Origin of the sequence: Mesorhizobium sp. M1A.F.Ca.IN.020.04.1.1 (assembly GCF_003997315.1) — a bacterium.
Taxonomy (GTDB): domain Bacteria; phylum Pseudomonadota; class Alphaproteobacteria; order Rhizobiales; family Rhizobiaceae; genus Mesorhizobium.
Genome location: NZ_RZSN01000002.1, coordinates 1 through 94,199, shown reverse-complemented (window position 1 = coordinate 94,199; position 94,199 = coordinate 1). Strand labels below are relative to the sequence as shown.

Sequence of the window (94,199 nt, the reverse complement as noted above, 5' to 3'; positions counted from 1 at the left end):
ACTCGAAGTCATGCGCGGCAATCAGGTCGCGTGCCGCAGCGACGATCTCGTCATCGCCGAAGACCGGGCGTCCGACCGCCTCGCCGAGTTCCTTGCGGTTGGGCGTGACCGCCGTCGCCCCGGCATAGCGCGCATAGTCGCGGCCCTTCGGGTCGATCAGCACCGGTTTTCCGGCATCGCGGCAGATCGCGATCAGTTCGGCCGCCACGCCGTCGAGCAGGATGCCCTTGCCGTAGTCGGACAGGATGACGATATCGGCACGCGCAAGGGCAGCCTGGAAATGCTCGACAAGCGTCGTCCGCTCGCCACTGGACAACGGTTTGATTTCCTCCTCGTCGAAACGCAGCACCTGCTGGTTAAGCGCGCTGAAGCGGCTCTTCGACGAGGTCATGCGGTCCTGCCGCTGTGCAAGGCCGTCCGTATCGGCGCCAAGATCGCCGAGCATGCGCATGAGATTGTCGCCGGCCTGGTCGGCGCCGATGACGGACACCGGGATCGCGGCGCCGCCCAGTGAAACGATGTTGGAAACGACATTGCCGGCGCCGCCCAGGGCCACCACCTCGCCCCGCCCATGCAGCACCGGGATCGGCGCTTCAGGCGAGATCCGCTCGATGACGCCGTTGACGAAACGATCGAGGATGAAATCGCCGACCACCAGCACCGTGACCTCGCCGAAGTGGGCGATGGTGCGATGCAAGGGCTCCGGGGAAGGCAGATGGTGCTTGATCATCTCACTGGCACGCGCCGAAAACGACGGTTCTTGATCGGGGTTGCAGCGCCGGAAAACCGGCGCTCTTCATTCTTCGCGATGCCGATATACCGCAATCGGGGCCAGCGCAACGGCGGCCGTATGCGCACGGCCAAGGCGCCGGACGGATCAGCTCTTCTGCAAGGCGACATGGACGCCGAGACCGACAAGCACGGCGCCACCTGCGCGCTGCATAAGGCGCTGCGCGCGACCGGAGCGCCGCAGGCGCGCAATCATCGCGCCGGCGAGAAAGACGCAAACGATGTCGGCCGACGAGAACATCAGGTTGACGACGGTTCCCAGCACCACGAACTGCAGCCAAACCGGCAAGGTCGCCGAGGCATCGATGAACTGCGGCAGGAATGCCATGAAGAAGATTGCTGTCTTGGGATTGAGCACCTCGACCGTGATGCTTTCGAAAAAGGCGCGACGCGCCGATTTTCGCTCGATGGCAGGAAGCGTTCCGTTTCCCTGGATCTTGGCGCGGAACAGCGAAACACCGAGCCAGATCAGGTACAGCGCGCCGACAAGTTTGACCGCCATGTAAAGCGGCGGCACGGCGTGGAACAACACCGACAGTCCGGTTGCGGCGGCAAGGACATGGACATAGCCGCCGAGATGGATGCCGAGCGCCGCCGTCAGCCCCGACCAACGCCCGCGCGCCATGGTCTGCGCGGCGGCATAGAGCATGGCCGGTCCGGGAATGTAGGCGAAGATAGCCGTGGTGACGAAAAAGGCGATAAGCAGTTCGGTCGACGGCATCTTGATTCCTCACGATAGGAGCCGACTGAAGCGGGAGCTTTGCGGCCTCACTGTGGCGACGAACCGGTCTGCCCTGATTTGGCAAGAACACGCGCCATGAACTTGTCATGGTCGACGACCGCGCGCTCGTGGAAACCTTCGCCGATCAATCCATTCTCGTCGCTGCACGATACCTTGAAGCGCAGCTTTCGCCCCTGCACCGCGACAAGCTCGACATCGGCGGTGACGGTCATGCCGACGGGCGTCGCGGCGACATGGCTGACGTCGACATGGGTGCCGACGGTTCTCTCATGGCTGCTCAGGAACGGACGCAATGCCTCGACGCACGCCCATTCGATGAAGCCCACCATGAAGGCGGTGGCGAAAACCGGCGGCATGTCGGCGAAACTCGCAAAGGCCGTTGTCATGGCCGGAACCGTCAGGGAGTCGTCGACCCGCAGGGTTTGAACGTGGTGAAGGCCTGGCTTTAAATCGGATGTCATGGCTGATACCAACGGCAAGAACGCACACCGACGGCTCATGCCACAGCCCTCAATGGCACCATAGCTTGCTTCGATCGAAGACGTACCGTTCGGCGCGCCAGAGCTTATCTCGCGAGCCGTTCTGCCGATCCATCCCTACATTCGTCGTAGCCGATGCTCCACAGCCGGGGACCTTTTATCGACACCTGCTCGCGCCTCCCCTATAAGGGCCGGAATCGGCAACGAAACAAGGCTCACAAGGATGATCATCGTCACGGGCGGCGCCGGCATGATCGGCTCCAACATCGTCGCCGCGCTGAATGCCGAAGGCCATGACGATATCTTGGTCGTCGACGATCTGACCGACGGCCACAAGATCGCCAATCTGGCCGATCTCCGCATTGCTGACTATCTCGACAAGGACGAGCTTCCGGCCCGGCTCGAGGATGGCGGGCTGGGCCGCATCGACGCCGTCTTCCATCAGGGCGCCTGCTCGACCACCACCGAATGGAACGGCAAGTTCATGATGGACGTGAACTACGCTTATTCGAAGCGCCTGCTGCACGCCTGCCTGGCGCTGCGGGTGCCCTTCCTCTATGCCTCCTCGGCTTCGGTCTATGGCGGCGGCAGCGAGTTTCGCGAAGAGCCCGAATTCGAACGGCCACTCAACGTCTACGCCTATTCGAAGAAGCTGTTCGACGACTATGTCCGCCGCAATGTCTTCGACACCGATCACTCGCAGGTGGCCGGCCTGCGCTATTTCAACGTCTACGGGCCGCGCGAGGCGCATAAGGGCGCCATGGCCTCGGTCGCCTTCCATTTGTTCAACCAGGTCGAGCAGGGCCAGAACCCGAAGCTGTTCGGCGCCTATGGCGGGTTCGGCCCCGGCGAGCAGAGCCGCGACTTCATCCATGTCGGCGACGTCGCCGACGTCAATCTGTGGCTATGGAAGCGGGGCTCAAGCGGCATCTTCAACTGCGGCACCGGCCGCGCCCAGCCGTTCCGCGCCATCGCCGAGACGGTAATCGACACGCTCGGCAAGGGTGAGATCGAGTTCATTCCCTTCCCCGAACACCTGAAGGGCAGCTACCAGAGTTTTACCGAGGCGGATATGTCCCGCTTACGCACGGCCGGCTACAATGGCCAATTCCGCACCGTCGAAACCGGCGTCAGAGACTATGTCCAATGGCTGAAAGCCCAACGATCCTCGTGATCGGCCCACGCTGGGTGGGTGACATGGTCATGGCCCAGTGCCTGTTCGCGGCGCTGAAGGAAAAGCATCCGAATGCCGCGATCGACGTGCTCGCGCCGGCTTGGGCAGCGCCCCTGGTCAAGCGCATGCCCGAAATACGCTCCCAGATCGACTTTCCACTGATGCCCGGCACGCTCGAATTCCGCAGCCGCAGGCGCTTCGGCCGCCTGCTGCGCGGCCGCTACGACATGGCCTATGTGCTGCCGGGGAGCTGGAAATCGGCGCTGATCCCGTTCTTCGCCCGAATTCCGCGCCGCGTCGGCCATCTGAGGGAAATGCGCTACGGCCTGCTGACCGACATCGTCCCGCTGCCCGATGCGGTGAAGCGGCGCACGGCACGGGCCTATTTCGGCCTGGCGCGCGGCGGCACTTTTCGCCCGCCGAAGCTCACCGTCGATCTCACCAATCAGGCCGATCTGCTGGCGCGGTTCGGGCTCAGCGCAAAAGAATTCGTCACCCTGTTGCCGGGCGCCGAGTTCGGCCCGGCAAAGCGCTGGCCGAGCGAATACTATGCCGAGCTAGCCCGCGGGATGATGGCAAAAGGCCTGGGCGTCGCCTTGCTCGGCTCGAAGAACGACGCTGAGGTTACCGGCGAGATCGCGAGGCTTGCGCCGGGCGCCGTCGACCTTGCCGGCAGGACGAAGCTGGAGGATGCCATCGACCTGATCGCCGCGGCGAAGCTAGCCGTCTCGAACGACAGCGGGCTTATGCATGTGGCCGCCGCCGTCGACACGCCAATCGTCGCCGTCTATGGCTCGACCTCGCCCGAAAACACGCCGCCGCTGACCGATCGTTCGGAACTGATCTGGCTGCACCTCTCCTGCTCGCCCTGCCACAGCAAGGTCTGCCCGCTCGGCCATCTCAACTGCCTTAAGACGCTCGATGTCGCGCGGGTCGCCGCCGCCGCCGACCGGTTGCTTGAAATTCCTGCGACCGCATGAGGGTTCTCATCGTCAAGACATCATCGATGGGCGATGTCATCCACACCTTCCCGGCCGTCGAGGACGCGCTCCGCAATCGCCCGGACATAAGCTTCGACTGGTGCGTGGAAGAGGCCTTTGCCGCCGTCGTCGCCTTGCATCCGGCGATCGGAACCATCCACAAGGTGGCGCTCCGGCGCTGGCGCAAGAAGCCGTTCGACGGCGGCACATGGCGCGAGATGGCCGGCCTGCGACGTGCGCTTCGCTCGCGCCGCTATGACCTGGTTATCGATGCACAGGGGCTGTTGAAATCGGCCGTGGTCGCCAAGCAATCCGGCGCGCCGATCGCCGGCTTCGACCGCTCCAGCGCCCGCGAGCCCTCGGCGACGCTGCTTTACGAGCGCAAATACGCCGTGCCGCGCGAGTTGCACGCCATCGAGCGCACCAGACGCCTGTTCGGCCTGGCGCTGGGGTATCAGGCGGACCTCTCGACGCTCAGCTCCGGCATAGTGCCGCCGGCAGGCGGACTTTCCGGCGTCGAAGGTAAAACGGCTTTCCTGCTGCACGGCACCAGCCGCGAAGACAAGAAATGGCCGGTCGAAGACTGGGTCGAGACTGCGCGCCGATTGGTGTCGCAGCAATTTACACCGATCGTCACCTGGTCGAACGAAGCGGAGAAGCGTGTTGCCGAGGCGATCGCCGGCGCCGTGCCGGAAACGGTGCTGGTTCCGAAATCGCCGCTAGCGGATGTCGCTGCGATCCTCGGCCGGTCGACGCTCGTCATCGGCGCCGACACCGGCCTCACCCATCTCGCCAGCGCTTTCGGCCTGCCGACCGTCGCCATATTCCTGGCGACGGAGCCCGGCCTGACCGGCCCGCGCGGGCCCTATTCATCGACACTGCTGGCGCCCGCCGGCGGCAAAGTTACGCCGGCCGAAGTTATGGCTGAAGCGGAGCGGCTGCTGGCGCTTAGATCGGAAACGCCAGTCTAGGCCTCAAATAAATTGCACCTGGACGATCTCGTAACCCCGTGCGCCGCCCGGAGCGTTGACCTCGATGGCATCGCCGACTTCCTTGCCGATCAACGCGCGCGCGATCGGCGAGGAGATCGAGATACGGCCGGACTTCACGTCCGCTTCCTGGTCGCCGACGATCTGATAGGTTTTCTTTTCCTCGGTGTCCTCGTCGACCAGCACGACCGTGGCGCCGAACTTCACCTTGTCGCCGCTGAGCTTCGAAACGTCGATCACCTCGGCGCGCGCGATCAGGTCCTCGAGCTCGTTGATACGGCCCTCATTATGGCTCTGCGACTCTTTAGCCGCATGGTACTCGGCATTCTCGGACAGGTCGCCATGCGAGCGCGCTTCGGAGATCGCCTCGATGATGCGTGGACGCTCTTCCTGCTGGCGCCAGCGCAGTTCTTCCTTCAATGACGCGAACCCCTCGCCTGTCATCGGGACCTTGATCATGATGCCTGACCTTTCCTGCCACCACCCCCGCTTTTCGGGAATAGCCTTGTCGTTGGGTACAAAAAGAAAACGGTCCGGCAGCCTCGGGCTAACGGAACCGTTTCACCACAATTTCCCTGAATATAGCGATCTCCGCGCGATTTTCACGCTCAAAAATGAAGTTCAGTAAAATCACCACCGCTTTCGCAAGGCCATCCGGCGCTAAATCCGCAATGCCGCCAGCAAAAACCGGCTGCGATTGCTCGCAGCCGGCTTCGAAAAGCATCTGAGAAGAATCAGCTCCTCAGGAAACGTTCGATCTGCTCTGACAACATGCCGTATTCGCGCGAGCCTTTGCCGGTCCGCTTCTCGATTTCCTTGAGCTGCTCCTGCGCGCCGGCAAGATCGCCGATTTGCAGATGGGCCTCGCCGAGATATTCGCGCACCAGCGTGTAGTCGGGGTCGATGCGCAGCGCTTCCTCGTAATAGCCGAGGCCGACCGTGACACGGCCGGAATGGCGATGCGAATAGCCGAGATAGTTGAGAATGCGCGGATCCTGCTTGTTGGCGGCGAGCGTCAGCACCGAGATCGCCTCGTCGTAGCGCCCGGCCATCGCCAGATCGTGGCCTGCCTCGTAGATGCTGTCGTCATCCAGCATGCCGTACTGCGGCACAACGCATTTCTTCTTCTTCTTGTCCCAGACCTGACCCTTCTTGCATTGGGTGGTGGTCTGGCCGCCGCTGCCACCGCCACCGCCGCCCTCGCCGGCGGTGAATGCAGGCGCCGCGAACAGCGGCAGGCTAACGGCAGCAGCCAAGACCTGAACAAGCAAACGTCTGCGCATCGGAGCCTCCTTGAGCGTGACAACGGCAGATTAACGCCGCTTCGATGCGGTTTCATCCCGAAAACCTGTCAAAAGCCAAACTATTTGGAGGTCAGGCAGCGCATCGCCTCTGCGAACGGATGTGACGCGGGCCGCAAATCCGCTATCATCAGTCGAGCGCACGACGAGGAGAAAGGCCAGTGCAGCAGCGCCTCGAGAAGGAATGGGAGCTTTCCATCGACCCGGATACCGTGCGCCTGTTCATCCTGAAGGCCAAGGCGCTGAGCGCAGCCGTCAACGAGGACTACGACGACGGCGCCGAGCACGAGGTCGAGTTCGATGGCGACAGGCACGACAATCATCATCACGACGGCCTTGTCGAGGAGGCATCGGAAGACCTCACCGAGGAGGAATTCCGCGAGCTGATCAACGACCTCAACGTCGATGAAGCGGCCGAGCTGGTAGCGTTGGCCTGGGTGGGCCGCGGCGACTACGAAGCTTCCGAATGGGTCGACGCGGTGGCGGCCGCGCGCGAGCGCGCCAACAAGCGCACCGCAAAGTACCTGCTCGGACTGCCGCAGCTCGCCGATTGGCTGGAGGAAGGCCTGGAGGCGATCGGCGCGTAACGAACCGGTAACCGATTTTGATCGCAGCGCCGCAGCGTCCAAGGCAACCTTGCGATGCCGGGCCCGTTTCCGGCCGATGGCGAGGCTGAGCTTTTACGGATTTTGCAGACTGGCGCTGCCTTTGGCGGCGGGGATTTTGCTGGTCACGCCGGCCGATGCCAAGCATCGTCACAGGCAGCCGCTGACACCGCGCATGGAGCAGCCGTTGACGCAGCGGGCGGATCAACCACTGCGGCCGAGGAGCAAGCACCGCGTGAGACCGCGCGGCAAGCAGCAAGTCGCGCCAAAGCTGGCGCAACAGCAAACGCAGGACCAGCCGATCTTGCCCGCCGATGCTCTGGTGCCAGAACCACGGCCCGCGGAAGCGCAAAAGGCCGGCACCGCAACGCTGGAAGAGCAGAAGGCTGCCGGTCCAAAGGACGCTGACGCATCTGACCCGATCAATCAGGAAAAGTCTCGTGAGGGAAAGCGGCAGCATCCCGAGCCTTCGGCCACCGAGCCGTCAACCGACACGGAAGGCGAACCTGAGGCGCCGTCTGCGGTGCCGATTCCGACGCAACGACCCGACATCGCGGAACCGAAGCCGCCCGCTGCCGCACCGAAGCCACCTGAAAAGCCGGCTGATACCCACGACAACAAAATACTGCCCGATCCGCGCTCCGCTGAGCTGCCAGCCGACAAGATGCCGGCGGAGGAGGTTGCCTGCCGTGAGCGCCTCAAGACGCTCGGCGTCGAATTCGAGGAGCACAAGGCCGAGCACGACGCCGAGATCGGCTGCTCCATTCCCTATCCCATCGTCATGAAAACATTAGGAAAATCGATCAGTATAGGCGCCGGAGCCGAACTCAACTGCCAAATGGCGGAGGCTGCGGCACGATTTGCCGTCGAAGTCATCCAACCCGCCGCGAAGGCCGAATTTGGCGCCGATCTCAAATCGATCGGCCAGGCCTCCGCCTTTGTTTGCCGCCCGCGCAACGGTGGTGGAAAGCTTTCGGAGCACGCCTTCGGCAATGCGCTGGACATCGCGTCCTTCACACTCTCCGACGGCAGGACGATCGAGGTCGGCCCGGTGCCGCCCGAAAAAGATGCAAACTTCCTGAACACGATCCGCAAGGCCGCCTGCGGGCCGTTCAAGACGGTGCTCGGCCCAGGCAGCGATCCGGACCACGCGCTGCACTTCCACTTCGACCTCGAGCCGAGACGAAATGGCGGAACGTTCTGCCAATGAGTGGGTGCGAAGAACAGATGCCGCAATTCGGCCCCAGGCGTGAATGCCGGCGCTGATCTTTCCTTTACTCTTGCCGACTAGACTTGTGCCATCCGGGGACAGGATGCCTTTCGATGGCCGCAATATTTGGCGCCAGCCTCGCCTTGGCGCGACTAAGCACTCGTGCGCGCTCCGTTGCCGTCAGAATGACAACGGGGCTCGCAATCACAGCGGTCTCGGCCTGCACCACCGGCGATGTCTTTTCGCTGCAGCCGGCCGTCGACGTCGGCAGCCAGACCTCCGCCATGCCCGAGGCTCCGCAATATTCCGGCATGCAGAGGCTTGTTCCGTCCGATCCCTACCTGACCCAGGCAGCCTATCCGCGCATGGATGAGCCCTTGTCTTCGCCCGAGCAGATGCCGGCCGGCGAGATCGACTGCCGCAATGAACTGAAACGGCTTGGCGTCGTTTACCAGGACATCCAGCCTATCCACGAAGGCCAGTGCGGCATCGACTTCCCGGTGAAAGTTTCAGCCATCGGCAGCGTCGAGATGAAACCGGCAGCGACACTGACCTGCAACATGGCCGCGACCTTCGCCGCCTGGACCAGGAACGAGCTCGTGCCGGCAGCCCGCTGGCGCTATTTCTCCGGCGTCAGGGCGATCCACCAGGGCTCGAGCTATTCGTGCCGCAAGATCGCCGGCGAGGGCGTCTTGTCGGAGCACGGCAAGGGCAATGCGCTCGACGTCATGAGCATCGAGCTCAACAATGGCAACGACATCGACGTTCGCAAGCCTGGCCTGTTTGCGTTCCGCACCCGCGGCTTCCTCAACAATGTTCGCGCCGACGGCTGCCAATATTTCAACACGGTCCTCGGCCCGGGCTACAATTACGACCACCGCAACCACTTTCACTTCGACGTCAAGAATCGCAGGAACGGCTACCGCGCCTGCCGCTGACCTTCGGCCTACTGCCCAACCGGCCCAACACCGCATAGAGTGGCCGGGCACAGGCTTGGGAGTGGTCTCTCGTGGGTGAGCGAAGCCTTAGGCGACGCGCGGCGATCTGGCTGGCGGCTTTCTGTGCTTTCTATCTTGGCTTTGCCTACCTTGCCGCGCCGGAATTCTGGACCTGGCGGGAGCACGGCTTCCGCACGCAGCGCTTCGAGATGGTGACGCATACGCCGCAGGGCATTCCCGGCGACCCGATCAATGTCGGACTTGTCGGCACCGAGAAGGAGGTGGTCCACGCTTTTGCCGTGGCCGGCTGAGACACGGCCGACGCCGTCACGCTCAGGACAGCGATCGACATCGGCGAGAGCGTCCTGTTCTCCCGACCCTATCCCGATGCGCCGATCAGCCGCCTGCTGTTTGAAGGCCGCGCCCAGGACCTCGCTTTCGAAAAGCCCGTCGGCGACAGCGCCGACCGGCGCCACCACGTCCGCTTCTGGCAGACAAATACCGTCGGCGACGACGGCCGCCCGCTCTGGCTGGGCGCTGCCAGCTTCGACCGCGGCGTCGGCCTGAGCCACGACACCGGTGCCATCACCCATCATATCGGCCCGGACATCGACGCCGAGCGCAACTTGCTGATCGGCGACCTCAGCACCGCAGGCATGCTGATATCGACCGACGAGATCCCGGGGATCGGCGCGACGAAAAACGGCAGGAACGGCGGCGGCGATCCCTATTTCACCGACGGTATGGCGGTGGTTGGCGTGTTGAAGCGATTGCCCTAGCGCATCCGGCATTCTCGAAGCGGCAAACGGCGCAATTCGAAAAACGCCCAACCCGCTATTTTCGAATGCACCGCAGCAATGCTATTGACGCCGCATGCTATACGTCGAAATCGCCGTTGTGGCCGCCCTCATCCTGGTGAACGGCCTTTTGGCCATGTCGGAGCTGGCTATCGTCTCGTCGCGCCCGGCCCGCCTCAAGGCGATGATCGACCGCAATGTCAGGGGTGCCGGCCGCGCGCTGGCCCTCGGCTCCAACCCCGGCAAGTTTCTGTCCTCGGTGCAGATCGGCATCACCCTGGTCGGCGTCCTTTCCGGCGCCTTTTCCGGTGCCACGCTCGGCGAGCGACTGGCTCAATACTTGGCCTCGACCGGCATCCGCGAGAACATCGCCGACCCCATCGGCGTCGGCATTGTCGTCGCGGTCATCACCTACGCCTCGCTGATCGTCGGCGAGCTCGTGCCGAAGCAGATCGCGCTCAGGGATCCTGAGCGCGTCGCAGTCCGCGCCGCGCCGGCGATGACCATTCTCGCCAAGGTATCGGCGCCGCTCGTCTTTCTGCTCGACATTTCCGGCCGCGCGGTTTTGTGGTTGCTCGGCCAGGCCGGCGAGGCGGAAGAGAAGGTCACGGACGAGGAGATCAAGATGCTGGTCGCCGAGGCCGAGCATCACGGCACCATCGAATCCGACGAGCGCCGCATGATCGCCGGCGTCATGCGCCTTGGCGACCGCGCCGTGCGCGCCGTGATGACGCCGCGCACCGAGGTCGACTGGATCAACCTGCAATCCGACGAGGCGGCCATCAAGCGGCTTCTGATGGAGAGCCAGCATTCGCGCCTGCCTGCGGGCGACGGCAATGTCGATGCCATGATAGGGGTCATCCAGACGCGCGACGTGCTGGCCGCCCTTCTTGCCGGCAGGGTGTTGGATCCGCGCCAGCATGTGCGCACCGCGCCAATCGTCCATGATCAGGCCGACGCACTCGACGTGCTGCAAAGGCTGCGGGAATCGGACGTCCCCATGGCGCTCGTCCATGACGAATACGGCCATTTCGAAGGCATCGTCACGCCGGCCGACATCCTGGAAGCGATCACCGGCGTCTTCCGCTCGGACCTCGACGCCGGCGAGGAAGAGAACGCGGTCAAACGCGAGGACGGCTCATGGCTGCTTGCCGGCTACATGCAGGCTGACGAGATGGCCGAGGTGCTGGGCATCGACTTGCCGGAGAACCGCGACTACGAGACGGTGGCCGGCTATGTGCTGTCGCATCTGCACCACCTTCCCGCTACCGGCGAATGCGTGGACGCGCAAGGCTGGCGCTTCGAGGTGGTCGACCTCGACGGCCGGCGTATCGACAAGCTGATCGCCACCCGCCTGCCCGACGGCCACCGTCCGATGGCGCGCCGATAGCGAGCCTGGATCTGCCGGGTTTTCCCAACGTCCATTCAGGCCAGTTCCTTGCGAAGAAAGACGCGGGCCTGCCCATCGAACCCGAACGGAACGCGGCCGAACTCCACATAACCGTGGCGGATGTAGAATCCAGGCGCCTGAAAGCTGCCTGTCTCCACGACGGCGCGTCTGCAGCCCCGCGCCTTTGCCTCTTCTTCGACGGCGGCGAGCAGCTGCCCCCCGTAAGACAGACCGCGCAAATGCGCGGGCACGAAAAACATGTCCAAGAACAGAAGACCGAATTCGGTCCTTCCCCATAGGCCGCCCAAAGCTTTGCCCGAGCCATCACACAATATGGCACCTATGGGAATGCGGTCGTCCGTCCCTGTGATGGCGACGTTATAGCGGTAGAGCGCCGCGGCGGCCTCGGCTTTCGCGGCTTCGTCCGCAGACAGGATAATCGGGAATTCTTGAGTCATGCGGATTTGCACCTGCCCTGAACATGGCGAAAACGGATGAACTTCCAGCTTCGGCCGGCGTTCCGGAGAATGCTCGTCAACCTCTTCGTGTTCGGAACCTTGAAGAGAGGGTTTCCTCTTCACAAGGCGGGTTTGTCCGGGGCCGCGTGCATCGGTGCCTGCAGGACCCGTGAGCGTTTCCCGATGCTGATTGCCGGACCTCGCTTCGCTCCGATGATGTTCAATGAACCGGGTCTCGGCTTCCACGTCAGGGGCGAGCTCTACGCGGTCGACGACCGGGCCCTGGCCGGGCTTGACCGGATCGAATCCGTTGGCAAGCCCGGCAACCTGCGCGTCCCGATCGAGGTTGAGCCCATTGAAGGCGGTCCGCATGTCCTGGCGCAGGCTTACATGAAATCCCGCCGTCTCGCGGATCCCGTCCATTCGGGATATCTGGATTTCTACGACGATCGGCGTTTCAAACTTCACGCGAACGCCTAAGGCTGCGCCCGAAGGATGCCCAATTGAGATCCGACTTTCTCCAGTATGTCTGACATAAAAGCGGCAACAGAGCGAAATCCTTGAGCGATCCTCTGTCGAACGACCGAGGCTTCCGCAAATAAAAGGGGCGGCGCAAGCGCCGCCCTTAGATGATATTTTGGGAGGATGAAGCGGCTTAAGCCGCCTGGGCTTCACTGGCGATCGCGTCGGCGGCGCGCGCCGCCTTCAGCACCTTCGCCCACCAGGCAACGTCATTGATGAGCGCCGCCGCCGCCTGGTTCAGATGTTCGATCTCTTCCAGCTTCTTGTCGCCCTGGCGGACCGCAAGGAAATCGCCCCAGGCGATGTGCACTGCCGACTTGACCGGCGCCATTTGTAGCTCGACGGCGATCAGGCGAAGCTGCTCGACGGCGCGCGCGCCGCCGACGCTGCCATAGCCGACGAAACCAGCCGGCTTCTTGTTCCATTCATTGGCGGCGTAATCGATGGCGTTCTTCAAGACGGCGGTCGGCGCGTGATTGTATTCGGCCGCGGTGAAGATGAAGCCGTCGAACTCGGCGACCTTCTTCTGCCAGCGCTGCGCCACCTCGTTCTGCGACGGCGCCCAGGCCGAGGATGCGACCTCATCGAAGAACGGCAGCGGCCAGTCGCGCAAATCAACGACTTCGACGTCGATATCGGCATGCGTCTTGGCAATCTTGGCGATCCACTGCGTCGGGACGTCGGCGAAGCGGGCGGCGCGCGTCGAACCGACGACAATGGCGATTTTGGGTTTGGACATAAGCGGGCTCTCCTTGCGGGGGAATTTCGGTATCGTTTGGATACCGGCGCTATATGTGATACTGACAAAGTGGCGCGCAAGGAGGCACATTTTTGTTACCGAGGCACCCGTACAACACTGAGGACTGCCGGGCCGTATCGGAAATCCTGCAACGGGTCGGCGACAAATGGACCGTTCTGGTGGTCGGCAAGCTGGGCGGCGGACCGATGCGCTTCAATGAATTGCGCACGGCCGTCGGCGGCATCTCACAAAAGATGCTGACCATCACCTTGCGCGGTCTGGAGCGCGACGGCTTTGTCACGCGCAAGGTTTTCCCGACCATTCCGCCGCGCGTCGATTACGAGCTGACCGAGCTCGGCCACGAGTTGCTGGTGCCGGTTGGCGCGCTCGGCGAATGGGCACGAAAGAATACCAATCGAGTACGCGCGGCGCGCGCGAAATTCGATGGCGAGCATCCCTGAAGGCCTTGAAGCGCAACGTGTTGCGAGCATCGCTCCGCAGCGTTGCTGACTGCGCAAGGAGTCTGCAGTTGTGTCTTTTTGACTTGTCGTATTCGAGGGCACATCAACCTTGATGCCCGCCCGACCCTGACGGCTTTGGTCGCGCCTGAGAGGAGCACTCAGGCTTTTGACGTGGTACTGCCACGGGGCGCCAAGGAGCAGACTGCGCACATCGCTCCCTGACTCTGCTCCGCCCCGAAACCATGCACCCACGCGGTGCGCGGGAGCTCTTTTTTCACTTCTGCATAGGCAGTTATGCCGAGCAAGCAGGTAAGTGCGAGAAGGGCTGCCACGAGCCAGCCGTTCAGCATATGTTGACGCATTGTCTTTCCTCCAGCGGCACGCACCGTCGGGCGCGGAAGCAACCATCGGATGTCGCCGGACGCACGTCCCGCGCAAGAGTTGTTACAAATTTGCCTGGCCGGAAAAGCGTTCGCCGTCAGCTTTCGGCTGGGATCGGTTTCGGCTTGCCGTCGCCGTCGAGCGCCACCATGACGAAATCGGCATGGGTGACCTTCTCCATCAGGTCGGTGAGATAGCGCTGCGCCCAGGCCTCGACCTTGAGCGTCATCGAGGTGCGGCCGACGCGTTCAACATGGGTGTAGATGCAGAGCGTGTCGCCGATCTTCATCGGCTTGGCGAAGGACATCTCCTTGACCGCCGCCGTCACCACGCGACCCTTGGCGCGCTCGGCCGCGCGGATGCCGCAGGCTAGGTCCATCTGCGCCATCACCCAGCCGCCAAAAATGTCGCCGGCGGCATTGGCATCCGACGGCATGGCGAGCGTCCTCAATGTCAGGTCGCCGAGCGGCTTTCCGTCTGCGTAGTGCACCATGAGGGGTCCTCCAGCCGCTGCTTCCTGAAGCCGTACCAACGCCATCACGATGTCGCAAGCTTTGCTGAAGGCGAAAGCGGCGCCGCCGCCCGGTCGCTTTTTTCACAAGCCATGCCGGAAGCCCCGGCGACGACGTGAGCCGGCAATGTCTAGGGTAAGCCGGATCTCGGAGCCCGCCCGCGCATCATGCAGACTTATGATTTCATTATTGTCGGCTCCGGCTCGGCCGGTTCGGTAGTCGCGGAAAGGCTCTCGGCTTCCGGCCGCTTTTCGGTACTGGTGCTGGAGGCAGGCGGAACCGACCGCCGTTTCTATGTCCAGATGCCGCTCGGCTACGGGAAGACCTTCTTCGATCCGGCCGTCAACTGGAACTACAAGGCCGATCCCGATCCTGGCCTCGGCAACAATGTCGACCACTGGCCGCGCGGCAAGCTGCTCGGCGGCTCGAGCTCGATCAACGCCATGGTCTTCATTCGCGGCGCGCGCGAGGACTTCGATGCCTGGGCCGCCGCCGGCAATGCGGGCTGGAGCTTTGACGACCTGCTCCCCGCTTTCAAAGCGTTGGAGGACAACGAGGCCGGCGCCGACCAATGGCGCGGGGTCGGCGGCCCCTTGCACATCACCGATTGCTCGAATGCGGTGCATCCGCTGACCAAGCGCTATCTGGCGGCCGCCCAGCAGGCCGGACTGCCGTTAAATCCGGATTTTAACGGCGCCTCCCAGGAGGGCGTCGGCGTCTACCAGATCACCACCAGGAACGGCCGCCGCATGTCCGCCGCCCGCGCCTTCCTGCGCCCGGCGATGAAGCGCAACAATGTGCGCGTCGAGACCAACGCGCTGGCGACGAAAATCCTGTTCGAGGGCAAGCGCGCCGTCGGCGTCGAGTACCAGCAAAACGGCGAAACCAAGAGGGTCCGCGCGGGCCGCGAGGTGATCCTCTCCGGCGGCTCGGTCAACTCGCCGCAACTGCTGCAGCTCTCTGGTGTGGGCCCGTCGGCGCTGCTCGGCGATCTCGGCATCCCGGTCGTCCACGCCAACGACAATGTCGGGGCCAACCTGCAAGACCATGTCGGCATCAACTACACCTTCAAGGGCAAGCTGCCGACGCTGAACCAGATCCTGCGGCCATGGTGGGGCAAGCTGCTGGTGGGCATGCAGTACATCCTGCTGCGTTCCGGTCCGCTGTCGTTGTCGATGAACAATGCCGGCGGTTTCTTCCGCACCGACCCGTCGATGGCGCGGCCGAACATGCAGCTCTATTTCCAGGCCTTCTCGACCGTCATCCCCAAGAGCGGCGAGCGCCCGATCCTGACGCCCGATCCGTGGCCGGGCTTCTCCATCGGCCTTTCCAATTGCCGGCCGTCGAGTCGCGGCGAGATCATGATCCGCTCGAAGGATCCGCGCGACTATCCGAAGATCACGGCGAACGCCTATTCGACCAACGCCGATGTCGACGAGATGCTGGCGGCGGTGAAGTTCGTGCGCAAGATCGCCTCGATGCCGGCGATGGCCGAGATCATCGAGGAAGAAGTTTTGCCTGGTCCGTCAATTACTTCCGATGCCGATCTGATTCAGGATTTCAGGAAGCGCTCGGGCACCGTCTACCATCCCGTCTCGACCTGTCGCATGGGTCCGGACGCTTCGCGCGCCGTCGTCGATCCCCGGCTTCGGGTGCATGGGCTCGAGGGCTTGCGTGTGATCGACGCATCGATCTTTCCCGACAACATCACGGGCAACACCAACGCCGCCGCAATCCTCACCGGATGGAAAGGCGCCGAGCGGGTTCTGGAGGATCAGAAATGAAAGTCACCGACGTCAAGACCTGGGTTGTCGGCAACCCGCCGCCCGGCATCGGCGGCAAGTATTTCATCTTCGTCAAGCTCACCACCGATGGCGGCGTGGTCGGCTATGGCGAGGCCTACAACGCCACCTTCTCGGCGCATGTCACTGCCAAGATGATCGAGGATATGGCCGAGCGCTACCTCATCGGCCGCGATCCGCACGATATCGAGAACCTCTTCCGCCGCGTCTATTCCTCTGGCTTCACCCAGCGTCCCGACGTTTCGGGGATGGGCTGCTTTTCGGCACTCGAAATGGCCTGCTGGGACATCATCGGCAAGGAGGCCGGCAAGCCGGCCTACAAGCTGCTCGGCGGCCAGGTGCACGAGACGCTGCGCTCCTACACCTATCTCTATCCGCACACCGGCAGCGTCCATTCGGAAGACGCCCGCGGCCAGAACGTCTACAACGATCCCGACATGGCCGCGGCCTGCGCTCTGGAATATGTCGAGCAGGGATTTAACGCCGTCAAGCTCGACCCGGCCGGGCCTTACACGGCCTATGACGGCCATCAGCCGCGCCTGATCGACATCGACCTCTCGGCGCGCATGATCAAGGCGATCCGCGAGGCGGTAGGCACCAGGGCGGACATCCTGTTCGGAACCCATGGCCAGTTCACCGCCTCCGGTGCGCTTCGTATGGCCCGTGCAATCGAGCCCTACGATCCGCTGTGGTTCGAGGAGCCGGTGCCGCCGGACATGCCCGAGGTGATGGCGCAGGTCGCTCGCGGCACCTCGATTCCTATCGCCACCGGCGAGCGGCTGACGACAAAATTCGAATTCGCGCGCGTCATCGAGAACCGCGCCGCGACCATCCTGCAGCCGGATCTCGGCCGCTCCGGCGGCATTCTCGAAACCAAGAAGATCGCCGCCATGGCCGAGGCCTACCACATCCAGGTGGCGCCGCATTGCTATTGCGGGCCGATCGTCGGCGCCGCCAACATCCAGCTTGCGGTGACTCTGCCCAACTTCCTCATCCTGGAATCGTTGAAGCAGTGGGACGGTTTTCACGCCACGCTGCTCAAGAAGAAGATCGAATGGCAGGATGGCCACGTCATCCCATCGAAGGAGCCAGGCCTCGGTGTCGAGCTCAACGAGGAAGTCTGCGAGGCGCACCCCTATAGCGGCAAGGACCTGCATCTGCAGATGATGCAGACGCCGCTGATGCCGTGACGGCGCGCCTCGCCTACGCCTTCATCGGCCTTGGTCATCTCGGCGGCAACCTTGCCGCCAGCCTGCTGCGCCACGGCTTCGCTGTTGCCGTTTTCGACCGTGACCCAGCGGCGGTTGCGCGTTTGGTCGCGCTCGGCGCAACGGCGGCGGCGAGCCCGGCCGATGCCGCGACCCGCGCCGGCAATGCGATCACCTGCCTGCCCTCGCCGAAAGTGAGCGAAGCTGTGCTCGCCGGTTCTGACGGATTGCTGGACGGCCTGGCCGCCGGCGGCACCTGGATCGAAATGTCGACCAATGGCCGTGACGAGATCCTGCGGCTGGCCGCACTTGCTTCGGCGAAAGGTATCGAGACGCTGGAATGTCCGGTCACCGGCGGCGTGCACCTGGCGGCGGCAGGAAAGATCACCGCGCTGGTCGGCGGGGACGCCGCGCTCTACGAGCGCCACCGGCCGGCGATTCAGGCAATGTGCGCCAAATCGTTCCTGATGGGACCGGTCGGCTCGGGGGCGGTGATCAAGGTCATCACCAACATGCTGGCCTTCATCCATCTGGTCGCCGCCGGCGAGGCATTGATGCTCGCCAACCAGGGCGGGCTCGACCTCGCCCAGGCCTATCACGCCATCGTCGCGTCTTCCGGCAACAGCTTCGTCCACGAGACCGAAAGCCAGCTCATCCTGAACGGCTCCTACGACATCGGCTTCACCATGGACCTGGCTTTGAAGGATCTCGGTTTCGCGTTGGGCATGGCCAGGGATTTTCGCGTGCCGCTGCAACTGGCACCACTCGTCAACCAGATTTTCGAGGTCGGCACGCAGAAGTATGGCGGTGGCGCCTGGTCGACCCAGATCGTCAAGCTTCTGGAGGATGCGGTCGGCACGGAGCTTCGCGCGCCAGGCTTCCCGGCCAAGCTTGAACTGTAATCCTCCAAAACTTTAGCCAGCTATTTCAATCGCCTAATCACACCGGCGGAATCAAACCTTCAGGCAGGCGATTCAACACCTGAGCGTCAATGCGCCGGGCAATATCTCGAAAGTTGCCGGAATCCGACCTGGCGACTCGCCGTCTATGTCGACTAGCGCTCCGTTCTTCTCAACGTCGCCTAGCGGTTCGACCAGCACCTTGCGACCGCGCAGGATGGTGATCGCCGGATGGTTGCGGTGGCGCCCGCCATAGAGGAGACGGATGTCGCGGATCAGCCCAAGCTTGCCGGCGGCGCGCAGGATGACGACATCGAACTGGCCGTCGGACAGATCGGCGTCCGGCGCAATCATCATGCCGCCACCGAAGAATTTCCCGTTGGCTACCGCCACCAGCGCCATGCGCGCCTCGACCGGCTCGCCGTCGTCTATGGTGATCCTGACCTCCTGGAAGCGATAGCGGATGAATTCCAGCACTGTGCGCCAGAAGAAAAGCGCTTTGGCCGAGACCCTGCCCTTGCGCTTGTCCGCATTGACCGCGCGATCGGTGGCGCCGGAGAGGCCGAGGCTGGCGATGTTGATGAAGTGACGGCTGGCGAGCGCGCCGTGGTCGTCGATGTAGCAGACGCGGCCGGCATCGACCTTGCGCGCGCCGGCGCCGGCGATACGCGCCAGTGCTTCCTCGATTTCGTCGGGCAGGCCGAGCCCTCTGGCGAAATCGATACCGGTGCCGCAGGGCAAAAGGCCGAGCGCGCTGGTCCGGCCGGTCTCATGCTCTGCCTGCAGCAGCCCGTCCGCCACCTCGCTGGCGGTGCCGTCGCCGCCGGCCGCGATCACCAGATCGCACCCGCTGGCCGCGAGGTCGATTGCCAATCGCTCGGCGTCGCCGCTGGTCTGCGTCTCGCGCAGCTCGAAATCGCCGAAATGCCTCTTGAGCGATGCGGCGGCTTCGGACCAATGCCGCTTGAGCTTGCCCCCTCCCGCTATCGGATTGAGAACCACCCCGACCTTCAACCTGATCTCCCCCGAGGCATATTGCGTGGAAGCGCAAGGCGACTCGGCTGATGCAGCGCCACAGCACTTTGCCGGCATTCAAACGCGGGCCGACTGGCGGGGCAAGGCTCATCGTCGAAAGGACCGCGGAAAATGGGGACAGGCTGTCTAAGGCGTTCGGCCCGCAAATTCCGAGACTTGTCGCATCGGTCCCCGATAATCCCGCTATCCACAGGTCCGCGTCTATTCCGCAAATTCCTTACCCGGCATACATTGAACCCATCTCAGGCGGCTACCGAACGCCCCGGCCGAAAGGCAGAAGCGCAAGGCGGATTTCCTGAGGCCCGTACGGCCCAGAACGAGAGCAGGTTCGCCTGCTGGAGGGACGGATGCCGAGACCTACGGGTGCCGCGGAAAGCGTGCGAACGCCGACGGCGGACCGATGCTGCCATGAAGGCGGGTGAAACCTTCGATGGTGCGCCGGCAAAGCCTGCAAGGGTGGAGATCGGCGTGGTCTGGAACGGACGCTGCCTTCGGGTGGCGACTGGCAGGACCGTCAAAATCAAGGCCGGCCTGGCGCGACGACTTTACGGAAGTTGCTGCCGTAACCGGTTCCTGATCTGACAGGGAGGCGCTGGGAGCAATCCCAGCGCCGACTTCTTTTGGGCTGCCCCTTCACCGGCCCTTTTCCCAGCGTCCTGCACCGCCCCAGCATCTGCCACTGATGCTTCCCCGCCACAGTCGCAAGCCAAGCAACGCGCCGACACGCTGAATTCACAATCGCGGCCAAATCCCGCCTTGTTCCCCGGCGATTGATCGCCTGGGAACGAAGTTCAAAGGGACAAGACCGTGATCAAGACCGCCCTTGTCGCCATGACCATTGTCGGCTGCGACTGCGACGCCAAGCTCTGCGAGTATATCGGCGAGACTCCCGCCAAATGGGCGACGATTGCCGACTGCGAAGCGGCGATGAAGAGCCAGATGCTGCATCAGCGCAATTTCAATTATCCGCTGGTTTCCGGCATCTGCCGCACCAAAGGGTCGGCATCGACTTCGGAGCTCGCAGCCAAAGCGTCGAGGCCGGAGCTGAGGCCGCCGAACAGCGTCGTCGAACCCATTGCCCCATTGCCGCCCGAGCTCAGCCGTCGGCCGAGCGTTCCGGTCGGCACGACGGTGACGGCGAGCGAGACGGAAGCCGCGCGGCCTGTTGCCTTCGAGGCCGCGGTCGACGGCGGCAGCGCCGTGCTCTATCGCACCAAGGCTGGTTATGCCGTGGTCAAGACCGATCTCGGCCGCGCGGCCAACGCGACGGTGGACATGGCAAAGCGATCGGCGAACTGGCTGGCGGGACTGGTGCCGAGCGGGCTGTAATCCAGCACCGGAAGCGCACGAAACCGGTATTCCAGGCACTTGAATATCAGCGCGCCTTACAGTTTGACCTTCAGCGTCTGCCAGAATTTGTCGATCATCGGTTGCTCGGTTGCGGTGTCCTGATCGCCGATGCGCGTGATGAACAGCAGCCCCTGATCGGCAAGACCGAAGCCGACGATCTCGAAATCGGCCTTGTCGGTACGCGTCTTCACGGTTGTCTTGATGCCGGTCAACTGCTTGCCGTCGGCGAGCTTGCGGGTCGTCGGCTCCTGTATCAGCGTGCCGCCCGCCTGAACCGACTCCTTGGTCATCTCTTGCAGCATCAGCTGATTGAGCGACACCGGATTCATCTTGCCGTATTCCTGCACCACGACGACGGTGCCGAGGGCCGAGGCAGCGAGGTATTGGGTGATGCTCTCGCTGAGATCCGTCTTGGTGACGGAAATGCTGCTCGGATGAACAAAGGAAAACCTGCCGCCGGAGAAAGTGTCGAAGTCGTTGCGGTCGAGCCGCACCCTGGCCCTCTTACCGCCGGGCAAGGTCACGTCTGCATCCTCGCCGGGATCATCGCCGTGGCACCAAGTTTCATTCGCATGTCCGGTCCTCTCCGGCGCTCGGCGCTTTCGACTCTTTGACGACCGAGAGCGCTTCCGTTCCCGTTACCATCCGCTCGTGACGGATAGACTGACCACCCGGCAAAAACCATAGGGGTACCGGAACGCTGCAGACGAAGGCCGCCGCTGGCGCGTCGGAACAATGCAGTGCCTGATTGATAATGCCGGCACGATGCGGGAAGATGAGCGCCTACCTGGAGTTGGGGGGCTTCATGACCTTTGCCGTTCGCGCCACACTAAGCTTGTTACTGGCACTCGCGCCCTTGCCTGTTCGAGCGCAGGACACCGATCAGGGTGACGACAAAACGGTGATGGTAGCCCCGGACGATGCCGAAATGGCGGCGGCGATTGCAAAGGCACGATCCAGCCTGGACGACTTCCTGGCTTTGTCCGACGCGCCGCCGCCGGGAACCGGCAGGTTCAAGCTGAAGGTCATGGTGGTCGACGGACATGCGACGGAGCATTTCTGGGTCATCCCCTTCAAGCGGACCGCCACCGGCTTTGTCGGCATATTGGCGAACGAGCCTAAACTCGTCCGCAACGTGGTATTCGGCCAGAACATCGAATTCTCCAAGGACGATATCTCCGACTGGGGATACACCAGGGACGGCCATCAGGTCGGCAGCTTCACCGTCTGCGTGATGTTCAAGAAAATGTCCAAGGAAGAAGCGGATTACATGCGCACCCAATACGGCTTCGACTGCTGAACTGCATCCAAGGCATTACAGCTGCCTTTGCGGCAAGCTCGCCGCGGCCAGTCGGCCCGGTCAGCAGTCGGCTGTCAGCCGGAAAAGATCGCGCTCAGGCGTTCGGTAACCTTCCGCTTCAACAATTCCTCCTTCAGCGCCTCCACCGGCACCAGCTGCTCATGGCCGGCTTTGGCGAGGCGCATGAAGAAATGCAGTTTGTAAGCGGCAATCTTGCCTCGCGCGGCTGCGTCCGTGCGGACGTCGACGACCAGGATCGAACCGATGCGGCCGGGCCATGGCTGCCTGGCAAAAGCCGTGCCGAGGAAGTCGCCAAGACCGTAGGCGACGAGCGCATCGCCGATGCGCTCGAGCGGCTGTACGACATGGGCGTGGTGGCCGGCAATCAGCCGGACGCCGCGACCCGCCAGCCGTCGCGCCAATGCCCGCGTCGCAGGTCTCGGAAAATGTCGGAACTCCCAGTCCCAATGCGGCACCGCACAGAGCAAGTCGACGTCCGCGAGGATCCCGAGCGGCCATTCGGCCGGATCGCCCGCCATGGAAATCCGCGCCCGAAATTCGGCCTCGTCAGCGTTGCGCCAAAGCGTGAACGCGGCGAAGCCGATCGTCAGCGACCCGGCGGCCTGGTGTTGGACCGGGCCGCCGGCCGCGGTGCCGATGGTGCGGATGCCGAGCCGCTTCAGCGCCGCGACCGTCTCGTCGAAGCCGGCAACGCCCTGGTCGAGGATATGATTGTTGGCGAGCGACAGCACGAGCCTGTCACGGGCAATGCCGACGCCTGCCAGCGCATCCGCCAGGAAGCGTTCGCTCATCGCGTGATGCGTGCCAAGCCGCGTGCCCGCCACCGCGCTCGGCCGCTCGACGATCGGGCTTTCGCAATTGCCGACCACGAGATCGGCCGAAGCGAGCAGCGCCGCGATCGCAGGGTCGCATTCCGGCACCCGGCGATTGGCGACCGCCGACAGGTCGCCGATGAAGGCAAGCCGCACAGTTTGCGTTGGCCCCGGCACCATCAGCGTCGCTGCTGCCGCCGCGAAACCGTTTCTGTCGCCGCCTAGCGACGGCTTCAGAAAACGCGGCAGCCACGACAATTTGTAGGAAAGCGGATAATTCGACACGCGATGCCCAACCGTTTGCCATCGTGTGTAGACCGTCTGCGCGCCAGGAGAAAGCAGCAGGCGAAGCGCCGCAAATCCGTGTATTGTGGCTGGCGGGATTGGGACGGGAGGATCCATCGTGAAGCGACTGTCGGGCCTTGTGGCACTCACACTCTTGCTGCTCCTGCCCTTTGCTTACGCCAAAGCGGCTAGCCCCGACCCTGCCGCCTTGTTCGAGGCGAAAACCGTTTCCGAGCGGAACAGAGCCCTGGCGGCACTGGAGGCGGCGGCACCGAGCGATCCGGCATCGGCCTATGCCGCCGGCGCCGGCGAATTCTTTACCGCGCTGGAAATCCTGGCCAGCGGTCTGCATCGGCACGGTTTCGAGAGCCCGCAATCCTTCATGCTACCGCTGATGCGGCTGCCCGTGCCGGACAATCCCAGTCCCGAGCCGCTTACCTATGAAAAGTTCCGCGCCATCCTGATCGCTTTCCGCGACCGTCTGGAGAAATCCGCCGCCACGCTGGGCTCGGTGCCCGCCGATGCCGATATCGGCATGGTGGTCGACCTCGCTCATGCCGGTATCGATCTCAACGAGGACGGCAACATCGCGCCGGACGAAAGCATCGCCGCGATCATGGCCTCGCTCTCACGCGGCGTCGACGCGAGCGATGCCGCCCCTTCGCTTGCCTTCCGCTTCGACCGCGCCGACGGTTTCTGGCTGCAAGGTTACGCCGAGTTCCTGATGGCGCAGGCCGATTTCTGGCTGGCGCATGATTTCAGAGCCATGTTCGACGGCTCTTTCCACATGCTGTTTCCGCACGCGAAACTGCCGCTGCAGGACGCGCTGGTCCCGCCGGATGGCGGCATGAGCGGCAGCATCTTCGCCTCGGAATGGCGCTTTGCCGACTTCATCTCGCTGGTGCATCTCGTCAACTGGCCGGTGATCGAGCCGGAGCGCCGGAAGGCGGCGCGCCGTCACCTGCTGGAGATGATCCGGCTTTCGCGCGAGGACTGGAAAGCGATACTCGCCGAAACCGACAATGACCGCGAATGGCTGCCGGGACCGCAGCAGAAGGGCGTCAACCCGCTCACCGGCCTCGAGGTCGGCGAGGCGCAAGTGAAGGCATGGCTTGCCGCCCTGACCATGGCAGAGGACCTTCTTGAAGGCCGCGTGCTGCTGCCGCATTTTCGCATCATCGGCAAAGGCATCAACATGAAGCGCTTCTTCGACGAGCCGAAACCTTTCGACCTCGTCCTGTCGATCACCGGCCCGGCCATCGCGCCCTATCTCGAAAGTGGAAAAATCCTCACCAGCGACGATTTCAATCAGATTCAGCGCGAGTTCGGCGGCGCCGGCTTCCTGATATTCGCGCTGTGGTTCAACTGAAACGAAACAGCGCGTGCGACATGCCTCCTGACAGCCTTCTGTCAGTAGGCTCGGCAGCGCGCACCCGCCATTTCACTCCGCTCTTTCCATTTCGGCCGAGTCCTCCCATATTCGGGCCATGGCCAAACGCACCGACAAGAAAACGCCCTCGCCGGCGCAAGAGGGCGCGCCGAAACGGCGCAGTCCGCTGACCGAATTCCTCGACGCCGCCGAGCCCCTGGAGCGCGGCGGCTTCGCCGAAGCACCGCAAAGCGAGTTCTCCGGCGCGCCTCTCACCGGCTCGATCTCCGATTGGGCCGGGCAGATCGAGCGCGAGGCGCAAAAGCAGCCGAAGGCTAAAGCGCCGAAGAAGGTCCCCGAGCGCTCTGCTGCGCCCGGGCGCACGGCGCGCGGCACCTCGATGGGCGGCGCGGCATCGGCGAAAGAACGCGCCGCCGCCGGCCTCAACCCGGTGGCCGGCCTCGACATCAGCCTGGAGGACGCCGAGCAGGTTTCCTCGAGCGGTGTGACCGCGACCGTCGCCGCGCTGTCGAAACTCATCGAATCCGGCAATCCGCTGCACAAGGATGGCCAGCTTTGGACGCCGCACCGGCCTGCCCGGCCGGAAAAATCGGAAGGCGGCATCGCCATCAAGATGGTCTCGGATTTCGAGCCCGCCGGCGACCAGCCGACCGCCATCAAGGACCTTGTCGAGGGGGTCGAGCAGAGCGACCGCACACAGGTGCTGCTCGGCGTGACCGGCTCGGGCAAGACCTTCACCATGGCCAAGGTGATTGAGGAGACGCAGCGCCCTGCCCTGATCCTGGCGCCGAACAAGACGCTGGCCGCGCAGCTCTACGCCGAGTTCAAGAAATTCTTCCCCGAAAACGCGGTCGAGTATTTCGTCTCCTATTACGACTACTACCAGCCGGAAGCCTACGTCCCGCGCACCGACACCTATATCGAGAAGGAATCCTCGATCAACGAGCAGATCGATCGCATGCGCCACTCGGCGACGCGCTCGCTGCTGGAGCGTGATGACGTCATTATCGTCGCCTCGGTCTCCTGCATCTACGGTATCGGCTCGGTCGAGACCTATACGGCGATGACCTTCCAGATGCAGGTCGGTGACCGGCTGGACCAGCGCGCCTTGCTCGCCGACCTCGTCGCCCAGCAATACAAGCGCCAGGACATCAACTTCGTGCGCGGCTCGTTCCGCGTCCGCGGCGACACGATCGAGATCTTTCCGGCCCACCTCGAAGACCGCGCCTGGCGCATCTCGATGTTCGGCGACGAGATCGAGGCGATCACCGAATTCGATCCGCTGACCGGCCAGAAGACCGGCGAGCTGAAGAGCGTCAAGATCTACGCCAATTCGCACTATGTGACGCCGCGGCCGACCTTGAATCAGGCTATCAAGTCGATCAAGGAAGAGCTGCAATACCGCCTGCAAGAGCTTGAAAAGGCTGGCCGTCTGCTTGAAGCGCAACGCCTCGAGCAGCGCACGCGCTTCGACCTCGAGATGCTCGAGGCGACCGGTTCCTGCGCCGGCATCGAGAATTATTCGCGCTATCTCACCGGTCGCCAGCCGGGCGAGCCGCCGCCGACCCTGTTCGAATATGTGCCGGACAATGCGCTGATCTTCATCGACGAGAGCCACGTCACAGTGCCGCAGATCGGCGGCATGTATCGCGGCGACTTCCGCCGCAAGGCGACGCTGGCCGAGTATGGCTTCCGCCTGCCCTCCTGCATGGACAACCGGCCTTTGCGCTTCGAGGAATGGGACGCCATGCGCCCGCTGTCGATCGCCGTCTCGGCGACGCCGGGCGGCTGGGAGCTCGACCAGTCCGGCGGCGTCTTCGCCGAGCAGGTCATCCGCCCGACCGGGCTGATCGACCCGCCGGTCGAGGTGCGCCCCGCCAAGAGCCAGGTGGACGATGTCGTCGGCGAAATCCGTGAGACGACCAGGCTGGGCTACCGTACGCTGGTCACGGTTCTCACCAAGCGCATGGCCGAAGACCTCACCGAATATCTGCATGAGAACGGCATTCGAGTCCGCTACATGCACTCCGATATCGACACGCTGGAGCGCATCGAGATCCTCCGCGACCTGCGCCTCGGCGCCTTCGACGTGCTGGTCGGCATTAACCTGCTCCGCGAAGGCCTCGACATTCCCGAATGCGGTTTCGTCGCCATCCTCGATGCCGACAAGGAAGGTTTCCTGCGTTCGGAAACCTCGCTGATCCAGACCATCGGCCGCGCCGCCCGCAACGTCGACGGCAAGGTCATCCTCTACGCCGACCAGATCACCGGCTCGATGGAACGGGCGATGGCGGAGACCAACCGCCGCCGCGAGAAGCAGATGGAGTGGAACGCGGCCAACGGCATCACGCCGGAATCGGTCAAGTCGCGCATCGCCGACATCCTCGACTCCGTCTACGAGAAGGATCACGTGCGCGCCGACATCTCGCAGTTCACCGACGATGCCGGCGCCATGATCGGCAACAATCTGAAAACCCATCTCGAGGCGCTGCACAAGCAGATGCGCGATGCCGCCGCCAATCTCGACTTCGAGAAGGCCGCCCGCATCCGCGACGAGATCAAGCGGCTGCGCGAAATGGAGCTGTCCATCTCGGACGATCCGCTCGCCCGCTACGCCGACATGGAAAGCCCGGTTTCCGGCCGCGAGAAAGGCAGGCACAACAAGGGACGTGCGGTGCACCGCACCGTCGATGACGACGGCAAGGGCCTGTTCCGCAAGCCGGATCTCGATGAGATGGGCGCGGACGGCGCGGTGCCGGTGAAGAAGCCTCTTTTCGCCAAGCCCTCGATCGACGACATGGGACCGGGCACCGATATGGCAACACCCGCTGGCGCGGTCTCGCGTTCGCTGTTCAAGAAGCAGTCGGCGCAGGAAGCGCATGGCTCCGACTTCGGCATCCCGGGCGATCGCACCGGGTCGCTGTTCCGCAAGAACTCGCTCGACGAGATGACGGTGCGCCGTACCGAAAAACCCGTCGAAGGAACGGTGCCTACGAAGCCACGGCCAATCTCCCCCCTTGTGGGGGAGATGTCCGGCAGGACAGAGGGGGGCGCGAAGGAACGCGACGATAAACCCATCGTCCGCCAGCGCTCTGGCATCGGCTCTTACGAAGACCCAGCCGATGAGCGCCGTCAAAAGCGCCGGCCGAGCAAGACTGGGCGGCCGGGGCACTGATTTCTGAAGAGATTGATGTTGACATGCCGGCGGGACAGCGCTCTGTCCTGCCGGACATCTCCCCCACAATGGGCCCACAAGAGGGAGGTCGGCAGTTTCAGCGCTCCGCTCTGTCCTGCCGCCCCTTGCCATGTCCCCCTCCCGAGGTGTACCCAGTTTCCCAATTCGAACATCTGGAAAGGAGGGCTGCGTGTCTATCGATCACCACCGTCAGCGCGGCCCTGTCTGTGCCCTGCGAGCTTGCTTGCAGGGCTGACCAGGACGGTCCGGGAATTTTCCCCCGCTTCGATTTTTGGTCTGCCCTTCGTGGTGCCGCTGATCTCGGCCTGATGGCCTACCGGCGCACCGTCAAAGTGCATTGAGCCGGGCTCCGGCAAGACCAGAGAAATCGACATGGCCCTGATCAGCCTCAAATCCCTCGGCGTCACCATGAGTGCGCCGCTCTTCTCCAACCTCGACCTCATCATCGGTGCCGGCGACCGGCTGGGCATCGTCGCGGCGAACGGCCGTGGCAAATCCACCCTGCTCAGATGCCTGGCCGGCGAGCTGGACGCCACGAGCGGCGATATCACCCGGACGCGCGGCTTGCGCGTCGGCCATGTCGAGCAATCCGTCCCCGACGCGCTGCTCGACCGTAGCTTCCATCAGGTGGTTGCCGATGCCTTGCCGCCGGAGCAGCTTGGCAGCGAGCTTTGGCGCGTCGACGTGGTGCTGGATTCGCTCGATGTGCCTGAGGACATGCGCGACAGGCCGATGCGGGCCTTGAGCGGCGGCTGGCAAAGGCTGGCGCTGATCGCCCGCGTCTGGGTCACCGACCCGGACGTGCTTCTGCTCGACGAGCCGACCAACCATCTCGACCTGGCCAGGATCAGCCAATTGGAAACCTGGCTGAACGCGCTGCCACGCGATGTGCCGGTGATCATCGCCAGCCACGACCGCGCCTTTCTCGACACCACCACGAACCGCACGCTGTTCCTGCGCCCGGAAGAATCGCCGGTGTTTTCGCTGCCCTATTCGCGCGCCCGGCAGGCGCTCGACGAGGTCGACGCCTCGACGGCGCGGCGGTTCGAGCGCGACATGAAGGTCGCACAGCAGTTGCGCCGGCAGGCAGCCAAGCTCAACAACATCGGCATCAATTCCGGCAGCGACCTACTGACGGTCAAAACCAAGCAGCTCAGGGAGCGGGCCGAAAGGCTGGAAGATGCAGCCGTGGCAGCGCATCGCGAGCGTTCGGCCGGCGCGATCCGATTGGCCAACCGTGGCACCCACGCCAAGGTGCTGATCACGCTCGACGACCCGGCGGTCGAAACGCCCGACGGCACGCTGCTGTTCAGGACCGGCAAGCGCCATATCTGCCAAGGCGACCGCATCGTGCTGCTCGGCCGCAACGGTGTCGGCAAATCGCGCTTCATTGCGATGATCCGCGCCGCCATCGCCGAACCGGGGTCGGAAGAAAGCGTCAAGGTGACGCCGTCGACCGTGCTCGGCTACAGCGACCAGGCTCTGTCCGGCATCGGCGCCGACGCCACCCCGCTGGCGATGGTCTCGCGCCGCTTCGAGATCGGCGAGCAGCGCGCCCGCTCGCTTCTCGCCGGCGCCGGCGTCGCCATCGAGATCCAGGAGAAAAGGATTGCCGCGTTGTCGGGCGGACAGCGGTCGAGGCTGATGTTGCTGGTGCTGCGGCTCCTCAACCCCAATTTCTACCTCCTCGACGAGCCGACCAATCACCTCGACATTGACGGCCAGGAAGCGCTGGAGGACGAGTTGCTGAAGCATCAGGCAAGCTGCCTGCTCGCCTCGCACGACCGCTCCTTCATCCGCGCGATCGGCAACCGGTTCTGGCTGATCGAGAAGCGGCGGCTGACCGAAGTCGACAGTCCGGAAGGGTTCTTCCGCTCGGTGGCCGCGACGGAGCGCTGATAGCCACGACAAGGCCGGCCTATACGGGGGGCCGGCCTATACGGGCCGGCTTTCCGGGCGCGCATGAAAAATTCCGGTGACCTGTCGGATTGCCGCAGCATTTCCTCGTCCTTGGGATGCCGACACGGTGCTGACGGCACCAACCAGGGAGAGTTTATCATGTCCATCTTGTCATCCATCAGCCGCATCGCCAGCCAATATGCGACGGCGCGCGCCCGCTACCGCAGCGAGCGCATTCTGCTTTCGCTGCCGGCCGACCTGCGCAAGGACATCGGTTTTCCGGAAATTCTCGACACGCGAAACGGCCGCTGCACAGTCACCTTCTCGACCGACGTCATTTGAAAGTGACCAACGGGTTCATGCGACGGTCATCGGCTTCACCGGCTGCGCGGCCGGTCCGGGCCCGGGCCCGCTAAAAAAATTCCGCTGCCCGTGTAGGATTGCTGTCGCCTCGTCCGTCTTTTGATCGCAACGCCCAATCAACCCGTGAAGAGGAACACGTGAAATGACCGACCAGAACCCGCCCCGCGCCAAAGTTCTTGGCGGATTGACCCCCTATCTGCAGGTCGACGGCGCCATCAAGGCGGCCGAGTTCTACAAGAAGGCTTTCGGGGCCGAGGAAGTCTTTGCCTATCCGCCGGACGACAAGGGCCGCACCATGCATATCCATCTCTATGTCAACGGCTCGACGCTCATGCTGGGCGACGCCTATCCCGAGCACGGCCATCCGCATCAGGCGGCGCAGGGTTATACGCTCCAACTCCATCTCGGTAGTGACGACGTCGATGCCTGGTGGAAGCGCGCGGTGGACGCCGGCTGCGAAGTCGTCACGCCCCTCCAGGTAATGTTCTGGGGCGACCGCTGGGGCCAGGTGAAGGATCCCTTCGGCGTTGCCTGGGCGATGAACGCGCCGGTAAAATAGGTTTCCCAGCGAGCAAGCGTCGGCCGCCAATCCCAGGGCTGACGCGCTCACCCGCGCCGGGTCGTATCCCCGCCGGCCCGGCGCTCGTTTTCAGCGAAGGAGTTTACCCATGTCCTATGTCGATGGTTTCGTGCTTGCCGTGCCGAAGGCAAATCTTGATGACTACAAGAAAATGGCTGCGAATGCCGGCGCCGTCTGGAAGGAGCACGGCGCGCTCGCCTATGTCGAATGCATCGGCGACGACGTGCCCTATGGCGAACTGACCTCGTTCCCGCGCGCCGTGCAGGCGAAGGACGACGAAGTCGTCATCTTTGCCTGGGTCGTTTACGAATCCAGGCAGAGCCGCGACGCGGTCATGGCGAAAGTGATGGCCGACGAACGTCTCAAGATGGACTGGTCGACAATGCCCTTCGACGGGAAGCGCATGATCTTCGGCGGCTTCCAGCCATTTATCGAGGTTTGAGCACAGCCGATTCGGTCCTCATCCAGGGCGGAGCAGGAGCGGAGCTCCTGCTTCCCCCTCGAATGACGAGGTTGCGAGGCAGCGGCTAATCTCACAGGCCTGCGATGGCTGAGAGCAAGCGGCCTACTAGTCCAACCCGGCCCTATCCGTTCTGGAGCTTGACGAGCAGCGGCTTCAGCCGCTCCCCATAACGCTTCCACAGGTCGACCGAGCCCTGATACATCGGCTGGCGCACCTGCGCGGCCGACGCCGTGCGCACCGGCCGGTCGGTCTCGTGGAACGCCAGCACCTTGTCGTCCCAAGGCAGGCCGAGATGCGCCATCAGCGCCCGCGTCTGGCCTTCCTGATCGGCGACGAAATCCTCGTAGCGGACGTCGTGGACGACGCCGGGCAGAACTTTGTGCCAATGCGCCATGATATCGGTGTAGAGGTTATGGAAATCGGCGAGCTCGCCAAGATCGTAGCCGTAACGATGGCTGTCGCCGCGGAAATGCACTTTGAAGATCGACAGGCACGTGGCCGCGGCGTCGCGCGCGCAATGCACGATCTTCGCCTTCGGCAGCATCATGTGCAGGAAGCCGACCAGCAGGAAGTTGCCCGGCATCTTGTCGGTGACATGGCGGAAGCCCGGATACCGGGCATGCAGCATGTCGATATAGGCCTGCCCGGCCTCGGCAAAGGCCTTGTCCGGCATGTCGGCTATCCCTGAGGGAAAACCGCCCGGCATGCTCATCGGAAACTGCTTGCCGACGACCGACTTCAGGATGCTGAGCTCGCCCGCGCCAAAGACCTGCGGATGGCTGGCTATGATCTGCTCGACCAGCGTCGTGCCGGAACGCGGCATGCCGACGACGAAGATCGGCGTGTCGTCGGAAATGTCGCTCGGCCTGTGCTTTTCGAAGAAGGCCTTGTCGAAGGCCGACTTCATCGCTTCGAACTCGTCGCGCGTTCTCACCGGGTCGTAGTCGATGCCCTTGCGGCGGATCGCATTGCCCTCGGCGAAATAGTCGAAGGCGCGGCCATAATCCTTCAGATCGTCATTGGCCTTGCCGAGGCCGAAGGAAAGCTGCATGCGCGCAAGGCTGTCCTGCGGCGCCTTGGCGTGCTCGGCCTCCATGCCGGCAAGCTCGGCGTCGCGCTCTGTCTGGCGCTTGACCTGGGTCAGCAGAAGCCAGGCTTTCGCCATCGCCGGAGCGATCGCCACCGCCTGGCGGGCAAGATCGGCGGCCTCGGCGAGCTTGCCCTTCTCCATCAGGGCGACGCCCAGTCCGTAGAGCAGCTCGGCATCCTTGGGCCGGATCGACAGCGACTCGCGGAAGAGCGCAATCGCCTCGTCGAGCCGCCCGGCTTCCTGCAGCGTTTCGGCAAGGCCGATGCGGGCGCGGACATGGAACGGGTTGCGGCCGATCGTGCCGCGATAGATCTCCTCAGCGCCATCGAACTGGCCGAGCTGCTTCAGCGACGAGCCGAGATTGTCGCGTGCCGCGAGTTGGTCCGGGCGGATGTCCACCGCGCCACGGAAGAAATCGACGGCGGCGGCAACGCGGCCGAGGTCGCGCATCACCGTGCCCATGTTGTTGAGGAAATCGGCATTTTGGGGCTGCAGCGTGACCGACTGCTCGATGGAGTCCACCCCTTCCTCGCTGCGACCGGTCTGGTGCAGGAGGAGCCCGAGGAAATGCAGCGCGGCGGCATGATTAGGCTGCTGCCCCAGCACCTGCCGGTAAAGCGACTCCGCCTCCTGCCGGCGTCCTGCCTGGTGCAGCTGCAGCGCCCGTTGCACATAGGGATCGAGGGGGCTCGCCGATCCTGGCTTGCCGCCCGCGTTTGCCGCTCTTCTCTGATCTCTGTTAATGGGAAACCTGCCGTGTTTGTCCGCCCGCCGGACCTAAGCCAAGCGGGCGGCAGATGCAAGTGTGTGGGCAGCGCTCCGAGGACTTGCCCGCAATGCCGCTAGCAAGGCCCGTCGCCGATGATGCGATAGTCCGCCGCGCGGGCCTCGCACGCATTCGGGAAAGTGCGCACCTCGCCGTAGCGTCTGGCGCAGACCGGCGCGTATTCGCGGGTGCAGAAGGTTTGCTCGCCGCCACCGCCGCCATCCCGGCAAGGCCCGTCACGCACGATGCGATACCCTGCCCGCTCCGCCAGGCAGGCATTGGCGAAGGTCTGGCGGTCGCCGCCGCGTCTTGCGCACACTGGTTCGTATTGCATCGTGCAGAGCTGCGGATGCGGCCTCGGCGGACGCGGACGCGGTCCTTCGTCGACGACCACGGTACAGGCCGCCAGCAATGCCGACAGTAGCAGGGCGACAAGGCCCTGCCGCGAAACGATTGCCGCAAGAAATCGCATAGGTCCCTCTCCTATCTGGCTCAGGCGCGATCGCGCCAGCTCGCGCAATTCCTCGCCATTTTGGGATCGAACGCAACCCCGGCTTGTGCTTTGCCCGGGGCGAAATTTATCGCCGGTCGGCTTCTCGCACTGGCCCATGCCCGGCTTTTCACTGGCCGATGACCGGTCATGGCGCCGGGTCTATCGATGGCCTCGCGTTGGGCGCGCCGAGGGCCGCCCGCGGTGCTGTCTTGCAACCATCACATTTCCGTGTAATAAATTTGGTGTTCGGGCATTTGCGACCCGGAGAGCGGCACGTTTTGGACGACCTTTCCCCGATAGTGTGAATCTCTGACGGCCCCGTTTTTCGGCGGGGGCTTTGACCATGCGCGAATGCATGACTGCCGAAGCAACACCGGGATCAGCCCAAGGAAGCGGGCGAGCCCACGAGACTGATACGGGTGAAGGAGTTTCCCCCATGGCCCAGACCGGCACCGTAAAGTTCTTCAACGCCACCAAAGGCTTCGGCTTCATCACGCCTGACGGCGGCGCCAAGGACGTGTTCGTCCACATCTCCGCGATCGAGGCCTCCGGCCTGCGTACGCTCGTCGACGGCCAGAAGGTCACCTTCGACGTCGAGCCTGACCGCATGGGCAAGGGTCCGAAGGCGGTCAACCTCCGCGCCGCCTGAGCGGGCGACGCTGCCTGTCCTTCCGCTGATGAACGGCGCGGCAGGATCATGAATCGGCTTCGCAGGAAGCTTGAGTTTTCGAGGGCGCGACGGTTCCGTCGCGCCCTTTTTTGTCCGGCAAATAGTTGTATTGGCAGGCGAAAACTTTCTCTTGCCGATAGCGCTAAAATAAAGGACAAATTTCCTCTCGGGCAATTTGCCGGCCCGAGACTGACTTGATGGGATCAAAGGAGCTTCCCATGCCGCAGACCGGCACCGTCAAATTCTTCAACCATGCCAAGGGCTTCGGCTTCATCACGCCCGACGATGGCGCGAAGGACGTCTTCGTCCATATTTCGGCCGTGCAGGCGTCGGGCCTTCCCGGTCTTGAGGATGGGCAGAAAGTGACATTCGACACCGAGCCCGACAAGCGAGGCAAGGGTCCGAAGGCCGTCAACCTGTCTATCGGCTAAGCCGGCTCAAGACAGATCCGACGGAGACTGAGCAGGCGGGGCGCTCCCGCAGAGCTCGGAATTTTGTCGAGCCGCGAAATCGTTCGCGCAGTGCCGTTCAGCCTCCGTTCAGCCACGGTCTTCTACTAACCCCTGCTAAAGCCGACCCGCATCCCCTGAAATACGCGGGCCGGCGCGAAGGAGACCGAAAATGAACCGAATTCTCAAGACCGCCATTGTGACCGCCGGCGTCGCCGCGACCACTTTGGCCACCTTCTCGGCGGCAAATGCTGATGATGGGCGCTGGCATCGTCGTCATTATCATGGCGGCGACGCCGTCGCCGCGGGCGTTGTCGGCCTGGCGGCGGGCGCCTTGATCGGTAGTGCGCTCAGCAACCCGGGGCCGAGATACTACGATCCAGCCTATGATGACGGCTATTATGTCGACCGCCCCGTTCGCCGCTACTATGTACCGCCGCGCGTCGTCTATGCCGACCGCTATGCCGAGCCGTGGACCCGCGAATGGTACGAGTATTGCTCCGACCGCTACCGCACCTTCAACTCGCGTACCGGCACATTCACCGGCAACGATGGCGAACAGCATTTCTGTGTTGCCAACTAAGACTTGCGGTTTCCAGTCCAGGCAAAAGCGCCGCCCTCCAGCGGCGCTTTTTCTTTGCGCAGAGGATCAGGTCAGGAAGGGATTCGTCCGGCGCTCCTCGCCGAAGCGGCCGCCCGGACCGTGACCGCAGATGAAGCCGATATCGTCGCCGAGCGGCAGCAGCTTGTCTTTGATTGCGGCGATCAGCGCGGCGTGATCGCCGCCCGGCAGATCGGTGCGGCCTATCGAGCCGCGAAACAGCACGTCGCCGACATGGGCGAATTTGGCCGCGCGGTTGTAGTAGACGACATGGCCCGGCGCGTGCCCCGGACAATGCAGCACCTCGAACACATGCTCTCCGAACGAGACCGTGTCGCCTTCGCTGAGAAAACGGTCCGGAATGCAATTGCGCACCGGATCGGTAAGGCCGAAGCGCTTGGCCTGGGTCTCGAGATTGGCAAGCAGCGGCCGATCGGCCTCGTGCGGGCCGATGATGTCGATGCCGAGTGCATCCTTCAGATCCATCGCGCCGCCGGCATGATCGATATGGCCGTGAGTGATCCAGATCGCCTTCGCCCTGATCGCGTTGTCCTTGAGCACCGCCACTATCTTGTCGACGTCGCCGCCGGGATCGACGACGACACCTTGTTTGTCGTCCATGTCGAAGAGAATGGTGCAATTCTGCTGGAAGGGCGTGACCGGCACGATGCCGGCATTGAGCTGACCCATGGCTTTCCTTTCGAGGTGTTGCCCTGATGTAGAGGGCACAGCCGACTGCGTCCACCGGTGATCCCTCTAAAAGAAATGGGCGGCCACAGCCGGTCCATGGGAAGCCTGAAATTCTGCCAAGCCTATTCTTCATCACGGTCATGACCGCGCGCATGATGTCGGTGAGGATGGGGCCGGCGCCGACGATGATGCTTTGTATGCCCATCGCCCTGCCAGTCCCACCGGCTGCTCCGCTGCCGTCGCCGGATCGCCCGCACCCATGAGACGCCGAATTGGTGCGCAGGCGCCTAAATAAAAGGGGCGGCCCGAAACCGCCCCGTTTGCACAAAAAGGCTGTGACTATCGCTATTCTGCGGCGATGGCGTGCTTTGGCTGCACCGCGGCAGAATAGTCGTTCATCAACGTCTTGGCGATCTCGCCGACCTCGAATCGGTACGGGCCGATTTCCGAGACCGGCGTGACTTCCGCGGCCGTGCCGGTAAGGAAGCACTGCTCAAAGCCATCGAGCTCTTCGGGCATGATGGCGCGCTCGATCACCTCGAAGCCGCGGTCCTTGGCCAGGCCGATGACGGTGCGGCGGGTGATGCCGTCGAGGAAGCAGTCGGGCGTCGGAGTGTGGATTTTGCCGTCCTTGACGAAGAAGATGTTGGCGCCGGTGGCTTCCGCCACCTGGCCGCGCCAGTCGAGCATCATGGCGTCGGCGTAGCCCTTGGCCTCGGCGGCGTGCTTGGAAAGCGTGCAGATCATGTAGAGGCCGGCAGCCTTGGACTTGGATGGCGCGGTGCGCGGGTCGGGCCGGCGCCATTCGGCGACGTCGAGGCGGATGCCCTTCAGCTTCTGCGCCGGGTCGAAATAGCTCGGCCACTGCCAGATGGCGATGGCGCTGTTGATGCGGTTGTTCTGCGCCGAAACACCCATCTGCTCGCTGCCGCGCCAGGCAATCGGACGCACATAGGCGTCCTTGAAACCTTGCTTCTTCAGAAGCGTGCGGCAAGCCTCGTCGATCTCGCCGACCGAGTAGGGAATCTTGAAGCCGAGCAGGCGCGCCGATTCATGCAGGCGCTCATTGTGCTCGGTGAGCTTGAATATCTGGCCGCCATAGGCGCGCTCGCCCTCGAAGACGGCGCTGGCATAGTGCAGGCCATGGGTCAGCACGTGGATCTTGGCCTCGCCCCATTTGACGAACTCCCCGTTCATCCAGATGAAGCCGTCCAGTTGATCGAAGGGAACGGATGCCATGGAAACCTCCCGCGGGCGGGCGCCCGCCAATCGTTGTGTCATACGGCCTTTCGTATCGGCCCCGCCACTGGGTCCGAAACCGCCGGCCTGTGTCTGGAAGCGTAGGCGGATATTCAATCCCTGGCAAACTTAGGAAGTTCCGGAAAAACGGCTTCCGCTTGCCTTTTCGTTCGCAATCCGCCGAAAAGCTTGTCAAAAATTATCATTTGCGGGAAATTACGTCAACAGTACTGACGTAATTCCCCGCTGGCATGGAGAAATGATGACGGATCGAAGCCCCGCAGCCGGAAAACCGATCAGGACGGCGATCACCGAAGAGGACGGCATCGACTTTGCCATCATCGAGCTGTTTTTCTTCGCCTATCGCGACTTCACCTCCGATCCCGACCAGATCCTTGCCGATTACGGCTTCGGCCGTGCCCATCACCGCGTCCTGCATTTCGTCAACCGCAGACCCGGACTGACGGTTGCCGAGCTGCTCGACGTGCTGAAGATCACCAAGCAGAGCCTGGCGCGGGTGTTGAAGCAGCTGATCGACACGGACCATATCGTCCAGGTGCAAGGGTTGCGCGACCGCCGGCAGCGCGAGCTCTATCCGACTGCCAAGGGCCGCGCGCTGGCACTGGCGCTGGCACGGCCACAGTCGCGCCGCATCCGTGCTGCATTGGAGGATTCCGGGACCGCCGAGCGCGCCTCGATCGAGAGATTCCTCGAGGCGATGGTCAATCCGGAACTTAGAGCGCAGATCGACATTGTGCCTGCGCAAACATCGGGGAAGAAAAATGGAGACCACTGAGAAGGTTGATCATCCGGCAGCGCCCGGCGATGATGCGCCGCATCTGCTGGTGGTCGACGATGACACCCGCATTCGCAATCTGCTCAAGCAATATTTGTCCGAGAACGGTTTTCGGGTCACCGTTGCCGGCAACTCCGGCGAGGCCCGGCGCAAGCTCGCGGGGCTGGACTTCGACCTGCTCGTGCTTGACGTCATGATGCCCGGCGAAACCGGCGTCGACCTCACCAAGGCGCTACGGGCCGAGAAGAACGTGCCGATCCTGATGCTGACGGCGCTGTCGGAAACCGACAGCCGTATCACCGGGCTCGAGGCCGGCGCCGACGACTATCTGCCGAAGCCCTTCGATCCGCGCGAGCTCATACTGCGCATCAACAACATCCTGCGCCGCGGCGGCCCGGCGGCGACGCCGAAAGTCGAGCAGCTCGTCTTCGGCCCCTACACGTTCCAGATCGCCAAGCGCGAACTGAAGCGTGGCGGCGAGGCGCTGAAGCTGACCGACCGCGAGCAGGAAATCCTGGCGATCTTCGCCGCCCGGGCGGGCGAAACCATACCTCGGCACGAGCTCGTCGGCGACGAATCGGATGTCGGCGAGCGGACCATCGATGTCCAGATCAACCGGCTGCGCCGCAAGATCGAGCGCGATCCGTCAAATCCGGTGTGGCTGCAGACCGTGCGCGGTATTGGGTATCGGCTCAGCGTGGAATAACATGCTCGCAGACGGCCTTGGCTGAATGGCCGTCTACGAGCGGAAGGGCGAATGGCGACCACGCAACTGGAAAAGCCCAAGACCGGGAGCCTCGGCGATCTCGCTTTGCGCACGCTGAGGGCGATGCCGCGCGCCTGGAACCGGTTCTGGCGCCTGGTCGCGCTCTACATGCCGAAGCGGCTTTATGCCCGCTCCCTGATCATCGTCATCGCGCCGATGATCCTTTTGCAGTCGGTCGTTGCCTTCGTCTTCATGGAGCGCCACTGGCAGACAGTTACCCAACGCCTGTCGCAGGCGACGATCGCAGACATCGCTGCCATCATCGACATGATGGAGACCTATCCCCACGACGCCGATTACGCCAACATCATCCGCATCGCCCAAGACCGCATGCAGCTGAAAGTGGATCTGCTGCCGCCCGATCCCCTGCCGGCCCCCGGGCCGAAGCCGTTCTTCTCAATCCTCGACACGGCCCTGTCGTCGGAGATTACCCGGCAGATCAACCGTCCCTTTTGGATCGACACGGTCGGCAACTCCAATGTCGTCGAGGTCCGCGTCCAGCTCGAAGGCAAGGTGCTGCGCGTCTTCGTGCGTCGCAGCCAGGCTTATGCCTCAAACACCCATATCTTCCTGATCTGGATGGTCGGCACCTCGCTGGTGCTCTTGATGATCGCCATCCCCTTCCTGCGCAATCAAATAAGGCCGATCCTGACATTGGCCGAAGCCGCCGAGAGCTTCGGCAAGGGCCGGCCGATGCCGCGCGATTTCCGTCCGCGCGGCGCGGAGGAAGTGCGCCGCGCCGGCTTCGCCTTCATCCAGATGCGCGAGCGCATCGAGCGCCAGATCGAGCAGCGCACCGCCATGCTGACCGGCGTCAGCCATGATCTCAGGACCATTCTGACCCGCTTCAAGCTGCAGTTGGCCCTGGCCGGCGGCAAGGCCGAGACCAAGGCTGCGCTGAACCAGGACATCGACGACATGCAGTCGATGCTGGAGGGCTATCTCTCCTTTGCCCGCGGCGAGGCGGCGGAAGACACCGGCCGCTTCGATCTCGATGCCTATTTCCAGAAGCTTGGCGAGGAAGCGCAACTGCGCAAATGCAAGCTGTCGACGACACTGACCGGCGATCCGACCGTGCATGTGCGGCCGAACGCCTTTGCCAGGCTGATGTCCAATGTCATCGGCAATGCTTTCCGATATGCCAAGACGGTCGAGGTCCATGCCAATCACGGCCGCGGCTCGCTGACCGTCACCATCGACGATGACGGTCCCGGCATCGCGCCGGACAAGCGCGAGGAAGTGTTCAAGCCATTCCTGCGGCTCGACGAAGCGCGCAATCTCGATGCCAGCGGCACCGGCCTTGGTCTGTCGATCGCCCGCGACATCGCCCGAACCCATGGCGGCGACATCATGCTTGAAGACAGCCCGCTGGGCGGTTTGCGAGCCGTGATCAAGGTGCCGGCTTAGTCGGACAAAGACGGCCTTCATCCCCCCGTCATGAAATCATGGTCAAGAGCGCGCATGAAGCGCGCGACCTTTATCGATTCGGCCATGCCGCCCCGCTTCGATCCCGCACCCGCCCGGGTGCGCTGGAGCGAAGCGCGAGCTGCAGCCTGGCTGCCGTTCCGCCATCGTGCCGGCGCGCCCAAGAATCTGTGCGAAGGGTCGCCATGCGAATCCTGATGGTCACCGATGCATGGCGACCGCAGGTCAACGGCGTGGTTCACACGCTGGAGCGGCTTACCGAAACGCTGAAATCCTTCGAAGTCCAGGTCGATTTTCTGACGCCGAACATCTTCCGCACCTTGCCGCTGCCGACCTACCCGGACATTCGGCTCGCCTTGACAACCCCCAGTCATGTCGCGCGGCTGATCGAAGCGGGAAAGGCCGACCACATCCACATTGTCACCGAAGGGCCGCTCGGCATCATGGCGCGCCGCTACTGCCGCAAGGCCGGCCGTCCCTTTACCACCAGCTACCACACGCGTTTTCCCGAATATCTCAGCGCCCGCCTGCCGGTGCCGGAGAGGTGGGCCTATAACTGGCTGCGCGACTTCCACAATTCCGGACAGGGCACGCTGGTCGCCACGCAATCGTTGGCGGACGACCTTGCCTCGCGCGGCTTCGATAAGCTGAGGCCCTGGACTCGCGGCGTCGACACCGATCATTTCCGGCCGGACAAACGCAAGGACACCAGCTTTCCCCGCCCCATCTTCCTCTGCGTCGGCCGTGTCGCGATCGAAAAGAACCTGACCGCCTTCCTCGATCTCGATCTCCCCGGCAGCAAGGTGGTGGTCGGCGAAGGGCCGGAACTGGCAAAGCTCAGCGCCCGCTATCCGAACGCGCATTTCCTCGGCCATCGCCCGAACGACGAACTGGCGGAAATCTACGCCTCGGCTGACGTCTTCGTCTTTCCGAGCCGCACCGACACCTTCGGCAATGTCATCATCGAGGCTCTGGCCAGCGGCACGCCGGTGGCCGCCTATCCGGTGACCGGACCGATCGACATCGTCGGCGACGGGGTCGGCGGGGCCGTGTCCGAGGATTTGCGCGAGGCGGCGCTCAAGGCGCTTCGCATTGACCGCGCGGAGGCGCGCCAGCGCGCCCTGCGCTACAGTTGGAAGGCATGCGCCGAGATGTTCCTGGACGTGGTCGAAGAAGCGCTGGGGATACCGCGCAAGCGCGCCGATCGGGACGCGGTGACGTCAGGCCGGCCCAGGCTAGTTCTAGAATAGACGCCCGCCGTCCGGCACTTTGCGCTCGATGGCGCCGAGCACGACGGCGCCCTCCTCGTCCGGAAAACCAAGCGTCAGCACTTCCGACATGAACGGGCCGATCTGACGCGGCGGGAAATTGACCACAGCGAAGACCTGTCGGCCGATCAGCGTCTCCGGCGCATAATATTTGGTGATCTGCGCCGACGACTTCTTCACCCCGATCGCCGGGCCGAAATCGATCTTCAGCTTGAATGCCGGCTTGCGCGCCTCCGGAAAGGGCTCAGCCTCGACGATCGTGCCGGCACGGATGTCGACACGATCGAAATCGGCAAAGCTGATCTCGGGCTTGCGCTCGCTGCTGGAACTCATCGGCGGTATTGGCTTCGCTCAGGCGCTTCCATGGGTTTCAAAGAGCACGCTGGACAGCGCGTCCTTGGCCGACGTACCCGACCAGACGACGAATTGGAAGGCCTGGAAATAGCATTCGCAGGCCTCTAACGCCGATGACAGAAGCACCTCGACCTGCTGGCTCGACGGCTCGACCCCGCCGGCGAGCAGCAGCGATTGCCGGAACATGATTGCGCCCTCCTGCTCCCACAGGTCGAAATGGCCAAACAGCATCTGTTCGTTGATTAGCGAAAGGAGTCGCATCACCTCCAGCGCGCGCGTTTCCGGCACCTTGATGTCGAACGCGCAGGCCAGATGCAGCGCTTCGAAATCTTCCATCCAGGAAAAGGAGACATGATAGTCGGTCCAACTGCCTGTTACCGAAATCGAAATCTCGTCGTCGCCGGCGCGTTCGAAGGACCAGTCATTGTTGTGGGCCACCTGCTCGATGACGTCCACCGGGTGGATTTCGCGGGAGAATTCGAGTTCGAGGAGTTCCATGAATGCTTCCTGTCGTTCTGAGAGCGCCGCCACACGCTCTGCGAGAGAGGGCACGCACAACGAACAATCTTGTCTAGAACTCGGACGGCCAGGACTTTCCAAACGCAAAGACCCCAACCGGACCCCACCGCCCGGCGCATGATCCTGCTTCGAATCATGCAACAAATTCAGTCTATTGATCGGGAGTCGCGTGAACAGCCCAATTTTTCGCACTGCGTCATTCGCATGTGGAAAGGCGCTGTCAAAAAGATTCATGCAATGCCGGTAAGCGATTCACGGCAAAGCGATTTTTCGGATCGTGCTTTGTGGAAAAGTTTACGATTATTTTTTTGATCTGGGCTTCGCCGCAGCCGCAGGTGCGGCTTGCCCGGTCAATTCGGCGAGCTTGGCCTCGAGCGCTTCGACGCGCACCGCAAGCTGGATGTTGTCTTCTCTTGCCTTGACGGCCATCTCGCGCGCAGCCTCGAACTCCTCGCGTTTAACCACATCCATGGAGTTGAGCAGGCGCTCGGCCTGGCTGCGGAAAGCCGTCTCCATCTCGCGCCTGACGCCTTGGGCTGCCCCCGCGGCATCGGTCATCAGCTTGGCGAATTCGTCGAGAATGCGGTTCGTTCCGGTCGACATGGCAAATCCTCGCTTGATTATTTTGACGTAGTGGCGCGCGGCACGGATTGCAAGCGAAGCGTGCCTTGACCCCGCCAAAACCCTGCCGCATGGTCCGCGCCCGATAGACGACCGCAACCGGAGCGACCCAGTTTGAGCGAATATTTCCTGCTGCCGCTGGCCTCCCTGCGCTTCCCCAATATCGACCCGGTCATCGTCCATATCGGGCCGCTGGCGGTGCATTGGTATGGCGTCGGCTACATCGTCGGCATTCTGTTCGCCTGGTGGTACGCCAAGCGCCTGGTCAGCAATGCCAGCCTTTGGCCGGACGGCAAGCTGCCGATGAAGCCCGAGGATCTTGACGATTTCATCGTCTGGGCGGCGATCGGCGTGGTGCTCGGCGGGCGCACCGGCTATGTCCTCTTCTACGACCTTCCACGCTATATCGCGCATCCGCTCGACACCTTGGCGGTCTGGCAGGGCGGCATGTCGTTCCATGGCGGACTGCTCGGCGTGATCCTCGCCATGACCCTCTTTTCGCTCAAGCGCGGCATTCATACCTGGACGCTGTTTGACGTCGTCTCGGCCGGCGTGCCGGTCGGCCTTGGGCTGGTGCGTGTGGCCAATTTCATCAATTCGGAGCTCTGGGGCCGTCCGTCGGACGTGCCCTGGGCGATCGAATTCCCCAATGGCGGCCCGTTCACCCGGCATCCCAGCCAGCTCTACGAGGCGCTGCTGGAAGGTCTTGTGCTCTTCCTGGTGCTGCGCTTTCTCACCCACTCGCGGCTGAAGCTGAAGACACCGCGCTTCGTCGGCGGCGCCTTCATCTGCGGCTACGGCCTGTCTCGCATCTTCGTCGAGTTCTTCCGCGAGCCTGACCAGCAGCTCGGTTATCTGCTCGGCACCAACTGGCTGACCATGGGCATGGTCCTGTCCTCGCCGATGGTGCTCGCCGGCATCTGGGCCATGGCCACCGCAAAGCCCACGACGCAGACGCAGCCGGCATGACCAGGCTGAAGGAGCGCATCATCGGCCTGATCGGCGCGGTGGGGCCGATCCCGGTCAGCGAATACATGGCGCTCTGCCTGTTCGACCCTGAGGACGGCTATTATACGACGCGCGAGCCCTTCGGCGCCGCCGGCGACTTCGTCACCGCGCCGGAGATCAGCCAGATGTTCGGCGAGCTTGTCGCCGTCTGGCTCTACCAGGCCTGGCAAGGCGGCGGGCGTCCGCTGCCAGCCACCTTCGCCGAAATCGGCCCCGGTCGCGGCACGCTGATGAAGGACATGCTGCGCACCTGGTCCCGCCTCGATCCGGCGCTTGCCGCCGAGGCTTCCTTCGCCATGATCGAGACCAGTCCGCGCCTGGCCGAAATCCAGCAAGAGACGCTTGCCGGCCAGAGCCCCGCCCTGAGCTGGCACCAAACCATCGACACGCTGCCGCAGCAGCCGCTCTTCATCGTCGGCAATGAACTCTTCGACGCCGTGCCGATCCGCCAGTTCGTCTATGTCGGCGCCGGCTGGCGCGAGCGCATGGTCGGGCTCGACGAGAAAGACAATCTTCATTTCTTCGCCGGCGCGGGTTCCGTCGACCCGGCGCTGCTGCCGGCCGGCGCGGCCGATGCTCTGCAAGGCGCCATCGTCGAGGTGGCGCCGGCCCGCGCCGCGCTGATGACAGCGATTGCCGAGCGTATCGCCGGCCATGGCAGCGCCGGGCTGTTCATCGACTACGGCCATCTTGAGCCGGGCTTCGGCGACACATTGCAGGCTGTGCGCAGGCACGATCACGAAGACGTGCTGGCCAATCCCGGCGGGGCCGATCTTACCGCTCACGTCGATTTCGCCGCGTTGGCCGCAGCCGTCCGGGAGCACGGCCTCCAGGCGGAACTGACCACGCAGAGCGAATTCCTGCTCGGCATGGGCTTGCTCGAGCGCGCCGGCGCGCTGGGCGCCCGGGCCGATGATGTCGCGCGTCAGGCGATTTCCGAGGCGGTCAAGCGCCTTGCCGGCCCCGATGCGATGGGCGAGCTGTTCAAGGTGATGAAGATCCTGCCAGCCGCGAAAACTGGCTGACATCGGCGGGCAACCCGTGCAAGCTGACCCTGCCACTTGCCCGAGCCTCACATCCCCCAACCGAACTCCACCTTGACGAAATCGCCCACGCGGACAACAAACCCTTCCATGCTGAATCAGACCAGACCCGATCCAGTACGCTCGCCGCTGCTTGCGAAGGCGCCAGGCATACGCCACGGCTATTTCACCCGCATCGGCGGCGTCTCCGGCGGCATCTATCAAGGCCTCAACATCGGCACGGGCTCCGGCGATGATCAGACGCTGGTTGCCGAAAACCGTCGCCGCGTTGCCTACTGGATGGGCGTGCCGGCGGATCATCTCCTCACCGCGCACCAGGTCCATTCTCCCGATGTCGTCATTGCCAGGGAGCCTTTTGCCGGCCCTCGCCCCCAGGCCGACGCCATCGTCACCGACCGGCCGGGCATCGCTGTCGGCGCCTCGACGGCCGATTGCGGTCCGGTGCTGTTCGCCGACGCGGAGGCGCGCGTCATCGGCGCGGCCCATGCCGGCTGGAAAGGCGCCCTCACCGGCGTGCTCGAAAACACCGTAGCCGCGATGGAAGGGCTCGGCGCCCGCCGCGATCGCATCGTCGCCGTGCTCGGCCCTTCCATCGGACTCGACAATTACGAGGTGGGACCGGAATTCGTCGCTCGCTTCATCGAGGCCGACGCCGGCAATCAACGCTACTTCAAGTCGTCGCAGAACCCTGGCCACTCGATGTTCGACCTCAACCAATATACGGTCGACCGGTTGCGCAAGGCCGGCGTGACCGCCGACGGGCTCGGCCGCTGCACTTACGCGGAAGAACACCTTTTCTATTCCTACCGCCGCACCACCCACCGCAAGGAAGCGGATTACGGGCGGCAGGTCTCGGCAATCGTTCTGGAGAAAGAGTAATGGCGCTGCATTTCGAACGTTCGGAATTCGACGGGCGGCGCGACCGGCTGCTGATCGAGATGGCCGAGAAGAAGCTCGACGCCGTGCTTTTGTTCGCGCAGGAGAGCATGTACTGGCTGACCGGCTACGACACTTTCGGCTTCTGCTTCTTCCAGTGCCTGGTGGTGAAGGGCGACGGCTCGATGGTGCTGCTCACCCGCTCGGCCGATTTGAGGCAGGCGCGAAACACCTCGACCATCGAGAATATCGTATTGTGGACCGATCGTGATGGCGCCAATCCCGCGATCGACCTGCGCAACCTGCTCAACGATCTCGATCTGCTTGGCGCCCGCATCGGCGTGGAATACGACACGCACGGCCTCACGGCCTACAATGGGCGTCGCGTGGACGAGCAGTTGCAGACCTTCGGCCAGATCGCCGATGCTTCCGGAATCGTCGGCCGGCTGCGTCTCTTCAAGAGTCCGGCCGAGATCGCCAAGGCCGAAAAAGCCGCAAGCCTCGCCGACGATGCGCTCGATGCCGCGCTGCCGCTGATCAAGCAGGGCGGCGACGAGGCGCTGATCCTGGCCGCCATGCAAGGAGCAGTTTTTGCGGGCGGCGGCGACTATCCCGCCAACGAATTCATCATCGGCTCCGGCGCCGATGCCCTGCTCTGCCGCTACAAGGCTGGCCGCCGCAAGCTCACCAAAAACGACCAGCTGACGCTCGAATGGGCGGGCGTCTTCCATCACTATCACGCGGCGATGATGCGCACCGTTTTGACCGGGAAGGTCTCGAAGCGCCACCAGGAACTGTTCGATGCCGCCCGCGCGGCCCTGCTTGCCGTCGAGAAGGCGATGACGCCGGGCAATTCCTTCGGCGACGTCTTCGACGCGCATGCCCGCACGCTCGAGGCGCATAATCTGACCAAGCACCGGCTGAACGCCTGCGGCTATTCGCTCGGCGCCCGCTTCACGCCGTCCTGGATGGACATGCCGATGTTCTACCAGGGCAATCCGGAGCCGATCGCGCCCAGCATGACGCTGTTCGCGCATATGATCATCATGGATTCGGAAACCGATACGGCGATGACGCTCGGCCGCACCTATCTTACCACGGAATCGGCGCCGAAGCCGCTCTCGCGCCATGATCTCGACTTGATCGTGCAGTGAATCCATAATGGTTGGTTCACGCGGGGGCGTTCGCCACCAAGGAGTTGTCGGGCAAATGAGACGATCGCAGGTGACGACCGTGTCATTGCTTGCGGCGCTGGCGCTGGCCGCCTGCACCAACGCCAAGGACGTCCTCGATCCTTCTGCCGTCAAGCCGCCGGCGGGTTCGGCCCAGGCTCTGCCGGCCACCCAGGGCACGTCGGCCACCGCATCGCCAACAACGACCACCGCGCCCGCGCCCACAGCGACCGCGGCGGCTTCAACGCCTGCCACGCCGGCTCAGGCCGCCGCCATCGCCAAGACCCGGCTGCAGGTAGCGCCGATCGTCGGCGCCTCGGTGGAGGCCGCAGCACCCTTGACGGCGGAATTGCAGACGCGCGCCAGGCAGCGCGGCGTGACCCTTGTCGGCAGCACCGACCAGACGGCGACGCATGTGCTGAAGGGATATTTTTCGACGATGTCCGAAGGCAAGGAGACCACAGTCATCTATGTCTGGGACATCTACGATCCTTCGGGCAACCGCCTGCATCGCATCAATGGGCAGCAGAAAGCGGCCTCGGTCGGCAGTGGCGAAGGCTGGCCGGCAGTAGCGCCGGCGACCATGCAGGCCATCGCCGACCAGACGATCGACCAGTTCACCGCGTGGCTCGGCGGCGACGGCGCCGGTTGATCGACCAACCTGTTGCCGGCTTGCGATCCAGCCGGCCTTTGTTGCGCCTTGTCGAACGATTCCCGATCACGAGGCTTGCAATACCGGCGCGGGCCGCTAAAAGCCCGGCATAAAGGCTCATGAGAGTCTGTCCGGTCTCTCCATCCTTCACCAGGAACGGTGCATGAAGCTTTTTGCGGGCAATTCCAACAGGGTGCTGGCCGAAGCGGTCGCTCGCTATCTCAACATCCCGCTGGGGAAGGCCAGCGTCAGGCGCTTCGCCGATCAGGAGATCTTCGTCGAGATCCAGGAGAACGTGCGCGGCGAGGATGTCTTCATCCTGCAGTCGACCTCCTATCCGACCAACGACCATCTGATGGAGCTGCTCATCATGATGGACGCCTTCATGCGCTCCTCGGCAAGGCGCATCACGGCGGTCATTCCCTATTTCGGCTACGCCAGGCAGGACCGCCGCGCCTCAGGCCGCACGCCGATTTCGGCCAAGCTCGTCGCCAACATGATCACCCGCGCCGGCGCCGATCGCGTGCTGACGCTCGACCTCCACGCCGGCCAGATCCAGGGCTTCTTCGACATTCCGACCGACAATCTGTTCTCGGTGCCGGTGATGGCCCGCGACGTGAAGGCGAAATACAAGCAGCTCGGCAATGTCGTCGTCGTATCGCCCGACATCGGCGGCGTAGTGCGGGCGCGCGCGCTTGCAAAACGCTTCGATGCGCAGCTCGCCATCGTCGACAAGCGCCGCGAGCGGCCCGGCGAATCCGAGGTGATGAACATCATCGGCGCCGTCGCCGGCAAGGATTGCCTCTTGATTGACGACATCGTCGATTCCGGCGGCACGCTCTGCAACGCGGCCGATGCCTTGCTCGCCAACGGCGCGACCAGCGTCACTGCCTACATCACCCATGGCGTGCTCTCGGGCGGCGCGGTTGCCCGCATCAGTGGCTCGAAACTGCAGGAACTGGTGATCACCGATTCCATCCAGCCGAGCCAGGCCGTGCTCGACGCGCCCAACATCCGCGTCATCTCGATCGCCGACCTGATGGGCGAGGCGATCTCGCGCACGGCGACAGAAGAATCGGTCTCAAGCCTGTTCGACTAAGCCGCGGCGCTGCTGGCTTGAACCGGGCCGCTTGATCGCTTTGGCCCCTCGCCTGACTCGCGCGCGCCGCGCATATAGCCGCGCGGCGAGCTGCCGAGCATGCGCTTGAACATGGTGATGAACGCCGGCACGCTGTCATAGCCAAGATCGAGCGCCACCCTGGTGATGGGTTCGCCGTCGGCGAGCCTCGGCAGCGCCGCGAACAGGCAGGCCTGCTGGCGCCAAGTGGAGAGCGACAGCCCGGTCTGGCGGTGGAAGGCGCGTGTGAAGGAGCGCCGGCTCATGCCAGCGGCATCCGCCCATTCGTCGATCGTCGCATGTGGCGAGGGCGCCGCGACAAAGCGCCGGCAGAGCGCCGCGAGCTTCGGATCCGACGGAAAAGGCAGGCCGAGCGGCCGCTCCGGCAGGTTCGGTATCTCATGCAGCAAGAGCCCCATGATCAGCCCGGCGCGTCCTTCGAGCTCGCCGCCCTGAGGCAGCTTCTCCGATTCCACGATCAGGCTGTGCATCAGCTCGGTGATGCCGACGACGCGTAATCCCTCCGGCAGGCCGGGAATTGCATCCGGCACCACATAAACCGAGCGCATCGAGACATCGCCCAGCATCTCGACCGAATGCTCGATACCGGCCGGTATCCACATCGCATGGTCGGGCGGCACCATCCAGCGGCCGTGCCTGGTCGTCACCAGCACGACGCCGACAAGCGCATGCAGCAACTGGCTGCGGCTGTGGCGGTGCCGCGGCACGTGGTAGCCGTCGGGATATTCGGTCGGCAGCGCGACCGCCGGCCCGACCGCCTGCTCCAGCCACTGCCAGCGGCTTTCATGCAGCCGGCCGAGCTCGGCGGCGTCGCCCCTGAAGATTTCCCGGCCATGCGGCATTCGATGTGGCCCACTTGCGAAACTATTGGACCAAACCACGAAAGAAGTCGCCATTCAAGCCGATTATAAGACAAGCGGCCAATAAAGCTGGCTGGCTGCGGTTCGCCGCCAAAAAGACCTGGAGCATTGCCTTGACCGATACGACCGCCACCGCCGTCGCCACCCCAGCGCCGGCAAGCCACGCCTCGGCGCAAGCGACGGCCTTCACCGTCATTCTTGCGGTGAGCTTCTGCCACTGCGTCAACGACATCATGCAGTCGCTGCTTTCGGCGATCTATCCGCTGCTCAAAGAGAATTACGGTCTCGATTTCTGGCAGATCGGCCTTCTTACGTTCACTTTCCAGGTAACGGCCTCGCTGCTGCAGCCTGTGATCGGCATGATCACCGACAAGCGACCGATGCCCTATTCCTTGCCTTGGGGCATGGCCTCATCACTGGTCGGGCTGGTGGTGCTCGCGCATGCCGGCCATTACTGGCTGCTCCTGATCGGCGCCTCGCTGATCGGTATCGGCTCGGCGATCTTCCATCCGGAATCCTCGCGCATCGCCCGCTTCGCCTCGGGCGGCCGCTTCGGTCTCGCGCAATCGCTGTTCCAGGTCGGCGGCAATTTCGGCCAGGCGATGGGCCCGCTGCTCGCCGCCTTCATCGTCGTGCCTTTCGGCCAGACGAGCATTTCCTGGTTCGCCGTCGGCTCGCTGATCGGCATCGTCGTGCTGTGGCAGGTTGGCGGCTGGTACAGCCGGCTGCGCGCCTCGATGGCCAGCCGCAAGCCGGCGGCTCACGTCTCGCCCTTCCCACGCAAAAAGGTCATGGGGGCATTGGCGGTGCTGACGCTGCTGGTGTTGAGCAAGAACGCCTATATCGCCTCGCTGTCCAGCTACTACACCTTCTACGCCATCCATAAGTTCGGCGTTTCGGTGCAGATGTCGCAGGTCATGCTCTTCCTGTTCCTCGGCGCCTCGGCGCTTGGCATCCTGCTCGGCGGCCCGTTCGGCGACCGCTACGGACAGAAGGCGATGATCTGGTTCTCGATCGTCGGCGTTCTGCCCTTCACGCTGGCGCTGCCTTACGCCAATTTGGAATGGACGATGGTGCTTACCGTTGTGATCGGCCTGATCCTGTCGTCGGCCTTCTCCAACATCGTCGTCTTCGCGCAGGAACTGGTTCCCGGCCGCGTCGGCATGATCGCCGGCATCTTCTTCGGCTTCGCCTTCGGCATGGGCGGCATCGCTGCGGCCGTGCTCGGCGTCATCGCCGACATGAAAGGCATCGACTTCGTCTACCACGTCTGCTCGTACCTGCCCTTCCTCGGCCTGCTGACCGTGTTCCTGCCGAACATGAAGGAGGCCAGGAAAGCCTGAGCCGGCCACTCCGGACGAGCTCCAGAGAGCAAAGCACCCGCGCGATGGCGGGTGCTTTTCTGGCGCTGGGACTCAGGCCTGGAAGAAAGCCAGGAGGTCGGCATTGATGACGTCCGCATGGGTCGTCGCCATGCCGTGCGGAAGGCCCTTGTAGACTTTGAGCTCGCCCTTCTTGAGCAGCTTGATCGCGAGCAGCGCCGAATCCGCGATCGGCACGATCTGGTCGTCGTCGCCATGCATGACTAGCACCGGCACGTCGATCTTCTTCAGGTCCTCGGTGAAGTCGGTTTCCGAGAACGCCTTGATGCAGTCGTAATGCGCCTTGGCGCCGCCCATCATGCCCTGCCGCCACCAATTGTCGACCACACCTTCCGACACCGTCGCGCCTGGACGGTTGAAGCCGTAGAAAGGGCCGGCCGGAACGTCGCGGAAGAACTGGGCGCGGTTCGTCGTCAGCGCCGAGCGAAAGCCGTCGAACACTTCGATAGGCAAGCCGCCGGGATTGGCAGCGGTCTTGAGCATGATCGGCGGCACCGCGCCGATCAGCACAGCCTTGGCGACACGGCCTCCGGAACCGTACCGCGCGACATAGCGCGCCACTTCGCCACCGCCGGTCGAATGCCCGACATGGATGGCGTTCTTGAGGTCGAGATGCGCAACCAGCGCCGTCACATCGGCGGCGTAGGTGTCCATCTCATTGCCGGTGTCAGTCTGGCTGGAGCGGCCATGGCCGCGGCGGTCATGGGCGATGACCCGATAGCCCTTGGAGAGGAAGAACAGCATCTGGGCATCCCAGTCGTCGCTGCTCAGTGGCCAGCCATGGTGGAAGACGACCGGCTGACCGGTGCCCCAATCCTTGTAGTAGATCTGCGTGCCGTCGTTGGTGGTGATCGTGCCGCTGCCCGAGCCGGCCTTCGCATGTGAAGCTTCAGTCATCTCAATCTCCGTTTTAGGTGTCGCGATAAATGATATCGCGATAATTATGTGTCTAGCGCAACAATGACTTCTTGTCCACGATAATATGTATCGCGATATGATTTTTTGTGCTAAAGAGCCTCACGACGTCGACAAAAGGATCATAGCGCGATGCCTCTGCCCCTGGACAATCAGCTCTGTTTCGCGCTCTACGCCACGAGCATGGCGATCAACCGTACCTACAAGCCCATGCTCGACGAGATGGGGATCACGTATCCCCAGTATCTCGTGCTCAATGCGCTTGGAGAGGCCGATGGCATGTCGGTCGGCACCATAGCGCGCCGGCTGGCGCTGGAATCGAGCACCGTCACCCCGCTGGTCAAGCGCATGGAGCAGGCGGGTCTGGTGACCCGCCAGCGCAGCCATCACGATGAGCGGCAGGTGCAGGTCGATCTCACCGCGGCAGGCCGGGCGCTGCTCACGCAATGCAGCTGTCTGGGCGAAACGCTGGTCGAGCGTTCAGGCATGACCTCGGCCGAGATCGATGCTCTCACGCGAAAAGTCCGGGCGTTGCGCGATGCGTTGAGCGGCGACCAATCGGCTGATGCTGCCTGACCTCCAAACGCCGGACAAAGTCTGCTTAGTGCAGGCCACGGCCCGCGTCCCATCGCCGGGGCCATTTCCGCCGCGGCTTGGCAGGCATCCTCGACGATGGTCCTTCGAGAAGGGCCGTTCAAAATCCTTGCTTAACCCGGCACGGCCTCTCTGCTGACCGGCGGCAGTGGCGGCGCATCCAGCCCCTGGAACGGGTCGCGCCAGGCATCGATATGCTCGATCCGCCGATACCAGCGGCTGAGCGATGGATAGTCATCGAGCGGCAACCGGGCAGCATCATTGAACGCGAGAAAGGTCGCCATACGAAAGTCGGCATAGCAAACCGAATTGCCGACCAGCCATTGGCGCCCGCAAAGCTCGGCTTCAAGGATGGCGGCCGTCATGTGGAACTGCCTCAGCCCCTCCTCGACCAATGCCTTGTCGATCGGCCCCAGTCCCCAGCGCTGTTTCGTGCCGCGCTCGAAATGCACCATGTCGCAGGCCCTGACGAAATTCTCCTTGCCCCAGCTCAGCCAGCGGATCATCTCCGGTTCGTCGTCGCCGGTGCGCCAGAAATCCGAATGCATGTCGCGCGAGAGCCGGCAGGCGATCGCATCGGCTTCCCACAGGCTCCATCCCGGGCCGACCAGGATGGGCAAGGTCAAATTTGGGTTCAGCGCGCGGTAGCGCTCGGCTTGCCCCGGCGCCATGGGCGAGGCGAATTCGAAGGCGACATCGGCCTTCAGATAGCGCGCCGACGCGACCGCGAGGCGAGGATTGGGATTGCGGCTGAACAGTAGTTTCATGTCGATCTCCGGTCCTTCGATTGCCTGCCAAGGACGTTTGAAACCGGCCCGATGCTACATGACGCATGCGGGCGGGACCCGGCGCAACTCGCCAGATCCGACTTTGCAGCGGAGCAACGCGTCGGCTATGCCTCCCGGGCCGGATATCATCGCTTAGCCTAGCCAAGCCTTCCCGTTCAACGGCTTGCGCCCCTGCCCGCCTTCCGCTATAGAGCCGCCACCCGCGTAGACACCCTTGGAGGCAACGCGGAGGAAGGCCGGCCAGGCCTGCATGATCCCCGAAGCGTTTGGACAGCCAAAAGCGTTGGATGGACCATGCAAGGCCGCGACGGCTTTCGACGTTTACGGATGGGCTTGCCCGCCGCGAGCGCTCCATAACACGCGAAAGGAAATGCCATGAGCCACGAGGCTTACGAGCTCAAGGCCGAAGCGCGCGAACAGGTCGGTAAGGGGTCCGCCCGTGCAGTTCGCCGCAACGGCAAAGTGCCTGCAGTTATTTACGGCGACAAGCAGCCCCCCCTGGCGATCGCCCTCAACTACAAGGACATCTTCTACAAGATCCACGGCGGCGGGTTTCTGACCACGATCGCTACGATCGATGTCGACGGCAAGAAGATCCAGGTCCTGCCGAAGGATTTTCAGCTCGATCCGGTCAAGGACTTCCCGGTCCATGTCGACTTCCTGCGCATCGGCAAGGACACCGAGGTCAATGTCGACGTGCCCGTCCACTTCATCAATGAGGACAAGTCGCCCGGCATCAAGCGCGGCGGCGTGCTCAACATCGTTCGTCACGAAGTCGAGTTCCACTGCCCTGCCAACGCGATCCCGGAATTCATCACCGTCGATCTCGCCGGCACCGAAATCGGCGACTCGATTCACATTTCGGCGGTTGCCCTGCCGGCCGGCGTCAAGCCGGTGATCTCCGATCGCGACTTCACCATCGCGACCATCGCCGGCTCCGCGGCAATGAAGCCGGAGACGGAGGAGACTGCCGAAGCGGCGGCGCCGGAAGCTGAGGCCGCTGAGGCCGAAGAGAAGTAATTCTCTCGGCGCCAGGAGACGACGATGCTTGTCTTTGCAGGCCTCGGCAATCCGGGCGCGAAATATCAGAACAACCGGCACAATGTCGGCTTCATGGCGGCGGACGCGATAGCCCGCCGCCATTCCTTTTCGCCCTGGTCGAAGAAGTTCCAGGGCCTGATCGCCGAGGGCGCCCTGGGCGGCGAGAAGATCCTTTTGATCAAGCCGCAGACCTTCATGAATTTATCCGGCCAGTCGGTCGGCGAGGCGTTGCGCTTCTACAAACTCGATGCCGCCGCCCTCACCGTCTTCTACGACGAGATCGACCTTGCCTCCGGCAAGCTCAGGGTCAAGGTCGGCGGCGGTTCCGGCGGCCACAACGGCATCCGATCGCTCGACCAGCATGTCGGCAATGCCTATCGCCGGGTGCGCATCGGCGTCGGCCATCCCGGCGTCAAAGAGATGGTGCACGGCCATGTGCTCGGCGATTTCGCCAAGGCCGACCGTGAATGGCTCGACGTGTTGCTCGACGCGATCGCCGGCGACGCCGCACTGCTGGCCAAGGGCGACGACAACTCCTTCATGAACCGCATCACGCTCGCGCTGCGCGAGAAGCTCGTGCCGACCGGCGATGACGATCGGCCTCCGCCCAAGGCGCCAAAACAGCAGAGCCATATCCGCCAGGCCCTCCCGCAGCAGCCGCCGGCGAAGGTTCCCGAGAGCGGGCCGATGGCCGCGATGCTGAAGAAGCTGTTCGGAAAAGACTGAGCGTCGAAACGACCATGCCAAGGGCTTGACGATCGTCCGCGCTTTCGCCCATAGCCCTCACCAAATCTCGAATTCCCGATAGGACCGGACGAACATGGGTTTCAAATGTGGCATCGTTGGCTTGCCCAACGTCGGCAAGTCGACGCTGTTCAACGCGTTGACCAGGACGGCTGCCGCGCAGGCCGCCAACTATCCTTTCTGCACCATCGAGCCGAACACCGGCGAGGTGGCGGTTCCGGACCCGCGGCTGCAGAAGATCGCCGCGATCGGCAAGTCGAAGGAGATCATCCCAACCCGCATCTCCTTCGTCGACATTGCCGGACTGGTGCGCGGCGCCTCCAAGGGCGAAGGTCTGGGCAACCAGTTCCTCGCCAACATCCGCGAGGTCGACGCCATCGTGCATGTGCTGCGCTGCTTCGAGGATGACGACATCACCCATGTCGAGGGCCGCATCGATCCGGTCGCCGACGCCGAGACCGTCGAGACCGAGCTGATGCTCGCCGATCTCGAAAGCCTGGAGCGCCGCATCGTGCAGGTCCGCAAGCGCGCCGCCGGCAAGGACAAGGAAGCAATGACCGTTCTGCCGATGATGGAGGCGGCGCTCGAACTGCTGCAGGCAGGTCGCCCGACCCGCGTCCTGCTCAATGGCATCGCGGCGGAGGATCTGCGCATCCTGCAGGGCCTGAACCTGCTCACATCGCATCCCGTGCTCTATGTCTGCAACGTCGCTGAGGCGGACGCTGCCACGGGAAACGAGCATACAAAGGCGGTGGAGAAGATGGCCGCCGCGCAGGGCGCCGGCACGGTGGTGATCTCGGCGGCGATCGAGGCGGAAGTTGCCCAGCTTTCCGACGAGGAGGAAATGGAGTTCCTCGCCTCGATCGGCCTTGACGAGCCGGGCCTCAACAAGGTGATCCGCGCCGGCTACGAGCTCTTGCATCTGATCACCTATTTCACCGTCGGGCCGAAGGAGACGCGCGCCTGGACGATCCACAAGGGCGATAAGGCACCGCAAGCTGCCGGCGTCATTCACACCGACTTCGAACGTGGTTTCATCCGCGCCCAGACGATCTCCTACAACGACTTCGTCACGCTCGGCGGCGAAGTGGCGGCCAAGGAAGCCGGCAAGGCGCGCGACGAAGGCAAGGAGTATGTCGTCCAGGACGGCGACATCATGCTGTTCAAGTTCAACACCTGAGTGCCTGGCTGGCTCACCAGAAAGGACTTGACCAAATTGGCTCGGGCCTCCATCCGGGATGCTCGACCTTCGGGATCACGCGTTCGTCAACCGGATTGCCGACATGACCGGAAAGACCTGGACCTATGAGGATTTCGTCGAGGGCGCCTCGCTCGACCTCGGCAGCAAGAATGTAAGCGCCGCCGAGATCATCGAGTTTGCCAGCGAATTCGACGCCCAGCCGATGCATCTCGACGAGGCGGCCGGCAAGGCCAGCATCCTGGGCGGCCTTTCGGCGTCGGGCTGGCACACTTGCGCGATGTTCATGCGCATGCTGTGCGATGCCTTCCTGCTCGATTCGACCTCGCAAGGCTCACCCGGCATCGAGCATGTCAAATGGAAGAAGCCGGTTCTGGCCGGTGACCGTCTCACCGGCAAGGTCACCGTGCTTTCCAAGCGCCAGTCCAAGTCGCGGCCGCAGATCGGCCTGGTCAGCATGCGCAGCGAGCTGTTCAACCAGCGCGGCGAATGCGTCTTCGAGCTTGAGAACACCGGCATGTTTCTGACCCGCGGGGCCGTCGCGTGACCCTGGACGAGTATTTCCTCATCGGCCAAACCGTCACCCTCGGCGCGCACAAATTCGAGGCCGGCGAGATCAAGGCGTTCGCCAGGAAATACGATCCGCAAATCTTCCATGTCGACGAGGAGGCGGCGAAGAAGAGCATGCTTGGCGGTCTCTGCGCCTCCGGCTGGCACACCGCCGCCACCTGGATGAAATACAACCTCGAAAAGCGCATGGAGACCGAGGGCGTGCGTTGGACCGGTCCCGGCCCGCAGCCCGAATTCGGCCCCTCGCCCGGGTTTCGCAACCTCAAATGGTTGAAGCCGGTCTATGCCGGCGAAACCGTGACCTTCACCCGCACAGCGCTTGCCCATCGGCCCCTTGCCGGCCGCCCCGGCTGGAGCCTGCTCACGCTGCGTTCCGAAGGTTTCGACTCCAGCGGCGATAAGGTTATCGAGTTCGACAGCGCGGTGCTGGTGAAGGTGGAGTAGCGAATGGTGAATAGTGAATGGTGACCAGTGAACCATTCCCTATTCACCATTCACTATTCACCATTCAACACTGATTAATGCCCCTCGAAGCCGATCAGCGTCCTTACCGGCACGCCGAGCGCTTCCAGTTTCTGGCGCCCGCCGAGATCCGGCAGGTCGATGACGAAGCAGGCGGCGACGATGTCGGCGCCGATCTGCCTGAGCAGCTTGACGGCCGCCTCCGCCGTGCCGCCGGTGGCGATCAGATCGTCGACCAGGATCACCTTCTCGCCTTGCGAGACGCCGTCCTTGTGCATCTCCATCTCGTCCAGACCGTATTCGAGGCTGTAGGCGACGCGCACGGTCTCGTAAGGCAGCTTGCCCTTCTTGCGGATCGGGACGAAACCCGCCGAAAGCTGATGCGCCACTGCGCCGCCCAGGATGAAGCCGCGCGCCTCGATGCCGGCGATCTTGTCGATCTTCAGCCCGGCGTAAGGATGCACAAGCTCGTCGATGGCGCGGCGAAAGGCGCGAGCGTCGCCGAGCAGCGTGGTGATATCGCGAAACAGGATGCCGGGTTTGGGGTAATCCGGAATGGTGCGGATGGCCGCAAGCAGCGTGTCTTCGAGCGAGGGTTTCATGAGACGAGCTCCGCGTGTCCGGCTGTCGGATATAACGGCGTCGACGCGCCCGGCGCAACGCAACCAACAACGGCTACCGCGATGGAGCCCGGGAGACAAGCGCATCCGGCAAAGGATCGGCATCGCCTGCCTTGCTCCCGTGCCGGCGCCGCAAGCGAAAAAGGCGCCCGCTGGCGCCCTTGCAGAAACGTCGGCGACGGACGGCTCACATGCCGAGGTCGGACCGCAGCTCGGATCGCGCCACCTCGAACTCGGTCTTGAAATCGGGCCGGCTGAGCAGGACCGCGGCGATCGCGCTGCCGGAAATCTTGCCCATCTCGACATCCGACGGATAATGGATGCCGCCGACCACACGGTTATGGGCATATTCGGCCGCGCGGGCCATGATCTCGGGCCGCTTCTCCGGCACCATGTCGGACAGGATGTTGCCCATCATGGTGCCGACCCGTCGCATGGCCCGACGGCCAGGAACCGGAATTCGACAGCTCCACCGCTGGTTTGACCAGATCACTGAGCTGGTGCGGACGCGGCCGCTTCCAGACGTCCTTGGCCGGATCGGCGACCGCGCCTTCGGTAGCCACGCGGTCGAAGAAGGCGCTGAACTTCGGCAGCGTCTCCTTGCTGAATTTCGGTCCCATGACATCGGCGAAACGCCAGACATCCTCTTCGGCATCGGCGATAGCACGCTCTTCCATTTCGGGCGTTCGCGTCACTTGCAGGGTCAGCACCTCGCCGAGTTCTGCCTTGGTCTCGGCCGAATCATTGGCCGGCGGCGGCGGCAGGATCATCGTCAGGTCGATGTCCTTGTTGGTGACGAAGGGCTGGGCGTCCTCGGCGCGGACTGCCGAGGAGGCGACAAGAAGCAGCACCACGGCTGCAAGCGGCGCAAATCTTTTCATGGGGACGATCCTTTGAGGTGAGCCAACGCAGGATCGCGATGCGCAATGACAGCCATGTGACACGGCCGGATCAAAGCGGTCCCGAAATTGAAAAGGGCGCCTTTGCGGCGCCCCTCGAAAGTGTCTGACCGATCGCGGTTCAGTGCGCCACTTCGGCCCACACCTTGCGCTTGGTCAGGTAGACCAGCGCGCCGAACAGCAGCAGGAACACCAGCACGCGGAAGCCGGTCTTCTTGCGCTCTTCGAGATGCGGCTCGGCGGCCCACATCAGGAACGCCGACACGTCGCGCGAATACTGGTCGACCGTCTGCGGCGAGCCGTCGTCATAGGTCACCTGGCCGTCCGAAAGCGGTTTCGGCATCTTCAGCGACACGCCGGACAGGAAGTATGGATTGTAGTGCGTGCCTTCGGGGATGACCATGCCGGCCGGCGGCGCCTGGTCGTAGCCGGTGAGCAGCGAGTGGATGTAGTCCGGGCCGCCCTGAGCATACTGGGTGAAAATGTCGAAGATGAAACGCGGAAAGCCGCGCTCGACACCGCGCGCCTTGGCGAGCAGCGACATGTCGGGCGGAGCGGCGCCGCCATTGGCGGAGGCGGCGGCCTGTTCGTTCGGGAACGGCGACGGGAAGTGATCCGACGGCTTGCCCGGGCGGTCGAACATGTCGCCGGCATCGTTCGGGCCGTCATGGATGGTGTACTCGGCGGCAAGCGTCTTGATCTGCGCTTCCGAGTAGCCGAGGCCTTCCAGCGTGCGGAACGCCACCAAGTTCATCGAGTGGCAGGCCGAGCAGACTTCCTTGTAGACCTTCAGGCCGCGCTGCAGCTGGGCCTTGTCGTACGTGCCGAACGGCCCGGCGAAGCTCCAGCTCATTTCCTTCGGTTCATTGATCGGGAAATGCGTCGGGGCAGCCGCGTTGTGTTCCTCTTCGGCTGCGATGGCAGCGGTGCCCGCGACCACCAGGCCAAGCAGCGCCAGCGAGGTGAGAATCTTCTTCATGCCAAATCCCCTCAGATTCTCAGCCCTTGGTTTCCGGCGCGCTGACCGCGCCTGCCGGATGCCCGCCGGCTCCCTTGTTTTTCTTTTCCAGCACTGCCTCGGTGATCGAGTTCGGCAGCCGCCGCGGCGTCTCGATCAGGCCGAGCACCGGCATCACGACCAGGAAGAAGGCGAAGTAGAACAGCGTCGCCATCTGCGCCATGAACACGTATGAGCCTTCCGCCGGCTGCGAGCCCAGCCACCCGAGCAGGATGGCGTCGGCCACGAACAGCCAGAAGAACAGTTTGTACCAGGGCCGGTAGACCGCCGAGCGCACCTTGGAGGTGTCGAGCCACGGCACCAGGAACAGCATGGCGATGGCGCCGAACATGCACAGCACGCCGCCGAGCTTGGAGTTGATCGGCCCGATGTTGAAGGTGATGGCGCGCAGGATCGCGTAGAACGGCAGGAAGTACCATTCCGGAACGATGTGGGCCGGCGTCTTCAGCGGATTGGCGACCGTGTAGTTGTCCGGATGGCCGAGGTAGTTCGGCAGGTAGAAGACGAAATAGGCGAAGAAGAACAGGAACACGATCATGCCGAACGCGTCCTTGATGGTCGCATAGGGCGTGAAGGCGACGGTATCGGTCTTCGACTTGACCTCGATGCCGGTCGGGTTCGACTGGCCGACGACATGCAGCGCCCAGACGTGCAGCACGACGACGCCGGCGATCATGAACGGCAACAGGTAATGCAGGGCGAAGAAGCGGTTCAGCGTCGGATTGTCGACGGCGAAGCCGCCGAGCAGCAGTTCCTGGATCCAGTTGCCGACCAGCGGGATGGCGCTGAAGAAGCCGGTGATGACGGTGGCGCCCCAGAAGCTCATCTGTCCCCACGGCAGCACATAGCCCATGAAGCCGGTCGCCATCATCAGGAGGTAGATGATGCAGCCGAGGATCCAGAGCAGCTCGCGCGGCGCCTTGTAGGAGCCGTAGAACAGCCCGCGGAAGATGTGGATGTAGACGGCCACGAAGAAGAACGAGGCGCCGTTGGAATGGAGATAGCGCAACAGCCATCCCGAATTCACGTCGCGCATGATCTTCTCGACCGAATCGAAGGCGAGTGTGGTGTCGGACGTGTAGTGCATGGCCAGCACGATGCCGGTGAGGATCTGCGATACCAGCATGATCGACAGGATGCCGCCGAACGTCCACATGTAGTTGAGGTTGCGCGGCACCGGATAGGCAATGAAGCTGTCATAGACAAGCCGGGGAAGCGGCATACGGGCGTCGAACCAGCGTCCGAGACCCGTCTTCGGTGTGTAGGTGGAGTGTCCCTCGCTCATCGAAATATCCCCCTGCCTCAACCGATAAGGATCTTGGTATCGGAAATGAATTTAAACACCGGGATCGCCATGTTCTCCGGCGCCGGGCCTTTGCGGATGCGGCCGGCGGTATCGTACACCGAGCCGTGGCACGGGCAGAACCAGCCGCCGAAATCGCCTTCCTGGCCGAGCGGGATGCAGCCGAGATGGGTGCAGACCTGCACCATGACCATCCAGGCTTCCTTGCCGGGCGTGGTGCGGTTGGCGTCGGTCGCCGGCGCATCGGCCGGCAAGTTGGCATTGCGGGCGATCGGATCCTTGAGATCGTTGAGGCTAACCGCCGCGCCGTCCTTCATTTCCTTGTCGGTGCGGTTGCGCACCACGACCGGCTTGCCGCGCCACTTGACGACCAGCGAGCTGCCGGGCTGCAGCGAGGAGACATCGACCTCGACAGAAGCCAGCGCCAGCGTCGACGCATCCGGCTGCATCTGGTCGATGAACGGCCAGGCGACGGCCCCAGCGCCGACCACGCCGGCCATGCCGGTGGCGATGTAGAGAAAATCGCGACGGTTGGGATCGTGGATGTCGGTTGCGCTCACGGGTGCCTGATCCTTTCGCCTCTTTCCGTGCCGGCGGCCGAGCCTTGTCCCCGCTCAATCGCGCCGGCCCGACAGCGCATGGCGAACAGGCTAGCGAATTCCTCCGGCATTTGGAGGTTCGGTTTATGCGTGAAGCCCGTTTTTGTCCAGACGCGTGGAGGCACAAGGGCACATTGTCGCGGGCACATGCCGCGGCCCGCGCAACGGCTTGATGATCGGGCCGCCGAACAGCGCTAAATAGCACTAACTTCAGCGGTAAATCGGAGCTCCGCTTGCCTCGACAGCGACCGCCGGCCCGGTCTATTGTCGAGCCATGGCGCATGTCATCGACCGCGACAAATGGGCGAGCACGCCCGACCGTTGGCAAGGCCAGCTGCAATGCGGCGCATTTGGCTCCAACTCCTGCCTGATCTTCAATTATCAACCCGAGATCGGCGGCGGCCCGCGTCTGCATAAGCATCCTTACGCGGAGATCTTCGTCATCCGTTCCGGCACCGGCCTGTTCACGGTCGGCGATCGGCAGATAACGGCCACCGCAGGCCAAATTCTGATCGTGCCGGCCGACACGCCGCACAAATTCACCAATCTCGGCCCCGGTCCGCTCGAGACCACCGACATCCACGAGAACGGCAGCTTCATCACCGAATGGCTGGAGTGATGCGGCTTATTCGAGAGACAGGCCCTGTCCGCGGACCGATTCCCGCCTAGTTCTGTCGGTCGGAGCGATCGGACAGGTGAAGGCCGGGCGGATGGAAACTTCCAGCATCGAGGTTGAAGGACTGACCATTGCGATCCGCGAAGCCGGACCACGGGATGCGCCCGGCCTCGTGCTGCTCCACGGCTGGCCTCAAAGTTCCCATGCCTTCGAGAACGTGATCGGTCGGCTGGCCACCGATCAGCGCGTGATCGCGCCGGACCTGCCGGGTATAGGCGGCTCGCAAGGCACGCGCAAAACCGGTGAGAAAGCCCATCTGGCCAGGGTGATAGCGGCCTTGATTGACGCCTGCGGCCTGCGACAGGTCATAGTGGCCGGCCATGACGTCGGCGGCCAGATCGTCTTCGCGCTTTTGCGCAACCATCCGGAAATCCTCTCCGCCGCCGCGATCATGGATGTTGTCGTTCCGGGCGTGGCGCCGTGGGACAAGGTCATCCGCAATCCAAACCTCTGGCATTTCGCGTTCCACGCGGTTCCTGCTCTCCCGGAACTGCTGGTTGGGGGTCACGAGCGCGCCTATTTCGACTTCTTCTTCGACACCCTTTCGAAGGAGAAATCCGCCATCCCGGCCGAAGCAAGAGACATCTACGCCAAGGCCTATTCGCGGCCGGAAAGCCTCAAGGCCGGCTTCGACTGGTACCGCGCCTTTTCCGAGGACGCCAAGGCCAATGCCGTTCCGCCGGCAAGCCCGATCGATACGCCGGTGCTCTGCCTCAGGGGCGCTGCCGAGACCGGCGAGATCAGCGATTACCTCAATGGCTTGAAGGCCGCCGGCCTCTCCAATGTCGAGGGCGACATCATCCCCGATAGCGGGCACTTCGTCGCCGATGAGAATCCCGGAGCGCTCGCCTTGCGCCTCGCGCGCTTTCGGAAGGAAGTCAGCGCTTAGCTGGCGCCGAGCCTGACCAGCACCGCCCGCGGGATGTCGTATTCGCGGATCACGGCGTCGTGCTTGCGCAGCCCGCAGAGTTCGCGCTGGATGAAATAGGCGTGGACGGCTTCTGCCGCTTCTTTCAGCAGCCGGTTGCGATCCCCGCCTTCCCCATTTTCGCGCAGCTTCGCCAAGGCCTCTTCGACGCGCTGGCCGGCGCGACCGAGGGCGGCGGCCTTCTCGGCGAGTATTTCGTGGCCGAGCAGATCGAGAGCGCTCTCCTGCGCGCCTGACCGTCCGAAATTGCTGGGCATTCTGATCGACATGGCTGCGTTTCTACTCCGCCGGGCGCGTCTCTTCCAGCGCGCTTTCCTCATTGAAGAGGAAGCCGCCGGACTGCCGTTTCCAGAGCCGCGCATAAAGACCGTCCAGCGCCACCAGCTCATCATGCGTGCCTTCTTCGACGATGCGGCCGCCGTCGAGCACGATCAGCCGGTCGAGCGCTGCGATGGTGGAAAGCCGGTGGGCGATGGCGATGACGGTCTTGTTCTCCATCAGCCTTGCCAGGTTTTCCTGGATCGCCGCCTCGATGTCGGAATCGAGTGCCGAGGTCGCCTCGTCAAGGATGAGGATCGGCGCATCCTTGAGGAAGAGGCGGGCGATCGCCACGCGCTGACGCTGGCCGCCGGAGAGCTTGACGCCGCGCTCGCCGACATAGGCTTCGTAGCCAAGGCGCTCGCGATTGTCGCGCAGCCCCATGATGAAGTCATGCGCCTCGGCTTTGCGCGCCGCGGCGATCACCTCAGCGTCGGTAGCGTCCGGCATGCCGAGCTTGATGTTGTCGCGCAGCGAGCGGTGGAACAGCGCCGTGTCCTGGCTGACCACGCCGATATTGGCGCGCAGCGAATTCTGCGTCACACGGGCGATATCCTGGCCGTCGATCAGGATCCTGCCGCCCTCGAGGTCGTAGAGGCGCAGGATGAGATTGGCCAGCGTCGTCTTGCCGGCGCCGGACGGACCGACAAGCCCGACCTTCTCGCCTGGACGCACGACGAGGTCGATGCCCTCGAGGACCCCTGCCCCTTTCCCGTAGTGGAAGGTGACGTCCTTGAGGTCGATGCGGCCACCCGCAACCACCAGCTCCTTGGCATCCGGGGCGTCGGTCAGGCCGAGCGACTGCGAGATCAGCGCCTTGGAATTTTCCAGCACGCCGAGATTCCTGAGGATACTGTTGAGCTGCATCATCAGCCGTCCCAGCAGCATGTTGAGCCTCAGCACAAGCGAGAGCGTGAAGGCGACGGCGCCGACGGTGATCGAGCCTTCCACCCACAGATAGACTGCAAAGGCGGCGATCGCCGTGATCATGATGCCGGAAAGCGTCGTCAGCGCCACGCGCACACCGGTCAGCCGCCGCGTGAAGGGCCGCAGCGCATCGAGATAGATGTCGAAGCCGTTGCGGATGTAGCGGTCGTCGCCGTCGGCCGCGAACAGCTTCAGCGTCTGCACATTGGAATAGGAATCGACGAAGCGGCCGGTGATCATCGAGCCGGCCTCGGCGGTCGCCTCGGCATGCTTGCGGATTGCCGGCAAATGGAGCCTGGCCAGCCAGCCAAAGGCGACGATCCAGATCACCACCAGCGCCGCCAGCCTGAGGTCGAGGCCGGCGACCAGCGCCAGCGTCGTCACCGTGTAGACGATCATGAACCAGACGACTTCGATGAAGCTTTCCATGAGGTCGCCAGTGGCCTGCCCCGCCTGCCAGACCTTCGTGGCGATACGCCCGGCGAAGTCGTTTTGGAAGAAGGCGTAGGACTGGCGCGAGACATGCCGGTGCGCCTGCCAGCGCACCAGGCTGTAGAAGCCCGGCGTGATCGTCTGCTCGTCGACCAGCGCCGAAAGGCCGACCACCAGCGTGCGGATGATCAGCACCACCGCGCCCATGAACAGCAGCTCTGGCCCGGCGGCGGCCCACAGCGCGTGCCAGCTGCGTTCGCCGGGAAGCTGGTCGAGGATATCGACCAGCCGTCCGACGAAATAGAACAGCCCGGCCTCGACCAGCGGCGCGATGCCGCCGATGATCAGCATGGCGAAGAAAGCGAGCTTCGCTTGCCCGACATAGTGCCAGAGGAAGCCGCCGACGCTGGCAGGCGGACGAAGATTCGCCGGCTCGCGGAACGGGTAGACCCAGCTTTCGAACCAGCGATAGACGGCCTTCATCATTCCGCGGCTTCACCTTTCGTCGGCAGATCGTCGGCCGCCTGCTTTTCCTCGAGCAGGAAGCCGCCCGACTGGCGCCGCCAGAGTTGGGCATAGAGCCCGCCTTTGGCGATCAACGCTTCATGCGAGCCGTCCTCGACGATGCGGCCCTTGTCCATGACGACGAGCCGATCCATTGCCGCGATGGTCGACAGACGGTGGGCGATGGCGATGACCGTCTTGCCCTGCATGAGCTTGTAGAGGTTCTCCTGGATAGCGGCCTCCACCTCCGAATCGAGCGCAGACGTAGCTTCGTCGAGAATGAGGATCGGCGCGTCCTTCAGCATAACGCGGGCAATGGCGATGCGTTGCCGCTGGCCGCCGGACAGCTTCACGCCGCGCTCGCCGACGAGCGCCTCATAGCCGCTTTGTCCATGCGGATCGGTCAGTCCCGCGATCACATCGTCGATCTGCGCGGCCTTGGCGGCGCTGAACATCGCCTCGTCGCTGGCGGACTGGCGTCCATATTTGAGGTTCTCGCGGACGGATCGATGCAAGAGCGACGTATCCTGATTGACGAAGCCGATCGCCGCGCGAACGCTTTCCTGCGAGACGTTGCGGATGTCCTGTCCGTCGATCAGCACCTTGCCGTCCTGCACGTCGAACAGCCGCAGGACGAGATTGACCAGCGTCGACTTGCCGGCCCCGGAACGGCCGATCAGGCCCACCCGCTCGCCCGGCGCGATCTTCAGCGACAGATTGTCGATGACGCCGCCTTTGCCGTCCTTGCGCCAATAGTTGAAGTTCACCTGCTCGAACTCGATGCCGCCGGCTTTGACCACGAGGGCCGGCGCGTCCGGCTGGTCCTGCATTGTGATGGGGCGCGCGATCGTCGTCATCGAATTGCTGGCGACGCCGATCTGCCGGAAGACGTTGGCGCCGACATCGAGGATCCTGCCGGAGATGTTGGCGATCTGCAGCGCGAACGGTATCGCCGTCGCCACGGCCGCCGTGGTCATGGCGCCGGTGTTCCAGCCGGCCAGCGCCAACCAGCTTATGGCGATAAGCAGCGCAGCGTTGAGGACGAACAGGGCCGACCACATCAGTGTGAAAACGCGCATCAGCTGGTAAAACGTGTCGGCGTGCTCGACGACGGCTTGCGAGACATATTTGTTTTCGTGCTCGCCGGTCGAGAATGTCTTGAGCGTCAGGATATTCGTGTAGCTGTCGACCATGCGGCCGCTCACCTGCGACCACCGCTCCGACAGTTGGGACGAGCGCTGGGTGATCCTCGGCATCGCAAACCAGAAGATCATGCAATAGAACACCAGCCAGGCCGCCACCACAGCCAGAAGAAGCGGGTCGAGCCGCGCCAGCACAACGATGGCGACCGCGACGAAGACCAGCGCGTACCAGACGGCATCGACGGTGAGATTGACGCTCATCTCCACCGAGTCGCCGCTTTGCATGACCTTCGTTCCGATGCGGCCGGCGAAGTCGTTCTGGAAGAATGACCAGTCCTGACGCACGACATGCCAATGGCTTCGCCAGCGGATGAGGTCGATGAGGTTCGGCGCGATGGCGTGATTGCGGATAAGCGCGTCGATAACCATGGACAGCGGACGCAGCAGCACGACGATCGCCATCATGACGAGCAGCGGCCCATGCGCGGCGAAGAAATCGCCCGGCCTGGTGTTGGAGAGCAGGCCCACGATCAGGCCGACGAAAATCGGCAGCATCGCGTCCACTATTGCCGCGACGGCAACGATGATCATGCGCAGCCAATAGGCGGCGCGAAACTGTCTTATGAAATACCAGTAGAACCGCCAAAGTCCCATTGGCGGCTGCCTGTCTTCGGCCAGCGCCACCGGCGAATAATGGCTTTCGAACCAGGTGAAGATGCGGTCGAACATTTTTCTCTCGTAGATGCCGGAACCCCGCCGGCACCCGATTTGGTCGCGGGCAGGCCTCTGACGGGTCGTGGTTACGCCCGGGAGCGATTCCCCGCAATTGCCGTAACCTTGATGCCAATCGCGATCGCGTTACTCCGCCGCCATCTCGGAGTGAGACCCTTTGGCATCGGACTCAGCCGGCGCATCATCGAGGAGGAACCCACCCGACTGGCGCTGCCAGAGCTGGGCATAAAGGCCGCCCTTGGTGACAAGCTCTTCGTGCGAGCCTTCCTCGATGATGCGCCCCTTGTCCATGACGACGAGCCTGTCCATCGCAGCGATGGTCGACAGCCGATGCGCGATGGCGATCACGGTCTTGCCTTGCATCAGCTTGTAGAGGTTCTCCTGGATCGCCGCCTCGGCTTCCGAATCGAGCGCCGACGTCGCCTCGTCGAGGATGAGGATCGGTGCGTCCTTCAGCATGACGCGGGCAATGGCGATGCGCTGCCGCTGACCGCCGGACAATTTGACGCCGCGGTCGCCGACATGTGCATCGAATCCCTTGCGGCCGTTATGGTCCGAAAGCGCGCCGATGAAATCGAGCGCCTCCGCCCGCCGGGCCGCCTCGATCAGCATCTCGTCGGTGGCGTCAGGGCGCCCGTAGAGGATATTCTCCCGCACCGACCGATGCAGCAGCGAGGTGTCCTGCGTCACCATGCCGATCTGCGCGCGCAACGAATCCTGCGTTACCCCGGCGATCTCCTGGCCATCGATGAGGATCCTGCCGCTTTCCAGGTCGTAAAAACGCAGCAAAAGGTTGACTAGCGTCGACTTGCCGGCGCCGGAGCGGCCGACGATGCCGACCTTCTCGCCGGGTTTCACAGTGAGCGACAGGTTCTCGATGACGCCCTTCTGCTTGCCGTAGTGGAAGCGGATCTCCTCGAAACGGATCTCGCCCTGACTGACGGCGATGTCGCTGGCGCCCGGGCGGTCCTCGACCAGCCGCGGCAGCGAGATCGACTGGATGCCGTCTTGCACCGTGCCGATATTCTCGAACAGGCTCGACATCTCCCACATGATCCACTGCGACATGCCCCACATCCTGAGCACCAGGCCGATAACCACGGCGACTGCGCCGATCGTCACCGCCTCGCCCAGCCATAGCCACAGCGAGATCGCCGTCACGGAAAACAGAAGCAGCGAATTCAGGATGTAGAGCATCCCATATAACTGCGTCACCAGCCGCATCGAGCGGTAGACCGTATCGAGGAAGCTCGCCATGCCCTCCCTGGCGAAAGTTGCCTCGCGGCGGGCATGCGAAAACAGCTTCACCGTCTGGATGTTGGTGTAGCTGTCGACGACGCGGCCGGTCATGGTCGAGCGCGCATTGGCCTGCTCCTCGCCGACCTTGCCGAGCTTTGGGATGAAAAAGCGCAAGAGCCCGATATAGCCGACCAGCCATACACCCAAGGGCACAGCCAGTCGCAAGTCTGCCGAGCCGACGATGAACAGCATGCTGAGGAAGTAGACGACGACATAGTTTAGGACATCGATCAGCTTGATGACGCATTCGCGCACGGCAAGAGCGGTCTGCATCAGCTTGGTGGCGATACGGCCGGCAAACTCGTCCTGGTAGAAGGCCATCGACTGCTTGAGCAGGTAGCGATGCACCTGCCAGCGGATGCGCATGGGATAATTGCCCATCAGCGTCTGCTGGTTGAGCAGCGAATGCAGCCATACCGTGCCCGGCAGCGCGAACAGCACGATGAAGGCCATGCCGGCGAGTTTCCAGCGCTCCGTCTCAAGGAAGGTTTCGCGGTTCTGCGCCGACAGCCAGTCGACGATGCGGCCCATGAAACCGAACATCCACGCTTCGGCAAGGGCTATCGCTGCCACAAGCACGGCATCGACGAGGATATAGGGCCAGGCCCCGCGCGTGTAATGCACGCAGAAGGCGACCAGCGTCTTCGGCGGCTCGACCGGCTCCGCGGCGGGAAACGGATCGAGCCTCTTCTCAAACCAGCGGAACATTCGAGGCACTCGACGATTTGTGCGCTCACGCGGCGCGGGGTTGATTGGTAAGGCCGTCCGGCCGCACGGCGCCGCGGGCCGGCGATACGGAATTGTCCGTATCGCCGGCCCTGCTTCGCGCAATATAGGGTGTCGCGGGCTTTTCGCCGACAGGCTTGCCAGAGGATCCTGACGACAAGCTGTCGCCAGCCCTGGTTTTGCCCGGTCGGACCATGCGGATGATCCGGCGCACCAGCGAGGGTCGACCGGGATCGGGCACCGCGCGCGAGAAGTCGACGTCCGGCAGCATGCCGCGATGCGGACGCCGGCGCGTCTCGGCGTGCACCGCCGACGAGTAAGTCTCGCCGATCAGCAGCGCCCAGGTCGCCACCTTGCGCTCATGCAAGCTTCTTGAACCCGGTATTTTAAAGGGATCGAACATCGGTCCGTCCTCCATGTGCAAATGCGTTAAAAAGGGTGATGCGAGCTCGACCTCCGGCATTCGGCCGGAGGGACGCGACGCAGTCAGGACATGACGGCAAGCGTCAGTCCCGACCTGACGGCCAGCGTCGGTGTCGACACGTTCAGGCGGGGCGGGGCGCCGCTTTGGCAGTTTGAGAAACATCGCAAGATTCCTTCGAAGGCCGAAAACTGGGTTCGGCGGGAATCGGTGCGATGAGGTCTAAAAGTGTCAGAAGAATCGTCGTACCGAAACCGCCGTTGGGCATACGTGGGCCCCAAAGAGGAGCTGCCCGGAGAAGGGCTGGAAGTGCATGGTCATCATGTGGTCCCTCTCCTTCGGTTCGGGTTGACGATGATGGGCGTATACTCGACTTCGCAGAAAATGGCCACCCGCCAGTCTAGAAATCGCCAAAAGCCGGAGCCGCCTGTGGCCGTTCTGCCACTTATTAGAAGGATGCGGAAATGAACGACCGTCTCCGCATCGGGCTCTACCAACCGGATATCGCCGGCAATACCGGGACGATCCTGCGCTTCGCCGCCTGCCTTGATCTTGGCGTCGACATCATCGAGCCGGCCGGTTTCCCGCTCTCCGATCGGGCGCTGAAACGCGCCGGCATGGACTATCTCGAAATGGCGGCGCTTGCCCGCCATGCCGACTGGCACGCCTTCGAGGAATGGCGCCGAACGAACGCGCGCCGCCTTGTGCTGCTCACCACCAAGGCCGAGACCGCCTACACGCGGTTTGCTTTCGCCGCCGGCGACGTCCTTCTGTTCGGCCGCGAATCCGCCGGCGTGCCGGAAGAGGTTCATCAGGCGGCGGATGCGCGACTGACCATTCCGATGCGGCCGGGCGCCCGCAGCATCAATGTCGCGCTGTCCGTCGCGATGGTCGCGGGCGAAGCGGTCCGCCAGCTCGGATAGGCTGCTCAAGCCCTGCTCGTCGTCGCGAACGCCTCCCACTTGCGGCGTCAGTCTCACCCAGGCGCACATCGCCTTCTCCTCAATTTGCCTTGTCAGGCTTTCCTCGCTACAAGCTCAACCTAACTTGAGGTCAAGCGGAAAGTGCGAGACGGCTCCGGTGAAGGAATTGACGGTCGGCCAGGTGGCGATGCGCAGTGGCGTCGCGGTCTCGGCGCTCCATTTTTACGAAGCGCGCGGGCTGATCCGCAGCCATCGCACCGCGGGTAACCAACGGCGCTACGGCCGCGACGTGCTGCGACGGGTGGCGATCATCCGCGTCGCCCAGGAGGTCGGCATCTCGCTCGCCGAAATCGGCGCGGCATTCCACTCCCTGCCCGAGGGCCGCACCCCGACGCGCGAGGATTGGAATCTGCTTTCAACGGCTTGGCGCGACGGCCTCGATCATAAGATCGCCCAATTGAAGAAGCTGCGCGACGGCCTGACCGACTGCATCGGCTGCGGTTGCATGTCGATCGACAAATGCCCGCTTCGGAACAAGGAAGACCGACTGGCCAGAGAGGGAACTGGAGCGAGACGGCTACTGGTGCCCTGAGGATTTTTCAATCTGCCGCCGGCAGCCGTCGCATGGTGAATTCGATGACGTCGCCCGGGCGCTCGAACCAGCTTTCGATCTCGGTCCAATAGGCCTGCTTGGGAAAGCGCTCGAACCATTCCTTGGCTTTGAGGCGCGCGGCCGGCCGCGGCAGCACGAAAGTCTCGCGCAAAAATCCGTCGCGCGGCTCTCTTTCGCGCTCGGCCCGTGAGCGCTCCAGCCTCTTCTTCAAGCCATCCAGCGGCGGTCTTGCCGGGGTGCGCACGAGCAAACTCCTTGCACCTTGGTCAGACGGGACTTGACCCTTGCCCTTAAGAGATTAGGGATCGCGCGCAGAAAAAACGAGTCATTTGTCGGGCAAGCAGCCTGGACTGGAGACGGAATTGGAACGACCCGACATTGCGGTGGGCCTGCCTGACGACATCGAGCAGAAGAAGATGAAGGCCCGCCTCTGGTTCGAAGCGCTGCGCGAGCGCATCTGCGCCGCCTTCGAGCAGATCGAGCAGGAACTCACTGGACCGCAATCGGCATGGTCGCCCGGGCATTTCGAGCAGACGCCGTGGGAGCGCGACGACGGCAAAGGTGGCGGCGGCACCATGTCGATGATGCGCGGCCGCGTCTTCGAGAAGGTCGGCGTGCATACCTCGACCGTCCACGGCGAATTCTCTCCCGAATTCCGCAAGCAGATCCCGGGCGCCGACGAGGATCCGCGCTTCTGGGCGAGCGGCGTTTCGCTGATCGCGCACCCCTGGAACCCCAACGTTCCGGCCGTGCATATGAACACACGCATGGTCGTGACCACCCGCCACTGGTTCGGCGGCGGCGCCGACCTGACGCCGGTGCTCGACCGCCGCCGTACCCAGGACGATCCCGACACGATCGCCTTCCACCGCGCCATGCAGTTCGCCTGCGAGAAGAACGCCGGGGTGGCCGACTATCCGAAATTCAAGGCGTGGTGCGACGAGTACTTCTTCCTGCCGCATCGCAACGAGGCGCGAGGAATCGGCGGCATCTTTTTCGACTGGCTGCATTCCGATGAGGGCAAGGGCGGCTGGGACGCCGATTTCAATTTCGTCCAGGATGTCGGCCGCTCTTTCCTCGTCGTCTATTCCCATCTGGTGCGGGGCAATTTCAACCAGAACTGGACCGACGGCGACCGCGAGGAACAGCTCGTCCGGCGCGGCCGTTACGTCGAATTCAATTTGCTTCACGATCGCGGCACCATCTTCGGCCTGAAAACCGGCGGCAATGTCGCCTCGATCCTCTCCAGCCTGCCGCCCGAGGTAAAGTGGCCGTAAAAATCCGGTGAGCGGAAGGCCAGCCGCATTGCTGTCCCATTCGCCGAATTTTGACCGGCAATGTGGCAGGAGCGATTTCTTTTTCGTCTAATATCCTTTTGAAAAAATTGATCTATTTAACGTGCCGGGTCGGGAAGCGCCGGCGGCTCGTCACTGCTACGAGCCGCGACCCGACGCGTCCGGACGGCCCTGATCGAGCGGAGTGCCTTCCCAATGGTGCCCGCATCCCAGGAAAACATCCTATGCGCAAGCTTATTGTGACGGCGGCAACCGCCGCCTTTCTCGCCTCCGGTGGCGCCGCGTTCGCCGCGGTAAAGCACACCACGGGAACAGTGAAGAGCTTTGATGGAACGGCCATGAGCCTTGTTCTGGACAACGGATCGACCTTCACGCTGTCCAAGGCCTTCAAGGATCCGGGCATAAAGCCGGGCGAGAAGGTTCGCGTTTCCTGGGATATGAGCGGCAAGAACAAGATTGCCGAGGCTGTCAAAATCATGAAGTGACGGCCTGCACGGCCAGCAATTGCAGAAACGTTGAAGCGGTTTCCGCTGGAATTGCGTCAAAACAAAAAGACAGTGCGGTTCATCGTTTCACGGAAACCAGGTGGCAACGGGCGGAGCAGCAATGCTCCGCCTTTGATTTCGCGCGGAGACCGTGAAAAAACAATTCGCCACCGGCTCCAATGCAACCGAAGCCGGCGACATGTGTTATGGTTTTCCACCGGGGCAATTTCAGGAAAATGCGATGCGGCTTTCCATGCGGAATTGCATGATAACAAGGAGCGGAATCAGGGCTCCGGACCTAGGAAAGGAAAAACCATGAAGGAGTTCCAATGCGGGACACTCGTCCCGGGCTGCGATTGGCACACGCGCGCCGAGGAGGAAGCCGAGGTCATGCGCCGCGCCGTCGAGCACATGCGTGAAACCCATGGCGAAACCACCATCCGCGAGACCATGATCGAGGCGATCCGCTCGCGCATCCAAAAGGTCCGCGACGCGGCCTGAGGCATCGGGTCACCGTTTTCGGACGACCATTGGCAAAGCCGGCGAGTTGGATGCAGCATCCGGCGCATCTCGCTTCGTTTGCGTCTGATCGCTGGCAACGGCCTGGCTTCGCCGAATTCAAGCAAAAACTTATATTCGTACCGGCTTGGATAACCCCGCGGTAACGGTCTCCATGCGATCGTCGCGCATGATCCGGCGACCGCGGCTGCCCGAGGAGCCGTCCGCCACAAGGCGCGTCTGGATCCGGTGGGGCGAGGTGCTTCGCGCATGCGCGAAAGATCCAACAAACGAGACGGTTTCGGCGCAGCCGCACTGTTGCTGTGCCTAGTCGTTGGCGCCTCGCCGTCGATGGCCCAGGAAATGACCACGTCGCTCGTGAACATCCACCAGGGGTCATGGCTCAGCGACCGCGCCAGAGCTCTCGGCAATGGCGGCTATGAGCTGCAGGACGGGAGCTGGGTCTCATTCAATCGTTGGTACCACAGCGATTGGGTCGACATGCACGTCGACTTCATCACGCAACTTACCGAAGACAGCGGCTTTCTGTGGGGAGTGGGAACCGGGGAACAAGCCGAGAAGTACCGCATCGCGCCGAGCCTCAAGCTCGGTTTTCTCACCCAGACCCATCCGAGCCTCAACAGCACTCTCTCCCTTTCGGTTACCTCGACCTTCGGCGGCAACCTGAGCGAAAAGCCATGCGTGGCCGACTACGGGGATCTGGGCACCTACAGCGTCAACTGCCGGCTTGCGGCCGGGGAGACGGCGCCTGAGGACACGCTGAAATATCTGGTTAACGCTACGCCCGAAAGGCTGCGCCTGTGGCTCAACTACCGTGTTACTTTCTGATCGCCGGGATGCCGCGCATGAGAAATCTTCCTGCTCCCGAACTTCGCGATCGTCCGTCCTCGTTCCTGCTTTGACCGGGAGTAAGACCATGTCTGGTAATTTCTGGAAGCTCGGCATTGCCGCGGCACTGACCATTCTGCCGGCATGCCTGGCGTCGGCGCAGGAAGCTCTCGACGCGGACCAGTCGGCCGCGCTGTGCCACGGCGGCGGGTCCATATGCGTAAGCGCAAAGATACCGGTTGCGCGAACGACACAAGCGGTGCAGAGCTGGATGAGCCCCGATGTCGGCGCCGCGTGGGCGGCTGGCTACAAGGGCAAGGGCGTCACCATCACCATCGTCGACGACTTCAGCAGCTCATCGCGCTTCTCCGGCAATTTCGGCATCGGCACGCAATATCAGCGGCACGGAGAGTGGACGCGCGAAGAAGCAAGCATGATCGCTCCTGCGGCGACCATCCGCTCCAAGGACTTCTCGACGGGTTCGGCCGTCCCGCTGGCAAGTGGCCGCGACGTCCTCAACCTCAGCTACGGCATGTACGCGAACGCGGGTTACAGCGTGAACCAGATCCGCTGGGCCCCGGAGGAGCAATCGATCATCTCCTACGCCAGCAAGGGATCGGCCATCGTCTCGAAAGCGGCTGGCAACGATTCGGTTGCGGTCGGCGGCGTCACCAGCGGACAGCAGGATTATCTCGATCTCGCTCTGATCGGCAAACCGACGGCGATCTTTGTTGGCGCGCTGTCCACAAACGGCACGGCGTCAAACAAGGCTCAGCTTGCCTGGTATTCCAATTACGCCGGCTCCGACCCGACCGTGCAGAGCCATTTCCTGGTGGTCGGCGTCGAAGGCGACAAGACCGGCCTTTACGGCACATCGTTCGCAGCGCCTATCATCTCCGGATATGCCGCAATCATCGGCAGCAAATTCACCAAGGCGACCCCGGTTCAGATCACCAACGACCTGCTCAACACGGCTCGCACCGACACGCTGGTCAACTACAACCCCTCAGTCTACGGCAAGGGCGAGGCAAGCCTTTCGCGCGCCCTGGCCCCGGTGGCGATACGCTGAGCGGCGCCACGATGTAGGACTGATCTAAGCCTCGAGTGCCTGCGCGGCGCGTTTGAGCAGCGCGCCGCGATCCATGGCGAATGCTGAATCCACCCATTCCCTTTCGAGATTCTTCAGCGTGGCGCCAAGCTTCGGGCCGGGCGCGGCGCCGAGTTCGGTCAGGTCGGCCCCCTTGATCGGAAAGCTCGGCTTTTGCCATTTCAAGGCGAAGCCGAGCAGGCGCGAGAAACCGCCGGCTTCCATCATCGCCCGATCGTCCTCGATGGCCCGTGTCCGCGCGGCGGCGAGCGCGAGCCGCAGCCGATCGACGAAGCCTTCGCGGTCGCCGAAATAGAGCTTTTTCGACAATTCCGTCTCGGTCGTCTTGGGTTCAGTCGGAACCGTCAGTGCCCAGTGTCGCAGGCGCTCCCCCTCGTCGGTCGAAAATCTCAGCCTTTCGGCAAGCGTCTTCATGCGCGCGGCATCCGGCGGAACGACGGCCTCCAGCCTGAGCAGCGGATCGGCATCCCAGCCGAGATCCTTTTCGGTCCTGACCAGCCCGTGGATGGCGTCGATGCCCCATTTCTCGCTCTCCGGCAGCACGACGGTGAGGACACCGGCCTGGCGCATCCACAGCAGGGCACGCGATGGGTCGGGCGCCGAAAGCAGCTTCTTCAGTTCGGACCACACGCGTTCGGCTGACAGCCTGCCGAGCCCGTCCTTCAGCCTGGCGCAGGCCTTCAAGCCCTCGGCGTCCGGCCGGCCGTCGCCATACCAGGCGAAGAAGCGGAAGAAGCGCAGGATACGCAGATAATCCTCGCGGATGCGCGCTTCCGGATCGCCGATGAAGCGCAGCCGCCGCACCTCGATATCGGCGACGCCGCCCACAAGGTCGACGATGGCGCCGTCGGCTTCGGCATAAAGCGCATTGATGGTGAAGTCGCGCCGCGCGGCGTCGGCCTTCCAGTCGCGCCCGAAGATGACTTTCGCCCGCCGACCGTCGGTCTCGATGTCGGCCCTGAGCGTCGTGACCTCATAGGCCTTGCCGCCGGCGATTGCCGTGACGGTGCCGTGCTCGATCCCTGTCGGCACGGTCTTGAAGCCGGCTGCCTGGGCGCGGCGGATCGTGTCCTCGGGCACCGTCGTGGTGGCAATGTCAATGTCGGCCACCGGCTGGCCGATCAGCGCATTGCGTACCGCTCCACCGGCCACCCGCGCCTCCTCGCCGCCCTCCTTCAGCGCGGCAAGCAGCTTCTGCAGATGCTTTTCGCCCAGCCAATCGGCCCTGCCCGAGAGAGACACCTCAGCGCTCACGCATAGAGCCTTTCATAGAGTGTGCGGATGATGCCGGCGGTGACGCCCCAGATCCGCTGGCCGCCATAGGGCATCTCGTAGAAGAACCATTCGAGGTCGTTCCACATGCGGCTGTCGCGCGCGTGGTTGACAGGGTCCATCAGGAAGCGCAGCGGCACCTCGAAGGCGGCGTCGACCTCGTCGGCGTTGAGCATCAGCGAAAAGCCCGGCCGCACCACCGAAAGCACCGGCACGATGCGGTAGCCGCTGCCGGAGACATAATCGGGCATGCGGCCGACAATTTCGATGTGATCGCGGTCGAGGCCGATCTCCTCGAATGTCTCCCGCAGCGCTGTGGCCTCAGGGGTGGGATCGGTCGGATCGATGGTGCCGCCGGGAAAGGCGACCTGGCCGGAATGGCTGCGCAGCTTCTCCGCCCGCTTGGTGAGCAGCACCGTGGCGCCGTCGGCGTGATCGACGACCGGGATCAGCACCGCGGCGTCGCGCAGCGGTTTTATATGCTTCAGCCTGGGATGCCCTGGATTGAAGCGGTGGTCGCCGAACTCGTCGCCGGATTGCACCTCGGCCTGGGCCGCTGCGCGGGCGCGAAAATCCGCGATCGAGAACGGCACCGGCGCCACCTGGTCCATCACGCGCTTAGCCGCTCGAGCTTGTCGGCCGACATGATCGGATAAACTTCGCCGCCGGAGCGGACGGCGAACATTGCCCTGCCGCAGACGTCGATCACCTCTCCATGCTCGACCAATTCGTACATCACCGGCCGTGCCACCAAGGCTTCCAGCCGCCCGCGCACCAGCACATAGGGCTTGAGCCCGCCGGTGGCGTCCTCGTCGACGAAGCGCAGCGGATGGCCGGGCCCGGCGGTGACCACGTCCCCGACATTGGTGCGGAACGTGATGATCTGGCCGTTGCCGGTCCCGGACACGTTCATCTCGACGGCGATGAAGGGCGCATCGGCGACGCGGATGCGGACGCGCTCCACCGGCGTCACCAGGTAGGTCTTGCCGTCGGCGTCCTTGCGCAACACGCTGGAAAAGAGCTGCACCAGCGGCATGCGCCCGATCGGCGTGCCGAGGTAGAACCAGGTGCCGTCGGCCCTGATCTCCATATCGAGGTCGCCGCAGAAGTCCGGATTCCAGCGCTCCACCGGAGCCGGCCCCTTGCCGGCGCGCGCCGCGCGCGAGATCAGCGCCTCCAGCCCGCGCGCCTCGGTGGCGCTGGTCAGGCCCTTTTCACCGGATTCTGTGCGATGCGTCATGGTCACGAAATAGTCACTGTTGTCCGGATTGTCAGCCTTGTCAGCCCAAGCCTGTGATTTAAGTTCAATCGCAAGCGCCGGGCGAGGCCGAATCGCGGCATTCTGCGAATCGAGAATGCAAGCCGGTATTTCCAACCACAAGGATCGAACGGCATGAGCGTGATGATCAAGGAAAGCCCGTTGAGCGACAAGGCGATGATCGAGCAGGCCGAGAAGGCGCTGTCCGACATCTCCAAGGTCCGCGACGCCGTAGGCCGCGTGATCTTCGGCCAGGAAGCCGTTGTCGAGCGCACGCTGGTTGCGCTGCTTGCCGGCGGGCATGCGCTCCTCGTCGGCGTGCCAGGCCTCGCCAAGACCAAGCTGGTCGAGACACTGGGCATCGTGCTCGGCCTCGATTCCCGCCGCATCCAGTTCACGCCCGACCTGATGCCGTCCGACATCCTCGGCTCCGAAGTCATGGAGCAGGATGAGCTTGGCAAACGATCCTTCCGCTTCCTCCGCGGGCCTATCTTTTCGCAGCTTTTGATGGCCGACGAGATCAACCGTGCCTCGCCGCGCACCCAGTCGGCGCTGCTGCAGGCGATGCAGGAATATCACGTCACCATTGCCGGCGTTCGCCACGACCTGCCCTCGCCCTTCCACGTGCTGGCGACGCAGAACCCGCTGGAGCAGGAAGGCACCTATCCGCTGCCGGAAGCGCAGCTCGATCGTTTCCTGATGCAGGTCGACATCCTCTATCCGGAGATCGAGGCCGAACGCCGCATCCTGCTCGAAACCACCGGCGTCGAGGAGGCCAAGGCCGACAATGTGCTGCAGCCAGCCAGGCTGAAGGAAATTCAGACGCTGATCCGCCGCATGCCGGTGCCCGAAAGCGTCGTCGAAGCGATCCTCAAGCTGGTGCGCTCGGCTCGTCCCGGTCAGGGGATTGCCGACACCGACAAGCATGTCGCCTGGGGTCCTGGTCCGCGCGCCAGCCAGGCGCTGACCCTGTGCGCCCGAGCACGCGCTCTATATGATGGCAGGCTGGCGCCGTCGGTCGACGACATCCGTGCCCTCGCCGAGCCGGTGCTGCAGCATCGCATGGCGCTGACCTTCGCCGCCCGCGCCGAAGGCACATCCGTGCGCGACGTGGTGGCGAAACTGGCAAAAGGCATCTGATGGGTCGAATAGGCGAGGTCCAGGCACCGGTTGCGACGCGCGACGCGCTCGCCCGTGGCCGGTTGCGGGCCTCTCTGGTGCCGGATCTGCTGGTCGAGGCGCGCCGCATCGTCAACACGGTGATCGCCGGCTGGCATGGCCGCCGCAAGCGCGGCATCGGCGAGAATTTCTGGCAGTTCCGCCCCTATGTCGAAGGCGATGCCTCGCGCATCGACTGGCGCCGCTCGGCCCGCGACGACCACACCTATGTGCGCGACCGCGAGTGGGAGGCGGCCCATACCGTCTGGCTCTGGTCGGATCCCTCGCCGTCCATGCTCTACAAATCCTCCGGAGCCGGCGTTTCCAAGGAATCGCGCGCGCTGGTGCTGGCGCTTGCGTTGGCCGAGCTCCTGTCGCGCAGCGGCGAGCGCATCGCCTGGCCGGGCCTCACCGACCCGTTCACCGCCCGCAACGGCGCCGAACGCATCGCGGCCCAGCTCAGCCATGCCGGCAACCTGGCGGCGAAGCCCGATCTCTCCACCATCCGCCGCTTCTGCGACATCGTCATCGTCAGCGACTTTCTCGATCCAGTCGAGGAGACCATGGCCTGGCTCGACGTGCTCGCCCGTCACGGCGTGCGCGCGCATCTGATCGAGGTCGCCGACCCGGCCGAGGAGACCTTCCCCTATGCCGGCCGCACCGAATTCACCGATCCCGAGACCGGCGACAAGCTGACCGCCGGCCGCGCCGAAACGCTTAAAGACGAATACCGCCTGCTCTATATCGCTCGCCGCCAGGAACTGGCCGGCTGGTGCAAGCGCCTCGGCTGGAGCTTTACCGTCAATCATACCGACCGCCTCGCCTCCGAGGCGCTCGTGCGCGTCCACATGGCGATGACCGCCGACAGCAGCCGTCCGGGACTGACCTCGGGTCATGCCGGGCTGACCGCCGGTGGCGGTCATGCAGGGCTGACCGCGGGCGGTGATGCCGGAAAGGCGGTCGCATGAGTTGGCTGCCGCTTTCCTTCGGCGCGCCGATGGTGCTGTGGGGGCTGCTGGCCCTGCCGGTGATCTGGTACCTGTTGAGGCTGACGCCGCCCAGGCCGCGGACCGAAGTCTTTCCGCCGCTGAGAATCCTCGCCCGCGTCCTGAGGCGCGAGGAGACGCCGCATCAAAGCCCCTGGTGGCTGACATTGCTTCGCTTGCTTATGGCCGCCCTTGTCGTCACCGCGCTCGCCGAGCCGATCTTCAATCCGCGCGAAAAGCTGCCGGCCGAGGGCTCGGCGCTCGCGCTGGTCATCGACAATGACTGGGCAAGCGCCGCCGACTGGGGCAAGCGCGTCGCCACCGCCGAGCGGCTGATTGCGGACGCCGGCTCGAACGGCGTGCCGGTCGTCATCGCCTTTACCGCCGAGAAGCCGAATGCCGAGATCGGCCCCTTCGATGCATCGGCCGCGCTCGACCGGCTGCGCGCGGCGAAGCCGCGCCCGATCCCGACCGACCGCCCCGCCGTCTATGCCCGCGTCGCAGCCACTTTGGAGCGCCTGCCCGGCGCCAGCGTCGCCGTGCTTGCCGATGGCCTTGCCGCCACCGGCGATGAAGCGGCGTTCAAGACGCTCCTGGAAAGGAATGCCGCGAGGCTGGTCTGGGCTACCTCGGACCGGCTCTCGCTCACCGGCCTGACCAGCGCCGACAATCAGGTCGACGGCTTCACGCTGACCGCCATCCGCGCGCCGGGCGACCCGGCACCGGCGCAGGTCACCGCGGGCGCCTTCGACGACAAGGGCCGCCGCATCGCCGACGCGACTCTGACCTTCGCGCCGGGTCAGGCCACCGCCACCGGAACGATGAAGGTGCCGTTCGAATTGCGCAACGACTTCGCCTCGATAGCACTCGATGGCGAGCACCAGGCCGGTGCCGTTCGTGTGCTGGACGAGAGCTCCAAGCGCCGCCGCGTCGGTCTGCTTTCGCAGGCCGAGGCAGACCAGGCGCAGCCGCTGCTGTCGCCGCTCTATTACATTCGCCGCGCGCTGCAGCCTTTCGCCGATCTGGTGGAGCCGTCGAGCGCCGATCTGGCCGATGCCATTCCGCAGCTTCTCGACCAGAAGCCGGCGATGATCATCATGGCCGATGTCGGCACCATCCCCGCGCAGGTCCGGCAACGGCTGGTCGACTGGGTGAACAATGGCGGCACGCTGGTGCGTTTTGCCGGTTCAAGGCTGGCTGCCGCCGGCAACGACGATGATCTCTTGCCGGTCCGGCTGCGCAGCGGCGAGCGCGCGCTGGGCGGCGCGCTTTCGTGGACGACGCCGCAACCGGTCACCGAATTCCCGAAGAACGGCCCGTTCGCCGACCTCGCGCCGCCGACGGAGGTGACGGTCAGCCGGCAGGTGCTGGCCGAGCCGACGCCCGACATCGTCGAGCGCACCTGGGCGACGCTTGCCGACGGCACGCCGCTGGTCACGGGCATGAAGAAGGACAAGGGAACGCTGGCGCTCTTCCACGTGACACCGGAGGCGACCTGGTCGAACCTGCCGATCTCCGGCAGCTTCGTCGAGATGCTGAGACGCATAGTGCAATTGTCGCGCAACCAGGGCGCCGCGGTCGCCAATGCCGAGGCGGCCGCAGCATCGCTGGCCCCCTATCGCATGATCGGCGCCGACGGCGCGCTGGTGCCGCCGACACCCGATGCGCGGCCGCTCGTGCCCGCCGCCGGCCCGCTTCCAGTGACACTGGAAAACCCGCCCGGCCTCTACGGTTCGGAAACCGGCGTTTTCGCGCACAACCTGCTCAACGCCTCAAGCACATTCACGCCGCTTGCTCGGCCACAGGTCTCGCTGCCGGTGACGGCCATCCCTTACGCCTTCGACGAATCGGAGAACCTGAAAGGCCCGCTGGTCACATTGGCCCTCATGCTGATGGTGCTCGACACGCTTGCCGTGTTCTGGATGGGTGGGCTGTTCTCGCGCCGGCCGCGCCGCGCCGCGGCGACCGCCGCTGCCCTGCTGATCGTGTTCGGCGGGCTCTTCGGCCACGTCGACTTTGCCCGCGCCGATGATTCGAAGCCGGGCGATGCCCAGGCCATCGAGGACATTTCGAAAACTCGCATCGCCTATGTCATCACCGGCGAGCCCGGCGTCGATTCAATCAGCCGCGCCGGCCTTGAGGGCCTCACCCGCTTCCTGATCGAGAAGACCGCGCTGGAACCCGGCCCGCCGGCGGGTGTCAACATCTCCAAGGATGAACTGACCTTCTATCCGCTGATCTACTGGCCAATCGACGCTACCGCGCCGATGCCCAGCGAAGCCGCGATCGCCCGCATCGACGCCTATATGCAGCAGGGCGGCACGGTTCTCTTCGACACGCGCGACCAGTTCTCCAACGGCATCGGCGGCGGCTCGGCAAGCCCGGCCACCGAGCGGCTGCGCGATATTCTCGGCAATCTGAACGTGCCGCCGCTGGAGCCGGTGCCCTCGGACCATGTGCTGACGAAGTCCTTCTTCATCCTTCCGGAGTTTCCCGGCCGCTTCAACGGCAGTCCGCTCTGGGTCGAAGCCTCGCTCGATGCCAGCAACACCGAGAACCGTCCCGTGCGCACCGGCGACGGCGTCTCCCCGATCATGATCACCGGTAATGATTTCGCCGGCGCCTGGGCGGTCGACGAGAACGGCGATCCGATGCTGCCGACCGTGCCGCCGGATCCGATGCAGCGCGTCTACGCGCTGCGCGCCGGCGTCAACATCATGATGTACATGCTGACCGGCAACTACAAATCCGACCAGGTGCATGTGCCCGTCCTGCTCGAACGGCTGGGACAGTAGTTCATGAACTGGTCGATCTCCTTCGAGCCGCTCGTTTCCTGGCCGCTGTTCTGGGTCGTCATCGTGCCGCTCGCGCTGCTCGCGCTGGCCGGCCTGTGGTTCCGTCAGCGCGGCTCTGTCCTGCGCTTCATCGCCCTGCTTGCGCTGGGCGCGGCACTGCTCAATCCCGTTTTCCTCGACGAGGAACGCGAGGCATTGAAGAGCGTCGTCGCGGTCATCGTCGATCGCAGCCAGAGCCAGGACATCGGCGACCGCACCAAGCAGACCGACGAAGCGCTGACGGGCCTTCAGCAGCGCCTCGGCCGCTTCAAGCAATTCGACGTCCGCGTCGTCGAGGCCGGCAAATCCGAGGCCGCCGATGAGCGCACTGAAACCAGGCTGTTCGGCGCGCTGGAAAGCGCTTTCCGCGATGTGCCGCCCTCGCGCATCGGCGGCGCCATCATGATCACCGATGGCGAGGTGCATGACGCGCCGGCCGGCGCTCCGGAATTCAACGCGCCGCTCCATGCGCTGATCACGGGCAACGAGCACGAGAAGGACCGCCGCATCCGCTTCGAGAACGCGCCGCGCTTTGGCCTCGTCGGCAAGCCGCTCGACATGAGCTATCGGGTCCTTTCCACCGAAGGTCAGGGCGGCCCGGTCGACGTGCGGGTCTCGGTCAATGGCGAGCAGGTCTCTGTCGAGCATGCGACCATCGGTCAGCCGATGAAGCTTGAAGTCACCATTCCCAACGCGGGCCGCAACATCGTCCAGCTTTCGATCGACCACGAGCCGGGCGAGTTGACCGACACCAACAACCGCGCCATCGCGCTGGTCGACGGCATTCGCGATCATCTGCGCGTGCTTCTGGTCTCCGGCGAGCCGCATGCCGGCGAGCGCACCTGGCGCAACCTGTTGAAATCCGACGCTTCGGTCGACCTCGTCCACTTCACCATTCTGCGACCGCCGGAAAAGCAGGACGGCACCCCGATCAACGAGCTGTCGCTGATCGCCTTCCCGACGCGCGAGCTGTTCGTCGAGAAGATCAAGGATTTCGATCTGATCATCTTCGATCGCTATCAGCACCGCGACGTGCTGCCGATCCTGTATTACGACTACATCTCCGAATATGTCGAAAAGGGTGGCGCGCTGCTGATTGCCGCCGGCCCCGAATATGCCGGCGAAAGCTCCATCGCCCGAACGCCGCTGATGTCGGCCCTGCCCGCGATGCCGAGCGGCGAGGTCGTCGATAAGGCCTTCTATCCGCGTCTCACCGATCTCGGCCAGCGCCACCCAGTCACGCGCGGGCTCGACGGCTCCGCCGCCGATCCGCCGCGCTGGAGCCGCTGGTTCCGCACCATCGGCGTCAAGAATCCCGAGGGCGCGGTGGTGATGAAAGGGGCCGACGACCGCCCCCTGCTTGTGCTCGACCGCAAGGGCGAAGGCCGGGTCGGCATGCTGCTTTCCGATCAGGGCTGGCTGTGGGCGCGCGGCTTCGAAGGCGGCGGGCCGCATGTCCAGCTCTATCGGCGCATCGCCCATTGGCTGATGAAGGAACCCGAACTTGAAGAAGAGCGGCTGACCGCCGACGGCCGCGGCATGGTGCTGGAAATCCGCCGCCAGACGATGAGCGACGATCCCGGCCCCGCCCAGGTGATCACGCCTTCCGGCAAGACGATGACGGTCAAGCTGGAAAAAGCCGAACCAGGGATTTTCACGGGCAGCCTGCAGACCAGCGAGATCGGCCTCTATCAGGTCGGCAACGGCGACCTCACCGCGCTTGCCCATGTCGGCCCGATCAATGCGCCTGAATTCGCCGATGTCGTTTCCACCGAGGACAGGCTGAAGGCACCGGCCGAGGCGACCGGCGGCAGCGTGCGCCGGCTCGCGCCATCCTCCATGCTTGGCGATCTTGCCGGCGGTGTGGCATTGCCTTCGATCGTACCTGTCCGCTCCTCGGGGGCGGCATCGGGGAACGATTGGATCGGGCTGCGCACCACCGACGACAGCACGCTGAAGGCCGTCTCGCGCGTGCCGCTGTTCGGCGGCTTCCTCGGCCTCGGCTTGCTGCTCCTGGCCATCGGCTCGATGTGGTATCGAGAAGGAAGGTAGAGCCTTTTCCTTCTCCCCCTTCCGGGGAAACGTGCCCGAAAGGGCGGATGAGGGGCGGCGCGCAACAATCAAATACGGCGCTTGCCCCCACCCTCACCCTGCTCGGCCGGCGGCCTCGCTTTCCCTCTCCAGGACACGGGCGAGGCAGAGCCGCCCTACTCTTCCGGCTCGGTCGTGAACAGCAGCGGATAGCCCTTGGCCTTACCGGCGTCGGTTGCTCGCGCGGCCTTGGTCTCGGCAACGTCGCGCGTGAAGACGGCGACCACGCAGACGCCGCGCGTATGCGCGGTGATCATCACGCGATGCGCCTGATCCTCGCTGAGCTTGAACTCGCCTTTAAGCACCGTCACCACGAACTCCCGCGGCGTGAAGTCGTCATTGACCAGGATGACCTTGTAGAGCTTCGGCCGCTCGGTCTTCGGCTGCGTCTTGGTACGCGGTTTGAGGACGGTCTCAGGCATTGGAATTCACCAGTTGGAAACTGGGTCTGGCTTGCACTTCCTCAGGCAGGGAAGCATTTGTCCATTTGTCCGCTGGAGAGCGGAGAATCGAGGGACGATGAAGGCTTATGTGGGATAGCGCTGTTTGCGCTTCAACGCCCGTGCCGACCGATCGTGCGACGCACCGTCGTCCATGTTGGAACCGCGCTCCATGAACGCGCCAATCATCCAGGCGGCGATGCCGATCAGCGTCGCGCCCGTCAGCACGATCAGGACCCAGCTCTGTGCCGGCGTGATGTAGTCGAAGCTCGATGAGATGGCCGGCGCGAAAAGTTCCGGCTCGGTCCTGCCGCTGGCGGGATCCGGCACTGGGCTGGCTGTCAAGATGATCAGCGCTCTTGCTGCCGCGGTGGCAACCAAGCCGCCGAGAGCCAGCGAGCGCATCATGGACGAAAGCCGCTTCTTCATGCGGATTGTCCTACGGCACCGGCTTTGCGATCGGGTTAAGGAAGTGGCGCGGCGCAAGCTGCCGGTGTCAGGATTCGGCCGCTGGAAGCCGCCCCGGCCGGTTTCGGCCGGAGCGGTCTTGAAAGATCAGGATCGAAGCCTGGATTAGGACTTCTTCGCGTCCTTCTTCGGGGCCTTCTTGACCGGGCACTTGTGGGTCTTGGTCACCTTGCAGGCCTTCTTGGCGGCGACCTTCTTCGGAGCGGTCTTCGCCGTAGCGTCAGCGGCCGGAGCCGTGGTCGTGGTCGAGGCGGCCGGAGCGGCGGTCGTCGTGGCGGCGGCGTTGCTGACAGCCGGCATCGAGAAAGCGAGAGCAACAGCGAGGCCGAGGGCGGAGAGGAGGGACTTTGTCATGGCTTCATTTCCTTTTTCATGCGGGTCGAGGAGTTGAGCGTCACTGAACCGGGTCGATCGGTGTCACTCCAAGCAGCTTCAAAGCGTTTGCGAGCATCCGGATGCCCTGCGCCTGTTTCTTGGCAGCGCAGAACCGGTTTCCCTTTCTTTGAAGTGCCTTCGCCGCGGTGACCTGCGTTGCCGCGGCATGGGTTTCGAGGGCTTCGTCAACTTGACGGTTGAGATTGGTGCAGCGCTCGGTCCGGGTCAGCGGCGTTACCTTTGCGTTGGAGGCCCCGACTGCGGCTGTGATGAGCGACATGCTAAGCAAAGCACCCATCACGCTGATCCAGAACCTCTGCATCGGTCTTGCCCGTTACTCCGGAAACTTGCGTCGCAGCCGATGACCTGACCGCCACGGCACCAGTTATGCCCTTGAAATTTTTCACGAGTTTTTCCCGAGTGTAGAATTTTGTTTCTGAATTGTTTCTGGGGAAGCCATTCCGTCCCACGTCGCCGCCACTGGCCAAGATGTGGCCCGAATTCTATCGTGTGGGTGATCACAGAAGGGCAGCTTGGCTACACAAATCGCGGGGTTCTCGTGAAATCCGACTCGCACATACTGATCGTCGATGACGACAAGGGCATACGCGACCTGCTTCAGGAGTTTTTCCAGAAGCGGGGGCTGCGCACGACAGTGGCCGCCGACGGCACCGAGATGGAGTCGATCCTGCGCCGGGCGCAGGTCGACCTGATCGTGCTCGATGTGATGCTTCCCGGTAAAAGCGGGCTGGAACTGTGCCGCGAGATCCGCGCCAATCACACGACACCGATCATCATGCTGACCGCGGTGACCGAGACGACGGATCGCGTCGTCGGGCTCGAGATGGGGGCTGATGACTATGTGCCGAAACCCTTCGATCCGCGCGAATTGCTCGCCCGCATCCGAGCGGTGCTGAGGCGCAACGGCACGGCCGAGCCGCGCCGGCCCACAGCCAAGCAGATCTACCGCTTTGCCGGCTGGACCATGGATTGCTCGCGCCGCCGGCTGACGGCGCCCGACGACGTGCGGGTGGAACTGACGATGGCGGAGTTCAACCTGCTGCAGACCTTCGTCAAGAGCGCGCAACGCGTTCTCACCCGCGAGCAGCTCATCGAGTTGTCCGGCGGCGACACCGGTTACAGCTTCGATCGCAGCGTCGACATCCTGGTCAGCCGCCTGCGCCGCAAGATGGAGGACGATCCCAAGACGCCGAAACTGATCTTGACTGTTCGCAGCGGTGGCTATCAGTTTCTGCCCGAAACGACCTCCGAATGAGACGCTTGCTGCCGCAAACCCTGCCTGTCTGGGTTCTGCTCATCGTCATTGCCGGCCTGATGATCAGCCAGGTCGCGACGCTTTATATCGTGGCGCGCGACCGCGCCGCCGCCAACGATGTGGTTGATCTCTATCGGCTGAACGACCGCGCCTATTCGCTGGTGCAGCTTATGCATGACGCCACGCCTGAAGAACGCAAGACGACCGCTTCCGGTCTGTTCAATGCCACCTACGCATTGACCGTTTCGGACAGCCCCGCCGTCACTTCCTCGATCGCCGGCGATGACCAGCTAGCCGAGTTGGAGGACATCCTGGTCGGCCGCCTGTCCAAGTTCGGCATCACCGACGCGCGTGTGCGGCGCGATCCGGCAACGCAGGAAGCCGATGTCCCGGACGGTCAGGTGATGAACAAGGATGTCGGCCAGGTCGAGCGCGATCTGCTGGTGCTGGCCGCGGATTTCGCCCAGAGCGACAAGCTGACGGCGTCGCTGCGCTTTTCCGACGGCCAGTGGCTGAACTTCACCGAGCCGATCACGCCGGCTGGGCCGATCCTGAGTTGGGACAGCCTGCCGCTCTATTCGCTGATAGCGGGACTGATCATCGTGATGTCGATCTGGTCGCTGCGCCGGCTGACCGCACCCTATCGCATGATGGAGACCGCGGTGAACCGCATCGGCAAGGACCTCAAAAGCCCGCCCATCGCCGAGACCGGCAGCCGCGAAATCCGCGCCGCGGCAAAGGCGGTCAACGCCATGCAGATGCGCCTGCGCGACTATGTCGAGGACCGCGAGCACCTGGCGGCGGCACTGGCGCATGATCTGCGCACGCCGCTGACCAGGATGCGATTGCGTCTTGAGCTGCTGCGCAAATCGCCGGCCCGTGAAGCGCTGGCGCATGACCTTGCCGACATCGAGAGCATCGCAAGCTCGGTGATCGACTTCGCCAAATTCGAGGTCACCGAGGAAAAGGCCGAGCGGATCGACTTCTGGTCGCTGGTGGAGGCGGTCGCCGACATGTTCGAGGACGCTTCGTTCGACGAGGACGCCACGCCGTCGCGCGGCCTGGTCTGCATCGCGCGGCCGGTGGCGCTGCGCCGCTGCATCACCAATCTAGTCCAGAACGCCGTCACCTATGGCAAGAAGGCGCATATCGGCGTGCAGCGCTCTGGCGATACAATCACGCTCAGCATCCGCGATGAAGGGCCGGGCATTCCGCAGGCAAAGCTGGATCAGGTGTTCGGTTCCTTCGTGCGCCTCGAACAGTCGCGCAACCGCGAGACCGGCGGGCTCGGCCTCGGCCTGACCATCGCCCGCAACATCGCCCGCGGCGCCGGCGGCGAGATCAGCCTTTCCAACCATCCCGGCGGCGGCCTGCTGACGGAGCTGCGCCTGCCGCTGGCAGTTTGAGTCAGCAAGCGCCTTCCCGGCTGCTCCAGAGGACTGGATCAGCCGCGCCATCCTTGTGATAGTGCAGCCCGCCCTAAAGCGCCGTGCGTCCTCCAGGACGCGGGATTCTGTAGCACTTCAATTTGGTGCATGACCCTTACCGAACCGAAGGTCAGCGACGCAAAAATCGATTCTGATTTTAGGATCCCCGCACGAGGAACCGAACCATGTTCTACGCAATCCTTGCCTATCACGTCGAAGAGACCGTCCAGTCCTGGACGCCCGACGAGGATGCAGCCGTCATGAAAGACCTGCTCGAGATCAACGACAGGCTGACCCGCGCCGGCAAGCTGGGCCCGGCGGCAAGGCTGGGCGAGACGGCGAAAGCCGTCACGCTGCGCGGTCCGGGCGACGGCATGGTGATCGACGGCCCCTTTGCCGAGACCAAGGAGCAGTTGCTGGGCCTCTATGTGCTGGATTGCGCCAACCAGGACGAGGCGATAGCGGTGGCGCGCGATCTCAGGCGCGTCAATCCCACCGCCGTCTACGAGATCCGGCCGATTGCGCTTTATCTGCCGGGCGCGCCGCTGGCCTGAATTCCGGGAGAAGCGACGGATTCACCGCAGCGGGCGGCGCCCGGCGGTGCAGCTGCGCGCCGCAGCATCCGCGGGGGCTTCATCGGCCGGATAGCCGAAATCCTTCAGCTCCGAAATGGACAGACCGGCCAAAGCCCTGCGCTGCATGGCGTCCTGATACCGGCGCTGGAACCCGGCGAAGATCAACCCGATATTGGCGGCGAGCGTGCCGGCAACTCGGGTGCTCGGCTGGCAGGTTCTGATATTGATGTAGGTCATCGTCATTCTCCCTCGTTCGAACTCACGAGGGACAGTGTCTCATCGGCGCGCTTTGGCAACGTTCGTCCAGGCGTGAAACCGCAGGAAAAACCCCGCAAAATCGTCGTTAAGTCGGCGGCGGGACATGGTATTCTGCTTAACGCTGTTTCACGGGGCCCCGGATGCACATTCGATTGCTTGGCGGCATCGAGGTTGTCTCCGCAGGCAGGCAACCTCTGCACTTCGCGACGCGCAAGACGTCGCTGCTCTTTGCCGCGCTGGTTCTGGCCGGCCCGAAAGGGCTTCGCCGCGAGAAAGTGGCGGCGATGCTGTGGACCGGCAGCGGCGAGCAGCAGGCGCGAAACAGCCTGCGCCAGGCCCTGGTCGACATCAGGCGGCTGTTTCCGTCCACCGGCAACGAGGCCATTCGCATCGAAGGCAATGCCGACACCATCTGGGTGGTGGCGAATGACAACGAGGCCGACATCTGGATTTTCGACCGGAACTGCCAGGCCGATGACGGCGCGAGCCTCGCGGCAGCTGCCGACCTGTACCGGGGTGACCTGCTCGACGGACTGCCATCCCCCGGCGAAATCGACGAATGGCTTGCGCCGCTTCGGGCGAACTACACCCGCAAGGCGTTGGACCTGGCCGAACGGCTGAGCCTCCTGCCGGAACTCGGTGAACGCGAGGAGCAGGCCTGCGAAAGACTGGCTGAGCGGCTAGTGACGTCCGACCCATGCGCCGAGCAGGCCCACCGCGCCCTGATCCGCGTCTTCCGCCGCCACGGCCGCACCAACGACGCCTTTCGCCAGTTCCTGGCCTGTAAGGAAGCGCTCAAGCGCGAGCTCGGTGTCGAGCCTGAGGAAGCGACGCGGGCGCTGATCGAACGCATCGAGGCGCCAATGGAGCTGAAGGGTTCGATAGCCGACTATGGCCAGCCCGAGGCCGAACTTTCCCGCCTGGAAGCGAAGGCGCCTCGCCCTGTCGTTTCGGTGCCGGAAAAGCCGTCGATCGCGGTCCTGCCGTTCCAGAACATGAGCGGCGACGCCGAGCAGGAATATTTCACTGACGGCGTTGTCGAGGAGATCACGACGGCGCTGTCGCATGTCAGCTGGCTGTTCGTGATCGCGCGGAATTCCGCCTTCGCCTACAAGGGCCAGGCGGTTGACGTCACCCGCGTGGCACGCGAGCTCGGGGTGCGCTATGTGCTGGAGGGCAGTGTCCGCAAGGCCGGCAGCCGGCTTCGGGTGGCAGGTCAGCTTATCGAGGCGTCGGCGGGAGTAAATCTCTGGGCCGACCGCTTCGAAGGCGATGTCTCGGAAGTGTTCGAACTGCAGGACCTCGTTGCCTCCAGTGTCATCGGCGCAATTTCACCCAGACTCGAACAGGCCGAGATGGCGCGCGCCAAGCGCAAGCCCACCGAGAGCCTCGACGCTTATGACCACTATCTGCGCGGCATGGCGAGCCTTTACCGCTGGACGAGAGAAGGGCTGGAGGAGGCGTTGCCACAGTTCTACAGGGCCATCCAGCTCGACCCCGATTTTGCCGCCGCGGAAGGCGCTGCCGCCTGGTGCTATTTCTGGCGCATGGCGAATGGCTGGATGATCGACCGGCAGAAGGAAACAGCCGAGGTATCCAGGCTGGTCGGCGACGTGGCTATCGCCGGCAAGGACGATGCGGTGGCGCTGGCTTTCAGCGGCCTGGCGCTGGGTTATGTCACCGGCGATTACGAGGCCGGATCGGCACTGGCCGACCGCGCGCTCGTGCTCAACCCGAACTGCGCAGCCGCCTGGAGCGCCAGCGGCTGCCTCAAGGCCTGCCATGACGACCCGGACATGGCAATCGAGCACATGTCGCGGGCAAGGCGGCTGAGCCCGCTCGATCCGCTGACCTTCTTCATGCAGACCTTCACTGCCTTCGCTCACTTCGTGGCCGGCCGCTACGACGCCGCCTGGCCGCTCGCCGAGGCGGCGTCGCGCGCGCAGCCCTATTATCTCACCGGCCTGCGTGTGGCGGCCGCCAGCAACGCCATGGCCGGCAGGCTGGATGCCGCGAGCAGGCACATCGCGCGCTCGCTGGAGCTCGACCCGCAACTGAAGCTTTCCAACCTCAAGCATCGGGTAGGGCAGATCAGGCCAGAATATTTCGCCAAATATGTCGAGGCGCTACGGCTGGCCGGCCTCCCGGAATGACATGTCTTGGCGCTCTCTCGTCAGTCTGGTAGCGCCGCGGCCTTGATTTCCGCTCCGATGCGAAGCGTCTCACGCAGCAGGAGATCGAGGTCGTCGCGGCGGGTGCGGTGGTTGGTGATCGCGACCCGCAGGCAGTGCTGCCCGTGCACCGTGGTGTCGGACACGGCTGCAATGCCTTCTTCCTGCAGCCTGAGCATGATTTCGGTGTTGAACGCCTTGAGCCGTTCCTCGGAGGCGCCGTCCAGGCGATGGCGGAAGCAGACGATGTTGATGGTGGTCGGCGCCGTCAGCTCGAGCGCCGGCTCGGCCCGGATCAGCTCGGTCAGATAGCCGGCCTGGGCGATGTTCTGGTCGATCAGCCGCCCGAATTTCTCGATGCCATGCTCCTTGAGCGACATCCAGATCTTGAGCGCGCGAAAACCGCGCGATGTCTGCAGGCCATAGTCGTGCAGCCATTGCCCTGAGGCGAGGCCACGCGGCGTCGATTCCAGATATTCCGGCGTTACGGCGAAGGCGTTGCGGTGGGCGACGGCGTCGCGAACCAGCGCACAGCCCGCTTCGAAGGGCGCGTGCAGCCATTTGTGCGGGTCGAGCGCGACGGAATGGGCGCGTTCAATGCCGGCGACGAGCGATCTGTTTTCAGGCGCGATGGCGATCAGGGCGCCGATGCAGCCATCGACATGAAACCAGAGGTCTTCCTCTGCCGCCAACACGGCCAGCGCCCGCAAGTCGTCGATCGCGCCCGTGTTGACGGTTCCTGCGGTGCCGATGATGCAAGCCGGCTTGAAACCTGCCGCGCGGTCTTCCGCGATGGCGGTCTTGAGCGCATCGACATCGATGCGCAGATCGGCGTCGGTCGAGACCCGCCGCAGCGCCCGGTTGCCGAGGCCGAGCGCTTCCATGGCCTTGCGGTGGCAGGAATGGACCTGGTCCGAGGCGTAGAAGCGCAACGGTTTTGGGATCGCCCCGACACCCCTTTCGCGCACGTCGACGCCTGCTTTGGCATTGCGCGCCACGGTCAAACCGATGAGGTTGGCCATCGAGCCGCCGCTGACAAGCGTGCCGCTGGCCGAAGCCGGGAAGCCCACCATCTCCTTGCACCAGTCGACCACCTGGCTGTCCATCAGCCCGGCGGCGTGATTGCCGCCGCCGAGGTTCGAGCCCTGGATCGCCGCCAGGAAATCGCCCAGCGCGCCCGTGAAATTGCTTGACCCCATATACCAGGACCAGAAGCGCGGATGGATGTTGCCCATCGGATAGGCCATGACGTTGCGGGCGACATCGCCATAGACGTCGGCTATCGGTGCCGGCGAGCGCGGCAGCGGCGCCGAGAAGAAGGCGCGAACCTCGACCGGCATTTGGCGCCACACCGGACGGTCCCGGACATCCTTGAGATAAGCGACGGCATCCTCGACGATCCGATGCGACAGGGCCTGCATCTCGGCCCAGTCTGGCGGGTCGAGCGTCTCATCCATCACCGCTGTTTCCTGCATAGTGTCCATTCGCTGCTCCCCCGCGATCATTCCTGGATCGTCGCGCGGCGCCGCCATCCGAGTGGACAGCAGCGCCGCGATTTGTCTTCAGGCGTCGAACTGGCAGCCTGGTGTCGAGCGCGACAGTGCCGTCTCCTCGGCATCCATCTCAGCCTCGATGCCGTCGAAGAGCGGGGTCGACGTATAGCGCTCGCCGGTGTCGGGCAGCATGCACAGGATCACCGAGTCCGCCGGAGCGGTGCCCGCGATCTGGCGCGCGACGGCGAAGGTGGCGCCGCCTGAAATGCCGGTGAAGATGCCTTCCTGCTGCGCCAGGGCCTTGGCCCATTTAATGCCTTCCGGGCCGGCGATCGGCACCACATCGTCATAGTAGCGCTTATCGATCGCCTCCTGCAGCACGTTGGGGATGAAGTCCGGCGTCCAGCCCTGGATCGGATGCGGCTCGAAGGCCGGATGGCTGGCGGACGGCGCACCGCCATGGCCACGCTCCTGCGGCTTGCCGCTGCCGATAAGCTGCGCGTTCGCCGGTTCGGCAAGCACGATGCGGACATCCCGCCGCT

102 protein-coding genes and 1 pseudogene are annotated in these 94,199 nt (G+C 63.8%); 59 read left to right on the top strand and 44 right to left on the bottom strand.

Annotated elements, in window-relative coordinates; translation table 11 throughout:
* The 3 genes from EOA49_RS01525 to EOA49_RS01515 all read right to left on the bottom strand — a co-directional run.
* A partial coding sequence (locus EOA49_RS01525; RefSeq protein ID WP_245460479.1) for a PfkB family carbohydrate kinase occupies positions 1-730 on the bottom strand: 730 nt, incomplete at its 3' end.
* A gap of 147 nt (positions 731-877) precedes the next feature.
* On the bottom strand, positions 878-1,510 hold the full coding sequence (locus EOA49_RS01520) for a LysE family translocator (RefSeq protein ID WP_095823238.1): 633 nt from the start codon (positions 1,508-1,510) through the stop codon (positions 878-880).
* Positions 1,511-1,557: 47 nt separating this feature from the next.
* Positions 1,558-1,917: a thioesterase family protein gene (locus EOA49_RS01515; protein WP_206518456.1), complete on the bottom strand. Its 360-nt coding sequence runs from the start codon at positions 1,915-1,917 to the stop codon at positions 1,558-1,560.
* A gap of 316 nt (positions 1,918-2,233) precedes the next feature.
* On the opposite strand from EOA49_RS01515, the gene rfaD reads away from it, so the two are divergent.
* The 3 genes from rfaD to waaC are packed head-to-tail and all read left to right on the top strand — an operon-like array spanning position 2,234 to position 5,135.
* A complete protein-coding gene (gene rfaD / locus EOA49_RS01510) occupies positions 2,234-3,184 on the top strand; it encodes an ADP-glyceromanno-heptose 6-epimerase (protein WP_095801637.1) in 951 nt (316 codons plus the stop codon).
* Positions 3,157-4,164 carry a lipopolysaccharide heptosyltransferase II gene (gene waaF / locus EOA49_RS01505; RefSeq protein ID WP_095823240.1) on the top strand — a complete coding sequence of 336 codons (1,008 nt, stop codon included), beginning with the start codon at positions 3,157-3,159 and terminating at the stop codon, positions 4,162-4,164. The genes rfaD and waaF overlap by 28 nt, the downstream gene beginning before the upstream one ends.
* Positions 4,161-5,135 carry a lipopolysaccharide heptosyltransferase I gene (waaC, locus tag EOA49_RS01500; RefSeq protein WP_095801639.1) on the top strand — a complete coding sequence of 325 codons (975 nt, stop codon included), beginning with the start codon at positions 4,161-4,163 and terminating at the stop codon, positions 5,133-5,135. Before waaF ends, waaC begins: the two co-directional genes overlap by 4 nt.
* Before the next feature lie 3 nt (positions 5,136-5,138).
* Here waaC and greA read toward each other — a convergent pair whose 3' ends face one another.
* From greA to EOA49_RS01490, 3 genes are all read right to left on the bottom strand, one after another.
* Positions 5,139-5,612 carry a transcription elongation factor GreA gene (gene greA, locus EOA49_RS01495; RefSeq protein ID WP_027168132.1) on the bottom strand — a complete coding sequence of 158 codons (474 nt, stop codon included), beginning with the start codon at positions 5,610-5,612 and terminating at the stop codon, positions 5,139-5,141.
* Between the two features lie 88 nt (positions 5,613-5,700).
* Positions 5,701-5,877: a hypothetical protein gene (locus EOA49_RS32505; protein WP_156751100.1), complete on the bottom strand. Its 177-nt coding sequence runs from the start codon at positions 5,875-5,877 to the stop codon at positions 5,701-5,703.
* A 10-nt stretch (positions 5,878-5,887) separates the two neighbouring features.
* Positions 5,888-6,436 carry a tetratricopeptide repeat protein gene (locus EOA49_RS01490; RefSeq protein ID WP_067326693.1) on the bottom strand — a complete coding sequence of 183 codons (549 nt, stop codon included), beginning with the start codon at positions 6,434-6,436 and terminating at the stop codon, positions 5,888-5,890.
* Positions 6,437-6,615: 179 nt separating this feature from the next.
* Here EOA49_RS01490 and EOA49_RS01485 point away from each other — a divergent pair, with 179 nt between their 5' ends.
* The 5 genes and pseudogenes from EOA49_RS01485 to EOA49_RS01465 all read left to right on the top strand — a co-directional run bounded on the left by EOA49_RS01485 (position 6,616) and on the right by EOA49_RS01465 (position 11,394).
* Positions 6,616-7,041 carry a DUF3775 domain-containing protein gene (locus EOA49_RS01485; RefSeq protein WP_067326696.1) on the top strand — a complete coding sequence of 142 codons (426 nt, stop codon included), beginning with the start codon at positions 6,616-6,618 and terminating at the stop codon, positions 7,039-7,041.
* Between the two features lie 193 nt (positions 7,042-7,234).
* On the top strand, positions 7,235-8,269 hold the full coding sequence (locus EOA49_RS01480) for an extensin family protein (protein ID WP_095823561.1): 1,035 nt from the start codon (positions 7,235-7,237) through the stop codon (positions 8,267-8,269).
* A 185-nt stretch (positions 8,270-8,454) separates the two neighbouring features.
* Entirely contained in the window at positions 8,455-9,207 is a 753-nt protein-coding gene (locus tag EOA49_RS01475; protein WP_245299594.1) for an extensin family protein, read from the top strand.
* A gap of 71 nt (positions 9,208-9,278) precedes the next feature.
* Positions 9,279-9,986 (top strand): annotated as a pseudogene (locus EOA49_RS01470) (LssY C-terminal domain-containing protein).
* Positions 9,987-10,080: 94 nt separating this feature from the next.
* Positions 10,081-11,394 (top strand): hemolysin family protein, encoded by a 1,314-nt coding sequence (locus tag EOA49_RS01465; RefSeq protein ID WP_127217375.1) that lies wholly within the window; start codon positions 10,081-10,083, stop codon positions 11,392-11,394.
* 35 nt (positions 11,395-11,429) lie between these two features.
* On the opposite strand, the gene EOA49_RS33920 is transcribed toward EOA49_RS01465, so the two are convergent.
* The gene (locus EOA49_RS33920) at positions 11,430-11,852 is read right to left on the bottom strand and encodes a GNAT family N-acetyltransferase (protein ID WP_127239794.1); all 423 of its coding nucleotides are present in this window, start codon (positions 11,850-11,852) and stop codon (positions 11,430-11,432) included.
* Between the two features lie 36 nt (positions 11,853-11,888).
* Between EOA49_RS33920 and EOA49_RS01455 the strand changes: the two genes are divergently transcribed.
* Positions 11,889-12,332 carry a gamma-glutamylcyclotransferase family protein gene (locus EOA49_RS01455; protein ID WP_095801644.1) on the top strand — a complete coding sequence of 148 codons (444 nt, stop codon included), beginning with the start codon at positions 11,889-11,891 and terminating at the stop codon, positions 12,330-12,332.
* A 175-nt stretch (positions 12,333-12,507) separates the two neighbouring features.
* On the opposite strand, the gene EOA49_RS01450 is transcribed toward EOA49_RS01455, so the two are convergent.
* Complete coding sequence (locus EOA49_RS01450; RefSeq protein WP_067326641.1) at positions 12,508-13,113, bottom strand: NADPH-dependent FMN reductase; 606 nt, start codon at positions 13,111-13,113, stop codon at positions 12,508-12,510.
* Between the two features lie 92 nt (positions 13,114-13,205).
* Between EOA49_RS01450 and EOA49_RS01445 the strand changes: the two genes are divergently transcribed.
* Positions 13,206-13,574, top strand: coding sequence for a helix-turn-helix domain-containing protein (locus tag EOA49_RS01445; protein WP_066994462.1), 369 nt, complete (start codon positions 13,206-13,208; stop codon positions 13,572-13,574).
* A 478-nt stretch (positions 13,575-14,052) separates the two neighbouring features.
* On the opposite strand, the gene EOA49_RS01435 is transcribed toward EOA49_RS01445, so the two are convergent.
* Positions 14,053-14,448, bottom strand: a complete 396-nt coding sequence (locus EOA49_RS01435; RefSeq protein ID WP_067326635.1) for an acyl-CoA thioesterase — start codon at positions 14,446-14,448, stop codon at positions 14,053-14,055.
* Between the two features lie 186 nt (positions 14,449-14,634).
* Between EOA49_RS01435 and EOA49_RS01430 the strand changes: the two genes are divergently transcribed.
* Genes EOA49_RS01430 through EOA49_RS01420 form a run of 3 tightly spaced genes read left to right on the top strand, consistent with a single transcriptional unit; the run spans position 14,635 to position 18,379 of the window.
* Positions 14,635-16,251, top strand: a complete 1,617-nt coding sequence (locus tag EOA49_RS01430; protein ID WP_127239792.1) for a GMC family oxidoreductase N-terminal domain-containing protein — start codon at positions 14,635-14,637, stop codon at positions 16,249-16,251.
* Positions 16,248-17,459, top strand: coding sequence for a mandelate racemase/muconate lactonizing enzyme family protein (locus EOA49_RS01425; protein ID WP_127239791.1), 1,212 nt, complete (start codon positions 16,248-16,250; stop codon positions 17,457-17,459). Before EOA49_RS01430 ends, EOA49_RS01425 begins: the two co-directional genes overlap by 4 nt.
* Positions 17,456-18,379 (top strand): NAD(P)-dependent oxidoreductase, encoded by a 924-nt coding sequence (locus EOA49_RS01420; protein WP_127243004.1) that lies wholly within the window; start codon positions 17,456-17,458, stop codon positions 18,377-18,379. Before EOA49_RS01425 ends, EOA49_RS01420 begins: the two co-directional genes overlap by 4 nt.
* Before the next feature lie 72 nt (positions 18,380-18,451).
* Here the strand turns inward: EOA49_RS01420 and EOA49_RS01415 are convergent, their stop codons facing one another.
* Positions 18,452-19,390, bottom strand: coding sequence for a diacylglycerol kinase family protein (locus tag EOA49_RS01415; protein WP_066994447.1), 939 nt, complete (start codon positions 19,388-19,390; stop codon positions 18,452-18,454).
* A gap of 828 nt (positions 19,391-20,218) precedes the next feature.
* Between EOA49_RS01415 and EOA49_RS01410 the strand changes: the two genes are divergently transcribed.
* On the top strand, positions 20,219-20,740 hold the full coding sequence (locus tag EOA49_RS01410; protein WP_127239789.1) for a hypothetical protein: 522 nt from the start codon (positions 20,219-20,221) through the stop codon (positions 20,738-20,740).
* A gap of 56 nt (positions 20,741-20,796) precedes the next feature.
* On the opposite strand, the gene EOA49_RS01405 is transcribed toward EOA49_RS01410, so the two are convergent.
* Complete coding sequence (locus tag EOA49_RS01405; protein ID WP_245460476.1) at positions 20,797-21,285, bottom strand: hypothetical protein; 489 nt, start codon at positions 21,283-21,285, stop codon at positions 20,797-20,799.
* Positions 21,286-21,536: 251 nt separating this feature from the next.
* On the opposite strand from EOA49_RS01405, the gene EOA49_RS01400 reads away from it, so the two are divergent.
* Complete coding sequence (locus EOA49_RS01400; protein WP_348626854.1) at positions 21,537-22,061, top strand: DUF2314 domain-containing protein; 525 nt, start codon at positions 21,537-21,539, stop codon at positions 22,059-22,061.
* A gap of 74 nt (positions 22,062-22,135) precedes the next feature.
* Here EOA49_RS01400 and EOA49_RS01395 read toward each other — a convergent pair whose 3' ends face one another.
* Complete coding sequence (locus EOA49_RS01395; protein ID WP_127239788.1) at positions 22,136-23,179, bottom strand: CapA family protein; 1,044 nt, start codon at positions 23,177-23,179, stop codon at positions 22,136-22,138.
* Between the two features lie 118 nt (positions 23,180-23,297).
* On the opposite strand from EOA49_RS01395, the gene EOA49_RS01390 reads away from it, so the two are divergent.
* The 6 genes from EOA49_RS01390 (at position 23,298) to EOA49_RS01365 (ending at position 31,049) form a co-directional block, all read left to right on the top strand.
* Positions 23,298-24,548, top strand: a complete 1,251-nt coding sequence (locus EOA49_RS01390; RefSeq protein ID WP_127243002.1) for a hypothetical protein — start codon at positions 23,298-23,300, stop codon at positions 24,546-24,548.
* Between the two features lie 118 nt (positions 24,549-24,666).
* Positions 24,667-27,744: an excinuclease ABC subunit UvrB gene (uvrB, locus tag EOA49_RS01385; RefSeq protein ID WP_127243000.1), complete on the top strand. Its 3,078-nt coding sequence runs from the start codon at positions 24,667-24,669 to the stop codon at positions 27,742-27,744.
* Between the two features lie 393 nt (positions 27,745-28,137).
* A complete protein-coding gene (locus tag EOA49_RS01380; protein WP_127240507.1) occupies positions 28,138-29,664 on the top strand; it encodes an ABC-F family ATP-binding cassette domain-containing protein in 1,527 nt (508 codons plus the stop codon).
* Positions 29,665-29,823: 159 nt separating this feature from the next.
* Complete coding sequence (locus EOA49_RS01375) at positions 29,824-30,006, top strand: hypothetical protein (protein ID WP_127240506.1); 183 nt, start codon at positions 29,824-29,826, stop codon at positions 30,004-30,006.
* Between the two features lie 163 nt (positions 30,007-30,169).
* Positions 30,170-30,586 carry a glyoxalase/bleomycin resistance/extradiol dioxygenase family protein gene (locus tag EOA49_RS01370; RefSeq protein WP_066994423.1) on the top strand — a complete coding sequence of 139 codons (417 nt, stop codon included), beginning with the start codon at positions 30,170-30,172 and terminating at the stop codon, positions 30,584-30,586.
* A 109-nt stretch (positions 30,587-30,695) separates the two neighbouring features.
* Complete coding sequence (locus EOA49_RS01365) at positions 30,696-31,049, top strand: DUF1428 family protein (protein WP_067326604.1); 354 nt, start codon at positions 30,696-30,698, stop codon at positions 31,047-31,049.
* Between the two features lie 142 nt (positions 31,050-31,191).
* On the opposite strand, the gene EOA49_RS01360 is transcribed toward EOA49_RS01365, so the two are convergent.
* Together EOA49_RS01360 and EOA49_RS01355 are read right to left on the bottom strand one after the other, a co-directional pair.
* Positions 31,192-32,832, bottom strand: a complete 1,641-nt coding sequence (locus EOA49_RS01360) for a tetratricopeptide repeat-containing sulfotransferase family protein (protein WP_127242998.1) — start codon at positions 32,830-32,832, stop codon at positions 31,192-31,194.
* A gap of 170 nt (positions 32,833-33,002) precedes the next feature.
* Positions 33,003-33,398 carry a Kazal-type serine protease inhibitor domain-containing protein gene (locus EOA49_RS01355; RefSeq protein ID WP_066994414.1) on the bottom strand — a complete coding sequence of 132 codons (396 nt, stop codon included), beginning with the start codon at positions 33,396-33,398 and terminating at the stop codon, positions 33,003-33,005.
* A 457-nt stretch (positions 33,399-33,855) separates the two neighbouring features.
* On the opposite strand from EOA49_RS01355, the gene EOA49_RS01350 reads away from it, so the two are divergent.
* The 3 genes from EOA49_RS01350 (at position 33,856) to EOA49_RS01340 (ending at position 35,121) form a co-directional block, all read left to right on the top strand.
* The gene (locus EOA49_RS01350) at positions 33,856-34,068 is read left to right on the top strand and encodes a cold-shock protein (RefSeq protein WP_006202520.1); all 213 of its coding nucleotides are present in this window, start codon (positions 33,856-33,858) and stop codon (positions 34,066-34,068) included.
* Between the two features lie 239 nt (positions 34,069-34,307).
* The gene (locus tag EOA49_RS01345; RefSeq protein WP_006202521.1) at positions 34,308-34,520 is read left to right on the top strand and encodes a cold-shock protein; all 213 of its coding nucleotides are present in this window, start codon (positions 34,308-34,310) and stop codon (positions 34,518-34,520) included.
* Positions 34,521-34,710: 190 nt separating this feature from the next.
* Entirely contained in the window at positions 34,711-35,121 is a 411-nt protein-coding gene (locus tag EOA49_RS01340; protein WP_127240504.1) for a BA14K family protein, read from the top strand.
* Between the two features lie 66 nt (positions 35,122-35,187).
* On the opposite strand, the gene EOA49_RS01335 is transcribed toward EOA49_RS01340, so the two are convergent.
* Together EOA49_RS01335 and EOA49_RS01330 are read right to left on the bottom strand one after the other, a co-directional pair.
* Entirely contained in the window at positions 35,188-35,829 is a 642-nt protein-coding gene (locus EOA49_RS01335) for an MBL fold metallo-hydrolase (protein WP_067326594.1), read from the bottom strand.
* A 345-nt stretch (positions 35,830-36,174) separates the two neighbouring features.
* Complete coding sequence (locus EOA49_RS01330) at positions 36,175-37,068, bottom strand: branched-chain amino acid aminotransferase (RefSeq protein ID WP_127240503.1); 894 nt, start codon at positions 37,066-37,068, stop codon at positions 36,175-36,177.
* Between the two features lie 262 nt (positions 37,069-37,330).
* Between EOA49_RS01330 and EOA49_RS01325 the strand changes: the two genes are divergently transcribed.
* From EOA49_RS01325 to EOA49_RS01310, 5 genes are read left to right on the top strand one after another with little or no spacing between them, the layout of a single operon-like run.
* A complete protein-coding gene (locus EOA49_RS01325) occupies positions 37,331-37,864 on the top strand; it encodes a MarR family transcriptional regulator (protein WP_127216859.1) in 534 nt (177 codons plus the stop codon).
* Positions 37,851-38,570, top strand: a complete 720-nt coding sequence (locus EOA49_RS01320; protein WP_059188911.1) for a response regulator transcription factor — start codon at positions 37,851-37,853, stop codon at positions 38,568-38,570. Before EOA49_RS01325 ends, EOA49_RS01320 begins: the two co-directional genes overlap by 14 nt.
* Before the next feature lie 51 nt (positions 38,571-38,621).
* Positions 38,622-40,037 carry an ATP-binding protein gene (locus tag EOA49_RS01315; RefSeq protein WP_082953957.1) on the top strand — a complete coding sequence of 472 codons (1,416 nt, stop codon included), beginning with the start codon at positions 38,622-38,624 and terminating at the stop codon, positions 40,035-40,037.
* Positions 40,038-40,091: 54 nt separating this feature from the next.
* Positions 40,092-40,253 carry a hypothetical protein gene (locus EOA49_RS32500; protein WP_164746746.1) on the top strand — a complete coding sequence of 54 codons (162 nt, stop codon included), beginning with the start codon at positions 40,092-40,094 and terminating at the stop codon, positions 40,251-40,253.
* The gene (locus tag EOA49_RS01310; RefSeq protein WP_067326588.1) at positions 40,241-41,305 is read left to right on the top strand and encodes a glycosyltransferase family 1 protein; all 1,065 of its coding nucleotides are present in this window, start codon (positions 40,241-40,243) and stop codon (positions 41,303-41,305) included. Before EOA49_RS32500 ends, EOA49_RS01310 begins: the two co-directional genes overlap by 13 nt.
* On the opposite strand, the gene EOA49_RS01305 is transcribed toward EOA49_RS01310, so the two are convergent.
* The 3 genes from EOA49_RS01305 to EOA49_RS01295 form a co-directional block, all read right to left on the bottom strand.
* On the bottom strand, positions 41,297-41,656 hold the full coding sequence (locus tag EOA49_RS01305; protein ID WP_066994400.1) for a tRNA-binding protein: 360 nt from the start codon (positions 41,654-41,656) through the stop codon (positions 41,297-41,299). The genes EOA49_RS01310 and EOA49_RS01305 overlap by 9 nt on opposite strands.
* A gap of 18 nt (positions 41,657-41,674) precedes the next feature.
* Positions 41,675-42,175, bottom strand: coding sequence for a YbjN domain-containing protein (locus tag EOA49_RS01300; protein WP_066994911.1), 501 nt, complete (start codon positions 42,173-42,175; stop codon positions 41,675-41,677).
* Positions 42,176-42,496: 321 nt separating this feature from the next.
* The gene (locus EOA49_RS01295; protein WP_066994397.1) at positions 42,497-42,799 is read right to left on the bottom strand and encodes an accessory factor UbiK family protein; all 303 of its coding nucleotides are present in this window, start codon (positions 42,797-42,799) and stop codon (positions 42,497-42,499) included.
* A 132-nt stretch (positions 42,800-42,931) separates the two neighbouring features.
* Here EOA49_RS01295 and lgt point away from each other — a divergent pair, with 132 nt between their 5' ends.
* From lgt to EOA49_RS01265, 6 genes are all read left to right on the top strand, one after another.
* Positions 42,932-43,786 carry a prolipoprotein diacylglyceryl transferase gene (gene lgt, locus EOA49_RS01290; RefSeq protein ID WP_127240502.1) on the top strand — a complete coding sequence of 285 codons (855 nt, stop codon included), beginning with the start codon at positions 42,932-42,934 and terminating at the stop codon, positions 43,784-43,786.
* Positions 43,783-44,850 carry a class I SAM-dependent methyltransferase gene (locus EOA49_RS01285; RefSeq protein ID WP_127242996.1) on the top strand — a complete coding sequence of 356 codons (1,068 nt, stop codon included), beginning with the start codon at positions 43,783-43,785 and terminating at the stop codon, positions 44,848-44,850. The genes lgt and EOA49_RS01285 overlap by 4 nt, the downstream gene beginning before the upstream one ends.
* A gap of 108 nt (positions 44,851-44,958) precedes the next feature.
* The gene (pgeF, locus tag EOA49_RS01280) at positions 44,959-45,747 is read left to right on the top strand and encodes a peptidoglycan editing factor PgeF (protein ID WP_067326578.1); all 789 of its coding nucleotides are present in this window, start codon (positions 44,959-44,961) and stop codon (positions 45,745-45,747) included.
* Positions 45,747-46,898 (top strand): Xaa-Pro peptidase family protein, encoded by a 1,152-nt coding sequence (locus tag EOA49_RS01275; RefSeq protein WP_127240829.1) that lies wholly within the window; start codon positions 45,747-45,749, stop codon positions 46,896-46,898. Before pgeF ends, EOA49_RS01275 begins: the two co-directional genes overlap by 1 nt.
* A gap of 55 nt (positions 46,899-46,953) precedes the next feature.
* Positions 46,954-47,568, top strand: coding sequence for a hypothetical protein (locus EOA49_RS01270; RefSeq protein ID WP_095801664.1), 615 nt, complete (start codon positions 46,954-46,956; stop codon positions 47,566-47,568).
* Between the two features lie 163 nt (positions 47,569-47,731).
* Positions 47,732-48,667, top strand: coding sequence for a ribose-phosphate pyrophosphokinase (locus EOA49_RS01265; RefSeq protein WP_066994382.1), 936 nt, complete (start codon positions 47,732-47,734; stop codon positions 48,665-48,667).
* Here EOA49_RS01265 and EOA49_RS01260 read toward each other — a convergent pair.
* Complete coding sequence (locus tag EOA49_RS01260) at positions 48,664-49,548, bottom strand: helix-turn-helix transcriptional regulator (RefSeq protein ID WP_127240828.1); 885 nt, start codon at positions 49,546-49,548, stop codon at positions 48,664-48,666. The two genes, EOA49_RS01265 and EOA49_RS01260, sit on opposite strands and share 4 nt — an antisense overlap.
* A gap of 131 nt (positions 49,549-49,679) precedes the next feature.
* Between EOA49_RS01260 and EOA49_RS01255 the strand changes: the two genes are divergently transcribed.
* The gene (locus EOA49_RS01255; RefSeq protein ID WP_067327132.1) at positions 49,680-50,909 is read left to right on the top strand and encodes an MFS transporter; all 1,230 of its coding nucleotides are present in this window, start codon (positions 49,680-49,682) and stop codon (positions 50,907-50,909) included.
* Positions 50,910-50,981: 72 nt separating this feature from the next.
* Here EOA49_RS01255 and EOA49_RS01250 read toward each other — a convergent pair whose 3' ends face one another.
* Positions 50,982-51,845 carry an alpha/beta hydrolase gene (locus EOA49_RS01250; protein WP_127240827.1) on the bottom strand — a complete coding sequence of 288 codons (864 nt, stop codon included), beginning with the start codon at positions 51,843-51,845 and terminating at the stop codon, positions 50,982-50,984.
* A 150-nt stretch (positions 51,846-51,995) separates the two neighbouring features.
* Between EOA49_RS01250 and EOA49_RS01245 the strand changes: the two genes are divergently transcribed.
* Positions 51,996-52,439, top strand: coding sequence for a MarR family transcriptional regulator (locus tag EOA49_RS01245; protein WP_127240826.1), 444 nt, complete (start codon positions 51,996-51,998; stop codon positions 52,437-52,439).
* Between the two features lie 131 nt (positions 52,440-52,570).
* On the opposite strand, the gene EOA49_RS01240 is transcribed toward EOA49_RS01245, so the two are convergent.
* Positions 52,571-53,224, bottom strand: a complete 654-nt coding sequence (locus tag EOA49_RS01240; protein WP_127240825.1) for a glutathione S-transferase family protein — start codon at positions 53,222-53,224, stop codon at positions 52,571-52,573.
* 396 nt (positions 53,225-53,620) lie between these two features.
* On the opposite strand from EOA49_RS01240, the gene EOA49_RS01235 reads away from it, so the two are divergent.
* The 5 genes from EOA49_RS01235 (at position 53,621) to EOA49_RS01215 (ending at position 57,242) form a co-directional block, all read left to right on the top strand.
* Positions 53,621-54,265: a 50S ribosomal protein L25/general stress protein Ctc gene (locus EOA49_RS01235; RefSeq protein WP_066994365.1), complete on the top strand. Its 645-nt coding sequence runs from the start codon at positions 53,621-53,623 to the stop codon at positions 54,263-54,265.
* A gap of 24 nt (positions 54,266-54,289) precedes the next feature.
* Entirely contained in the window at positions 54,290-55,012 is a 723-nt protein-coding gene (gene pth, locus EOA49_RS01230; protein ID WP_127240824.1) for an aminoacyl-tRNA hydrolase, read from the top strand.
* A 94-nt stretch (positions 55,013-55,106) separates the two neighbouring features.
* A complete protein-coding gene (gene ychF / locus EOA49_RS01225; RefSeq protein ID WP_095777301.1) occupies positions 55,107-56,210 on the top strand; it encodes a redox-regulated ATPase YchF in 1,104 nt (367 codons plus the stop codon).
* A gap of 103 nt (positions 56,211-56,313) precedes the next feature.
* Positions 56,314-56,775: a MaoC family dehydratase gene (locus EOA49_RS01220; protein ID WP_127240823.1), complete on the top strand. Its 462-nt coding sequence runs from the start codon at positions 56,314-56,316 to the stop codon at positions 56,773-56,775.
* Positions 56,772-57,242 carry a MaoC family dehydratase gene (locus EOA49_RS01215; RefSeq protein ID WP_127240822.1) on the top strand — a complete coding sequence of 157 codons (471 nt, stop codon included), beginning with the start codon at positions 56,772-56,774 and terminating at the stop codon, positions 57,240-57,242. The genes EOA49_RS01220 and EOA49_RS01215 overlap by 4 nt, the downstream gene beginning before the upstream one ends.
* A gap of 74 nt (positions 57,243-57,316) precedes the next feature.
* On the opposite strand, the gene EOA49_RS01210 is transcribed toward EOA49_RS01215, so the two are convergent.
* From EOA49_RS01210 to petA, 6 genes are all read right to left on the bottom strand, one after another.
* Positions 57,317-57,862 carry an adenine phosphoribosyltransferase gene (locus EOA49_RS01210; protein ID WP_066994354.1) on the bottom strand — a complete coding sequence of 182 codons (546 nt, stop codon included), beginning with the start codon at positions 57,860-57,862 and terminating at the stop codon, positions 57,317-57,319.
* Positions 57,863-58,067: 205 nt separating this feature from the next.
* On the bottom strand, positions 58,068-58,247 hold the full coding sequence (locus EOA49_RS33265; RefSeq protein ID WP_245460474.1) for a hypothetical protein: 180 nt from the start codon (positions 58,245-58,247) through the stop codon (positions 58,068-58,070).
* Positions 58,219-58,761 carry a hypothetical protein gene (locus tag EOA49_RS01205; protein WP_245460472.1) on the bottom strand — a complete coding sequence of 181 codons (543 nt, stop codon included), beginning with the start codon at positions 58,759-58,761 and terminating at the stop codon, positions 58,219-58,221. The genes EOA49_RS33265 and EOA49_RS01205 overlap by 29 nt, the downstream gene beginning before the upstream one ends.
* A gap of 139 nt (positions 58,762-58,900) precedes the next feature.
* Entirely contained in the window at positions 58,901-59,758 is an 858-nt protein-coding gene (locus EOA49_RS01200) for a cytochrome c1 (RefSeq protein ID WP_095823271.1), read from the bottom strand.
* A gap of 19 nt (positions 59,759-59,777) precedes the next feature.
* A complete protein-coding gene (locus EOA49_RS01195; protein WP_066994345.1) occupies positions 59,778-61,082 on the bottom strand; it encodes a cytochrome b N-terminal domain-containing protein in 1,305 nt (434 codons plus the stop codon).
* A gap of 17 nt (positions 61,083-61,099) precedes the next feature.
* Complete coding sequence (gene petA, locus EOA49_RS01190; RefSeq protein WP_066994342.1) at positions 61,100-61,660, bottom strand: ubiquinol-cytochrome c reductase iron-sulfur subunit; 561 nt, start codon at positions 61,658-61,660, stop codon at positions 61,100-61,102.
* A gap of 313 nt (positions 61,661-61,973) precedes the next feature.
* Here petA and EOA49_RS01185 point away from each other — a divergent pair, with 313 nt between their 5' ends.
* Both EOA49_RS01185 and EOA49_RS01180 read left to right on the top strand, forming a co-directional pair.
* Entirely contained in the window at positions 61,974-62,318 is a 345-nt protein-coding gene (locus EOA49_RS01185; protein WP_127241225.1) for a cupin domain-containing protein, read from the top strand.
* Between the two features lie 91 nt (positions 62,319-62,409).
* Positions 62,410-63,264 carry an alpha/beta hydrolase gene (locus tag EOA49_RS01180; RefSeq protein WP_095777297.1) on the top strand — a complete coding sequence of 285 codons (855 nt, stop codon included), beginning with the start codon at positions 62,410-62,412 and terminating at the stop codon, positions 63,262-63,264.
* Here EOA49_RS01180 and EOA49_RS01175 read toward each other — a convergent pair.
* The 5 genes from EOA49_RS01175 to EOA49_RS01155 form a co-directional block, all read right to left on the bottom strand.
* Entirely contained in the window at positions 63,261-63,572 is a 312-nt protein-coding gene (locus EOA49_RS01175) for a DUF6665 family protein (RefSeq protein WP_067326547.1), read from the bottom strand. The two genes, EOA49_RS01180 and EOA49_RS01175, sit on opposite strands and share 4 nt — an antisense overlap.
* A gap of 10 nt (positions 63,573-63,582) precedes the next feature.
* Positions 63,583-65,466 (bottom strand): ABC transporter ATP-binding protein, encoded by a 1,884-nt coding sequence (locus tag EOA49_RS01170; protein WP_127241224.1) that lies wholly within the window; start codon positions 65,464-65,466, stop codon positions 63,583-63,585.
* On the bottom strand, positions 65,463-67,355 hold the full coding sequence (locus EOA49_RS01165) for an ABC transporter ATP-binding protein (RefSeq protein ID WP_127241223.1): 1,893 nt from the start codon (positions 67,353-67,355) through the stop codon (positions 65,463-65,465). Before EOA49_RS01165 ends, EOA49_RS01170 begins: the two co-directional genes overlap by 4 nt.
* A gap of 129 nt (positions 67,356-67,484) precedes the next feature.
* On the bottom strand, positions 67,485-69,365 hold the full coding sequence (locus tag EOA49_RS01160; RefSeq protein WP_067326540.1) for an ABC transporter ATP-binding protein: 1,881 nt from the start codon (positions 69,363-69,365) through the stop codon (positions 67,485-67,487).
* Positions 69,366-69,390: 25 nt separating this feature from the next.
* Positions 69,391-69,786: a hypothetical protein gene (locus tag EOA49_RS01155; protein WP_127241222.1), complete on the bottom strand. Its 396-nt coding sequence runs from the start codon at positions 69,784-69,786 to the stop codon at positions 69,391-69,393.
* 482 nt (positions 69,787-70,268) lie between these two features.
* On the opposite strand from EOA49_RS01155, the gene EOA49_RS01150 reads away from it, so the two are divergent.
* The gene (locus EOA49_RS01150) at positions 70,269-70,727 is read left to right on the top strand and encodes a tRNA (cytidine(34)-2'-O)-methyltransferase (RefSeq protein ID WP_127240241.1); all 459 of its coding nucleotides are present in this window, start codon (positions 70,269-70,271) and stop codon (positions 70,725-70,727) included.
* 157 nt (positions 70,728-70,884) lie between these two features.
* Positions 70,885-71,319, top strand: a complete 435-nt coding sequence (soxR, locus tag EOA49_RS01145) for a redox-sensitive transcriptional activator SoxR (RefSeq protein ID WP_281008786.1) — start codon at positions 70,885-70,887, stop codon at positions 71,317-71,319.
* A 7-nt stretch (positions 71,320-71,326) separates the two neighbouring features.
* On the opposite strand, the gene EOA49_RS01140 is transcribed toward soxR, so the two are convergent.
* Entirely contained in the window at positions 71,327-71,584 is a 258-nt protein-coding gene (locus EOA49_RS01140) for a hypothetical protein (RefSeq protein WP_066994316.1), read from the bottom strand.
* A gap of 118 nt (positions 71,585-71,702) precedes the next feature.
* Between EOA49_RS01140 and hemF the strand changes: the two genes are divergently transcribed.
* The 5 genes from hemF (at position 71,703) to EOA49_RS33000 (ending at position 75,536) form a co-directional block, all read left to right on the top strand.
* Entirely contained in the window at positions 71,703-72,617 is a 915-nt protein-coding gene (hemF, locus tag EOA49_RS01135; RefSeq protein ID WP_127240239.1) for an oxygen-dependent coproporphyrinogen oxidase, read from the top strand.
* 50 nt (positions 72,618-72,667) lie between these two features.
* Positions 72,668-73,120, top strand: coding sequence for a DUF1344 domain-containing protein (locus EOA49_RS33260; protein WP_245460469.1), 453 nt, complete (start codon positions 72,668-72,670; stop codon positions 73,118-73,120).
* A gap of 315 nt (positions 73,121-73,435) precedes the next feature.
* Positions 73,436-73,621 (top strand): DUF1059 domain-containing protein, encoded by a 186-nt coding sequence (locus tag EOA49_RS01125; protein ID WP_066994310.1) that lies wholly within the window; start codon positions 73,436-73,438, stop codon positions 73,619-73,621.
* 267 nt (positions 73,622-73,888) lie between these two features.
* Complete coding sequence (locus EOA49_RS01120) at positions 73,889-74,467, top strand: hypothetical protein (protein ID WP_066994307.1); 579 nt, start codon at positions 73,889-73,891, stop codon at positions 74,465-74,467.
* Positions 74,468-74,555: 88 nt separating this feature from the next.
* Positions 74,556-75,536, top strand: a complete 981-nt coding sequence (locus EOA49_RS33000; protein WP_127217042.1) for a S8/S53 family peptidase — start codon at positions 74,556-74,558, stop codon at positions 75,534-75,536.
* A gap of 24 nt (positions 75,537-75,560) precedes the next feature.
* On the opposite strand, the gene EOA49_RS01110 is transcribed toward EOA49_RS33000, so the two are convergent.
* From EOA49_RS01110 to EOA49_RS01100, 3 genes are read right to left on the bottom strand one after another with little or no spacing between them, the layout of a single operon-like run.
* Positions 75,561-76,829 carry a CCA tRNA nucleotidyltransferase gene (locus EOA49_RS01110; RefSeq protein ID WP_127240237.1) on the bottom strand — a complete coding sequence of 423 codons (1,269 nt, stop codon included), beginning with the start codon at positions 76,827-76,829 and terminating at the stop codon, positions 75,561-75,563.
* Positions 76,826-77,458: a CoA pyrophosphatase gene (locus EOA49_RS01105; protein WP_127240243.1), complete on the bottom strand. Its 633-nt coding sequence runs from the start codon at positions 77,456-77,458 to the stop codon at positions 76,826-76,828. Before EOA49_RS01105 ends, EOA49_RS01110 begins: the two co-directional genes overlap by 4 nt.
* Positions 77,458-78,087 (bottom strand): DUF1285 domain-containing protein, encoded by a 630-nt coding sequence (locus tag EOA49_RS01100; protein ID WP_127240235.1) that lies wholly within the window; start codon positions 78,085-78,087, stop codon positions 77,458-77,460. Before EOA49_RS01100 ends, EOA49_RS01105 begins: the two co-directional genes overlap by 1 nt.
* 153 nt (positions 78,088-78,240) lie before the next feature.
* Here EOA49_RS01100 and EOA49_RS01095 point away from each other — a divergent pair, with 153 nt between their 5' ends.
* Genes EOA49_RS01095 through EOA49_RS01080 form a run of 4 tightly spaced genes read left to right on the top strand, consistent with a single transcriptional unit; the run spans position 78,241 to position 85,135 of the window.
* Complete coding sequence (locus EOA49_RS01095; protein WP_095801682.1) at positions 78,241-79,245, top strand: MoxR family ATPase; 1,005 nt, start codon at positions 78,241-78,243, stop codon at positions 79,243-79,245.
* Complete coding sequence (locus EOA49_RS01090) at positions 79,245-80,231, top strand: DUF58 domain-containing protein (RefSeq protein WP_067326514.1); 987 nt, start codon at positions 79,245-79,247, stop codon at positions 80,229-80,231. The genes EOA49_RS01095 and EOA49_RS01090 overlap by 1 nt, the downstream gene beginning before the upstream one ends.
* The gene (locus EOA49_RS01085) at positions 80,228-83,044 is read left to right on the top strand and encodes a DUF4159 domain-containing protein (protein ID WP_127240233.1); all 2,817 of its coding nucleotides are present in this window, start codon (positions 80,228-80,230) and stop codon (positions 83,042-83,044) included. Before EOA49_RS01090 ends, EOA49_RS01085 begins: the two co-directional genes overlap by 4 nt.
* A 3-nt stretch (positions 83,045-83,047) precedes the next feature.
* Positions 83,048-85,135 carry a hypothetical protein gene (locus EOA49_RS01080; protein ID WP_095801685.1) on the top strand — a complete coding sequence of 696 codons (2,088 nt, stop codon included), beginning with the start codon at positions 83,048-83,050 and terminating at the stop codon, positions 85,133-85,135.
* A gap of 155 nt (positions 85,136-85,290) precedes the next feature.
* Here the strand turns inward: EOA49_RS01080 and clpS are convergent, their stop codons facing one another.
* The 4 genes from clpS to EOA49_RS01060 all read right to left on the bottom strand — a co-directional run bounded on the left by clpS (position 85,291) and on the right by EOA49_RS01060 (position 86,779).
* Entirely contained in the window at positions 85,291-85,596 is a 306-nt protein-coding gene (gene clpS, locus EOA49_RS01075) for an ATP-dependent Clp protease adapter ClpS (protein ID WP_040989718.1), read from the bottom strand.
* A 105-nt stretch (positions 85,597-85,701) separates the two neighbouring features.
* Positions 85,702-86,043 (bottom strand): hypothetical protein, encoded by a 342-nt coding sequence (locus EOA49_RS01070; protein ID WP_245460467.1) that lies wholly within the window; start codon positions 86,041-86,043, stop codon positions 85,702-85,704.
* A gap of 144 nt (positions 86,044-86,187) precedes the next feature.
* On the bottom strand, positions 86,188-86,436 hold the full coding sequence (locus EOA49_RS01065) for a hypothetical protein (RefSeq protein ID WP_066994288.1): 249 nt from the start codon (positions 86,434-86,436) through the stop codon (positions 86,188-86,190).
* Positions 86,437-86,476: 40 nt separating this feature from the next.
* Complete coding sequence (locus EOA49_RS01060; RefSeq protein WP_066994286.1) at positions 86,477-86,779, bottom strand: hypothetical protein; 303 nt, start codon at positions 86,777-86,779, stop codon at positions 86,477-86,479.
* 237 nt (positions 86,780-87,016) lie between these two features.
* Between EOA49_RS01060 and EOA49_RS01055 the strand changes: the two genes are divergently transcribed.
* From EOA49_RS01055 to EOA49_RS01045, 3 genes are all read left to right on the top strand, one after another.
* On the top strand, positions 87,017-87,733 hold the full coding sequence (locus tag EOA49_RS01055; RefSeq protein ID WP_066994281.1) for a response regulator transcription factor: 717 nt from the start codon (positions 87,017-87,019) through the stop codon (positions 87,731-87,733).
* Positions 87,730-89,139, top strand: a complete 1,410-nt coding sequence (locus tag EOA49_RS01050; RefSeq protein ID WP_127240232.1) for an ATP-binding protein — start codon at positions 87,730-87,732, stop codon at positions 89,137-89,139. The genes EOA49_RS01055 and EOA49_RS01050 overlap by 4 nt, the downstream gene beginning before the upstream one ends.
* A 206-nt stretch (positions 89,140-89,345) precedes the next feature.
* Positions 89,346-89,714: a YciI family protein gene (locus EOA49_RS01045; protein ID WP_066994274.1), complete on the top strand. Its 369-nt coding sequence runs from the start codon at positions 89,346-89,348 to the stop codon at positions 89,712-89,714.
* Positions 89,715-89,735: 21 nt separating this feature from the next.
* On the opposite strand, the gene EOA49_RS01040 is transcribed toward EOA49_RS01045, so the two are convergent.
* A complete protein-coding gene (locus EOA49_RS01040; protein WP_127242994.1) occupies positions 89,736-89,972 on the bottom strand; it encodes a hypothetical protein in 237 nt (78 codons plus the stop codon).
* Between the two features lie 161 nt (positions 89,973-90,133).
* On the opposite strand from EOA49_RS01040, the gene EOA49_RS01035 reads away from it, so the two are divergent.
* A complete protein-coding gene (locus tag EOA49_RS01035; protein ID WP_127242078.1) occupies positions 90,134-92,146 on the top strand; it encodes a BTAD domain-containing putative transcriptional regulator in 2,013 nt (670 codons plus the stop codon).
* Between the two features lie 20 nt (positions 92,147-92,166).
* Here EOA49_RS01035 and EOA49_RS01030 read toward each other — a convergent pair whose 3' ends face one another.
* Both EOA49_RS01030 and EOA49_RS01025 read right to left on the bottom strand, forming a co-directional pair.
* Positions 92,167-93,648 (bottom strand): aspartate aminotransferase family protein, encoded by a 1,482-nt coding sequence (locus tag EOA49_RS01030; protein ID WP_127242079.1) that lies wholly within the window; start codon positions 93,646-93,648, stop codon positions 92,167-92,169.
* A 78-nt stretch (positions 93,649-93,726) separates the two neighbouring features.
* On the bottom strand, positions 93,727-94,199 hold a 473-nt coding region (locus tag EOA49_RS01025), incomplete at its 5' end, for a pyridoxal-phosphate dependent enzyme (protein ID WP_245460466.1).

Bases quoted from the DNA above. Each gene is read 5' to 3' on its own strand.
- EOA49_RS01520 (WP_095823238.1), bottom strand. From the start codon at position 1,510: ATGCCGTCGACCGAACTGCTTATCGCCTTTTTCGTCACCACGGCTATC.
- EOA49_RS01515 (WP_206518456.1), bottom strand. From the start codon at position 1,917: ATGACAACGGCCTTTGCGAGTTTCGCCGACATGCCGCCGGTTTTCGCC.
- rfaD (WP_095801637.1), top strand. From the start codon at position 2,234: ATGATCATCGTCACGGGCGGCGCCGGCATGATCGGCTCCAACATCGTC.
- waaF (WP_095823240.1), top strand. From the start codon at position 3,157: ATGGCTGAAAGCCCAACGATCCTCGTGATCGGCCCACGCTGGGTGGGT.
- waaC (WP_095801639.1), top strand. From the start codon at position 4,161: ATGAGGGTTCTCATCGTCAAGACATCATCGATGGGCGATGTCATCCAC.
- greA (WP_027168132.1), bottom strand. From the start codon at position 5,612: ATGATCAAGGTCCCGATGACAGGCGAGGGGTTCGCGTCATTGAAGGAA.
- EOA49_RS32505 (WP_156751100.1), bottom strand. From the start codon at position 5,877: ATGCTTTTCGAAGCCGGCTGCGAGCAATCGCAGCCGGTTTTTGCTGGC.
- EOA49_RS01490 (WP_067326693.1), bottom strand. From the start codon at position 6,436: ATGCGCAGACGTTTGCTTGTTCAGGTCTTGGCTGCTGCCGTTAGCCTG.
- EOA49_RS01480 (WP_095823561.1), top strand. From the start codon at position 7,235: ATGGAGCAGCCGTTGACGCAGCGGGCGGATCAACCACTGCGGCCGAGG.
- EOA49_RS01475 (WP_245299594.1), top strand. From the start codon at position 8,455: ATGACAACGGGGCTCGCAATCACAGCGGTCTCGGCCTGCACCACCGGC.
- EOA49_RS01465 (WP_127217375.1), top strand. From the start codon at position 10,081: ATGCTATACGTCGAAATCGCCGTTGTGGCCGCCCTCATCCTGGTGAAC.
- EOA49_RS33920 (WP_127239794.1), bottom strand. From the start codon at position 11,852: ATGACTCAAGAATTCCCGATTATCCTGTCTGCGGACGAAGCCGCGAAA.
- EOA49_RS01455 (WP_095801644.1), top strand. From the start codon at position 11,889: ATGAACTTCCAGCTTCGGCCGGCGTTCCGGAGAATGCTCGTCAACCTC.
- EOA49_RS01450 (WP_067326641.1), bottom strand. From the start codon at position 13,113: ATGTCCAAACCCAAAATCGCCATTGTCGTCGGTTCGACGCGCGCCGCC.
- EOA49_RS01435 (WP_067326635.1), bottom strand. From the start codon at position 14,448: ATGGTGCACTACGCAGACGGAAAGCCGCTCGGCGACCTGACATTGAGG.
- EOA49_RS01430 (WP_127239792.1), top strand. From the start codon at position 14,635: ATGCAGACTTATGATTTCATTATTGTCGGCTCCGGCTCGGCCGGTTCG.
- EOA49_RS01425 (WP_127239791.1), top strand. From the start codon at position 16,248: ATGAAAGTCACCGACGTCAAGACCTGGGTTGTCGGCAACCCGCCGCCC.
- EOA49_RS01400 (WP_348626854.1), top strand. From the start codon at position 21,537: ATGAGCGCCTACCTGGAGTTGGGGGGCTTCATGACCTTTGCCGTTCGC.
- uvrB (WP_127243000.1), top strand. From the start codon at position 24,667: ATGGCCAAACGCACCGACAAGAAAACGCCCTCGCCGGCGCAAGAGGGC.
- EOA49_RS01380 (WP_127240507.1), top strand. From the start codon at position 28,138: ATGGCCCTGATCAGCCTCAAATCCCTCGGCGTCACCATGAGTGCGCCG.
- EOA49_RS01375 (WP_127240506.1), top strand. From the start codon at position 29,824: ATGTCCATCTTGTCATCCATCAGCCGCATCGCCAGCCAATATGCGACG.
- EOA49_RS01370 (WP_066994423.1), top strand. From the start codon at position 30,170: ATGACCGACCAGAACCCGCCCCGCGCCAAAGTTCTTGGCGGATTGACC.
- EOA49_RS01365 (WP_067326604.1), top strand. From the start codon at position 30,696: ATGTCCTATGTCGATGGTTTCGTGCTTGCCGTGCCGAAGGCAAATCTT.
- EOA49_RS01355 (WP_066994414.1), bottom strand. From the start codon at position 33,398: ATGCGATTTCTTGCGGCAATCGTTTCGCGGCAGGGCCTTGTCGCCCTG.
- EOA49_RS01350 (WP_006202520.1), top strand. From the start codon at position 33,856: ATGGCCCAGACCGGCACCGTAAAGTTCTTCAACGCCACCAAAGGCTTC.
- EOA49_RS01345 (WP_006202521.1), top strand. From the start codon at position 34,308: ATGCCGCAGACCGGCACCGTCAAATTCTTCAACCATGCCAAGGGCTTC.
- EOA49_RS01340 (WP_127240504.1), top strand. From the start codon at position 34,711: ATGAACCGAATTCTCAAGACCGCCATTGTGACCGCCGGCGTCGCCGCG.
- EOA49_RS01335 (WP_067326594.1), bottom strand. From the start codon at position 35,829: ATGGGTCAGCTCAATGCCGGCATCGTGCCGGTCACGCCCTTCCAGCAG.
- EOA49_RS01330 (WP_127240503.1), bottom strand. From the start codon at position 37,068: ATGGCATCCGTTCCCTTCGATCAACTGGACGGCTTCATCTGGATGAAC.
- EOA49_RS01325 (WP_127216859.1), top strand. From the start codon at position 37,331: ATGACGGATCGAAGCCCCGCAGCCGGAAAACCGATCAGGACGGCGATC.
- EOA49_RS01320 (WP_059188911.1), top strand. From the start codon at position 37,851: ATGGAGACCACTGAGAAGGTTGATCATCCGGCAGCGCCCGGCGATGAT.
- EOA49_RS01315 (WP_082953957.1), top strand. From the start codon at position 38,622: ATGGCGACCACGCAACTGGAAAAGCCCAAGACCGGGAGCCTCGGCGAT.
- EOA49_RS32500 (WP_164746746.1), top strand. From the start codon at position 40,092: ATGAAGCGCGCGACCTTTATCGATTCGGCCATGCCGCCCCGCTTCGAT.
- EOA49_RS01310 (WP_067326588.1), top strand. From the start codon at position 40,241: ATGCGAATCCTGATGGTCACCGATGCATGGCGACCGCAGGTCAACGGC.
- EOA49_RS01305 (WP_066994400.1), bottom strand. From the start codon at position 41,656: ATGAGTTCCAGCAGCGAGCGCAAGCCCGAGATCAGCTTTGCCGATTTC.
- EOA49_RS01300 (WP_066994911.1), bottom strand. From the start codon at position 42,175: ATGGAACTCCTCGAACTCGAATTCTCCCGCGAAATCCACCCGGTGGAC.
- EOA49_RS01295 (WP_066994397.1), bottom strand. From the start codon at position 42,799: ATGTCGACCGGAACGAACCGCATTCTCGACGAATTCGCCAAGCTGATG.
- EOA49_RS01285 (WP_127242996.1), top strand. From the start codon at position 43,783: ATGACCAGGCTGAAGGAGCGCATCATCGGCCTGATCGGCGCGGTGGGG.
- pgeF (WP_067326578.1), top strand. From the start codon at position 44,959: ATGCTGAATCAGACCAGACCCGATCCAGTACGCTCGCCGCTGCTTGCG.
- EOA49_RS01275 (WP_127240829.1), top strand. From the start codon at position 45,747: ATGGCGCTGCATTTCGAACGTTCGGAATTCGACGGGCGGCGCGACCGG.
- EOA49_RS01270 (WP_095801664.1), top strand. From the start codon at position 46,954: ATGAGACGATCGCAGGTGACGACCGTGTCATTGCTTGCGGCGCTGGCG.
- EOA49_RS01265 (WP_066994382.1), top strand. From the start codon at position 47,732: ATGAAGCTTTTTGCGGGCAATTCCAACAGGGTGCTGGCCGAAGCGGTC.
- EOA49_RS01260 (WP_127240828.1), bottom strand. From the start codon at position 49,548: ATGCCGCATGGCCGGGAAATCTTCAGGGGCGACGCCGCCGAGCTCGGC.
- EOA49_RS01250 (WP_127240827.1), bottom strand. From the start codon at position 51,845: ATGACTGAAGCTTCACATGCGAAGGCCGGCTCGGGCAGCGGCACGATC.
- EOA49_RS01245 (WP_127240826.1), top strand. From the start codon at position 51,996: ATGCCTCTGCCCCTGGACAATCAGCTCTGTTTCGCGCTCTACGCCACG.
- EOA49_RS01240 (WP_127240825.1), bottom strand. From the start codon at position 53,224: ATGAAACTACTGTTCAGCCGCAATCCCAATCCTCGCCTCGCGGTCGCG.
- EOA49_RS01235 (WP_066994365.1), top strand. From the start codon at position 53,621: ATGAGCCACGAGGCTTACGAGCTCAAGGCCGAAGCGCGCGAACAGGTC.
- pth (WP_127240824.1), top strand. From the start codon at position 54,290: ATGCTTGTCTTTGCAGGCCTCGGCAATCCGGGCGCGAAATATCAGAAC.
- ychF (WP_095777301.1), top strand. From the start codon at position 55,107: ATGGGTTTCAAATGTGGCATCGTTGGCTTGCCCAACGTCGGCAAGTCG.
- EOA49_RS01220 (WP_127240823.1), top strand. From the start codon at position 56,314: ATGACCGGAAAGACCTGGACCTATGAGGATTTCGTCGAGGGCGCCTCG.
- EOA49_RS01210 (WP_066994354.1), bottom strand. From the start codon at position 57,862: ATGAAACCCTCGCTCGAAGACACGCTGCTTGCGGCCATCCGCACCATT.
- EOA49_RS33265 (WP_245460474.1), bottom strand. From the start codon at position 58,247: ATGGCCCGCGCGGCCGAATATGCCCATAACCGTGTGGTCGGCGGCATC.
- EOA49_RS01205 (WP_245460472.1), bottom strand. From the start codon at position 58,761: ATGAAAAGATTTGCGCCGCTTGCAGCCGTGGTGCTGCTTCTTGTCGCC.
- EOA49_RS01200 (WP_095823271.1), bottom strand. From the start codon at position 59,758: ATGAAGAAGATTCTCACCTCGCTGGCGCTGCTTGGCCTGGTGGTCGCG.
- EOA49_RS01195 (WP_066994345.1), bottom strand. From the start codon at position 61,082: ATGAGCGAGGGACACTCCACCTACACACCGAAGACGGGTCTCGGACGC.
- EOA49_RS01185 (WP_127241225.1), top strand. From the start codon at position 61,974: ATGGCGCATGTCATCGACCGCGACAAATGGGCGAGCACGCCCGACCGT.
- EOA49_RS01180 (WP_095777297.1), top strand. From the start codon at position 62,410: ATGGAAACTTCCAGCATCGAGGTTGAAGGACTGACCATTGCGATCCGC.
- EOA49_RS01175 (WP_067326547.1), bottom strand. From the start codon at position 63,572: ATGTCGATCAGAATGCCCAGCAATTTCGGACGGTCAGGCGCGCAGGAG.
- EOA49_RS01170 (WP_127241224.1), bottom strand. From the start codon at position 65,466: ATGATGAAGGCCGTCTATCGCTGGTTCGAAAGCTGGGTCTACCCGTTC.
- EOA49_RS01165 (WP_127241223.1), bottom strand. From the start codon at position 67,355: ATGTTCGACCGCATCTTCACCTGGTTCGAAAGCCATTATTCGCCGGTG.
- EOA49_RS01160 (WP_067326540.1), bottom strand. From the start codon at position 69,365: ATGTTCCGCTGGTTTGAGAAGAGGCTCGATCCGTTTCCCGCCGCGGAG.
- EOA49_RS01155 (WP_127241222.1), bottom strand. From the start codon at position 69,786: ATGTTCGATCCCTTTAAAATACCGGGTTCAAGAAGCTTGCATGAGCGC.
- EOA49_RS01150 (WP_127240241.1), top strand. From the start codon at position 70,269: ATGAACGACCGTCTCCGCATCGGGCTCTACCAACCGGATATCGCCGGC.
- EOA49_RS01125 (WP_066994310.1), top strand. From the start codon at position 73,436: ATGAAGGAGTTCCAATGCGGGACACTCGTCCCGGGCTGCGATTGGCAC.
- EOA49_RS01120 (WP_066994307.1), top strand. From the start codon at position 73,889: ATGCGCGAAAGATCCAACAAACGAGACGGTTTCGGCGCAGCCGCACTG.
- EOA49_RS33000 (WP_127217042.1), top strand. From the start codon at position 74,556: ATGTCTGGTAATTTCTGGAAGCTCGGCATTGCCGCGGCACTGACCATT.
- EOA49_RS01105 (WP_127240243.1), bottom strand. From the start codon at position 77,458: ATGGACCAGGTGGCGCCGGTGCCGTTCTCGATCGCGGATTTTCGCGCC.
- EOA49_RS01100 (WP_127240235.1), bottom strand. From the start codon at position 78,087: ATGACGCATCGCACAGAATCCGGTGAAAAGGGCCTGACCAGCGCCACC.
- EOA49_RS01095 (WP_095801682.1), top strand. From the start codon at position 78,241: ATGAGCGTGATGATCAAGGAAAGCCCGTTGAGCGACAAGGCGATGATC.
- EOA49_RS01090 (WP_067326514.1), top strand. From the start codon at position 79,245: ATGGGTCGAATAGGCGAGGTCCAGGCACCGGTTGCGACGCGCGACGCG.
- EOA49_RS01085 (WP_127240233.1), top strand. From the start codon at position 80,228: ATGAGTTGGCTGCCGCTTTCCTTCGGCGCGCCGATGGTGCTGTGGGGG.
- EOA49_RS01080 (WP_095801685.1), top strand. From the start codon at position 83,048: ATGAACTGGTCGATCTCCTTCGAGCCGCTCGTTTCCTGGCCGCTGTTC.
- clpS (WP_040989718.1), bottom strand. From the start codon at position 85,596: ATGCCTGAGACCGTCCTCAAACCGCGTACCAAGACGCAGCCGAAGACC.
- EOA49_RS01070 (WP_245460467.1), bottom strand. From the start codon at position 86,043: ATGAAGAAGCGGCTTTCGTCCATGATGCGCTCGCTGGCTCTCGGCGGC.
- EOA49_RS01065 (WP_066994288.1), bottom strand. From the start codon at position 86,436: ATGACAAAGTCCCTCCTCTCCGCCCTCGGCCTCGCTGTTGCTCTCGCT.
- EOA49_RS01060 (WP_066994286.1), bottom strand. From the start codon at position 86,779: ATGCAGAGGTTCTGGATCAGCGTGATGGGTGCTTTGCTTAGCATGTCG.
- EOA49_RS01050 (WP_127240232.1), top strand. From the start codon at position 87,730: ATGAGACGCTTGCTGCCGCAAACCCTGCCTGTCTGGGTTCTGCTCATC.
- EOA49_RS01045 (WP_066994274.1), top strand. From the start codon at position 89,346: ATGTTCTACGCAATCCTTGCCTATCACGTCGAAGAGACCGTCCAGTCC.
- EOA49_RS01040 (WP_127242994.1), bottom strand. From the start codon at position 89,972: ATGACCTACATCAATATCAGAACCTGCCAGCCGAGCACCCGAGTTGCC.
- EOA49_RS01035 (WP_127242078.1), top strand. From the start codon at position 90,134: ATGCACATTCGATTGCTTGGCGGCATCGAGGTTGTCTCCGCAGGCAGG.
- EOA49_RS01030 (WP_127242079.1), bottom strand. From the start codon at position 93,648: ATGGACACTATGCAGGAAACAGCGGTGATGGATGAGACGCTCGACCCG.